This is a genomic window from Endozoicomonas montiporae CL-33 (genome assembly GCF_001583435.1).
In the GTDB taxonomy this organism is placed as follows: domain Bacteria; phylum Pseudomonadota; class Gammaproteobacteria; order Pseudomonadales; family Endozoicomonadaceae; genus Endozoicomonas_A; species Endozoicomonas_A montiporae.
Window position 1 is genome coordinate 2,803,215 of sequence record NZ_CP013251.1, and the last position, 115,343, is coordinate 2,918,557.

Annotated in this window: 103 protein-coding genes, 3 tRNA genes and 4 pseudogenes (1 of these 110 only partly in view); 41 read left to right on the top strand and 69 right to left on the bottom strand. The window is 48.1% G+C overall.

Annotated elements, in window-relative coordinates:
* Together EZMO1_RS27300 and EZMO1_RS12915 are read right to left on the bottom strand one after the other, a co-directional pair.
* Positions 1-214, bottom strand: a 214-nt coding sequence (locus EZMO1_RS27300) for a hypothetical protein (protein WP_222842108.1), incomplete at its 3' end; no start/stop codon positions are given.
* Positions 211-2,316, bottom strand: coding sequence for an RING finger protein (locus tag EZMO1_RS12915; RefSeq protein ID WP_061509508.1), 2,106 nt, complete (start codon positions 2,314-2,316; stop codon positions 211-213). The genes EZMO1_RS12915 and EZMO1_RS27300, both read right to left, overlap by 4 nt.
* A 106-nt stretch (positions 2,317-2,422) precedes the next feature.
* On the opposite strand from EZMO1_RS12915, the gene EZMO1_RS12920 reads away from it, so the two are divergent.
* Both EZMO1_RS12920 and EZMO1_RS12925 read left to right on the top strand, forming a co-directional pair.
* The gene (locus EZMO1_RS12920) at positions 2,423-3,217 is read left to right on the top strand and encodes a hypothetical protein (RefSeq protein WP_145912585.1); all 795 of its coding nucleotides are present in this window, start codon (positions 2,423-2,425) and stop codon (positions 3,215-3,217) included.
* Positions 3,217-3,396 carry a hypothetical protein gene (locus tag EZMO1_RS12925; RefSeq protein ID WP_034872943.1) on the top strand — a complete coding sequence of 60 codons (180 nt, stop codon included), beginning with the start codon at positions 3,217-3,219 and terminating at the stop codon, positions 3,394-3,396. The genes EZMO1_RS12920 and EZMO1_RS12925 overlap by 1 nt, the downstream gene beginning before the upstream one ends.
* A gap of 6 nt (positions 3,397-3,402) precedes the next feature.
* Here the strand turns inward: EZMO1_RS12925 and EZMO1_RS12930 are convergent, their stop codons facing one another.
* Positions 3,403-4,839 (bottom strand): hypothetical protein, encoded by a 1,437-nt coding sequence (locus tag EZMO1_RS12930; RefSeq protein WP_034872942.1) that lies wholly within the window; start codon positions 4,837-4,839, stop codon positions 3,403-3,405.
* 188 nt (positions 4,840-5,027) lie between these two features.
* Between EZMO1_RS12930 and EZMO1_RS12935 the strand changes: the two genes are divergently transcribed.
* Both EZMO1_RS12935 and xthA read left to right on the top strand, forming a co-directional pair.
* On the top strand, positions 5,028-6,146 hold the full coding sequence (locus EZMO1_RS12935; protein ID WP_145912587.1) for a hypothetical protein: 1,119 nt from the start codon (positions 5,028-5,030) through the stop codon (positions 6,144-6,146).
* A 111-nt stretch (positions 6,147-6,257) separates the two neighbouring features.
* Positions 6,258-7,076: an exodeoxyribonuclease III gene (gene xthA, locus EZMO1_RS12940; RefSeq protein WP_034872940.1), complete on the top strand. Its 819-nt coding sequence runs from the start codon at positions 6,258-6,260 to the stop codon at positions 7,074-7,076.
* Positions 7,077-7,245: 169 nt separating this feature from the next.
* On the opposite strand, the gene EZMO1_RS12945 is transcribed toward xthA, so the two are convergent.
* On the bottom strand, positions 7,246-7,464 hold the full coding sequence (locus tag EZMO1_RS12945; RefSeq protein WP_034872939.1) for a hypothetical protein: 219 nt from the start codon (positions 7,462-7,464) through the stop codon (positions 7,246-7,248).
* A 126-nt stretch (positions 7,465-7,590) separates the two neighbouring features.
* Positions 7,591-8,400, bottom strand: coding sequence for an MOSC domain-containing protein (locus tag EZMO1_RS12950; RefSeq protein WP_034872938.1), 810 nt, complete (start codon positions 8,398-8,400; stop codon positions 7,591-7,593).
* Positions 8,401-8,532: 132 nt separating this feature from the next.
* On the opposite strand from EZMO1_RS12950, the gene EZMO1_RS12955 reads away from it, so the two are divergent.
* Positions 8,533-9,327: a TatD family hydrolase gene (locus EZMO1_RS12955; RefSeq protein WP_034872937.1), complete on the top strand. Its 795-nt coding sequence runs from the start codon at positions 8,533-8,535 to the stop codon at positions 9,325-9,327.
* Here EZMO1_RS12955 and EZMO1_RS12960 read toward each other — a convergent pair.
* Both EZMO1_RS12960 and EZMO1_RS12965 read right to left on the bottom strand, forming a co-directional pair.
* Positions 9,302-10,171 (bottom strand): cation diffusion facilitator family transporter, encoded by an 870-nt coding sequence (locus tag EZMO1_RS12960; protein ID WP_051789309.1) that lies wholly within the window; start codon positions 10,169-10,171, stop codon positions 9,302-9,304. The two genes, EZMO1_RS12955 and EZMO1_RS12960, sit on opposite strands and share 26 nt — an antisense overlap.
* A gap of 71 nt (positions 10,172-10,242) precedes the next feature.
* Positions 10,243-10,437 carry a glutaredoxin family protein gene (locus EZMO1_RS12965; protein WP_051789532.1) on the bottom strand — a complete coding sequence of 65 codons (195 nt, stop codon included), beginning with the start codon at positions 10,435-10,437 and terminating at the stop codon, positions 10,243-10,245.
* Positions 10,438-10,582: 145 nt separating this feature from the next.
* Here EZMO1_RS12965 and EZMO1_RS12970 point away from each other — a divergent pair, with 145 nt between their 5' ends.
* From EZMO1_RS12970 to EZMO1_RS12995, 6 genes are all read left to right on the top strand, one after another.
* Positions 10,583-12,544: a monovalent cation:proton antiporter family protein gene (locus EZMO1_RS12970; protein WP_034872935.1), complete on the top strand. Its 1,962-nt coding sequence runs from the start codon at positions 10,583-10,585 to the stop codon at positions 12,542-12,544.
* A gap of 218 nt (positions 12,545-12,762) precedes the next feature.
* On the top strand, positions 12,763-14,598 hold the full coding sequence (locus EZMO1_RS12975; RefSeq protein WP_034872934.1) for a hypothetical protein: 1,836 nt from the start codon (positions 12,763-12,765) through the stop codon (positions 14,596-14,598).
* Between the two features lie 89 nt (positions 14,599-14,687).
* Positions 14,688-16,148 carry a hypothetical protein gene (locus EZMO1_RS12980; RefSeq protein WP_034872933.1) on the top strand — a complete coding sequence of 487 codons (1,461 nt, stop codon included), beginning with the start codon at positions 14,688-14,690 and terminating at the stop codon, positions 16,146-16,148.
* A gap of 52 nt (positions 16,149-16,200) precedes the next feature.
* Positions 16,201-16,416 carry a DUF2970 domain-containing protein gene (locus tag EZMO1_RS12985; protein WP_034872932.1) on the top strand — a complete coding sequence of 72 codons (216 nt, stop codon included), beginning with the start codon at positions 16,201-16,203 and terminating at the stop codon, positions 16,414-16,416.
* 335 nt (positions 16,417-16,751) lie between these two features.
* Complete coding sequence (locus EZMO1_RS12990) at positions 16,752-18,410, top strand: nitrite/sulfite reductase (protein ID WP_034872931.1); 1,659 nt, start codon at positions 16,752-16,754, stop codon at positions 18,408-18,410.
* Entirely contained in the window at positions 18,391-18,927 is a 537-nt protein-coding gene (locus EZMO1_RS12995; protein ID WP_051789308.1) for a DUF934 domain-containing protein, read from the top strand. Before EZMO1_RS12990 ends, EZMO1_RS12995 begins: the two co-directional genes overlap by 20 nt.
* A 293-nt stretch (positions 18,928-19,220) precedes the next feature.
* Here the strand turns inward: EZMO1_RS12995 and EZMO1_RS25560 are convergent.
* Positions 19,221-20,627, bottom strand: a pseudogene (locus tag EZMO1_RS25560) (ISNCY family transposase).
* Positions 20,628-20,886: 259 nt separating this feature from the next.
* Between EZMO1_RS25560 and EZMO1_RS13010 the strand changes: the two are divergent.
* Positions 20,887-22,059 carry a cation:proton antiporter gene (locus tag EZMO1_RS13010; protein ID WP_034872930.1) on the top strand — a complete coding sequence of 391 codons (1,173 nt, stop codon included), beginning with the start codon at positions 20,887-20,889 and terminating at the stop codon, positions 22,057-22,059.
* A 169-nt stretch (positions 22,060-22,228) separates the two neighbouring features.
* On the opposite strand, the gene EZMO1_RS28150 is transcribed toward EZMO1_RS13010, so the two are convergent.
* The 8 genes from EZMO1_RS28150 to EZMO1_RS13040 form a co-directional block, all read right to left on the bottom strand.
* Positions 22,229-22,507 (bottom strand): transposase, encoded by a 279-nt coding sequence (locus EZMO1_RS28150; protein ID WP_082211596.1) that lies wholly within the window; start codon positions 22,505-22,507, stop codon positions 22,229-22,231.
* Positions 22,508-22,520: 13 nt separating this feature from the next.
* Positions 22,521-22,883, bottom strand: coding sequence for an IS5 family transposase (locus tag EZMO1_RS13015; RefSeq protein WP_051789305.1), 363 nt, complete (start codon positions 22,881-22,883; stop codon positions 22,521-22,523).
* 139 nt (positions 22,884-23,022) lie between these two features.
* A complete protein-coding gene (sohB, locus tag EZMO1_RS13020) occupies positions 23,023-24,072 on the bottom strand; it encodes a protease SohB (protein ID WP_034873524.1) in 1,050 nt (349 codons plus the stop codon).
* A 201-nt stretch (positions 24,073-24,273) separates the two neighbouring features.
* Positions 24,274-25,062: an NAD(+) diphosphatase gene (gene nudC / locus EZMO1_RS13025; RefSeq protein ID WP_082211594.1), complete on the bottom strand. Its 789-nt coding sequence runs from the start codon at positions 25,060-25,062 to the stop codon at positions 24,274-24,276.
* Positions 25,063-25,276: 214 nt separating this feature from the next.
* The gene (locus EZMO1_RS26830; RefSeq protein ID WP_160173990.1) at positions 25,277-25,435 is read right to left on the bottom strand and encodes a hypothetical protein; all 159 of its coding nucleotides are present in this window, start codon (positions 25,433-25,435) and stop codon (positions 25,277-25,279) included.
* 491 nt (positions 25,436-25,926) lie between these two features.
* Entirely contained in the window at positions 25,927-26,598 is a 672-nt protein-coding gene (dnaQ, locus tag EZMO1_RS13030) for a DNA polymerase III subunit epsilon (protein WP_034872929.1), read from the bottom strand.
* 217 nt (positions 26,599-26,815) lie between these two features.
* Positions 26,816-27,274, bottom strand: a complete 459-nt coding sequence (gene rnhA / locus EZMO1_RS13035; RefSeq protein WP_034872928.1) for a ribonuclease HI — start codon at positions 27,272-27,274, stop codon at positions 26,816-26,818.
* The gene (locus tag EZMO1_RS13040; protein WP_034872927.1) at positions 27,271-28,113 is read right to left on the bottom strand and encodes a class I SAM-dependent methyltransferase; all 843 of its coding nucleotides are present in this window, start codon (positions 28,111-28,113) and stop codon (positions 27,271-27,273) included. Before EZMO1_RS13040 ends, rnhA begins: the two co-directional genes overlap by 4 nt.
* A gap of 270 nt (positions 28,114-28,383) precedes the next feature.
* On the opposite strand from EZMO1_RS13040, the gene gloB reads away from it, so the two are divergent.
* The 5 genes from gloB (at position 28,384) to EZMO1_RS13065 (ending at position 36,527) form a co-directional block, all read left to right on the top strand.
* Positions 28,384-29,181, top strand: coding sequence for a hydroxyacylglutathione hydrolase (gene gloB / locus EZMO1_RS13045; protein ID WP_034872926.1), 798 nt, complete (start codon positions 28,384-28,386; stop codon positions 29,179-29,181).
* 40 nt (positions 29,182-29,221) lie between these two features.
* The gene (locus tag EZMO1_RS13050) at positions 29,222-30,859 is read left to right on the top strand and encodes a lytic transglycosylase (RefSeq protein ID WP_082211590.1); all 1,638 of its coding nucleotides are present in this window, start codon (positions 29,222-29,224) and stop codon (positions 30,857-30,859) included.
* A gap of 66 nt (positions 30,860-30,925) precedes the next feature.
* The gene (locus EZMO1_RS13055) at positions 30,926-32,809 is read left to right on the top strand and encodes an extracellular solute-binding protein (RefSeq protein ID WP_145912589.1); all 1,884 of its coding nucleotides are present in this window, start codon (positions 30,926-30,928) and stop codon (positions 32,807-32,809) included.
* Positions 32,810-32,812: 3 nt separating this feature from the next.
* Complete coding sequence (locus EZMO1_RS13060; RefSeq protein ID WP_082211588.1) at positions 32,813-34,678, top strand: extracellular solute-binding protein; 1,866 nt, start codon at positions 32,813-32,815, stop codon at positions 34,676-34,678.
* Positions 34,671-36,527, top strand: coding sequence for an extracellular solute-binding protein (locus EZMO1_RS13065; RefSeq protein WP_051789301.1), 1,857 nt, complete (start codon positions 34,671-34,673; stop codon positions 36,525-36,527). Before EZMO1_RS13060 ends, EZMO1_RS13065 begins: the two co-directional genes overlap by 8 nt.
* Before the next feature lies 1 nt (position 36,528).
* Here EZMO1_RS13065 and EZMO1_RS13070 read toward each other — a convergent pair whose 3' ends face one another.
* Both EZMO1_RS13070 and EZMO1_RS13075 read right to left on the bottom strand, forming a co-directional pair.
* Complete coding sequence (locus EZMO1_RS13070; protein WP_034872925.1) at positions 36,529-38,103, bottom strand: hypothetical protein; 1,575 nt, start codon at positions 38,101-38,103, stop codon at positions 36,529-36,531.
* A gap of 108 nt (positions 38,104-38,211) precedes the next feature.
* Positions 38,212-39,771, bottom strand: coding sequence for a hypothetical protein (locus tag EZMO1_RS13075; protein WP_034872924.1), 1,560 nt, complete (start codon positions 39,769-39,771; stop codon positions 38,212-38,214).
* Positions 39,772-40,031: 260 nt separating this feature from the next.
* Here EZMO1_RS13075 and EZMO1_RS13080 point away from each other — a divergent pair, with 260 nt between their 5' ends.
* On the top strand, positions 40,032-40,316 hold the full coding sequence (locus tag EZMO1_RS13080) for a hypothetical protein (RefSeq protein WP_034872923.1): 285 nt from the start codon (positions 40,032-40,034) through the stop codon (positions 40,314-40,316).
* A 122-nt stretch (positions 40,317-40,438) separates the two neighbouring features.
* Here the strand turns inward: EZMO1_RS13080 and EZMO1_RS13085 are convergent, their stop codons facing one another.
* Positions 40,439-40,648: a hypothetical protein gene (locus EZMO1_RS13085; protein WP_034872922.1), complete on the bottom strand. Its 210-nt coding sequence runs from the start codon at positions 40,646-40,648 to the stop codon at positions 40,439-40,441.
* Positions 40,649-40,673: 25 nt separating this feature from the next.
* Complete coding sequence (locus EZMO1_RS13090; protein WP_061509510.1) at positions 40,674-42,071, bottom strand: IS110 family RNA-guided transposase; 1,398 nt, start codon at positions 42,069-42,071, stop codon at positions 40,674-40,676.
* 376 nt (positions 42,072-42,447) lie between these two features.
* On the opposite strand from EZMO1_RS13090, the gene EZMO1_RS13095 reads away from it, so the two are divergent.
* Entirely contained in the window at positions 42,448-43,797 is a 1,350-nt protein-coding gene (locus EZMO1_RS13095) for a transposase (protein WP_061509513.1), read from the top strand.
* Positions 43,798-43,940: 143 nt separating this feature from the next.
* On the opposite strand, the pseudogene tnpA (EZMO1_RS13100) reads toward EZMO1_RS13095, so the two are convergent.
* A pseudogene (gene tnpA / locus EZMO1_RS13100) lies at positions 43,941-44,243 on the bottom strand (IS200/IS605 family transposase); the annotation flags it as partial.
* Positions 44,244-44,334: 91 nt separating this feature from the next.
* Here tnpA (EZMO1_RS13100) and EZMO1_RS13105 point away from each other — a divergent pair.
* A pseudogene (locus tag EZMO1_RS13105) lies at positions 44,335-45,323 on the top strand (IS256 family transposase).
* A 53-nt stretch (positions 45,324-45,376) separates the two neighbouring features.
* On the opposite strand, the gene EZMO1_RS13110 reads toward EZMO1_RS13105, so the two are convergent.
* The 13 genes from EZMO1_RS13110 to EZMO1_RS13175 all read right to left on the bottom strand — a co-directional run bounded on the left by EZMO1_RS13110 (position 45,377) and on the right by EZMO1_RS13175 (position 64,121).
* On the bottom strand, positions 45,377-46,933 hold the full coding sequence (locus EZMO1_RS13110; RefSeq protein WP_034872921.1) for a cryptochrome/photolyase family protein: 1,557 nt from the start codon (positions 46,931-46,933) through the stop codon (positions 45,377-45,379).
* Positions 46,914-47,072, bottom strand: coding sequence for a DUF2256 domain-containing protein (locus EZMO1_RS25570; protein WP_082211586.1), 159 nt, complete (start codon positions 47,070-47,072; stop codon positions 46,914-46,916). The genes EZMO1_RS13110 and EZMO1_RS25570 overlap by 20 nt, the downstream gene beginning before the upstream one ends.
* A gap of 81 nt (positions 47,073-47,153) precedes the next feature.
* Entirely contained in the window at positions 47,154-50,456 is a 3,303-nt protein-coding gene (locus EZMO1_RS13115; RefSeq protein WP_145912590.1) for a translocation/assembly module TamB domain-containing protein, read from the bottom strand.
* A complete protein-coding gene (gene tamA, locus EZMO1_RS13120; protein ID WP_051789298.1) occupies positions 50,453-52,189 on the bottom strand; it encodes an autotransporter assembly complex protein TamA in 1,737 nt (578 codons plus the stop codon). The genes EZMO1_RS13115 and tamA overlap by 4 nt, the downstream gene beginning before the upstream one ends.
* Positions 52,190-52,239: 50 nt before the next feature.
* On the bottom strand, positions 52,240-52,578 hold the full coding sequence (locus tag EZMO1_RS27305; RefSeq protein WP_152557001.1) for a hypothetical protein: 339 nt from the start codon (positions 52,576-52,578) through the stop codon (positions 52,240-52,242).
* Positions 52,579-52,615: 37 nt separating this feature from the next.
* Positions 52,616-53,723, bottom strand: a protein-coding gene (locus tag EZMO1_RS13130) for an IS3 family transposase (protein ID WP_145912435.1) whose coding sequence is annotated in 2 segments (ribosomal slippage) — positions 52,616-53,456 and positions 53,455-53,723 — 1,110 coding nt in all. Because the reading frame shifts where the segments join, the coding sequence is not laid out codon by codon here.
* A 71-nt stretch (positions 53,724-53,794) separates the two neighbouring features.
* Complete coding sequence (locus EZMO1_RS13140; protein ID WP_034872918.1) at positions 53,795-54,052, bottom strand: hypothetical protein; 258 nt, start codon at positions 54,050-54,052, stop codon at positions 53,795-53,797.
* A 136-nt stretch (positions 54,053-54,188) separates the two neighbouring features.
* Positions 54,189-55,709 carry an acetaldehyde dehydrogenase ExaC gene (exaC, locus tag EZMO1_RS13145; RefSeq protein WP_034872917.1) on the bottom strand — a complete coding sequence of 507 codons (1,521 nt, stop codon included), beginning with the start codon at positions 55,707-55,709 and terminating at the stop codon, positions 54,189-54,191.
* 316 nt (positions 55,710-56,025) lie between these two features.
* Positions 56,026-56,783 (bottom strand): IS1 family transposase gene (locus EZMO1_RS28155; RefSeq protein ID WP_420809906.1). Its coding sequence is split into 2 segments (ribosomal slippage): positions 56,026-56,516 and positions 56,516-56,783, totalling 759 coding nucleotides; the frame shifts between segments, so codons are not numbered across the junction.
* Between the two features lie 145 nt (positions 56,784-56,928).
* Entirely contained in the window at positions 56,929-57,441 is a 513-nt protein-coding gene (locus tag EZMO1_RS13160) for a hypothetical protein (RefSeq protein WP_034872916.1), read from the bottom strand.
* Positions 57,442-57,871: 430 nt separating this feature from the next.
* Positions 57,872-58,279 carry a hypothetical protein gene (locus EZMO1_RS13165; RefSeq protein ID WP_034872915.1) on the bottom strand — a complete coding sequence of 136 codons (408 nt, stop codon included), beginning with the start codon at positions 58,277-58,279 and terminating at the stop codon, positions 57,872-57,874.
* Positions 58,280-58,835: 556 nt separating this feature from the next.
* The gene (locus EZMO1_RS13170; protein WP_160174004.1) at positions 58,836-62,822 is read right to left on the bottom strand and encodes an AsmA family protein; all 3,987 of its coding nucleotides are present in this window, start codon (positions 62,820-62,822) and stop codon (positions 58,836-58,838) included.
* A gap of 222 nt (positions 62,823-63,044) precedes the next feature.
* The gene (locus EZMO1_RS13175) at positions 63,045-64,121 is read right to left on the bottom strand and encodes a mechanosensitive ion channel family protein (RefSeq protein WP_034872913.1); all 1,077 of its coding nucleotides are present in this window, start codon (positions 64,119-64,121) and stop codon (positions 63,045-63,047) included.
* 286 nt (positions 64,122-64,407) lie between these two features.
* Between EZMO1_RS13175 and EZMO1_RS13180 the strand changes: the two genes are divergently transcribed.
* Together EZMO1_RS13180 and EZMO1_RS13185 are read left to right on the top strand one after the other, a co-directional pair.
* On the top strand, positions 64,408-65,193 hold the full coding sequence (locus EZMO1_RS13180; protein ID WP_145912591.1) for an RING finger protein: 786 nt from the start codon (positions 64,408-64,410) through the stop codon (positions 65,191-65,193).
* A 53-nt stretch (positions 65,194-65,246) separates the two neighbouring features.
* The gene (locus EZMO1_RS13185; protein WP_034872911.1) at positions 65,247-65,570 is read left to right on the top strand and encodes a hypothetical protein; all 324 of its coding nucleotides are present in this window, start codon (positions 65,247-65,249) and stop codon (positions 65,568-65,570) included.
* Positions 65,571-65,904: 334 nt separating this feature from the next.
* Here EZMO1_RS13185 and EZMO1_RS13195 read toward each other — a convergent pair.
* The 3 genes from EZMO1_RS13195 to EZMO1_RS25580 form a co-directional block, all read right to left on the bottom strand.
* Positions 65,905-67,013, bottom strand: a protein-coding gene (locus EZMO1_RS13195) for an IS3 family transposase (protein ID WP_145912592.1) whose coding sequence is annotated in 2 segments (ribosomal slippage) — positions 65,905-66,746 and positions 66,746-67,013 — 1,110 coding nt in all. Because the reading frame shifts where the segments join, the coding sequence is not laid out codon by codon here.
* Positions 67,014-67,084: 71 nt separating this feature from the next.
* Positions 67,085-67,423: a nucleotidyltransferase family protein gene (locus EZMO1_RS13205; protein WP_061509519.1), complete on the bottom strand. Its 339-nt coding sequence runs from the start codon at positions 67,421-67,423 to the stop codon at positions 67,085-67,087.
* A 431-nt stretch (positions 67,424-67,854) separates the two neighbouring features.
* A protein-coding gene (locus EZMO1_RS25580) for an ISNCY family transposase (protein WP_244886697.1) occupies positions 67,855-69,278 on the bottom strand; the annotation gives its coding sequence in 2 pieces (ribosomal slippage) (positions 67,855-68,834 and positions 68,834-69,278; 1,425 coding nt in all).
* Between the two features lie 378 nt (positions 69,279-69,656).
* Between EZMO1_RS25580 and EZMO1_RS13225 the strand changes: the two genes are divergently transcribed.
* A protein-coding gene (locus EZMO1_RS13225) for an IS3 family transposase (protein ID WP_145912593.1) occupies positions 69,657-71,227 on the top strand; the annotation gives its coding sequence in 2 pieces (ribosomal slippage) (positions 69,657-70,131 and positions 70,131-71,227; 1,572 coding nt in all).
* 264 nt (positions 71,228-71,491) lie between these two features.
* Here EZMO1_RS13225 and EZMO1_RS13230 read toward each other — a convergent pair.
* Positions 71,492-72,688, bottom strand: coding sequence for an IS4 family transposase (locus EZMO1_RS13230; RefSeq protein WP_145912594.1), 1,197 nt, complete (start codon positions 72,686-72,688; stop codon positions 71,492-71,494).
* Positions 72,689-72,756: 68 nt separating this feature from the next.
* On the opposite strand from EZMO1_RS13230, the gene EZMO1_RS28160 reads away from it, so the two are divergent.
* Both EZMO1_RS28160 and EZMO1_RS13245 read left to right on the top strand, forming a co-directional pair.
* Positions 72,757-73,514, top strand: a protein-coding gene (locus EZMO1_RS28160; protein WP_420809906.1) for an IS1 family transposase whose coding sequence is annotated in 2 segments (ribosomal slippage) — positions 72,757-73,024 and positions 73,024-73,514 — 759 coding nt in all. Because the reading frame shifts where the segments join, the coding sequence is not laid out codon by codon here.
* A 609-nt stretch (positions 73,515-74,123) separates the two neighbouring features.
* Positions 74,124-74,312, top strand: coding sequence for a hypothetical protein (locus tag EZMO1_RS13245; protein WP_034872906.1), 189 nt, complete (start codon positions 74,124-74,126; stop codon positions 74,310-74,312).
* A 292-nt stretch (positions 74,313-74,604) separates the two neighbouring features.
* On the opposite strand, the gene EZMO1_RS13250 is transcribed toward EZMO1_RS13245, so the two are convergent.
* From EZMO1_RS13250 to EZMO1_RS13285, 8 genes and pseudogenes are all read right to left on the bottom strand, one after another.
* Positions 74,605-75,114: a hypothetical protein gene (locus tag EZMO1_RS13250; protein ID WP_034872905.1), complete on the bottom strand. Its 510-nt coding sequence runs from the start codon at positions 75,112-75,114 to the stop codon at positions 74,605-74,607.
* Positions 75,115-75,220: 106 nt separating this feature from the next.
* Positions 75,221-76,015 carry a transposase gene (locus EZMO1_RS13255; protein WP_061509525.1) on the bottom strand — a complete coding sequence of 265 codons (795 nt, stop codon included), beginning with the start codon at positions 76,013-76,015 and terminating at the stop codon, positions 75,221-75,223.
* A 151-nt stretch (positions 76,016-76,166) separates the two neighbouring features.
* Positions 76,167-77,594, bottom strand: coding sequence for a transposase (locus EZMO1_RS13260; protein WP_145912468.1), 1,428 nt, complete (start codon positions 77,592-77,594; stop codon positions 76,167-76,169).
* 144 nt (positions 77,595-77,738) lie between these two features.
* Positions 77,739-78,170 carry a hypothetical protein gene (locus tag EZMO1_RS13265; RefSeq protein WP_061509527.1) on the bottom strand — a complete coding sequence of 144 codons (432 nt, stop codon included), beginning with the start codon at positions 78,168-78,170 and terminating at the stop codon, positions 77,739-77,741.
* Between the two features lie 129 nt (positions 78,171-78,299).
* Positions 78,300-78,536: pseudogene (gene tnpA / locus EZMO1_RS13270) on the bottom strand (IS200/IS605 family transposase); the annotation flags it as partial.
* A 351-nt stretch (positions 78,537-78,887) separates the two neighbouring features.
* Positions 78,888-78,978 (bottom strand) — tRNA-Ser (locus tag EZMO1_RS13275).
* A 54-nt stretch (positions 78,979-79,032) separates the two neighbouring features.
* Positions 79,033-79,123 (bottom strand) — tRNA-Ser (locus tag EZMO1_RS13280).
* Between the two features lie 55 nt (positions 79,124-79,178).
* Positions 79,179-79,269: transfer RNA gene (locus EZMO1_RS13285), tRNA-Ser, on the bottom strand.
* Positions 79,270-79,483: 214 nt separating this feature from the next.
* On the opposite strand from EZMO1_RS13285, the gene EZMO1_RS13290 reads away from it, so the two are divergent.
* The 6 genes from EZMO1_RS13290 to EZMO1_RS13315 all read left to right on the top strand — a co-directional run bounded on the left by EZMO1_RS13290 (position 79,484) and on the right by EZMO1_RS13315 (position 82,687).
* On the top strand, positions 79,484-80,155 hold the full coding sequence (locus tag EZMO1_RS13290) for a Bax inhibitor-1/YccA family protein (protein WP_082211583.1): 672 nt from the start codon (positions 79,484-79,486) through the stop codon (positions 80,153-80,155).
* Between the two features lie 75 nt (positions 80,156-80,230).
* The gene (gene tusD, locus EZMO1_RS13295) at positions 80,231-80,623 is read left to right on the top strand and encodes a sulfurtransferase complex subunit TusD (protein WP_034872904.1); all 393 of its coding nucleotides are present in this window, start codon (positions 80,231-80,233) and stop codon (positions 80,621-80,623) included.
* A gap of 8 nt (positions 80,624-80,631) precedes the next feature.
* Positions 80,632-80,991 carry a sulfurtransferase complex subunit TusC gene (gene tusC / locus EZMO1_RS13300; RefSeq protein ID WP_034872903.1) on the top strand — a complete coding sequence of 120 codons (360 nt, stop codon included), beginning with the start codon at positions 80,632-80,634 and terminating at the stop codon, positions 80,989-80,991.
* Positions 80,991-81,278, top strand: a complete 288-nt coding sequence (gene tusB, locus EZMO1_RS13305) for a sulfurtransferase complex subunit TusB (RefSeq protein WP_034872902.1) — start codon at positions 80,991-80,993, stop codon at positions 81,276-81,278. The genes tusC and tusB overlap by 1 nt, the downstream gene beginning before the upstream one ends.
* An 18-nt stretch (positions 81,279-81,296) precedes the next feature.
* The gene (locus EZMO1_RS13310; RefSeq protein WP_034872901.1) at positions 81,297-81,611 is read left to right on the top strand and encodes a TusE/DsrC/DsvC family sulfur relay protein; all 315 of its coding nucleotides are present in this window, start codon (positions 81,297-81,299) and stop codon (positions 81,609-81,611) included.
* Between the two features lie 101 nt (positions 81,612-81,712).
* On the top strand, positions 81,713-82,687 hold the full coding sequence (locus EZMO1_RS13315) for a YbgA family protein (RefSeq protein WP_034872900.1): 975 nt from the start codon (positions 81,713-81,715) through the stop codon (positions 82,685-82,687).
* On the opposite strand, the gene EZMO1_RS13320 is transcribed toward EZMO1_RS13315, so the two are convergent.
* Positions 82,688-83,224, bottom strand: a complete 537-nt coding sequence (locus EZMO1_RS13320) for a YaeQ family protein (RefSeq protein WP_034872898.1) — start codon at positions 83,222-83,224, stop codon at positions 82,688-82,690.
* 80 nt (positions 83,225-83,304) lie between these two features.
* The gene (locus EZMO1_RS13325; protein WP_034872896.1) at positions 83,305-84,138 is read right to left on the bottom strand and encodes a hypothetical protein; all 834 of its coding nucleotides are present in this window, start codon (positions 84,136-84,138) and stop codon (positions 83,305-83,307) included.
* 163 nt (positions 84,139-84,301) lie between these two features.
* Between EZMO1_RS13325 and EZMO1_RS13330 the strand changes: the two genes are divergently transcribed.
* On the top strand, positions 84,302-84,871 hold the full coding sequence (locus EZMO1_RS13330) for a hypothetical protein (protein ID WP_061509529.1): 570 nt from the start codon (positions 84,302-84,304) through the stop codon (positions 84,869-84,871).
* A gap of 13 nt (positions 84,872-84,884) precedes the next feature.
* On the opposite strand, the gene EZMO1_RS13335 is transcribed toward EZMO1_RS13330, so the two are convergent.
* The 6 genes from EZMO1_RS13335 to EZMO1_RS13360 all read right to left on the bottom strand — a co-directional run bounded on the left by EZMO1_RS13335 (position 84,885) and on the right by EZMO1_RS13360 (position 89,273).
* A complete protein-coding gene (locus EZMO1_RS13335; RefSeq protein ID WP_034872895.1) occupies positions 84,885-85,328 on the bottom strand; it encodes an ATP-binding protein in 444 nt (147 codons plus the stop codon).
* A 2-nt stretch (positions 85,329-85,330) separates the two neighbouring features.
* Complete coding sequence (locus EZMO1_RS13340; RefSeq protein ID WP_034872893.1) at positions 85,331-85,663, bottom strand: STAS domain-containing protein; 333 nt, start codon at positions 85,661-85,663, stop codon at positions 85,331-85,333.
* Positions 85,664-85,681: 18 nt separating this feature from the next.
* Positions 85,682-86,875, bottom strand: coding sequence for a PP2C family protein-serine/threonine phosphatase (locus EZMO1_RS13345; RefSeq protein ID WP_034872891.1), 1,194 nt, complete (start codon positions 86,873-86,875; stop codon positions 85,682-85,684).
* A 106-nt stretch (positions 86,876-86,981) separates the two neighbouring features.
* Positions 86,982-88,013 carry a beta-N-acetylhexosaminidase gene (nagZ, locus tag EZMO1_RS13350; protein ID WP_034872889.1) on the bottom strand — a complete coding sequence of 344 codons (1,032 nt, stop codon included), beginning with the start codon at positions 88,011-88,013 and terminating at the stop codon, positions 86,982-86,984.
* Positions 88,014-88,066: 53 nt separating this feature from the next.
* The gene (locus tag EZMO1_RS13355; protein ID WP_034872888.1) at positions 88,067-88,549 is read right to left on the bottom strand and encodes a L,D-transpeptidase; all 483 of its coding nucleotides are present in this window, start codon (positions 88,547-88,549) and stop codon (positions 88,067-88,069) included.
* 97 nt (positions 88,550-88,646) lie between these two features.
* Positions 88,647-89,273, bottom strand: coding sequence for a TetR/AcrR family transcriptional regulator (locus EZMO1_RS13360; RefSeq protein WP_034872887.1), 627 nt, complete (start codon positions 89,271-89,273; stop codon positions 88,647-88,649).
* Positions 89,274-89,449: 176 nt separating this feature from the next.
* On the opposite strand from EZMO1_RS13360, the gene lexA reads away from it, so the two are divergent.
* Together lexA and EZMO1_RS13370 are read left to right on the top strand one after the other, a co-directional pair.
* Positions 89,450-90,049: a transcriptional repressor LexA gene (lexA, locus tag EZMO1_RS13365; RefSeq protein ID WP_051789291.1), complete on the top strand. Its 600-nt coding sequence runs from the start codon at positions 89,450-89,452 to the stop codon at positions 90,047-90,049.
* A 24-nt stretch (positions 90,050-90,073) separates the two neighbouring features.
* Positions 90,074-90,490: a hypothetical protein gene (locus tag EZMO1_RS13370; RefSeq protein ID WP_145912595.1), complete on the top strand. Its 417-nt coding sequence runs from the start codon at positions 90,074-90,076 to the stop codon at positions 90,488-90,490.
* A gap of 79 nt (positions 90,491-90,569) precedes the next feature.
* Here EZMO1_RS13370 and EZMO1_RS13375 read toward each other — a convergent pair whose 3' ends face one another.
* From EZMO1_RS13375 to fadB, 7 genes are all read right to left on the bottom strand, one after another.
* Positions 90,570-90,815 carry a hypothetical protein gene (locus EZMO1_RS13375; protein ID WP_034872884.1) on the bottom strand — a complete coding sequence of 82 codons (246 nt, stop codon included), beginning with the start codon at positions 90,813-90,815 and terminating at the stop codon, positions 90,570-90,572.
* Positions 90,816-90,975: 160 nt separating this feature from the next.
* Entirely contained in the window at positions 90,976-91,095 is a 120-nt protein-coding gene (locus tag EZMO1_RS28415; RefSeq protein ID WP_461781978.1) for a PTS sugar transporter subunit IIB, read from the bottom strand.
* A gap of 5 nt (positions 91,096-91,100) precedes the next feature.
* Complete coding sequence (locus tag EZMO1_RS27310) at positions 91,101-91,241, bottom strand: PTS sugar transporter subunit IIB (RefSeq protein WP_222842109.1); 141 nt, start codon at positions 91,239-91,241, stop codon at positions 91,101-91,103.
* A 178-nt stretch (positions 91,242-91,419) separates the two neighbouring features.
* A complete protein-coding gene (locus EZMO1_RS13385; protein ID WP_034872882.1) occupies positions 91,420-91,908 on the bottom strand; it encodes a DUF6586 family protein in 489 nt (162 codons plus the stop codon).
* Between the two features lie 110 nt (positions 91,909-92,018).
* On the bottom strand, positions 92,019-94,667 hold the full coding sequence (gene topA, locus EZMO1_RS13390; RefSeq protein WP_034872881.1) for a type I DNA topoisomerase: 2,649 nt from the start codon (positions 94,665-94,667) through the stop codon (positions 92,019-92,021).
* 675 nt (positions 94,668-95,342) lie between these two features.
* Entirely contained in the window at positions 95,343-96,518 is a 1,176-nt protein-coding gene (fadA, locus tag EZMO1_RS13395) for an acetyl-CoA C-acyltransferase FadA (RefSeq protein WP_034872880.1), read from the bottom strand.
* Positions 96,519-96,583: 65 nt separating this feature from the next.
* Entirely contained in the window at positions 96,584-98,734 is a 2,151-nt protein-coding gene (fadB, locus tag EZMO1_RS13400; RefSeq protein WP_034872879.1) for a fatty acid oxidation complex subunit alpha FadB, read from the bottom strand.
* A gap of 289 nt (positions 98,735-99,023) precedes the next feature.
* On the opposite strand from fadB, the gene EZMO1_RS13405 reads away from it, so the two are divergent.
* Positions 99,024-99,473: a universal stress protein gene (locus EZMO1_RS13405; RefSeq protein WP_034872878.1), complete on the top strand. Its 450-nt coding sequence runs from the start codon at positions 99,024-99,026 to the stop codon at positions 99,471-99,473.
* Between the two features lie 337 nt (positions 99,474-99,810).
* A complete protein-coding gene (locus EZMO1_RS26845; protein WP_061509531.1) occupies positions 99,811-101,199 on the top strand; it encodes a hypothetical protein in 1,389 nt (462 codons plus the stop codon).
* Positions 101,200-101,366: 167 nt separating this feature from the next.
* Here the strand turns inward: EZMO1_RS26845 and uup are convergent, their stop codons facing one another.
* The 5 genes from uup to EZMO1_RS13435 form a co-directional block, all read right to left on the bottom strand.
* Positions 101,367-103,265, bottom strand: a complete 1,899-nt coding sequence (uup, locus tag EZMO1_RS13415; protein ID WP_034873505.1) for an ATP-binding cassette ATPase Uup — start codon at positions 103,263-103,265, stop codon at positions 101,367-101,369.
* 272 nt (positions 103,266-103,537) lie between these two features.
* The gene (locus EZMO1_RS13420; RefSeq protein WP_034872875.1) at positions 103,538-104,779 is read right to left on the bottom strand and encodes an MFS transporter; all 1,242 of its coding nucleotides are present in this window, start codon (positions 104,777-104,779) and stop codon (positions 103,538-103,540) included.
* A gap of 203 nt (positions 104,780-104,982) precedes the next feature.
* Positions 104,983-105,426: a phosphohistidine phosphatase SixA gene (gene sixA, locus EZMO1_RS13425; RefSeq protein ID WP_034872873.1), complete on the bottom strand. Its 444-nt coding sequence runs from the start codon at positions 105,424-105,426 to the stop codon at positions 104,983-104,985.
* Between the two features lie 18 nt (positions 105,427-105,444).
* Positions 105,445-105,765 carry a DUF4389 domain-containing protein gene (locus tag EZMO1_RS13430; protein ID WP_051789290.1) on the bottom strand — a complete coding sequence of 107 codons (321 nt, stop codon included), beginning with the start codon at positions 105,763-105,765 and terminating at the stop codon, positions 105,445-105,447.
* 54 nt (positions 105,766-105,819) lie between these two features.
* Positions 105,820-106,848 carry an NAD(P)H-dependent glycerol-3-phosphate dehydrogenase gene (locus EZMO1_RS13435; RefSeq protein WP_034872871.1) on the bottom strand — a complete coding sequence of 343 codons (1,029 nt, stop codon included), beginning with the start codon at positions 106,846-106,848 and terminating at the stop codon, positions 105,820-105,822.
* Between the two features lie 290 nt (positions 106,849-107,138).
* On the opposite strand from EZMO1_RS13435, the gene fabA reads away from it, so the two are divergent.
* Together fabA and fabB are read left to right on the top strand one after the other, a co-directional pair.
* Complete coding sequence (gene fabA / locus EZMO1_RS13440) at positions 107,139-107,651, top strand: 3-hydroxyacyl-[acyl-carrier-protein] dehydratase FabA (protein ID WP_034873503.1); 513 nt, start codon at positions 107,139-107,141, stop codon at positions 107,649-107,651.
* Positions 107,652-107,680: 29 nt separating this feature from the next.
* Complete coding sequence (gene fabB / locus EZMO1_RS13445) at positions 107,681-108,898, top strand: beta-ketoacyl-ACP synthase I (RefSeq protein ID WP_034872869.1); 1,218 nt, start codon at positions 107,681-107,683, stop codon at positions 108,896-108,898.
* Positions 108,899-108,965: 67 nt separating this feature from the next.
* Here the strand turns inward: fabB and EZMO1_RS27315 are convergent, their stop codons facing one another.
* The gene (locus EZMO1_RS27315; protein WP_145912596.1) at positions 108,966-109,361 is read right to left on the bottom strand and encodes a hypothetical protein; all 396 of its coding nucleotides are present in this window, start codon (positions 109,359-109,361) and stop codon (positions 108,966-108,968) included.
* Positions 109,362-109,508: 147 nt separating this feature from the next.
* On the opposite strand from EZMO1_RS27315, the gene EZMO1_RS13460 reads away from it, so the two are divergent.
* A protein-coding gene (locus tag EZMO1_RS13460; protein WP_145912435.1) for an IS3 family transposase occupies positions 109,509-110,616 on the top strand; the annotation gives its coding sequence in 2 pieces (ribosomal slippage) (positions 109,509-109,777 and positions 109,776-110,616; 1,110 coding nt in all).
* 42 nt (positions 110,617-110,658) lie between these two features.
* On the opposite strand, the gene EZMO1_RS13465 is transcribed toward EZMO1_RS13460, so the two are convergent.
* The gene (locus EZMO1_RS13465) at positions 110,659-111,060 is read right to left on the bottom strand and encodes a diacylglycerol/lipid kinase family protein (protein ID WP_082211579.1); all 402 of its coding nucleotides are present in this window, start codon (positions 111,058-111,060) and stop codon (positions 110,659-110,661) included.
* Between the two features lie 752 nt (positions 111,061-111,812).
* Between EZMO1_RS13465 and EZMO1_RS13475 the strand changes: the two genes are divergently transcribed.
* Positions 111,813-113,087, top strand: a complete 1,275-nt coding sequence (locus EZMO1_RS13475) for an aromatic amino acid transport family protein (protein ID WP_034872858.1) — start codon at positions 111,813-111,815, stop codon at positions 113,085-113,087.
* 180 nt (positions 113,088-113,267) lie between these two features.
* Complete coding sequence (locus tag EZMO1_RS13480) at positions 113,268-114,686, top strand: L-serine ammonia-lyase (protein WP_034872856.1); 1,419 nt, start codon at positions 113,268-113,270, stop codon at positions 114,684-114,686.
* 49 nt (positions 114,687-114,735) lie between these two features.
* On the opposite strand, the gene EZMO1_RS13485 is transcribed toward EZMO1_RS13480, so the two are convergent.
* Positions 114,736-115,343: the 3' end of a hypothetical protein gene (locus EZMO1_RS13485; protein WP_222842110.1), read on the bottom strand. The gene runs 1,417 nt beyond the window's last position; 608 of the gene's 2,025 nt are visible here — the last part of the coding sequence; the start codon falls outside the window, past its right edge — the gene reads right to left on this strand; its stop codon occupies positions 114,736-114,738.

The window sequence follows — 115,343 nt, forward strand, 5'->3', positions numbered from 1 at the left end:
GCCCGGTGTGATATTGGCTTTTGTGAGTAAACAGGGCTTTCACATTCTTGCAGACCGTCCCGCATGGCCGCTGCTGGCCATCCTCCCCGACCACTGTCACGTCACAGGTTTGTGGCCCGGTGTGGTCTCTTCTTTTGTGAGTAGACAGGGCTTTCGCATTCTTGCAGACCGTCCCGCATGGCCGCTGCTGGCCATCCTCCCCGACCACTGTCACGTCACAGGTTTGTGGCCCGGTGTGATATTGGCTTTTGTGAGTATACAGGGCTTGAGCATTCTTGCAGACCGTCCCGCATGGCCGCTGCTGGCCATCCTCCCGACCACTGTCACGTCACAGGTTTGTGGCCCGGTGTGGTCTCTTCCTTTGTGAGTAGACAGGGCTTGAATAAACTTCTGTTCCTCCCTGCATATAGGACACGTCCACTCTGGTTTGTTAAGTTTCTCAAAACAATGGTTACAGATGTAGTGAAAGCAACTTGTACTCTTGATATCACTGTTTTCTGTAAAGTTTTTAAAGCAAACAGGACAGCGGTATGGATTGTTTTCATCTTGGGTGCTAGGCCGAATACCGACAAAGTGATTATCATTGGATAGAAGTCCCAGATATACAGGTTCCCCTGTGGTACTTATAGACGATGCTTCTGAGACTATGGTGACTTGAAAATCATCAGGATTGGCGTAGGTAAAAACCTGATCCTGAGTCAATCCACTGGCATGCAGATTGACAACGACAAAAGTTTTTTTGAGTAAGTGGCTCAGAAGCGGCAATAAAATAGTGAAGTCTGGCCATTCTCGATTGGTGAGTTGTTTCAAAACCAATCGGACATTTTCTACACCCTGTACAGCTTCCCAGCCTGAGAGAAAATTTAGATATTCGGTTGTCAATTCCTGCGCATTACCTTCTAAGTAATTTTTAATCATGGCAATGAGCCTTTCAATCAGACCAGAGACGTTTTCATTTGCGGATAAATTGATAGCATGCAGCCAACAAAGGTTATCTGTGGGAGTTCGCAAAGCACGGAATTCCTTAAGATGCTGGTTTAACAGCTGTTGAGAGTTATCTCCCGTAAATTCAGATTCAGAGCCAGTGTGCTGAAGCTTTTTCTTTTTAGCAGGACGGGGTTCCAGCTCGCTAGTTGTGCTACCAGTTTCTGCAGTAACAACTGTTTGAATGCTAGCGGTAGATGAGCTAAACGAAGATGGTGTAAAACCCGTATATTGCTTTGCTATGAAAGAAGGGGATATATGAGTTAAAACGTTAGTACCGTTTTGAAAGCAGCCCGGTTGTTGAGGATGAGAGAAGTGGATTAAGGTTTGTGTCTGGGGAGCGGCCATTGCCCTGACAAAACTAGCTTCTCGGCAATGTGTAACTCCTTCAGGAGCAGGACAAGGATTTTTGCAGAGAAAACAGGAGCCGTCAGTACAGAAACCGCATAAATGTTGTTCAGTTGCTTCTAAAGGCTGTAGGGCAGAGGCAACGGGAAAATTACCAAAGCCATTAGAAGCGCTGGAACCTGGAGCTGTAGCAGATTGAAATGATAAACACAGCTCTTCCACTATATATGTATCCAGTTCCATACGGTAATCCTGACACCGGCCATTAGCAGGATGTTGGTCTGCGCCGCGATTGGAGGCATAGGTGCAAGGTCCATTGTTACATGGATGCTCGGGACAATGCTGGCCGAAGGTATGTGCGGAACCAGGGGGAAAACCGCCACCGCCACCAGAATTACCAGACAGGCAGCCTGAAGAAGGTGAATATCCAAAGGAATAGCATGAGCCAAATGATTGGTCCTGTTGTCGTTCCGGGAAAGATAGCCAGAAAGAACTTCCTTGATTCGAGTTCATCAACGTGATGATTTGAAGTTCATGCTGCTCACTAGACTCCTGTTCATCCATTTGACTGAACAGAGGGAGTTCTGGATTCCAGTGTTTTCTGGTCAGCCAACCGACGACGACAGTCGCTACCAAAGGTAGCCATAAATAAGGCTGGGACTCAGGGGGGCTTCCCTGTTTTTGGAGAGTCAGAATTAATGTGTAACCGATGACTTCACGATTGGCGTACAGAGGCTGCCAAATGGACTCAACCACAGTGGTCACGGTTTGCCAGGAACCGGGAGGTCTGTATGGCTTGTCATCAGGTGGTGAGTCTGATCCTGCATAGCTGCTTGTGTCAGTAGTGTCTGCCGAGTTTTTCCGCAATGGCTCCATATCAATGGCTGGCATTGCAGGCCATGCATCCAGATCAGGCTTTATAGAAAAGCTTTGGTTGTTATGTTCAACCTCTACAATAAAACTCTTTGTCTGCGTCTCAGCCAAACAGACGAAAGAGAGTAGCAGTAGTACAGCAAAGAGTAAGCGTTTTATGGCTCTATCCTTTCATTCCAGTTGTTAGAGTGGGAAAGGATAGTTCAGGAAAATGAGTGTGTTTTTTGTCAAAGCCAAAAGGTTGCACCGCACAAAAAGTCGCCGCGAAGCGGCCTACCTTGATCCTTTTGTTCTTGAAAATCTGGATGGAGCCTTGAAAAAAGCAGAAGGCCAGAAGCATTCAATGAGTGACAAGATGGCATGTAGCATGCTCCTTGCTATAGCTATCACCAAAATGAAACGGGGAGATGAACCTGGCTTGCAGGCGGTTACCTATGAGCTACTGGATACCTATTCCGAACTATTGCCTGACTATATTGAACTGCTGCATTTGAATCAGGAATACCGCTCTAATCCGTCAGCTTTTGAAGATGAAGAAAGGCTGAATTACTTTTGTCACCTGACAGAAAAAGCCCACTTTATGCCTTCTGTCTGGTTATTAACCCGATTAGCACTGAAGCCTGATAGTCCAATTTCACCGGGCGTGATGATTGATACGCTCACTTCTCTCGAATCGACGCATAAGGTCAATAGTCTGATTCTTACAGCGTTTGCGCTTGTCCCTGATGATGCCAACCTTGCGGTCGAATATGAGCAGCCAGATAACAAAACCGTGCCACATCAGGCTTTATGGATTTTCAGCTCTCTTTTTCATAACCACCGCAAAGATTACTGGCCTGGACCTGAGAACGGATTTTCACCAAAACTTCAACACTGGCTCTGTATGACACTGAAGCAAACGGTCACAGAAATAAGACAAATGTCATTCAGCCGAGCTATTTCCGAAGCAAGAGAATTCCTGCCAACGAGAACTGAGGCCGAAAAGGCCCGTTTCGGCAGACAGAAAAGCTGATGTTTGCTGCAATCGGAACTGACGAGATAAAAGCGGCTGAAAGAGATCCAGAACTGGACAGCTATCAGAGAGATATTGCCGGACTGATTCTGGCCTGGCACATCAAACAGAACTATATGAGTCGGGAAGCTAACCCCCTGAAATGTGCAGCTTTGCTTAGGGTGAAAGTCTCATATTGACTGGTACTATAATTCCAAGTCACCTTTCTGCATGGGGAATGGGATGACATTGTCCATACCCACTTCCGTGACCTTGGCGCAGTAGGTCACCGCCAGTAACTTCCAGCCATTGTCGAACATGCCACTCTGAATTAATGACCTTGCTGTCAAAATACCTTGGCCTCCGGGATGCCGCCACCTCATTCCAGAACACTTCATTCGCTGCGTTACCAAGGTTTTACAAGTAGCCTCAATAACCCCTGAGCCTATTGGCAAGTTGTGCGACAAGTGTTCAGCATAGTTCATGCGGGTTCGATTACTTCTGAAGTACTCCAGCTCTGTTTTCAACTTCGATCGACGAGGGTGTCGTTTATGCTGGTAAGCCAGAGCTTTGATGACTTTTTCAACACCTTCGGGCTCCTCTTTGAGGATGTGGCGATAGGTGATGAACTTTTCTCTGGATTTGTTGCTGTTTTCACCATAGGACAGGTCAAACGCTTTCTTCAGGTGCTCTGCGGCATGATAGAAGTCTACAACCTCGTGACCTTCAGGGAGTTCATTGGCAAGGTAGGTCCAGTTGTCTTTTGCCCCATCAGCGACTTTAACAAGCGTCAGATCTGGCCTCTGTCGAAGAGCTTCGCTCAGGAGTGCGGAGAGTGATTGTTTCAAAGTCACTTTCTTGCTTTCAGGCATTCGACTCATCCTGACCGTTGAGAGGCGTTCACCCTGTGCATCGTAAAACGACAATGTTCCACAACTGGCCTCCTGACAGCCAGCAGGGCCACGGGTTCGCTTGCCATCGACTCTATTCTGTTCCCGCTTTTCCTGACGTTTACCATCTTTCATCGGCAACATGACGCCATCAAGAGAAGCGGCCGCAGTCACAGCTTCTTCAGGAACCTTGACGCTTTCCCAGAGAAAGTCTTCAAAGGCTTCCCTATTGGGTTCCCACTGCGCATTGAACTTTTTGGGTAGTCTGGCCAGAGAGCTTTCCGAGGGCGTCATGTTCCCTATCAGATCAAGTAGGCTTTTAGCCTCTCCGGGAGGCATTTGCGCAACCATCCAGACAGCTTGTTTAGCTGCTTTTGGTGTCCAATACCCCTCTACAATACCTGCCTGTAGCTCCAAAGGGATGATAGAGTGATCCTTACCGTTACGATAGAGCGTACGCAAAACCCGGACAGGGCCGACAGCGGATTGATAAGTTTCTGAAGATCGCAACACCCGATGGTAACAGACACCGCTTACCTCAATCGCAGGAACGTCAATATCAAGCCCGGTCAGGTCTTCTGCCAGAACGCTTTGCTCTGCTTCGATAAAGAGTTTATGGATCTCACCTTCATAGTCTTCAAAGTGCTTGATTGGGCTGTGTTCCTGACGAAGAACGGCCAGTTTTTGCTCAAGCTGTTGGATAGCATGACAAGAAAAATTGGCGGCTTCAGCTAGTGGCTGACATACTTGCATCGGGGCGGCCTTTCACTGTTGCGGTATCTTTTACAGTAACCATCATAGCGGTGTTTGGCCGTTCCTATGTAAGTCCAGAGAAAATTTGTAGCTGCTGTATAAACCACGGACGGCAAGCCCAGAAAAAATGGTCAGTATGAGACTTTCACCCTTTGCTTAATAGGGTGGCAAAACGCGGTAATTTTAAATTGGTTTATCAGGATGCTGCCAGAATATTTGCCCAGTTCAGGCATTATGACGAAGCGCTAAAAAGTCTGGACCAATTATTAAAACAGCCTCTGTCTCCAGCACAGAGAGAATCGATACTACATCAGTATGAGGCTTATGTTCTCGCACTTCAGCCAGAGTCACAGAGGCAAAAGACAGAGGATGAAAATGAATGGCTGCCAGATACGCTTGTCACGAAACATTCGGGAGCCAGGAAAAAAACCAAGGGAAAAGCATCAGGTAAAAAATCCCGAGGGAAGAATAAGCCAAATAGAGGAAAGCAAACCCCTTCCTCTGAAGAGAGTAGAGAAATAAAGACTGAAACCAAAGAACAGAATCAAAGTTCTAAAACGGATCTGGAACCTGCTGATGTGACCTCGAAAACATCAGGTACAGCCTCTGCATTAAGGGAGTCTGAAGTTTCTTCTAAGCCGGCCTCTAAACAAATGGCTTCAGCCAGTCCCAAAAAAGCAGTATTAAAACCAGAGCTGTATTTACCAGAAGGTGGATGGTTACCGGATGGACATCCTGAGGTATCAAAATTTTACAGGGAAATTAATTCAGCCCGTGGAACCTGTGACCTTGAGCAGGAAGCAAACATAATCAGTTACTGGCTACAGAGCAGTAAGCACAAACCCATTTATGGTCGAATTTGTGAAGAAGCCGCATGGTTTTATATCCGGCAGCTGGAATCCCCCTACCCGAGCCTTTACACGTTAAAAGGAGAAACCGTTGATAAACGCAGGGATATGACAAAACTCGCAGGTCAGTGGCTAAGCAAAACAGAAGCCTGCTATTTCCAGACTCCCAGAGGTTCAGGCAATAATCCGGAAGAGCTGGAAAAGCTGATTGATGCGACGTATGCCAACCATACGGACTGGGCGGAAAATTCTCAATATCGTAAGCGAATCCGATGCATATGTTCTTCCAGAGGCCATCTCTATTCAATCCTGTCTGCTTATGTGACGGGTAGTCGCTACAACTGGGCACACCACAAGAAGTTAAAGGAGAGATATCAGGCATTCTACCATCTGAAAAACGTGGCTGACCCTGGCTATCTCAAAACAATCGAACAACTGTCAGGCCTTCAACTGACCTAGAGCTGCTGCACGTTAACTATCCTGCACGATTGCCATTACGGGCTGGTATCTTCCCTCTTCTGGGTTCGGTATGATGCCCATCCAGCGACCACAAAAAGAGATAGACCTGGAATGAAGATCATCACATTTAATGTCAATGGTGTTCGTGCTCGGCTGCATCAGCTGGAAGCCCTGATACAGAAGCACGAACCGGAAGTGATTGGCTTGCAGGAAATTAAAGTCGCCGATGAAGATTTTCCAGTTGAAGCCATGGAGTCCCTTGGCTACCACATCGAATATTTCGGGCAGAAGACCCACTATGGCGTGGGCCTGATGAGCAAGCAGAAGCCGCTCAGGGTGCAGAAGGGTTATCTGACTGACACCCCTGATGCCCAGCGCCGAATCATTCTTGCAGACTATAAGACATCTGGCGGTCAACTCTATACGGTGATCAATGGCTACTTTCCCCAGGGCGAAAGCCGTGACCATCCGGTAAAGTTTCCTGCAAAAAAACAGTTTTATGCAGACCTGATGACCAGCCTTAACCATGACTTCACACCTGAATCCAATCTGGCTGTTATGGGCGACTTCAATATTTCATCCACCGATGCTGATATTGGCATTGGTGCAGACAATGCCAAACGCTGGCTACGCACTGGCAAATGCAGCTTTCTGCCAGAAGAGCGGGAATGGTTCCAGACGCTTCTGAACTGGGGGCTACAGGATTGCTATCGGGAAATCCCTCCGGAAAACGAAGATGAACTGTACAGCTGGTTTGATTATCGCAGCCGCGGCTTTGAACGAGAGCCAAAGCGCGGCCTGAGAATCGATGGCATTCTGGCAACCGCATCCATGATGGATAAGTGCCTCAGCACCGGTATTGATTACGATATTCGCAGCATGGAAAAACCTTCAGATCATGCGCCACTCTGGGCAGATTTTGATTTCTGACTGACTCAGGCTATGTCATGAGATGTAGCCTGTGCCCTCCTTTCCTGAACCTCTTCATTACAGCTTTTCTTCTATAACTTATTTAAAGGAATAAAAAGTCATGTCTTGTGAAGGAATCACCCATGAAAAAGACTAGGTGTGAATCATTCTTCTGAATCATTCTTCTGAATCACTCTTTTGAATCACGAGGACTCTGTTTTGCAATACGCAGCCAGATAACAACGTTGATCAGCGTAATCGAAAAATAGCAGGCAATGGCAACCACCACCCATTCGGGAAAGCCAAGCAGGGTTTCATTCATTTGCTGATTGTTTCTGTTCCACGGAACAGAAACAATCAGCAGTAATATCATCAGAAGAATAAAACCGTTTTTAACGGCTGTGCTCATTGCAACCAGTCACCCAACAGTGAGTTATTTTCAGAACAAAACCATAGTATAAAAATTACCGGCTTGCCTGTTAACTTGGATGATTCAGATTCAGACCAGCCATTTCAAAGTCTTTTCACTGCACTGTCAGGCCAGAATCTCTACCGGGTCACCCACGGAAATGACGCCTTCACTGTTGTGATTCAGGTTCATGCCAAACAACACACCCTTCTCCCCTTTCCTGAAGCTGGCCAGTGTTTTCAATGGCTCTTTACCCTTTTTACCGGTTTGGGTGTCAACGGTTGTCATGACACAGCGGGTACAGGCTTTGGATACCCGGAACTCAACGGAACCGATTCGGATTCGTTGCCAGCGATCTTCGGCAAAGGCTTCAAGCCCGTTGATAATAATATTGGGGCGGAACCGCTCCATGGGTACTGCCTCTTCAAGTCGGCCGTTCAGGTCGGCAAGAGAAGCTTCGGAAGTCAGCAAAAACGGGAAGCCATCGGCAAAACTGGTCAAATCATCTGATGCTGCATAACGTTGGTCAACGATGCGCTGGCACTGTTCATCCATATAAACCAGACGACAATCAAGACCCATATACTGGCTGAACCATTGAGCTGCCTGATCACCGGCATCCTGAGCCGCACATTCATCACTCCATACCGTCACCAGTGAACGCTGATTGACAAGAGGGTAAGTAACTTGAAGATCGTTCATACCCGGTGCGGACAGTAAAACGCCTCTCTCGTCAGGCACCGAAACAATATGCACCATTTTTGGATGCTGACGCTGGGTTATAAACTTGCCGTTACTGTCTACCAACATCCAGCGGCGATCATGGTCAAAACCCGTTGATACAATCCGGGCCTGCTTTACCGGTAACCTGCGGGTTGACTTAACCGGATAGATGGCCAGATCGGTTACAAAAAGGGAGGATTGGTCAGAAGTCACTGTTTTTCCTGGTTTGATTCTCTGAAGGGAGGTTGCCTGATGTGATTGTAATCAGCTGCTCTTGCACCATAGAGACTGTCACTCCAGAATACAAGCCTATATTCATTTATCTTCACTGGGTAAAACACATTAATGATCGATATTGGCGTTAATCTGACCGATAAACAGTTTAACCGTGACCGCGAAGCAGTCGTTGAACGAGCCGTTGCAGCCGGTGTCAACACCCTGATCCTCACCGGCACTGATATGGATGAATCAATTGCGGCATTAGAACTAGCGCAACAATACCCTGAGCACTGCTATTCCACCGCCGGGATTCATCCCCACAGTGCAAAGGAAGCCACGGACTCCAGTTACAAAACATTGTCTTCTCTGTTTCAGGAACAGACCGTCGTCGCTGCCGGGGAAATGGGGCTGGATTTTAATCGTGATTTTTCACCCCGCCCGGTTCAGGAAACTGTTTTCGAACAGCAGCTGGCCCTGGCCGTTCAACATAATATGCCTGCCTTTTGCCACGAACGGGACGCATCCCAACGGTTTTTTGATATTGTCAGAGAGTTTCGGGATGAGCTGAGTGGACTGGTTGTGCACTGTTTTACCGCTGATAAAGAGGCGCTTTACCGTTATCTGGATCTTGATCTGCACATTGGTATTACCGGCTGGGTCTGTGATGAACGACGCGGGACGCACCTGCATCCGTTACTAAGGGACATTCCGAAAAATCGCTTGATGATCGAGACTGACGCTCCCTGGCTATTACCCAGAACCATGGACAAAAAGCCTAAAAATCGCCGAAATGAGCCAGCCTTTCTGCCCTGGGTGGCCCGAACCATTGCTGAACACACCGGTGAAACCGCTGAACAGGTGATGCAGGAAACCGCTGAAACGGCCAGATTGTTTTTTAATCTGGATCAAGGTGAACAATAATGTCGGCGTCCGGCAACCATTCCAGTAACGCCTGTTTGGCCTGATAACCGATATCGTGAGCTTCTCTCAGGGGCAGTTCACCACTCAGATCCAGATGCATCTGTATAAAAGGAATCTGCCCTGAAACACGTGTACGGATTTCGTGCACGCTGATGACTCCCGGTACTGAAAGACACCTTCGTTCAATTTCTTCCAGCTGCTCGGGTGGCAGTGAGTGATCCATCAGGTGTTGTATGGCTTCCCAGACCAGTTTTACGACCCCGGTGAGCATATAAACGGCGATCGCAATGGTCAGAAAACTATCCATGGATGGATAACCCGCGGCAGCCGTCATCAGGGCAATAATCACTGCCATATTGGTCAGGAGATCAACCTTATAATGCATGGCATCCGCTGCAATGGCGGTGGAACCGGTACGCCTGACGACATAACGTTGAAAGACCAGAAGTCCGGTGGTGGCTGCGATTGAAATGACCATCACCGCCACACCAATATTTTCATTCACAACGGGCGCAGTGTCTGAAGCCAGGCGTTTAACGGCCTGCAATAACAGAATAATGGCTGAGCCGGAAATAAATACGGCCTGCATTAAAACGGACAGATATTCCGCCTTGCCATGACCAAAGCGGTGTTCGTCATCGGCAGGGGTTAAGGAAATTCGAACCGCTATCAGAGTAATCAGCGAAGCCACCGCGTCCATGATCGAATCGACCAGTGTCGCCAGAATACTGAGTGAACTGGTCATGTGCCAGGCAATCACCTTCACAACAATCAGCAACAGAGCGGTAGCGACTGAGGCGATGGTTGCACAGGTCATCAGTTGACTGCGTTGCGCCAGATCCATGGCAAGAGCGTCCTGATTGATGAGTATTGAGAAGCGTGTTCATAAATCCCTGAACACCCTGTTGGACAACGTTATCTAATAATAGAACCCATTCTGACCCAATCATGCAACTGCTCAAAGTCAAATGGCCAGCCTGCTTCCTTCTCAGTCCCCTGCTCTTTGATTACAGGAATACGAATACCGTAGCGGTCAATCAGCTCATCACTGTTGCTGATTTCAATGGGAAGCCACTGAATAAGACCTTCGTCCTGCAATTTATTCAGCATTTTTTCAGCTTCTTCGCACAAGTGACATCCGGAAGTGGTATATAAATAGAGTGTTTTCACGTATCAAACTCAGACTATTTATCAAATTAAGGTACAATTGTACCGATAAAAACAAGATTAACAGATACTTCGGGATGCCTCCTGCATGGACTTTACCTTTTTCAACCAGTTAATGATGATACTGGGGCTGTCGGTCTGCGCCATATCTCTGTTTCACCGCTTTAATTTGCCTGAAAGTCTGGGGTACCTGGCCGTAGGTATTGTGCTTGGCCCCACGGCTACCGGCTTTATTCATCAGGACTTTGATATCAGTCTGCTGGCCGAGATTGGTGTTGTTTTCCTGCTCTTTACCCTGGGGCTGGAGTTTTCAATCAGTCGCATGAAGTCCATGAAGCAGGAAGTCTTTGGGCTGGGCGGTTTGCAGGTGCTGCTTTGTGCAACCGGTATTTTTGGCATTCTGAATGTGCTGGGCGTTCCGGTCAGGGAGAGCCTGATCATTGCTGCAGCTCTGGCACTCTCTTCCACGGCCATAGTCTCCAAAGAGCTGACCCAGAGTAATGAAATACGTGCCCGTCAGGGGCAATTGAGTATTGGAGTTTTACTGTTTCAGGATATTGCGGCGGTTCTGTTTCTGATTCTGGTACCTGCTATTGCCGGTGCGGGCGGACAATCTGTTTTGCCTGCTATTGGGATGGCACTGGTCAAAGGAACTTTGTTCGTTACTCTTATGCTGGCAGCGGGAAAATGGGTTCTACCGGTTGTTTTCAAAGAAATTGCCCGCACGCGCTCAGAAGAACTGTTTGTGCTGGTGGCGCTGATGACCGCTCTGATGGCTGCCTGGCTGACCCATATGCTGGGCTTGTCTATGGCGCTTGGCGGTTTTATCGCCGGTATGATGCTGGGCGACTCCAACTATAAACATCAGGTAGAAGCAGACATCCGTCCTTTCAGAGATATTCTGCTGGGATTGTTCTTTGTTTCAGTGGGTCTGATGCTTGACCTGAATATTCTTGCACAACACTGGCCTGTTATTTTGGGTGCAACCATTGGCTTGCTGGTCTTTAAATTCTCCGTTATTTCCATATTGGCAACCACCTTTGGTGAAGAACGTCGAACGGCTTTAAAGACGGGTCTCACTCTCTGTCAGGGCGGTGAGTTTTGCTTTGCGCTGATTGCACTGGCTACCCAGTACGGGCAAACCGGTGGAGAGAAAGCTTCTCTGGTTCTGTCTGCCACCATTCTCTCGATGCTGGTGGCTCCGATGCTTATTCGAAACAGCTCAAGTATTGTAAAACTCTTTTGTAAGGGCGTTGAAACCAGCGCAACCTATGAAGGCTCCGTAGACATTAAACAACGGGCTGCGCATATTTCAGACCACACTTTGATTTGTGGTTACGGTCGGGTAGGACAAACCATCAGCCGGTTCCTGTCTCGGGAAAACCTGCAATATGTTGCTCTGGACGACGACGCAATGCATGTGCATGAAGCAGGACTGGCCGGTGAACCTGTGTTTTATGGCGATTGTCGCAGGCTTGAGCTGCTGGAGGCAGCAGGGGTAGATCGAGCCAAACAGGTCATCGTTTGTATCGACAATGCCGACAATGCTCTGGCTGTGGTGAATACGATCCGGTCAGAATATCATCATTTACCGATTCTGGTTCGAACCCGGGACCTGGCTCAATGTGACGAGCTCAAGCAGGCGGGTGCAACAACAGTGGTTCCGGAAGTGCTGGAATCCAGTCTGCTCATTGTTAAGCAGGTGTTTCTGATGCTGGGTATGGATCGCGAAGTGGTCAGGCACAAGATTCACCAGGCTCGGGAGCAACAGTACGATATTCTCAGCGGCTACTATCCCGGCGTGACCGATATTCTGGCCGAGACCGATGATGTGCCAGTGCGACACGCAGTTACCCTGTGCAAAGGCTCACCCTGCGAAGGACTGCGTCCTGCAGAGCTGCCTGTTGAAGGTAATGTGTCTGTTATGGGCATCAAACGTGACGGTATTACCTATGAGCCCGCACAGGTGACCCGTATGGCAGCAGACGATATTGTGATTCTGGCGGGTCCCATGGCCAGCCTGAAGCAAAGTGAGAAGAACCTTATCTGACGTGTTTTCAGATGCTTGCGTCCATCGTTAGCAGGATTTTCCATCCTGCTAACTCGTTGATTTTAGAATATTTATTTTAAAACTCTTTCACTCTATTCCAAATTAATCATCAGAAGCACCAATTCCTTTCTATACTAATTCCTTATTTGTCAAAAGAACCAACAAAGTCAGGACGCTTGCTTTAAGAAACAAATAAACTGTTCGGCGGTATAGAAATAATGATTACTCGATTGACCCTGCATAATCAGAACTATTTGCATTATGGATTTCTGAATCTGTTTGCTTTGCTTGTTACACTGCTTGCCATTTTTTCCAGACCTGTTTTCGGGCAGACCTGCCAGCTTGAAACCCATCTTAATGAAACTAAATCCAGACCTGTTCTTTTTGAATGCATCGATCAGGATGAAATGCCAGATGCCAATATCGTCAGGTTTGAGCATAACTATAACGTCAATCAGTCAGAGGTCGATGTAAAGGCTCTGAAATCATCTACGAGTAAAAAACAGCTTTCCAAGCTAGATCAGTATTTGGCGACTTACAATGAAAACTATTATTACTACAACAATCAGGCGTGGTTACAGTACTCCAAAAAAGTGCTGCCGTTGGGTGTTAGCTGGTTTGTTGGCGGCTTCTTCAACACACTCAACCTGCTGAGCTTAAAACAGCTGGAGATGCTGGCTCTATCACACACCGTTTCCACCATATTCAATGCTGGTCAAGATGTCAGCGACGTGTATACCGAGCTTTTTAGAACGACAGATACTTCCACCGATCCTGAAAACTGGGCTTCGCCACGCGAAACGTTCGCCACAGTTCCTTTAGATTACAATCAGCAGATAAATCTGAATAACAGTGAAGCCTCTCCGGCTCCCCAACCTATAAATACTGGCACCTCAACAGATCAAGATCTTTGGCTTAATTCCCAGGGAAAAATTGCCAGTAGTCTCACTATGATGGCTATCGACCTGACGCTTGAAGGCTATTTGAATCATAATATACCGGATTCAAAGGCTCTGACGATGTCGGAAACCGCATCAAAATTTATCAAATCCGTAGCGGTTACCAGTACCTTGACGAAAGTGATGGCTGGTCTTGCCCAGAACAAATTCATTAAAGCAGGATTTAAAGAAGACACCAGTGAAGTTATGGCTAAAGGTGGTGCCGCTTCGGGCTTGATGGCTGCATTGAGCATCGGTGCCATTACCGGCTTAACCAGCATGGATATCTCAAACAGTATCTCGGAAGAACTGTCAGAGGCTAAAAGACTCAAGCTTGTTGCTGATGATATTGCAGCTGATTATATAACTATGAGTACATCGCAAAAATACAACCGTTATTTTCGTGAACAGCTCCCCCGTGCCGCAACGGTATCTGCTGCCTATATCTTTGTTGATGCACTCGTCAGCACCTGCAAACTCGGTGTGAACCGCCTGGAACTTGAAGAAACCATCAGCAAAGATCGACAAGAGCAGCTCTGCATGGCGATGGTTACTGCCATGAGCCTTACTTCCACCTGGCTGATGCTGAACCAAGATAACTGGCTGGGAGAAGGCTTTCTTTCAGTGTTTGTTGAAAATATTGCGGAGGCAGGTGGTATGGGTATGAGTAGTGCAGCCATGAAATTTGCTGGCTCACTGTCTGACGATCCTCTAACCAGAGATACTCTTAAAATGTCAGCAGGTATTTTGACATTCAGCGCCTTCTATTCAAGAAACCTGATCACCCCGGACGGAGCATTCCATATTAATGCCAGAAATGGTGCACATCTTGATATTGTTATCGAGGGAACCGGTGTTCTTATGTCTCATGCGATCCCGTTGGCAATTCTGTCAAAAGATTTAGCCGCTGACCTGGCTAGTGAATATACTACTGAGGCTTTGTACAGCGCCAGCAAATCGGTTGATTTGTTCCTTAATAGAGATAGCAAACAATTTCATGATGAATATGAGAAAGCCAGCAGTCGCTACAAAATACCCATACATACTGGTTGCTTCATAACCCCCGCCATTGGTGCAACCACTGAGTCGTATCAAATGAATGAGCATTGCCATTAAGAAAAAGCCAGACAGTAAGCTATAGTATTCTGGCTTACTGTCTCTTACCCCAGCCTTCTGTTGCATAAACAAAGGGTCATAAAACCACAATGCCACTTTCTGCAGGCCACCGCTTACAACAGTCACTTTGCTGTAAGGCCCGTCAGTTGCATTATCTGCCCACTGTCTTCTCAACCTTTCTTGTTGTTTTCTTTTTGGTTGTAAAATCAGCCACTGCCAAGGAATACTCTTCGCAAAATCTTGATAATATTGCCAATGCCTTTGCCAGCGCTTATGTCTTTTACAGCATGCAGCAAGACTTTACTGAAGAGTATCCGGCTTTGCACACGATCAAGTTGCTTGAAGACGAGAGCGGAAACCTGAAACTAGAGTCATTTCCAGATCAAAATGATCCTCTGTTCAATGCAGAACAGTCGTTTGAGAACCCTTCACCCTATTACTCATTTGAATGGCCCCGGATCGAAATGAATCTGGGTAAAGGCCGTCTGAGCGAGCTGATCGACAGCAAACAATTCTGTGGTGCAATGATCTACTCATCACGTTACTTTGCCAGCTTATTTGTTTCTGAAAAAACAGCGGGTTTAAGAACCGTCATGGCTTTTATGTTCTTAACACCAGCTGCTTATCAGCATAATGAAGACTTCAACTATGAGAAAGCCGACCTGCCAACGATACTGACAATCTATGCCATAAAAACCAGTACAAAATTACTGGATATTGATATGAAGGCATCAGGGCTTTCCCATTACTCATCAGCACTACTTTATGCTCCTGTCGTTATTGGCCTCTGGTTCAGACACAGCGGTATGGCACCTGGCAGTAAGCCTTACTTCTGGCTTGCTGTCCCGAAAATATATATGTCGTCGATGCTGGGGCATGTATACAAAGGAACAGCAGCACAAATGCCACTGTGTGAAAGTAAAGCCTGTGGTTATTTCACCAGCGGGATTATCTTTATCAGTACAGGATTATTTTTAAGTGGCCTGAATGACCTTGGGCACTTGCCAGCACTGGACGGCCTGAGTTCATCGTTTACAGGTAAAATCGGTAAACTGGCTGGCTACGGCATTGCAGATGCATTAACAGAAGTGGCCAGCAGTGACATTGCCGATCCTTTTGTGTATTACGGCACCAATATTGCTGTACTTCTTTGCCTGACTCAACTGACGGAATCAATCCATAAAACAGGTATGTTCCCATATGTGACAGGTAGTATGAGGCGAGGACTGATTGTTCGCACGGCACTTTCATCCATCGAGTTGAAGATACTCAAATGGGCGACGGCATTAAAGTTTATCTACATTCAAACCTCTGATCAGCTTCAATATTCTGACTATCTACGCGACAGCCAGCATTACTACGATTATCTGTCGGCTTCTGTCCAGAGCCCGGAGCATACAGATCAGTGCAGCATAATCCCGGTAGCGGGGACAGCAACAGAACAGTACAGAATAGTCTGTCCGATTGAAGGATTAAATAAGCAGGAAAATGAATCTTTAGTCGGTCTGCTGACAATGGTGATCGTATGTATATTAACCAGTCAGTATTGAATCTGTCTTTAAAATACCAGACGATATTGGGTATTTAGCCGGGTCGCATTCTATGCAAAAGAAACGGGAAAAAGGTACAGGGGTCAAAGCCATTCTGCAAAGTGCTTTTGCATCTGCTTTTGGCGTCCAGAGTAAAAAAAATCTGAGTCGTGATTTTAATCAGGGAAGACCGGCGGACTTCATTATTGCCGGTATTATTGGAACAGTGTTGTTTGTTACCGTGCTGGTGGTTATCGTAAAAACGATATTGACGGTATCCGCTTCCTGAACGTTGATGACCTACTGATGACTGACCCAGAACACAGCAGCCACCACAACAACGGTAATGATGGCAATCGCAGCTATTGCATCCACAGTGCTGTCATTCATTGTTTTCTCACTCGCCATATCATTTTCCTCTGATTATCCAGTATTCATTCAAACTAGCTTATCTCATTTATCGAAGCAACAGCAGATAGACCGGATGAGCAGTAATGCACAGATATAGCCGTTTAAATATAGTTATATGAATAAATGTTTTTATTACTTCTATTAGAAAACTGATAAGGTAAAGCACCTTTAGGTTTACTCTGGCTTCTGTACCAGCATTAAAAAAAGAACATCATGTACATATACGACGAATACGACCAGCGTATAGTGGATGAGCGGGTTGATCAGTTCAGAGATCAGACTCGTCGCTATCTCGCCGGGGAAATGACTGAAGATCAGTTCCTGCCACTGAGATTACAGAACGGCCTCTATATTCAACGCTTTGCCCCGATGATGCGGATCGCCATTCCCTATGGCTTGCTCAGTACCCGTCAGGTTAGGAAGCTGGCCGATATTTCCCGTCAATACGACAAGGGCTATGTGCATTTTACTACCCGGCAGAATGTACAGTTAAACTGGCCCAGGCTGGAACAGGTACCTGATATCCTTGCCGAGCTGGCCACTGTACAGATGCATGCCATACAGACCAGTGGTGCCTGCATCCGAAATACGACAACAGACCCTTTTGCCGGTGTTGCCGCCGATGAAACCGTTGACCCCCGTCCATGGTGTGAACTCATCCGACAATGGTCAACCTTTCACCCGGAATTTGCCTTTCTTCCCAGAAAATTCAAAATCGCCGTCTGCGGTTCAGAAGAAGATCGTGCAGCCACACTGGTACACGACATTGGCGTACATCTGCACAGGGATCGCGAAGGAAAGATTAACATCAGTATTCTTGCGGGTGGTGGACTGGGTCGGACGCCGGTCATTGGCTCTGTTATCAAGGAAGACCTCGAACCTGCGCAGCTCCTTAACTATCTCGATGCCACCCTGCGAATCTATAACCTTTATGGCAGACGGGATAACAAATATAAGGCTCGCATCAAGATACTGGTAAAGGCGATGACGCCTGAAGTCTTTGCCCGTCAGGTTGAAGAAGAGTGGCACAGAATCAGAGCCGTGACCGAGCCCTTAAATCAGCAGGAAATCGACAGGGTTTCTGCCCACTTTACCCGTCCTGACTATGACTCCCTGGCTGATCAGGACTTCAATGATCTTTCATTGCAAGGCTCAGCCAGTTTTCAGCGCTGGTTGAAACAAAATGTCTCTCCCCATCAGCAACCAGGTTACAGTGCTGTCACTCTGACATTAAAAGCCACATCAGACGCGCCCGGTGATGTGTCTGCTGAACAGTTGGACGTCATTGCAGATCTTGCAGACCAGTACAGCTATGGCGAGCTGCGCGTTACCCATGAACAAAACCTGGTTTTCGCGGATGTACCACAGCATGAGTTACCGAAACTCTGGCAGGCATTGGACAACATCGGTCTGGCAACACCAAACCGCGGATTGTTGACCGATATCATCTGCTGCCCCGGAGGAGATTACTGTGCGCTGGCCAATGCCCGTTCTATTCCTCTGGCAGAAGAAATCCAGCAGTATTTTGAAGATCTCGACTATTTGCATGATATTGGCGAGCTGGATCTTAACCTGTCCGGCTGCATGAATGCCTGCGCCCATCACCACGTGGGTCACATCGGTATTCTCGGCGTGGATCGCAAAGGTGAAGAGTACTATCAAATCCAGATTGGCGGTTCATCAGCCAAGTCTGCCTCGCTGGGCAAAATTATTGGACCTTCGTTTAAGCGGGAGGAAGTGCCTGATGTCATCAAGCAATTGATGTCGGTTTATCTTGAGCGCAGACACGAAGGTGAACGCTTTGTTGATACCAGCCTGAGACTGGGATTGGAGCCATTCAAGGAGAAGGTGTATGGACAGAAAGCTGCTTAAAGATGGTGAATTACACGAACATCAGAGTGTAGTCTGGCAAAGCGATCTGATTCTGACGAATGAACACCGTGAAGCACTGGTTCCAAGATCATTGCTTAAGATAGAAATGCAGAAAGAGTGGCAGGCAGATAAACAAAGGCTTGATCTCGCCGGACTTCGCAAGCTGCTTTATATTTTTCCTGATGATGATTTGTCGGATATTGAATCTGAATTGGATCAGTTTGATGGTATTGCCATTGATTTCACCGTGTTTTTGGATGGCCGGGGCTTTTCCCATGCCAGATACCTGCGCGAGCATTGTGGTTATCAGGGCGAAATAAGAGCTGTGGGTGATGTGCTGGTGGATCAGCTGTTTTTCATGCAACGCTGCGGTTTCAGTAGCTTTCTACTCAAGGCGGATCAAAATACCGATGCAGCCTTTAAGGCACTGTCCAGCTTTTCACTCAGCTATCAGAATGCCAGTGATTCACGAAAAGCGCTGTATCTTGAGCGTGAAGCATGTCAGGTGCTTGCCTGACTGACGTTAGAAAAAGAATCAGATTCACAGGCTGCACAGTCACTGTGGGTCTGGTTCATTAAAAATCATTAAATGCTTCGTTTATATAGTGCCTGTCAGAAAACCTCAGAAAATTCGCAGCGAATTCTGGCTGTCATGCACCCATCGCAGCTGAATTCTACTGTTATGGCAAGTAGAGGCTATTTTTTGTACTCAGCAGCGTGAAGTAAAAGCAAAAATGCCACTTCTGAAGCGTGCAAAACCCTCATGCCAGGCATGATAAAACAAAAACTGACCGGTAGCTGGCTGAAAAGCTATTGACGATCTCTGGTCAGAAGAAGTTTGCCCAACCGTTTCAGATTGCCGGCAACAACAGCCAGTGCAACGTATCGCTTAAAGCCCTCAATGCCTTTATCCGGACACTTATCGAGGCCGTTGGATTCCAATGCATTTATATCCGACTCCACGGCTGAGTGTTTTCTTTTTGCCCGGATAAATTCCAGATGGGTTTCACGCTTTTTGTCACTGGCTGACAGTCTGCCTTTCTTGGGCAGAACCGGACGTTCAAGAAGAGCTTCCAACTTCTCAAGATTGTCCGGGCTCCAGAAACCCTTGTCGTAGCTCACCTGATTCAATGCTGGAAACCGCTTTTTAGCATCTTCTGCCATAGGTACAGTAACCTGGTCGTCTGTTTGCTTTTGCATGACCTGATGATGCAAAGTAAAACCAAATTGATCCTGTAGCACGCAAACTCGTAGCCCCAGTTCTACCGGTGTACCGGCCTTGCCTTTGCTGATCCACTCGGTGTGTGGTTCAAAAATCGAGAATATCTTCTCGCTATGGGGAATCTGTTCGTGCTCAATAACTCGCCGGTAAATCAGAGCTATCTGGTGCTTGCCGTGAGCAATGTGGTATTTGAGATTTTCCAGCCTTGGTTCATCGGGTTGTTTCTTCACCAACAAAGACAAGGTCACTTCCGCCTTGTGCAGAACGGCGCTGCTGTACTTGATGTACTCAACATGAGCCATCTCAATATCGTGCTGTCGCAGGCGCTTTTTCAGCTCACAGGAAGCGCCGGAGTGTTTCAGGTTCCGCGCTTTGTGGTAACGCTTACGGTGTTGATTCTTGAGATATTCACGCTGGCGCCACCCCGGAAGCTGGTATTGTTCAGCAAGGGTTGATGCGGCAAGCATCGCTCAACAGGCTGATATCCGTAGGGAAGTGGACATCGGTTTTAACTACGAACGAATCGGCACGGCCATGTAACGGTTCGTCTTTTTTTTAACCAGCATATGGCCTGCTGCCACGACGACCTGATTGATCTGATCGAGAATTTCAGGGGTGAAGTGGCTGATATTATCCTGCAATGTCTGTATATGGTAAGAGCGCGTACAGTAAGGACCGTGGCCAAGCATTTGTCTAAGAGAACCATGTTCATTGGCAAGCTCTCTCAGACGGTCGTAGTCGCAGTTAGTAACCAAACGAAGTGTGCCAAGCACCAGTATTTTCCAGAACTCCATACCGGGACGACCATTGTTCTGGTCAGTGGTGGTCATGGTATCGAGTACCTGAAAAACCTGATTACGCAGTTCGATATTTGTCCATATGTGCTGTAAAGCCCGCAATAGCCGGGGAATATCGTCCCTCGATTTGGCGTCGAAGGTGATGGCAGAGATATCAATCTCTCCCAGCTGCATTTGTGGGTTGATGGTTTGGCGCATAAATTGAGAAAAACAGCCTGTTTTGGGAAATCTTCATGAACTATATGGGGCTGCAGGCTTCTGTATTCAAGTGCTTGAGGGTTTCCGGACAGGCACTATATAAAACAAACGTACTGTCTTATTTCTATTGAGATTTTTATCTCACAAGCCGAAGGCTACGTGTATACTGCATTTTATTTCGGCTTATTCGTAGTGATCGCTACCCTGCACTGTCTGTTTAAGTCATATTATTGATAATACGTTTTGCGGGCGATTATAAATGGAAAGTGGTTCCCTGCTTTTTTCTTTCTTTCTTATTTTCAGTGGCGCAGCTGTGCTTGCCTCTGCAGCACTATTCACCCGGCAACCACTGATTGTTGCCTATATCGTTCTGGGTGCAGTATTCGGACCCTATGGTGCAGAGCTGGTCACCGACACTGGCTTGCTGAATGACATTGCCCATGTCGGCATTATTTTCCTGCTGTTTTTGCTTGGCCTGGATATGCAGCCAGCTCATCTGGCTCACCTGTTGAAAAAAACAGCAACGGTGGGTTTGTTAAGCTCGGCGGTGTTTGCTGCTGCCGGTTATCTTATGGGATGCCTGTTTGGTTTTACCCAGACAGAAGCCATCATCTGTGGTGCCACCATGATGTTTTCCAGTACTATCATTGGCATCAAGCTGCTTCCGACAACGGTTTTGCACCACAAGCACACCGGTGAGCTACTGGTCAGCCTGTTGCTCCTGCAGGATTTAATGGCCATTCTGGTATTGCTGCTTCTTTATAACTTTGATGGCGGCTTCAGCAATAGCCGGTTTGATATCTTAATGGCAATGGCTGCCCTGCCCTTGCTGATCCTCTGTGCATTTCTTGCGGTTAAACTGCTGTTGTTACCATTGATGGCAAAGTTCGACCGTTTTCACGAATACCTGTTTCTGCTGGCCATTGGCTGGTGTCTGGGTTTTGCCGAACTGGCGCATGCGCTGAACCTCTCCTACGAAATAGGAGCGTTTATTGCCGGTATCAGCATCGCAACCAGTCCTATCGCCCAATATATTGCGATTAACCTGAAGCCACTGCGTGATTTCTTTCTGGTATTGTTCTTTTTCTCAATCGGCGCCAGCTTTAACCTGAGCCTGTTGGGAGAAGTCTTTATTCCCGCACTGGCTATGAGTGTTGTCTGCATGGTGATGAAGCCGGGCATTTTTGGTCTGTTGCTTAAACGCGTCAGCGAAAAGAAATCTACAGCCTGGGAAGTTGGGTTTCGCCTGGGACAAACCAGCGAGTTTTCGATCCTGATTGCAGTTCTGGCTGCAGGGCAAATGCTGCTCGGGGAAATTGCCTCTCATGTTATTCAGGCAACGGCCATTATGACTCTGATTTTATCCTCCTATGTGGTGGTATTCCGGTTTGAATCGCCCATTGCCATCAACGAAAAGCTTAGAAGAGACTGAAAACCTCCGACAAAGCGGAGGTTTTTTATCAGATAAAACCATTCAGGGGGCTAACAGACCGGGCCAACTGCTGTTATTGGTTGCTGCCGGATAGCCACTGTCGATTTGGTCATTTTCGATGCTATAGCGGATACACTGCTGATTATTCAGAAAGAAGTAAGCTCGGTCGTTATTCCACATAAGGGCTGCTGTTATGTCTTTGGCATTTACCCCGTGGGCGCTTTGTGATTTCCAGCTCTCGTCTTGGCTTTCTCCGATAAAACCACTCTTCCAGATACCCTCTGTAACCGCAGTCTGCCCAAACCTTACGGATTTTCTTAAAGTGCTTGATCACACAGGCAAGCAATATCTCTCCAGAAAGGCTGTCACTGATAGAAGCTGAATGAACCCAAAGAACCAGAATCAGACCTAGCGTATCTACAACTATATGGCGCTTTCTACCATTGATCTTCTTGCCTCCGTCATAACCCCGGCCCCCCTTTTACTGAGGTTTTTACACTCTGAGAATCAATGCTGGCAGCAGTTGGTTGAGCTAATTTGACAACACTCAGCCTTACTTTGTCTCTCAAAGCGTCGTGTAATTTCTTCCAGGTTCCATCGAGCCGCCAGTTTCGGAAATAGGTGTAAACGGTTCCCCAAGGCGGGAAGTCAGAAGGCAACTGTCGCCACTGACAGCCTGTTTTATCAACATAGATAATCGCATCCAGAATGTGTCGATAAGCCCACTCTCTGGGTCTGCCATTTTTGGGTTGGTCATATCCCGGATCGGGGAAGAAGGGCTGAATGACTTTCCACTGGTCATCAGTCAAATCTGAGGGGTACATGGAGAACCCTCCATCAAAGAAACTCTATGAAGGGTAATACATTGTGTACGAATTTTCTTGAGTCAGTGGTCTATAGCTTTTGAAACAGCCTCTAAGGAAAGGAGAGCCATTATTAAATGGCTCTAAAAAAAGAATGGAGTCAGTGAACCCGGTCTGCTGAAAGCCTTTCCCACCATTTGAGTAATGTTGTGTCCACGGCATGATGAGCCGCCAGACCCAGCTTTTCGGGAAGACCTTTCTTCATGGTGTAAGCCACATGAATAATATCGGCGCTGTCTACCTGGTCATAGATGTACTGGTCACTGGTTTTGATTTCGTCCACAAGGTTTTTCTCGATGGCTTTTTGTCCATACCAGATTTCACCCGTTGCGACCTCTTCGATAGTGACCTGTTCCCGTGCTGATTGGACAAAGTCCTTAAACAGCTGATGGGTGTCTTCCATATCCTGCTTGAATTTTTCCCTGCCCTTCTCGGTGTTTTCACCCAAAACTGTCAGGGTACGCTTATATTCACCGGCGGTGTGTAGCTCGATATCGACATCGTGCTTTTTAAGTAGCTTATTCAGGTTTGGCAGTTGTGCCATCACTCCAATAGAACCAATAACCGCAAAAGGTGCTGCCAGTATTTTATCGGCAGTGCAAGCCATCATATAGCCACCACTGGCGGCCACTTTATCAACCGCAATGGTCAGCTTGATGCCTTTGTCACGAATACGCTGTAACTGGGAAGAAGCCAGACCGTAGGAATGCACCAGCCCTCCTCCACTTTCCAGACGTACAAGAACTTCGTCTTCTTTTCTGGCAATACCCAGAACAGCCGTAATTTCTTCACGCAGAGAAGAGGTAGCTGAGGCTTTTATATCACCCTGAAAGTCCAAAACATAAAGACGTGGACGTGTTTCTTTCTCCTCTTTGTCTTTTGATTTCTTTTTAGCAGCTTTATCCGCTTTATCTTGCTTCTTTTTATCTTTTGCCTGTTGTTTTAACTCGTCTGCAGTCAGCAGTGAGTGCTCCAAGCCTTCCCGGAGTTCCTTGTAATGATCGTTCAGTTTATCGATTTCAAGATGTCCCTTTCTGGCTTTTTTTGCCTTTGAACCAGCAGCTGTGAACACTACCACCACGACGACCAGTGCAACGATGACCGTTAATGCCTTGGCCAGAAATAAACCGTATTCTGCCAGATACTCCAAGTGAGCCTCCATTCAGTAACTATTTTCACAGTGGCATAGCATAACTGATTTGGCGGTTGTCTACCTGATAAATGGAATGGCAAAAACGGTTTGACCTTTGCCCGATCGCTTATAGCGGACTGATTAACAATCAGTCCATCGTTATTACTTAGTGCTTCCGATTGAACTCAGAGGTTTTTGTTATTTTATTAAAGATCTGAATTATGATTGTATAAAATAATTGATTAATTTTCGGGCTATGGTGAAGCCCGGAGGGATGTCCGGCAGGTTGTCGATATGGAACCAGTCGCCGTCAGAAAGTTCTTTTGAATCCAGAAGAATGTCACCGGACTCATATTCCGCATGAAAGCCCAGCATCAAGGAATGAGGAAATGGCCAGTTCTGGCTGAATCGGTACTCGGGATTTTTTACCTTAATGCCTGTCTCTTCCATAACCTCCCTGATCACACCTTCTTCTGCACTTTCGCCCGGTTCAATAAAACCCGCAACGGTTGTAAACACCGGATTATCTCGTACATGCCGATTGTGCATCACCAGCAATACTTCATCTCCACGGTGAACCAGCACAATGATGCAAGGTGAAATCCTTGGATAATAATGAGCACTGCAACGATTACAGACCATAGCCCACTCCCCTGCCTTTCCATCGCACCGGCTACCGCAACGACCACAAAACCGGTGGTCCCTTTCAGCTGTCAGAATCTGCAGTCCATGACTCAACAACAGGGTTAAGCCCTCATGCTGCAGAGAGAGAATTGACCGAAGAGGCGTCTGATCCGCCGAGGGAATATCCTTCTGATAAGTAACAGCAACGGGCTTGTCGTCGAAATACCCTATCACCACCTGATCAGAATCTTTAAAAAGTCGGTTGTCTGTCCAAAGCCACTGGTCAGGCTCGGAGTGAAAGACACAGCCTTTACCTACGACCAGCCAGAGTTCCGGTTCGAGGCCAGAGTCACGTCCCATAAGAGGTTTGTACATTTGAGTCATAAAAAGCCGTCAATCAATATCAAACACCAACAGGTGCAAAAACCTGTTTTAAACAGCATTTCATATTTAGCGGGTTCTGAGTAGACAGACCAGATACTTTTTGAGTTATCTGATGGTTAATAAGAGTTTAATGAATCGGGATAGGGTGGAGCCTCGCGGCTCCACTCCTCCCACAACACCCAGCGTACGGGTCCGTACTGGGCGTTTCGGTTAGTTAAGCGTCTACCATCAGCACAAACATGACAATGGAAGGGTCAGTGATACAAGACATATGACTCACACCACCCGCCGGGCTTTTGTAATCCTGTAATGCCGATATAGTCTCAGCTCTTATGACCTTGCAGCTTTCGGTTCCGCCGTCACCGCTTGGCATGAGCACCAGTGTTTGCTGGCCTTTGTCTGCGTCCGATATATCGAGAAACAGAAACTAATCACCGCTCTAACCGTTCAGGCCTTCACTGACTTCGCCAGCTACTATGCCGTCTGCTGACTTCTGTATGGCGATCAGGACATCTTACGATGACCTCAGTCTGAAATATCAGACACCAGACAGACCTCCCGAGGTAAGTTACACCGCCTTCCCTGCACAACTGCCGGATTTACTGTCCGAGTGTCCGGATGAGTATGGGACTTCGTCATCACATGCTGACTCGTCCTCACGCAGACAGCCTCATATCCGATTTCTATTCGTCAGCTCGCAGTTTTGCTCCACACTGCCTTCAGTCTGCACCTCGCGATACAAACCTTGTGCTTCGCTAGCCCTTCGCCCTCATCTGGCTGGGCAGGGGACTTTCACCCCCAAGCTGTGCAACATGCTCGGCACACATGAAAGCCCCGTACCGAGAGGTACGGGGCAAAGAAAGGTTAAAGCAATGAAATATCCTGTCCGATTTTCTCCTGCTTTTCCCGATGCAGTTTGAGTTCATCGTCAGACGCTTTGATCACACGGGTCAGAGTCCGCCCTTCAGGCAGACGACGGATGGTTGAACCATCCACATCATCACCACCAATTCCGCCCAGCAGCAATGACGTCTGCCCGCCGGTCATCGCCAGATAGACTTCAGCCAGTATTTCAGAGTCAAGCAGTGCGCCGTGAAAAACCCGGGAAGAGTTATCAATAAAATAACGCTTACACAGGGCATCCAGATTGTTCTTCTGACCCGGATGCTTTTTCCGGGCCAGTTCCAGACTGTCTGTAATAGAACAGTAGTCTTCTACTTTGCCTAATCCGCGTCTGAGCAACTTGAGCTCATGGTTCAGGAAGTTAACGTCAAAGGTCGCGTTATGGGCGATCATTTCCGAATCTTTGACGAACGCCAGAAAGTCATCGGCAACTTCATTGAACAACGGTTTATCTTTTACAAACTCGTTGGTAATACCGTGTACGGCAATAACCTCGGCATCCATTTCCCTTTCAGGGTTAATGTACACATGAAATGTGTTACCGGTCAGCTTACGGTCGATCATTTCGACACAACCGATTTCGACGATACGGTGTCCACTTTTCGGGTCAATACCCGTGGTTTCCGTATCCATTACAATTTGTCTTGTAGCCACTTTTGAGCCCTCAAGTAATACCAACTCCACCTTCTAAACATTAATTGCGCAGCCATTATGAATCACGGGAGCTGCGTTGGACCTCCTCGCAATAGCTCGCTATTACTCGTCGTTCCGCCTTGTCCCGCGATCCAGAATGACTTGCTCATGGTAATGTTTAGAAAGCGGAATTGGTATAAATCCTCAAACCGTCAGTTCATTGATGGTCTGACGACTGATTCTTTATTTCTTCAGCACCGCGACAGGCCAGTTCATCAGCCATTTCATTCTCGCGATGACCCGCATGCCCCTTGACCCATTGCCAGTCCACCTCGTGGCGCTGGTTCTGTTCATCAAGACGTTGCCATAAATCCTGATTCTTAACCGGTTTACCCGCTGCTGTTTTCCAGTTTTTGCGTTTCCAGCCATCAATCCACTTGGTAATACCATCGCGTACATAGATCGAATCGGTGGTAATTCTCACCTTACAGGGTCGTGTCAGGGTTTCCAGCCCGACAATGGCTGCCATCAGCTCCATACGATTATTGGTGGTATTGGCTTCACCACCATACAGACCTTTCTCAGCACTTCCATAACGGAGTAGTACACCCCAGCCACCAGGGCCCGGATTGCCTTTACAGGCACCGTCAGTAAACAGCTCAACGAGCTTACTCAAACTTTGTCTCCAGAATTTTCTCCAGAAAATTGAACAGGACACCGGATACAGGAACTCGTGCCAGCAATAGGCCGTCCGCTGAAACCACGCCTGACGCCGGACCATGATGGTCGAACCGGCGTCATACCCGGTGTCTCCTGAGTGGCCACCATCAAATAAAATCCGCCAATGGGAAGCTTCCACTGCCGACAACGTTGCTCAACCAGCTCGCGGGTCAAACCTTTTGAGCAACGATCCAGCGGGTGCATGTAAGCCCCATAGCTGATCTTTTCAATACTAAAGCCTAACAATGTTAACCAGTCCCGCATACGCCCCGGGCTGATCATGTGCGCGCCATGAAACAGTCGCCGGTGCTTTGGCGAAACCCAGCGCCAGTAATTCACAAGGCTTTTGGGGTTAAAACCAATAATCAGCAGTTTGCCGCCGGGGATGATCGTTCGTGCCGCTTCACTGAGCAGACGATGCGGGCGTTCAGAAAATTCGACTACATGATGCAGTAATACCAGGTCAAGACTGCCGGGGGTAATTGGCCAGTGGAGCGGATCGGAGATCACAAGACTGTCACAGTCTGAACATCCGGCCTGATCCAGCACGCGGGTTAACGCCATGGACGGATTCAGTAGGTTAATATGACTGACCTGACTGGAGTCCAGCAAACCCTCCCCGGGGGCAATGGTCATCTGGCAGGCATGATACCCGAAAATATAATGCAGCTCCTGCTCAAGCTGTCGCCTTTCTATCTTGAGCAGATAATCTCCCTCGCCACTTTGCAGCCAACGATGCAGTGCCAATAACCGTTCATTAAAGCTTGTTTTTTCTGCACGTCTTAACCAAAGCATCAAGCATCATCCATTATCCATTATCCATACAGAGGAACATCCCACTACCGCTTCTACCCGCAGACAGTTTGACCAGTATGCATCCACACCCGTCGTTAGTCACTGACCAGACAAAAAATTACATGATTACAGAAAAAATTACATGCTACCGGTCATGGTCACAGGTACACTAGGCAATTAACGACGTTTTTACTGACACTACTCACTTAAACTTAATCAGTCACCTGCCACTCACTAAACTGAATAAGTACACAGCTACAACAGACTGTAATGACCGATCAATCACTGCAAATAGAAGCGATAAAAGCCTTTTCCGACAATTATATCTGGCTGCTGACCCACAGCGCCACAAAGGACTGCTTTGTCGTTGATCCGGGTGATGCCGACCCGGTACTGCAAACACTGGCAGCCCGGGGGTTAAATCTTACCGGTGTTCTAATCACGCATCATCATGCAGATCATGTGGGTGGCCTGAAACAGTTAACTCAACAGTTTGCACTGAAAGTCTATGGACCTGCCAACTCATCCATAAACCACCTGACAACTACTCTGAACGATGGTGACTGTATTGATGTATTGGGTCATTCTTTTCAGGTGTTCAGCGTACCCGGACATACTCTGGATCATATTGCCTATTACGACGATCAGCAGTTTACCCTGTTCTGTGGCGACACCCTCTTTTCCGCGGGTTGCGGGCGACTGTTTGAAGGTACACCGGAACAAATGTTTGCTTCCCTGAATAAATTCAGACAGTTACCGGATATTACTCAGGTATTTTGTGCCCATGAATACACCGCAAGTAATCTCAAGTTTGCCCGGGCAGTCGAACCGGACAATGAAGACATTGCCGAATACACTCATCGTGTAATACAACTGCGGAATCACGATATTCCCACCATCCCTACTTCCATCGGGCTGGAAAAACGTGTTAATCCTTTCCTGAGAACCAACGATAATACGGTCATTCGTAATGCCGTAAGCAGACTGGAAAATGAATCCTTTGAACAGAAAATACCCGAACCTGAAGTACTAAGGGTAATCCGTGAATGGAAGGATAAATTCCAGTAATGGTACAATAGCAAGCTACCCGGATTTCAGAACCTGATTTATGTCTCTATCGCAACCGAGCTGCAACGAAAAAAAGTCTGTTAACCCGACAGATTCCAAGTCAGAAAAAAAATCAATCGCAAAACTGGCAGGCACAGCTGCCATGATGCTCGTATTAACCGGCTGCCAGACTGTTAATGAAATTGACGCCGAAAGCACTCCGGTTGTACAGAAAAAAGTGGTTCACCAACCCGCAGCCAAAGCCAAAAAAGTCAAAGCGCCGGCCCCAAAGCCCGTGGTAGAAAAACGCCCTCAGGATTTGTGGGAACGTATTCGTCGCGGTCTGGGCATGCAACTGGACAATAATCACCCCTGGGTCATGACCGAACTGCGCTGGTATGCCAAAAATCAGGGCTACTTCAATCGGGTAGCGGATCGTTCAGCACCCTATCTCTATTTCATTATCAAAGAAGCCGAGGAACGTGGCGTTCCACTGGAACTGGCGCTGATGCCCGTGGTGGAAAGTGCTTACGACCCGTTTGCCTATTCCCATGCAGGCGCTTCCGGGCTGTGGCAGTTCATGCCAGCCACCGGCAGCGACTATGGCCTTGACCAGAACTGGTGGTACGACGGTCGTCGTGATGTAGTGGCTGCCACCCGCGCGGCCCTGGACTACATGGTGCGTCTGCACAATGCTTTTGGTGACTGGGAGCTGGCACTGGCAGCCTTTAACTCCGGACCGGGTCGTGTTCAGCGAGCCATTAACCGTAACCGCAGCGAAGGCAAACCCACTACATTCTGGGATCTTGGATTACCCAGAGAAACCACCGCCTATGTGCCCAAACTGATTGCACTGGGCAAAATCGTTCGTGATCCGGAAAAATACGGTATCAGCCTGAAAGCTGTTCCGAACAAGCCCTATTTCGCCAAAGTGAAAACCGGCGGGCAGCTGGATATGGCCAAAGCGGCGGAGCTGTCCGGCATTTCACTGAATGAACTGTACCGCCTGAACCCGGGGCTGAATCGCTGGTCTACTCCGCCGGAAGGGCCTCACCAGTTGTTGGTGCCAGTGGCAAAGGCCGAAGCTTTCAATACAAAACTGGCAAAGTTGCCTGTAGAAGATCGCCTGCGCTGGAAGCGTTACACGGTTCAATCCGGGGACAGCCTCAGCACCATTGCCCGACGTTACGATACCCGCAGCCAGTTGATCCGGGAAGTGAACAAAATGGACGGCGATATGATCCGGATCGGTCAAAGCCTGCTGATCCCGGTTCCTGCCAACGGCAAGGAAAACTACACCCTGACCGCCAGTCAACGTCGTAAAGCCCAGCAAAACAGCAATGTGTCAGGCCGTTACAAGGTGAATTACACCGTTAAGTCCGGTGACAGTTTCTGGACCATTTCCCGTCAGTTCAATGTCGGCATCAATGAACTGGCACGCTGGAATAATATGGCACCACGGGACACGTTGCGGGTAGGCCAGAAACTGGCTGTCTGGAGCAAAGGTTCAGGCAACAGTGACAGTATCATTCGCCGGGTCAACTATACCGTTCGTTCCGGTGATTCCCTGTCACGCATTGCCAACCGCTTTAACGTGCGCGTTGCCCAGATTGAAAACTGGAACAATTTTGACAGCAAATACATCCACCCCGGACAGCTTCTTACTCTGTATGTAGACGTGACCCGCGCTTATGATTAATTCGTAAGCCTATATTCGCAGAATCAGTGCTATAACTATGACTTTACTGGTTCTGTGGATATCTCCTTGTCATACCTGTATAACAAGTCACACAACAATAAAATTCTGCTGATTCTGCTGATTCTGATTTCGCCGTTTATCCGGGCTCAGGCAGTTAACGGAAATAACGAACCGCAATGGCAGCATGCCCTGAGTATTGGCGACCAACCAGTCTATCCGGCAGGCTTTAGCCATTTCAACACCGTCAACCCTGAAGCACCCAAAGGCGGACAAGTCAGCTTCTCTATTCATGGCAGTTTTGACAGCCTGAACCCCTATATTCTGAAAGGCTCAGCCCCTGCTGCTGCCCCTAATGTCTATCGATACGGTGTCATGGGTTTGAATGAACCGCTTATGATCGGCATGGACGTCTATGCGCCAGCCCAGGAAGAAGTGGGTACCCTGTATGGGTTGATTGCCTCTGCCGTATCTCTGTCTGCAGACAGGCAGATTCTTGAATTCAAACTGCGCCCTGAAGCCCGTTTTCATGACCAGCACCCGATCACCAGCGAGGATGTCCTGTTCACCTTCGAGCTGTTAAAAGCCCATGGCGCCCCACACTATAAGATGCTGCTGGAACAGATAGACAGTATTGAAGCACCGGGAACCCACCATATTCGCTACCGGTTAAAACCCCCGGTCTCAAGAACCCTTCCTTTGCATGTGGCTGAACTGCCCGTTCTGCCCAAACATTACTGGCAGAAACGCAATTTTTCACAAACCACACTGGATCCTCCATTACTCAGTGGTCCCTACCGGACCACTAAAGTAAAACCCGGTACATCGGTCATGTTTGAGCGGGTAAAGGATTACTGGGGGAAGAACTTGCCCGTCAATCGGGGCTTTTATAATTTCGACAGGATAACGCTTAACTTCTACCGTGACCGGCGAATCGCCTTTGAGTCATTTCGTTCGGGTGATGCCGATGCCTTTATCGAAGCAGAGGCCAAGAACTGGGCAAAAGGCTACGACCTTCCTGCCGTTAAGGCCGGTGACATTATTAAGCAGGAAGTACCCTGTTCCATACCCGGCAAACGGCTATTCTACCTGTTTAACCAGCGAAATCCGCTGTTCAAAGACCGTCGTACACGACAAGCCATCAGCATGTTGTTTGACTGGCAATGGACCAATAATGTTCTGTTTCATGGAGCCTATGCCCGAAACCTCAGTTTCTTCCCTGTGTCCGGTTCACTCGCTGAAAAAGACATCACAAATCAGGAAAAAAAGATACTGGAACCATTCACAGAAACATTGCCTAAGGCATTGTTTAACCAGCCTTTTAAACTGGTTGGGCCTGAAGGAAATGGCAACATTGAACGTGAACGAAGAATGGCGCTGAGGCTGCTTAAACAGGCTGGCTGGCAATACCGAAACGGGCAGCTTGTTAACCAGCAGGGAGAGCCGTTCCGATTTGAATTCTTGCATTATTCCAAAGTTATTGAACGCTTTATCATGCCCTTTGCCCGTAACCTTGCCACCGTCGGTATACAGATGGAGTTCAAAGGCATTGATATGAGCCAGTACCAGCGACGGATTAAGCAACGCCAGTTCGATATGATCCAGACCTCGGTACCACTGATGCCTTTTCCCGACGAACGACTGTACGACTTTTTTCACTCGGAAAGCGCGGATCGCGACGGCAGCCATAATCTGGGTGGCATAAAGGACCCCGCTGTCGATACACTGATAGACACCATCGCCACCAGCGATGATACAGACCAGATCCGGGCACACATCAGTGCTCTGGATCGGGTTCTGCTCTGGCAGCATTACACCATACCCAACTGGCACAGCAGCGTTATCCGCATAGCCTACTGGAAACATATGGTGCCCCCTGCCGGTACAAACCAGTATGGTTTTCGCCTCAGCGGCTGGTGGTATGACCCGGACTCTTTGAAAGCAAGGAAATAAACCATGGGGGTCGCTGTCCATCAATACCGGCACAAGCTTCTTCAGGAAATGCTGGCAGTCTGGTTAATGGCCATAATGGGTAGCCAGACGATTCAGGCCGGAACGAACCAGGAGCCCGTTGCTGAAAAAGAACAGATGACAAGAAGCCATGCTCTGGCACTCTTCGGTCAACCCGCTTACCTCGAAGGTTTCAGCCACTTCAGCTATGTCAATCCTAAAGCACCTGCCAGCAACACGCTAAGACTCGGTGCACAAGGCACTTTCGACACCTTCAATGCCTTTACCACCAAAGGTCTGCCCGCCGCCATCAGCGGACACCTTTACGACAGTCTAATGGTGCGCAGCAAAGACGAACCTTACACCCTGTATGGTTTGATCGCAGAAACCGTGGAGTATCCGGTCAACCATCGCTGGATTCGCTTTTACCTGAATCCCAAAGCCCGCTTTGCCGATGGCAAACCCATCACAGCAGAAGATGTCCGTTTTACCTACGAACAGTTCAGTCGCAAGGACGCACCCATATACCGCGCTGCACTGGCTAACGTGGAATCGGTTAAGGTCGAAGCCCCACGTCAGGTTGTCTTTTACCTGAACCCTGACAGCGACGAAAACCACCTACTGCCGTTCCAGATTGCCCAACTGCCCGTCCTTCCGTCTCATGATCATGAGCGTTACGACTTCAGCCGCGCCGATCTCACTCTTCCGCTAGGCTCCGGAGCCTACACCATAAAAGCGTTTGAACCGGGACGGCGCATTGTCTTGCAACAGGTTGAGCAGTACTGGGCAAAACACCACCCTGTTAACGTCGGGCATAACAATTTCAAAACAATCCAGTACGACTATTTCCGCAATGCCACCGTGTCTCTGCAGGCGTTTCTTGCAGGCGAGTATGACATCCGTTTGGAAACCATTGCTAAAAACTGGAGTCATGGTTACACCGGTAAAGCCGTTGAGTCCGGACAAATCATTCAAACGCTTCTTCCCAGAAAAACCAATCAAATTCAGGCTTTTGTCTTTAATACCTCAAGTAATGTCTTTAAAGATCGCCGTGTTCGGGAAGCCGTCAGTCAGGGCTATGACTTCCAGTGGACGAACCGGACTCTGATGTACAACAACTACCAGCAACCGCACAGCCTGTTTGCCAATTCCGAGTTTGGTCAGCACGCTCCACCTGACAGCAATGAATTAAAGCTTTTACAACCTTTCCGAAGCAGTCTGCCCCATGAACTGTTTTCGAAAGCATGGCAACCGGTTCAGACCTCCGGCGACGGAAACATTCGCCCCCAGATACAACGGGCACACGCACTGCTTCACGAAGCCGGATGGACGATTAAAAACCGGCAACGGATCAACCAAAAAACAGGACAGCCCCTGAGCTTTGAGCTACTTCTGACCACGCCTGAGCAAGAAAGAATTGTATTACCGTTTCAGAAAAATCTGGAGCAGCTGGGCATCCGGATGCAGATAAAAACCGTTGATATCGCCCAGTATATCCAGCGTATCCGCAACAAAGACTATGACATGCTGCTGCGGACTATCAGCCACGGCACAACACCGGGTAATGAGCTTCAACATTACTGGCACAGTCAATACGCCAATGAACAGGGTTCACAGAATGTTGCCAACGTCAGTAACCCCGTGGTGGATGCCATGCTGGAACAGGTTCGCAATGCAGAGAGTATGGAGCAGCTGGTGACGGCCACCCGGGCACTGGATCGCACACTGCTGTGGAATTATTACATTATTCCCCAGATACAGGCCGATCACTGGCGCGTGGCGCACAGAAGTAGACTAGGCTATCCCTCTGGAACAGCGCTCAACGGATTTCTTGACTTTAGTGCATGGTGGGAAAAGGCCGACGATGAATAAACGTTCTATATCATTAGCAGCAGTACTTCTGCTGACACTGGGCACATTAGGCAAATCCGCCGTTGCAGCCCCACTGCCAGAGCAAAAAAACAGACAAGCAGCACAAAAAGGCACACGAGCACCTTTGCAACACGCTGTCAGCCTGTTTGGCAAGCCAGCCTATCCGGAAGACTTTAAACACTTTAATTATGTTAACCCTGATGCCCCCAAAGGTGGCGAACTGCGGCAATCGGCACTCGGTCAGTTTGACAGCCTGAATCCTTACATCAATCGCGGTATAGCAGCAGCCGGAGCAAGCTATCAGTACGATACCCTGCTGGCTCGCTCCTGGGATGAACCACTAACGAAATATGGTCTGATTGCTGAAAAAATAGAAGTAGACCCGAACAATCAATGGGTGGCTTTTCATGTCAATCCAAAAGCACGGTTCAACGACGGCAAGCCAGTCACCGCTGAAGACATCAAATTTTCCTTTGACATTCTCAGGGAGAAAGGCTCGACCTTTTATCGCAATTTTTATATCGATGTTGAAGAAGTGACAGTCACTGCACCTGACAGAGCGCTATTCACATTCAAACACAGCAATAACCGTGAGCTGGTGACTAACCTTGGGCAGATGCCCATCTTCCCCAAGCATTATTGGCAAGACCGGGATTTTACCTCCCCCGGCCTGTCCATTCCGGTGAGCAGCGGCCCTTACAAAGCATTAGAAATAAAACCAAGCCGCAGTATTACCTGGCAACGCGACCCTGACTACTGGGCAAAAGATCTGCCGGTGTGTAAAGGGCGATTCAACTTTGACCGTCTTTTCTACACCTATTATCTCGATACCAGCATCTCCTTGCAGGGTTTGCTGGCAGGTGAATACGACTGGTCGATGGTGTCCGACCCGAAGTACTGGCAAATGCTGTTTATCGATAAAAACAGCGAGAAACTGCTGAAAAAAACCAAACTGGTCAGGGAAACCCTGCCTAACAGCAACCCGCAAACGGTGATGCTCACTTACAATACGCGCCACGCTTTCCTTAAAGATCGCAGGGTACGTGAAGCCATCAGTTATGCCTTTGATTATGACTGGCTGAATAAAAACTATTTCCATGGAATGCTGCGCCGGGCTGACAGCTACTTTTCCGGCACTGATCTGGCGGCTTCGGGTCTCCCTTCACCGCAGGAGCTGAAATGGCTTGAACCCTGGCGCAAGCAGCTGCCAAAGGCAGTGTTTAGCCAAACCTATACCGCTCCTGGCAGTACTCAGAAAAATGCCAGACACCAGCGAGCCAAATCACTGGCTCTGCTGAAAGAAGCGGGCTGGCAGGTGAAAGACAACCAGCAGGTGAACGACAAAGGTGAACCATTAACACTGACACTGCTGCTGACGAACCCTGAAAACGAACGTTACACCCTTGGTTTTCGTCAGGGTTTGAAGGCTCTGGGGATAGAGCTATACATACGCACAGTAGACAGGGCTCAGTACATAGAAAGGATACGATCTCTGGATTTTGACATTGTCACCAATGTTTACCGTCACACTCCTTCTCCTGGTACCGAACAAAAAGATCACTTTGGTTCGAACGTCGCCGACCTGCATGGCACAAACAACCTTGCGGGCATCAAGAATCCGGCAGTGGATAATATTGTTAATCGTATTCCGACCGCCACCAGCCGGAAAGAGTTATTGTCTCTGGTGCATGCACTGGACAGAATACTGTTGTGGGAACATTACAGCCTGCCGTTGTGGTACCAGCCAGACTGGCCCATGGTACACAGGCATTATCTGAAGCACCCTGAAAACACCCCGCCCTATGCGCTTGATCTCAGTGTCTGGTGGTCAGAAGCAGGGAAGCCGTAATTTATTGTTCAGCCAGAATATCAAACGCCTTTGCAGATACAATGGCATACGACTGATCACAGGGTGTAGCAAGGGGGCTATGGCAAGTGTCTGTGCCAGAGAAGTGTTGCCCATAGATGTAGGGATAGCCATGTTCATCACTCTCAAAGCGGCAAAAATAAACGGGCTCTTGCTTGATCGTGTTTGAACTGACATACATTAAACCGGCCACCACAGCTTTATCAGGTAGAATGCCATTAAATTTTTCCCAATAAATAGAGGCTTTGATATTGGGTACCAGAAAATCTGATGCTACGGAACCATCCGGCTTTTTAGCAACAAAGCTACTCTTGTTTTCTGTACTAGGGTAACGACAAAATGGTTGGGCTCCATGCCGTCCCCCCTGAGAACCCAGCAGAAATTCCTTGAAGGGCTTTCTCGGTGAACAAAATGAGTCTTGAACCTTCTGATTAACAGAATCAGACTGCGTTATTGCTGTCTCTCCCCAGTCCACAGCCGATTTACTGCCCCTGACTCTTCCATGGTATGGAACATAGTAGGAAGAAGGCTCGGCAATATCCCAGCTGGTCGTTAAGCCGATGCAGCCCTGACCATGAACCTGACCATTATCAGTGCGCCATTCAATTCCGGGGACACCTGACTTGAATTTACACAAAATCTCATGGCTTCGCTTCCCTGAATCTGGAAATAAAGACGACGATGCAAACATGCTCCTGTGACGATTAAGCTTATCCTTTAATATGTAGGATATTTTCCCGTTCATGACATTAACCTGAAAATACTCCGGTTTGGTGACCAGAATGCCTCGTGGAACCTTGCCCTTGTCTGCTTTACCCTCCAGGTAGTAGTCTGCTTGACGATCTGGCAACAGGCAGCCTCTGACATGATCCGACGTATTCGCCAACATACCAATCAGGGTGTTTGCCTCACTCCCCAACCGGTACTTGATACGGCAATAACCGGTTAGTTGTTCATCATTGCAACGTAATGCCTTTGCGTAAGGGTCGGGAAGTTCCGATTCACACGTTTTACCGTCAGCAAGATAGCCATAGGGAGACTTGTAATCCCCTGTAGTCACTGGAACTGGAAACAGCGCCGGTTGGATGGTGTTATTAAATAAGTGGTAGGGGCGCTTGTTTTCGAACAAAGTGCCTCTCGCCCATAGATACTGGAGTGTGTGCTTGCCATTCTCCGTGTCGGCATAATTATCTTCACTGAGTTCAAACGAAATCAGCTGAAAATCTTTTATGAGTTTTTCTTGATACTGGTCATCATCCAGAGTTGGCAAAGTCGGCAAAATAGTCGATTGGGTTGATGCCATCGTCGCCTGTGCCTGTCCAGTGACAGGTTCATGGGTGGTTTCGTTTTTCGAATATATATATTGATAGTATCTGGCCACCAGACCAACACCGAGAATATTCCCCATAACAAAACCCGCAAACCCAACCGTCATTACCAATAATGGTACTTTTTGCTTCTCACTAAGAGAAACAGCATTGGCAGTATGGCTGGGTACGCTTGATACCAGAGCAACTGACAGAACCAGTGCTGAAAAAGACTTATGCAATCGTTTCATTCTTAAACTCCTGAGAAGCCTGCCAAAGGAACCGGCCTGATTCAGGCCAGTCATTGATAAGCAACAGAGATTGCGATCACTTCTGCAACCTCCTTTTGGCAAAGCCAGTTATTGCGTGACTAAAATCTCAAAGTTTGTTGAATCGACAAGTGCATGCGAATCTCCGCTTGGCGTTGCAAATGAAACTTTGCAGACTTTGCCCTTTTCAAAATATTTGCCGTAGGTACTGAATTCGTTATTCGTAAAACGGCAAAAATAGACCGGTTCCGTGCTGACTTTGTTGGGACTTGAGAAACTGAAACCAGCAACAACGGCTTTTTCTGGCAGATTGCCAGCAAAAGCCTCCCAGCCGATGCTTTCATCAAGATGAGGGGTCAGATAATCAGACGCAATACTGCCATCCTGATTGGTAGCGACAAAGCCGCTTTTTCCTTCAGTACCGATGTACCGACAATACTTATGTACTCCCTGCCCTCCCAGCGAACCGAGAATAAATTCTTTGAACGGTTTTCTGGGGGAACAGAAGTATTCCTGAACTTCTTCGTTAACAGATCCTTCCTGCTTCTTTGATGGCACTTCCTGCCAGGTTACAGCAGATTGTCTGGCGGCACTGGATTTCAGTCGGACAGGCACAAAATAGGAAATATCGCCGAGCGGCTCAGCATCGGACGTTAAGCCTGCGCATCCATAAGCTCCATCATCAGCACCTTCCGTATACCATTGGGTCCCGGGGCTACCATTATCCCTGCATAAGGTTTCGTGACGCAGACTGCCAGACAGCAGCACCGTAGATGCAAAGGAGACAGAACGTCCGGACTGCTTCTGAAATTCATAGGACACCTTTTTAGTAGAGACATTAATCTGGTAATACTGTCGATCAGTGACCAGTATGTCCCTTGGAACCAGAGTTTCTGCCCCCAGCGACTCCAGAAATTCATCTAATTTCCGGCTTGATAACAGACACCCACTGTAAGCATCCGGTGTGTTAGCCAGCATGCCCACCAGCGATCTGGACTCGCCATTCAGAAGGAACTTGATACGACAGAATCCGGTTAGCTGCTCATCATTGCAGCGTAACGTTTTAGCAAAAGGAGCAGGTAGTGAAGAAGTACAGAGTTGCGTTGCATACCCATAGGGATAAGCCGGATCAAAACCACTGTTCAATGGAAACAGTGCTGGCTGGATGTCGTCTTGATCAAGGTGCAGGGGATGAGCATCGAGAAAAGTCGCCCGTGCCCACAAATATCCTGGCTTTTTCTTTGCGTCAGCATAGTTGTCCTCACTGACATCAAAAGGAACCAGCTTGTATTGCTGGATGATGGACTGCTGGTAATGCTCAGGTACCAACGGAGTAGTCGCTGTCAGTTCATTCGCATGGTTCTGAACAGAGCTATGCCCGGAGGGTAAACCTTCGGTATCTTTATTCTTTTTCTTAGCATCTTTCTCTCCTGCTGAATGCCCTATTGGGTATCCTGTCAGGTAACCGACACCATAGAAAATACCAATTGCACCAAGTCCGGCAAGCCCGATAAGAACCCGTTTGGGTGTTATTTGATTCCCAATAGAATCTGACAGCTTTTTATAGGTTGGACCTGATGCGTAAGAAGTCTCAATCTGTATAGCTGCTAACAACAACAGGACAGGTAAAACTCTTATAAATCGTTTCATGCTTAAGCTCCTCGACAGTGACTTCGGTCAGGTCAAGGTTAAGAACCCATAAATTTATGCAACTACTTATTATGCAACTACCCAGAGAGGCATGAAATAATAGAGGTGCAAATGCAGTGCTGAATTATTAGAAAATCAACCTTAAGAAGCTATCTTGCCAGCTACTGCCTGATTAAACATAAATACAGGACCCATAACACTTGAGAAAAGTGCGCTGAGTATAGTGTTTATTTTTAAGCTAAATAGTATGAATATGATTTATGAAACCGCTTTTTATAAGCTATGCAGGAAAATCAGTAAACAGTCTGGTGAAGGGCTTGTATCTGGGGTGTTTATACCCAAAGGATTTCAAGTTGCTACGCGGCGGCAAGCAAGGTAAGCCTCGGGAGCTTAGACCAACTAAGGATTTGTCTGAAAATAACTTCCCCATTTTCCGTTCAGTTGGTCATCCCCGCGAAGGCGGGGATTCAATGTTCGTGGTGGATTCCCACCTTCGTGGGAATGGCGGAAATGCGGAAGTTATTTTTAGACTATTCATTAGCTAGCCCTTCGCCCTCATCTGGCTGGGCAGGGGACTTTCCCCCCAAGCTGTGCAAAATGCTCGGCGCACCATGCAAAAACCGCCGGATAAACCGGCGGCCGCATTTAGCAAGGATTGACGGGGAGATTAGAACCAGTATTCGATACCGATGGAGGCTTCTTTAAAGCTGTCAGACTTACCGCGAAGATCCTTACTGGTGGTTTCACCGCACTGGAATCGGCCTTCACCCATTTTTACATCACGGTATCTGGCATAGACAACAGCATTGGAATCAATCTTGTACAGCAGTTGGGCTGACCAGACCTTATCATCACTGTCTTCTGAGTAACTCCCCATGAGCTCGCCGGTTGCTAAAACAACCCTAACCGACGGCGGTTTCAACCGGCGTTAATGTGAAGCCCATATCTTTAGCCTTCTGCTTCAGGGTTTTTAAAACTCTTTCTCTGTAACGCTGCTCAAAGTATTCCTGACCTTCATCTACATACTGGCTCCCATGCTTGAGCATACTGTAAACCAGCCTTGCCAGCTTATGCGCTGTTGCCGTAATCGCCTTTGGAGCACCAAGCTTGCTTCGCATTCTTCGGTAATAAGCACCCAAAGCACTTTTTGATCTGGTCAGTGAATAAGCCGCCAACCTGAATGCTGTTGCGGCTGCGCCTGGCAAACGCTTGGTTTTCCGGTTCAGAACTTTACCACCGGATATTTTGGTTCCGGGACAGAGCCCTAACCAGGAGGCAAAATGTTTAGCGGAAGGCCATCGACTCATATCCAGACCGATTTCTGAAACAATCTTCAGAGCCGTATTTTCATCAATGCCATCGATATCAGTCAGATCGACACCACTCACCCGGTTGAGCTCTGAACGCACATCAAAGTCTGGAGCGCAACGGGACTTCCGTTTTTTTGAAAGCTTATCTGGCGTAGAAGATTTCTGGGAGTCTTTATCATCTTTGCTGTCAAATGTGTTGATCTTCTGTTCCAGAGCTTTGTCACAAGCCCTGATTTTTTCATCATAAGTATCGTAAAGTTCAACAGCTTGCCGCAGAGCAAATACATGCTCATCCCGGTAATGCCCCTTCAGGGATTTGGCGATTTCTTCCTCGGATTTTTTGCAGTGCTTGTCACGATATTTAGCCAACTCCACAGGATTCCGCTGCCCATTCAGTATGGCGCGGATAATAGTCATACCGGTTTTTCCGGTAATATCAGTCACCACATTATCCAGTAACAGATTCATCTGTCGAAGTGCCTTTTGCATATGCTGGATGTGGGAAGCACGGTAGCCAACAAGAGTGTCACGTTGTCGTCTATAAGATCGTAAAGAGCAAACCTGCTCATCAGGGCGGAACGCGCCATTGAGCAATCCGTAAGTATGTAACTGCAAAAGCCATTGGCAGTCCAGAACGTCAGACTTACGTCCGGCAACATTCTTTACATGTCGTGCATTGACCAGTTTTACATCAAGCCCCCGGGATTCCAGTATTTCAAACGCAGGTATCCAGTAAATCCCGGTTGACTCCATCACAACGGTGGTAATGCCAAGCTTTACGAGCCAGTCAGCCATAGCTTCAAGGTCTGCGGTAAAACAGCCAAATGAACGCACCGGTTGTTCATCTAACTCTTCTGGCACTGCAACAAAGTGTGACTCTGACCCGATATCAATACCGGCGGCAAAGAGATTGATTTTCTCCAGATGTCCAGCAATACGCTTTTTGACTCTGTCAGAATGGGAACGGTTGGATTTGCTGCGGCGAGACATGGTTTACCCTCTATACTTCCGTGCGAAGGCATATCCGGATATGGGGCTGTCGATGATTCGCATTCTTCCGAACGAGATCGCATATTGCGTCATCAGTGATGTTGTCGCCAGCTCCCCGACCACGCTTTCAAACGGGCAAAAGGCACCAGTGTGTTTACGGTCTCTGGTCCGGATATGTCTTCCTTTCTATCATAGGCATGTAGGCAGTAGTTGGGAGAAAAGTTACTCATAGATGTTCAGCCGGGGGCCCGGCTTGGAGCGCTTTCAATTACAACCAGTAATCACAAGGGATTCAGCAGCGTAGAAAATTGAAGCATTCGCAGACTTTTGCGTCTAATTTTGGGGGATAGACGACCGTAATCAGTTATTCAGAGCCATGCCTGATCATAAACCACGAAAGCATCTGTGCCTCGACAGCATGATCCAGATGATCTACGACAGCTTCGACAGCATTCCAGACCACCGCCCAAACCGCCGTAAAGACAAGATTTCATTGCTGGACACCTTGATGTCGGCTTTCGCTATGATGCACCTCAAGTACCCATCCTTGCTGGAGTTTGACCGTGAGCGGGAAACCGAAGAACTCAAGTTCAACTTGAAGCATCTATACCGGGTTCAAGGCAGGATACCCTGTGACACTTACATGCGCTCCACCCTTGATCCTGTAGATCCAGGGGCAATGAGAGAACCTTTCAAGCTGCTGTTCAATGAAGTACAGCGGGGTGGAGGGCTCAAGGGCTTCCGCTTTTCTTGCGTCGGCCTGAAGGATCATTACCTGTTAGCCATTGATGGGACAGGGCTTTACTACTCCGGCAAGTGCCGCTGTCAGGAGTGCTGTATAAAAAATGAAGGTAAGGCCAATGAAGCTTACTATCACCAGATGCTGGCCGCCTGCATTGTCCATCCTGACAGAGAAACCGTATTGCCTCTGGCCCCCGAGCCCATTGTTCACCAAGATGGCACAACCAAGAATGACTGTGAAAAAAATGCCCTCAAACGTCTCCTTTCAGACATCAAGCGAGATCACCCACAATTGAAGCTGGTTATTGTGCTGGACGGTCTCTACGCTGATGGCCCGACAGTTCGACTAATAAGAAGTTATGGGTGGCACTACATCATTGTTGCCAAAGATGGCAATCACACTTCGATGATTGAGGCTATGGATGCGCTGGATCAGAAGGGCGATGTCAAACGATTTGAGATGACTGACGGCAACGGTGCCAAACACTGGTGCCGTTATGCCAATGGGGTTCCCCTGAACAAGACTGAACCGGTTGAAATCGTCAATGTGCTTGATTACGTCGAAACAGACAAGAAAGGCAAACGGCACACCTGGGGCTGGATAACCGACATCCCGTTAACCGAAGAAACTGTACTCCCCACAGCCGAAGGAGGAAGATGTCGTTGGCACATAGAAAATGAAACCTTCAATACCCTGAAGAACCAAGGCTACGAATTTGAACACAACTATGGTCACGGTGAGCAGCACCTGGCAACCAATCTGGCTTACCTGACCTTCCTGGCTTTCCTGGTGGATCAAATACAGCAACTATGTTGCCCGGTCTTCCAGAAAGCCCTGAAACTAAGGGCGCGTGGAACACGCACCTATCTCTGGAAATTGATTCTGCGTTACTTTCTTTCCTGGCTGATTGAGAGTTGGGAGGAGATGTTCCAAGCGATCATTCACGGTACTGCTGCAAGAAAGATCCAGTTCGACACATCATAGCGATCATCGTAGCCGGGGTTTCAGGGTAAACAAACTGGAAAAGGAGCACGAAAAGCGTGAGGCAGTTTTTATGCGCTCATCAATTATCTGTACGACCAATCAGTTTTAATACGACTTAAGGCGTATGTTGTGCGGGATTAGCTGCCCCAATACCTTTTTCCGAGATCAGGAAAGCTCTCAAAAAGCTTGGTCGAAGTTCGCCCCTTTATCCGCCTCATGATTTCACTTGGTGCCATATTTGGTGGGGCAGAGAGCAAAAGATGTACATGGTCTTTACTGATTACGCCTTTGAGAATATCAAGTTCAAAAGCTTTGCAAGTTTCCCTAATCAGCTCCCTTGCCCTGTAGCCAATGTCACCACCAAGAACTTGGTAACGGTACTTGGTGACAAACACAAAATGATACTGAATTTTGAATACTGTATGACTGCAGTATCTGTAGTCCACTGCCTTACTTCCACTCCGAGTGTGAGCCAACAAACTATCACAGCTAAAGCTGACCGGCTAAAGCCGGTGGTTTTAACCTTTTAGGTGACTAATAAAGACTCAAGATGATCTTGCGAAACTCAGTCGTCAGCTGTTGAAACTCTCTGTTGAGCGTGTTATGGCTGCTGAACTGGAAGATCGTCTTGGCTATTCCAAGCATGCGCCTGAAGGTCAAAACTCTGGAAATAGTCGCAACGGTTATTCCAAAAAAACACTCAAGGGCGACTTCGGTGAAGTCGAGGTCAAAACCCCCAGAGACCGCAACGGTGAATTCTCACCACAGCTTATTGCCAAAGGTAAAACCCGAATCAACAAGCTGGATCAGCAGATTCTGGCTCTGTACTCCCGTGGAATGACTACCCGCGATATAGCCGATGCCCTGGAAGAAATGTATGGCGCAGACGTGTCACACAACCTGATATCCAGGGTGACTGAAGCTGTTCAACAGGAAGTACAGAATTGGCAGAACCGCCCTCTGGAAAGCCTTTACCCCATTGTCTACCTTGATGGCATCGTCGTTAAAGTCCATCAGGATAAGCGGGTTGTCCGGAAAACCGTTTATGTCGCTCTTGGCGTTGATATAGAAGGTCAAAAGGAACTTCTCGGTCTCTGGATTGCCGGAACAGAGGGAGCCAAATTCTGGCTCTCGGTTTTAACAGAGCTTCAGAGCCGTGGCCTTGAAGATATCTTTATTGCCTGTGTTGATGGACTGTCAGGTTTTCCTGAAGCCATCAACACGGTTTATCCAAAAGCCCAGATTCAGTTGTGTGGCGCAACAACTGGGATAACCTGATAACCCTATTTGACTACCCTGATGATATCAGGAAAGCGATTTACACGACGAACGCTATAGAGTCGCTAAACAGCGTGATCAGAAAAGCTATCAAGCAACGGAAGATCTTCCCATCAGATAACTCTGTGATGAAGGTGATCTATCTGGCGATGGAAAGAGCTTCTGCGAAATGGACGATGCCCATCAGGAATTGGGTATCAGCTCTGAACCGGTTTGCAATTATGTTTCCAGACCGGTTCAGGCAGTAAAGTTGGTTGAGCATTTACACAGAATTAATTACAGGCTCCATTAAAGCTATTCATTAAAGCTGTTCAATATGATCAAGGCACCATTCTGCCCGCATCAAAACAGCTTGGCGAAAGCTTTCATCCCGTTTGTCCCACCCTTTATAAACCAGAGCCGTACGCGGATTGCTTTTAACAACTGCACGATTTCGTTCCATAAAATGCCAGTAAAGACTGTTCAAAGGGCAAGCAAGATCCGTGTCTTTCTCTTTTACCTGGTAATGACAGTCTGAGCAGTAATCACTCATTTTCTGCACATAGTTGCCGCTGGCTGCATAAGGTTTGGAAGCCACCATACCGCCATCAGCATACTGACTCATACCTCGGGTGTTGGGTAGCTCTACCCACTGTATGGCATCAATATAAATACCCATGTACCAGGCATCAACTTCATCAGGATCAATACCCGCTAACAGGCATAAATTACCGGTGATCATCAACCTTTGAATATGGTGGGCGTATGCGTAATCCAGTGACTGGGTAATGGCATGACTCAGACAATTCATTTTGGTCTCTCCGGTCCAGAACCAGTCAGGTAGTGAGCGAGTGGCATTGAGGTGGTTAAGAGATTCATAGTCCGGCATATTGCTCCAGTAAACGCCTCGAATATATTCACGCCAACCCAGAATTTGCCGGACAAAACCTTCAATTTCTGGCAGCGAAATACTGTCAGGCTGCTGTTGCCAACTGTTTATTGCCTCAGTGACCACTTCTGCAGGACTCAGCATTTTCGTGTTCAGGGCAAACGACAATCTTGAGTGGTACAGACTCCACTGGTGAGTACTGTTACTGGTCATAGCATCCTGAAACTGACCGAAAGCGGGCAGGCAATGCTGACAAAAATAACTCAACAACTGTAACGACTGTTGTCGGTTAACCGGCCAGAGCAGTTCATCATTTATACGACCAATAGAGTCAACCTGATGCCTTTGCAGTCTGTCGAGAACTGTCCGGACAGAATTAGCAAATAGCAATGGAGCAGGAATGACACTCAGGTCAGCGGCTTTTAGCTTGTTACGATTGTTGGTGTCGTAATTCCATTGCCCACCCTCAGGCTCTGTCTGATTCATCAGAATATTGTGCTTGCGCCGCATTTTTCGATAAAAGGTCTCCATCCTTCCGGGTTTGCCAGCTGGAAAGTACCCATAAAGCTCATCGAATTGGACAAAAAAGTGCTCGGTATCTACCTCATTAACCGTCACTGCCGAACTGAAATTCAGCGCTCGTAGTTGCTGTAAAAGTCGATACTCATCCGGTCGCTGATACTCAAAGGTCGAAACGGCGTATTGTTTACACAAGTGATTAAGCAGGTCTGGTAAATCGCTGAAGCGAACGGTGTCATCCAATGTAAAATAGATCACCTGATGACCTGATTTTTCAAGAGAATCCGCAAAGTTCTGTATAGCCAGAAAGAAGCCACACAACTTCTGGATATGATGCTTCACATAGCCGGTTTCCTGTTTGAGTTCAGCCATCACATACAGACAGTCCGGATCTATGTCTGCATACCAGCTATGATCTGCATTCAACTGATCCCCCAGAATCAACCGCAATTTAGTGTAGTGTTTCTTCATTCACTGTTTTCTTCCGTTGTGAGCGGCAACGACGGGAGCAATAGCGCACTTCATCCCAGCATCGTTCCCATTTTTTCCGCCAGCTGAAGGGCAAGCCACAGACCGGGCAAATCTTTTGCAGAAGGGGTTTTGTTTTCATGATATTTAGGCCAACACCCGACTGCTTTGAATCACCACTGTTCCACTACGTTCACAATGCTGGTTTAGTTCAATAGCATTTTTATAAATCAAACCGATAAAACACATCCAGCGCCTGCCCCAGACCACTCACTGCCTGCAAATAAACCCTCGGAAGCACCTCGTAACGGATTTTTACTTCACTCACCGAGTTGAAAATACCGGTTCCGTACTGAAGCCTGAGTCCCGGCGCAATGTAACCACCAACCGAGACCTGTGTATTTTCTCCGGAGCCGCTGGTATCCACCGAAAAGTCTTTTATACCCAGTTGATCACCCAGCTTGGTCGCGGTCTGACTGATTTCGCCCAGCCCGTAACCCAGCAGAGCAGACTCTATGCCTTCACCCTCAGTCTGAATAGAGCGCCCGCGTAACAGATAGGAGAACTGTTCCTGCTGGGATAAGGTGGGATTGGAATACACCGACCATTCAGGCGCTTTGACCGGCCCTGTGACTTTGACCCCCACGGTCACATTATCCTGAGTCACATCAGGATTGCGTATGGCGTCGAGATTCAAAAATGGCGCATTCAAAGGCCCCTGAAAAATAATCTGACCTTTTTTAATAATCAGATCCTGTCCCAGATAACGGTAACGCCCTTCCACCAGCTCAACACTGCCCTGCCCTGTTAATGGCTGGTCATCTGATTGATTCAGCACAATTGAACCGCCTAATTTCGAACCCAAACCATAAGCCTGAATGCGCACGTCATCACCGAGTGTAACCGTGGTATTCAAAGCAATGGGTGAACGGCTCTGTTCTTCAGTGATCGTCGTACGTCCCACGACTTTCACATCGTCTGATACTGAAACGGCCTGTTCCGGCAATCCTTTGATTTCAATACGGGCTTTGGGAATCGTAATCGACCCCACGAGTTCCGGTGTATCCGTAAGATTAAACTGCAAATCTGGTGACGCCCAGATACTGCCAATCCCTGTGACAGAGCATTGCAGATCACTGCCTGTCAGGTGAAGCAATCCGGCAAACTGTCCGTCTTTCCAGGATAAAGTACCATTGAGATCACTGTGTCCCCCACCAATATCCAGCTGACCGCTGATCACGGCGCTGTCTCCCTGAATCAGCATCCGGCTATCAACACGATTAACGTCACAGAACTCACTGTCCAGCGAAACATCACTGATCATCAGTTCGCCATTTAATAATGGATCGTGCAACGAGCCGCTCATAGTCAAATGAGCCCCGGCACTGCCACTCAGATCGCGGGTATCGGGTATAAAAGGTTGAAACAGTTCCAGTAACAGATGGTCAATGGTGAGCTGTCCATTCAACAAACGCGATTGCTGAATATCGGTCACCTGAACATTCAGGTCTGCAACACCCAGTTGCGGCGATTTAAATTCAAGGATTGCATCGAGCCGGTCATCTTTCAGCTCGCTGTTCAGAACCAGTTTGTTATAGGTTCCCTCCAGCTCATTCACGCTTAATACACCTTCAGAGGTATGGGCATTCAAATGAATAAAGGGTTGCCCTTTCTGTATCACAACACCACCTGAAGCATTCAGCTCAGACTCCCATTGCAGGTGTGGCGGGAAAAAAGACGCCAGTTGTTCAACATCGAACTGGTTTAATGAAAAATCAACCTGAACATCCTGCTGACTGACACGGCCTTTGCCCAGACAGAAGCTGGCAGGTAATGAGGTTAAACAGAACGGTTCTGTTCGGATTTCGTTTTGCGTTGCCTGCAAGGCAAACGGCGTCTGCAGGTTCCACTGCCCCAGCATGGATTGAGTATTCAGTGCATTTACGGTTCCCTGCCATTGCTGACCTGCCAGCGATCCGTTCAGTTGTAAATGACTGCTGAGCACCTTGCCACCGGTATCAAGCGACAGACGGTGCGCGTCAGGATTACCCGTCAGTGACAGTTCAATCGCCTTCAGTGTCTGATGATACCTATTGAAACTCAGAGCATCAATCTGAAGATGGGCCTGATTGTCTGATGCAGTCAAACTTTTTAACTGTCCCTGCGACTTTAAGCCATCAACCACGATGGTATCCATGGTCAGCTGATCTGCATTCAAACGGTACTCAACATGCGGGGATTGTCGGTTACCGGTCAGTGTGAAGTCACCCGACAGGTCACCGGACAATGGAGGATAAAGCTCTGTCAGCCCGGGGGCATTCAGGGTACCGGTTAAATTCCAGTTCTGATTGATGGAACCGTTGACCAGAAGATGATTACTGCCAATATTCAGGTCCAGATGGTCGGCCTTGATGTTCAGATCATTGTCAGCACGTATCTGACCCGACAGTGATACCGGAAACGTTCGCAATATGCCTGATACATTGAGCTGTGATACTTCAGCCAACCATTGTTGTCCATTCATGGAGGCGGTAGTGGCAACAATACCCGACAACTGACCCGGATAACCCTGCAGCAGGGTTTCCGGATTCACATCACTGAGCTTTATTTTGCCACTCCACTCTATGCCGTTCTGCCACCCCAGCTGCCCGTTAAGACTCATCGTTTGTTGCAACCACCGGGCATTCAGTGGCTGTATCATCAGCTGTTCAAGGCTGCCGGACAAATCACCATCCACTATCAATAGATGAGGGTTCTGCTGGTTGTCCTTGCTGTCCAGTCTGATTTGATAATCCGTCAGAGTGCCTGACAGAGAAATCCCGATGTCTGGCAACTTGATTTCAGGCAGTGTTGCTCCCTCTGTCTTCAGCTGGTCGTATAACCGGTCATCCGGCTGAATAACCAGTCGGGCAGTCAAAGGATAAGGTGCAGACAGTGAAACACGTCCATTAGCCTGAAGGTTGCCATAAGCATGTGACACAGCAAACTGTCTGATATCAAACTGCTGTCGTTCGGCTCTGGCCGACAGCAGAAGGTTCTCTAGCTGCAAGTCACTGTCTAGCTGGGAATAGTTCAGTTCATCAATCTTAAGAGCTTTAATCTCTACTGGCAGAGGCATAGTAAACGACGGAATAGTGATGCCGCTGTCTTCTTTATTCTGACTATCATCACCCGATGAACGATTAACAATGTCTATTCGTTTGATACTCAGGGATTCAACCAGCAATTCACCGTGTAATAAGCGCTCAGCCGATAAAGAAAGCGACAGCTGCTGAATATCAACCGTGAGATCGATAACATCATCCGATTGATGCCATTGCAGGGAACGGAACTGCCAGCCATGCAGTAATGAACCGTCCACCAGCTCTCCCTGCAGCTGTGGCAACTGCGAGATGGCGATCTGCCAGAGCCAGCGATTGCCCTGACTGGTCAACAACAGCGTTAACAACAATGATGCCACCGCTATCACCGTCAGCGCACAGCTACCAGTAACGATGCAAAGTAGTCGTGTAATTGTCCGTTTCACAGTTCCGGCCCAATGGTAAAGTGCAGTCGCCAGGGTGATCCCGGCTCACTGACGGCAAACGCCAGGTCAAGACGCAATGGCCCTAATGGAGTGATCCAGCGCACGCCGACACCGGAACCCACTTTCCATGGATCATCATAGTTATTGGTGACTGTTCCTGAATCGGTAAACACTGCCAGCCACCATTTATCCACCAGCTTATAGGCATATTCCAGACTCACCACAGAAAGGTAAATACCACCGGTGAGTTTGCCATTCTGGTTTTTGGGGGAAATGGTATCGTAGTCATACCCTCTGACGGTCTGGTCACCACCGGTAAAGAACCGCAGGGACGGCGGCAGGTTGGACACACTGCGCACCCAGGTGGCTCCCTGCTCTGCACGAGCCAGTAGACGATGACGACTGGCAAAGGTATCGAGCCATTTTGTACGACCCCAGACTTTTACAAAGCGGGTATCAGCCCCTGATACGCCCGGAGACAGCTCAATTTTAAAATCATGCGCAGTGCCTCTGACCGGATTCAGGCTGCCCGTGGCATTTTTACGATTGAGTGCCACTCCGGGGATCAGCAACAGACTGTTGTCCCTGTCGCTGGCCTGATCGTAATGTTCGGCCTCAAGACGGATAAACCAGTCCCGGTTCCAGCCATCCGGTATTTTGAGCCACTTGTGCAGCGCCGCCGAATACAACTTACTGTTGGTATCTTCGAGATTCTTATGCTGATAACCGGTTTGCAGGCTGTAAAAGTCCAGTAGCGGATTGCCCGTTGGAATTTTGTAACTGGTGCTGACTTCAGTGCGTATGGTAGACAGGTAAGCATCGGCACTGAAACTGTGCCCACGGTTGTTGACCCAGGGTTTATTCCAGCCCAGGGAAAATCTCGGGCCTTCGTCGGTTGAAAAGCCAATGCCGGTTTCAATTTCATGGTTTCTTCTGGGAGAGACATCAATCCTTACCGGGATTGAATAGTTCTCTGCCTTTTCCCGCAAAGGTTGCACGTCCACGTGCTTGAAATAACCGGTAGCCGAGAGGTCGTTATACAGTTTGACCAGTTTGGTCGCATCATAACCTTCCCCTGTCTTAAAGTTCAGTATGGCATTGACCAGTCTGCGGGTTGCACGGGTTTCATCCACATAGTGAACGTCACCAAACCGGTAACGCCTGCCAGAATCAAACTTCAGATGCACCTCCGCACTGTAACTGACAGGATTGACCTCCACCGTCGCAACTTTCCACTGAGCATCAAAAAAACCGCTTAGCTGGGCCTGAGTCATCAGTGATTGTTTGAGCGCCTCGTAGGTCTCATGCTCGAATACCTGACCAGATTTTAATTCATGATTCTTCAGTAGTGTCTGGAAACTTTTTTCCCCGGATGCTTCGCCTTCGATTTGCACATCAACAGCGGTGATCAGAACCGGTTTGCCCGGCTCGATACGGATGTCTACCTTGTCAGAATTCTCGGGGAGTGATAACTGCACAACGGAGTCATAATAACCATAAGGTTCCAGTGCCTGCCGGACAGTCTCCTTGATGGTGTTTTTATAGAATGAAAAGTCTTTTGCCTCCACTTCGGGAAGGCTTTGCAGATGCAGCTCGATATTTTTTTTGTCGCGACCTTCAACACCCGACAGCTGATACTGAAGTGAATCCGCCTGCAGACTGCCCGATACAGCAGCCATGAGAACGGCAAGAGCAGAGCCTGTTCGAAACCATGATGTTGTCAGATGAGACATACGTCTTCATCCCTGAAGAAAAACAGTGATACGAGACAAGAGTAGACTCGTCAGCGTATTAATACCGAAAAGATCACTGCCATACACAAGCCCGACATAAAACAGACCTGACGGGAACAGGTTCTTTTGGTCAGGAAGGTGCAGACTAACCCGCCAATCACTGCGAATACGATAATCCGCGACAGAACCATAATAACATCTTCATGACTCGATTCGGTAAAGAAACTGTGATTGACAAACAGCAACTCGAGAATGGAAGGCACTATTGAACCGATCATCCCGTACAGAAAGCGTCTTGGTCGGGATAATATGGGGTCATCCGGAATATCTACCTCGGAAAAGCGCTCGTTGGATTTATGGTGGACCCCACTGTCAAGACAGTAAACCAACAAATTTAAGTTAAGTCCTGGCAGTGGTCCAAAGCCCTCATGCAAAGTGAATTGCCTTAGGCGTTTTATAACTCAACGACTGGTGTAATCGTTCAGTGTTGTAAAACTCAAAGTATTCATCCAGCCCAGTATAAAGCTCTGGAACAGTCTGAAATTCATGCGTGTACAGCCATTCATGTTTGACGGAGCGCCACAGCCTCTCGACAAAAATGTTATCCAGTGCTCGCCCTTTCCCGTCCATGCTGATACGTATTTCCCGTTCCTGAAGAGGTGCCAGAAAATCATTACTGGTAAACTGACACCCTTGGTCAGTGTTGAATATATCAGGTTCACCTTGTTCCAAAGCTCGACCCAGCGCATGAATACAGAAGTCTGCATCCAGTGTGTTCGACAGCTCCCAGCTGACCACGTAACGGCTGTACCAGTCAATAATGGCAACCAGATACATAAACCCCTGAGGCATCGGGCAGTACGTAATATCAGTACTCCAGACCTGATTGGGTCTCACAATATCAACGCCGTTCAACAAGTACGGGTAAACCTTATGCTCTTTGTTTCTCAGGCTTGTGCCCGGTTTTGGTCCGACAGCCTGTATGCCCATCAGCCTCATAAGTCGCTGTATACGCTTCCTGTTGACCGGAAAGCCCTGCTCATTCAGCCATGCAGTTATCTTACGACTGCCGTAAAACGGTGTACGTGTATACTGCTCATCAATGAGCCTCATCAGATTCAGATTCTCAGGGCTTTCCAAAGCTGGAGAAGCTTGGTAATACCAGCTTGACCTGCTTAACCCAACCAGTTCACATTGGCGCTGAATGCTGATCTTCGAGTGATCCGGGTCTATGCATCTCCGTTTGTCATCAATGGACATTGCCAGATTTTTTTTTCAACCAGTCCAGCTCCATTTTAAGCCGTCCGATCTCCTGATACAGGGGGGCAGTGAGCGCATCTGGATCTACCTCTGGCCGTGCCCTGCCGAAGACTTCTGGAACCCCCTGGAGTAGCTGTCGCTTCCACTGGCTAACCTGAACGGCTGCAACTTCGTGTTCGCTTGCCAGCTGGTTTATGGTCTTTTCGCCCTTGTAGGCTTCGAGTGCTACCTGTGCCTTAAATTCGGGCTTATGTCGTTTTCTTTTTGCTGTCATGATTCCCTCCTGCAGGGTCATCTTACAGCCAGAAAACTTAACTTAGCTACCTGTCCAGTTTATGGGGTCCATCATAATTCGATCTTTGCCATCAGATCCTTAGCCTGCTCTGCCACAGGCATACCCAGCTTCTGTTTGATTTCAGTGAGTTCAAACTGGATTTTTAATAACTCAAGCTCTTCCCGCTTGCGCTTTACCGTCTGGGACTGCACACCCATATTCTGAAAAACCGGCTTTAAATGAGAGCCAAGGTGCAACGCAACCATCGTGATGGCCACGGGAATAGAAATCCAGTCGGGCAAATTGGGCAGCAGTTTGATCGGGTCCATGATCCATTCTCAGTGACGGTTTCTACCGCCCATAGTATTAATGGAAAATATTAATAGAAAGCCTGAATGCTATCGACTGAGTCAGGCTTTCCGTGAAGGCTCCGAAACATCACAGAGCCTTTTACAGTGGTTGAGTTTAAAAGAATCCCAGTGGATTGATATCGTAGCTGACCAGCAGATTTTTGGTTTGCTGATACTGCTCCAGAGCCAGTTTATGCGTCTCGCGTCCGACACCCGACTTTTTATAACCACCAAAGGCGGCATGAGCCGGATACTGATGGTAGCAGTTGGTCCACACCCGACCTGCTTCAATGCCACGCCCCATCCGGAAAGCCCGGTTAATATCACGGGTCCAGACGCCGGCTCCCAGCCCGTACTGGGTATCATTAGCCAGCGCCAGCGCTTCGGCTTCATCTTTAAAGGTGGTCACACCCACCACCGGCCCGAAGATTTCTTCCTGAAAGACCCGCATATCATTACTGCCCTTCATCAGGGTTGGCTGGATATAAAAGCCTTTGACATAGCCGGTGCCCACATCGGCTTTATCGCCACCAATCAGGAACTGCACACCTTCATTACGACCAATTTCGAGATAGCTCATGATTTTCTCGAACTGCTCAAGGGATGCCTGGGCTCCTACCTGCGTCTCGGTATCCAGAGGGTTACCACGCTTGATGTGTCCGGCTCGCTCCACCACTTTCGTGATAAATTCGTCGTATATCGATTCCTGAATCAGTGCTCTTGAAGGACAGGTACACACCTCACCCTGATTGAAAAACGCCAGTACAGTGCCTTCAACACATTTGCTGAGATACTCATCTTCATGTTGCAGCACATCTTCAAAATAGATATTGGGTGATTTGCCGCCCAGCTCTACTGTAGAAGGAATAATATTTTCCGCAGCGCATTTTAGAATGTGAGAGCCCACAGGGGTTGATCCGGTAAAGGCAATCTTGGCGATCCGCTGGCTGGTGGCCAGGGCTTCACCGGCTTCCGAACCATAGCCATTAACGATATTAATCACGCCGGGCGGTAACAGGTCACCCACCAGCTCCATCAACACCATGATGGAAGCCGGTGTCTGCTCGGCAGGTTTGAGCACCACGCAGTTACCCGCAGCCAGCGCCGGTGCCAGTTTCCATGCAGCCATCAGGATTGGAAAGTTCCAGGGAATAATCTGGCCCACCACGCCCGGGGGTTCATGAAAGTGATACGACACTGTATTACTGTCCAGATCCGCAGCACCACCTTCCTGGGCACGAATACATCCGGCAAAGTAACGGAAATGATCAACCGCCAGTGGAATGTCGGCAGCCAGCGTTTCCCTGACCGCCTTGCCGTTATCCCAGGTTTCTGCCACGGCCAGCATTTCCAGATTTTGTTCAATACGATCCGCGATTTTTAACAGCAGATTCGATCGTTCAGTGGCCGAGGTTTTGCCCCAGCCCGCCTTAGCGGCATGAGCAGCATCCAGTGCCAGATTGATGTCTTCTTCCGATGACCGGGCCACTTCGCAAATGGCTTCACCCGTCACCGGTGAAATATTTTCAAAATACTTGCCTTTAACAGAAGGCACCCATTCACCACCAATATAATTTTCGTAACGATGTTTAAAGGTGACAGGTGAATCGGGGTGTCCGGGACGCTCGTAAATCATGATCATTACCTGTTTTTTTTATTGTAAAGTGCATCAGACTTCATAAAACAGCAACTGACTGATAAAGTGCCTTTCGGTTCAGGCTATGTCATTAACCCTTCCTTTCAGGCATTTGCCTACAGGTATCGCTGTTCGACACAATCCGAATCTGCGTATTCCTGAAGTATCAAACCAGTATTGAAGAAACCCGGAAAGTCGTCCAGAGGTTTGTGGATTTTTCGAACATCACATTGACGATATGTGATAATGATTCACATTTGACGACATCCGACGATTAACTCATTTGAGAAAAAGGATGGGTAGTGGGCCAGAACTGTTATATCGCGTGAATATTGACCCCAAACTCAACTTTATTAATCAATAATCCAATAACAATATCGTGCATCTTTTCGAGCTTTGAAAAACAAATTGTCTTTCTGGCCAACCGTTTAATCCAAGTCCGAAAATTAAGGTTTTTACGCTCTATCTTCTGAGTGTTTGCTTTACCAATAATATGCATGTTTTCATCAAGGTGTCGCTCATAGGCTCCCCAATCATCGGTGTAAAATTTATTAATACCAAATGGCTTCAGAAGTGTTTTGAGTTCTTTAAAAACTTCATCTTTCCGTTTTCCGAAAACATAAGCAAGCACGGTATTTGTAGCGTGATCAACAGCATACCAAAGCCAGCGTTGGTTCGATTTATCATGAACATACGACCACTGCTCATCTAGCTCAGCCTCTTGGCAGACAAGCCCTACATGAATAATTGCATCTGACTTGAGATCAATAGTTTGAATATTTGGGTTGACCTTTACCAGACCGCTTTCTTTTTTTTTAGAGTCTTTATTACTGTTGTCTTGCTTATTCCGAGTACTTTACTTGTATCCCTGATTCCGCTGCCATTTATTGCCATATCGATGATTTTTTCTTTAACGCCAGGCTCACAGGCCTTGTAGCGATATTCAAGCATGAAGGTTTTGATTTCACATTTGTCATTACAGCAATAGTATCGTGGAACATCATGAGTGCTGTATCCGAAAGGCCGAACTTGGTTACTGCCACATGTTGTACAGAGGACTTGCGTAAGGCACATTTTTAAACCGCATTTTTCAAAGTTGCCGAATGTCGTATTTTAGCAGACAGGGCTAGAATCACAGAACTGTGCCACTACCAAAGGATGATCAAGATCTGAAAGCCCGACTGGCATCATCGGGCTGTATTGGGATTTCATGACTTTTCTAGTGAACTGAATCGCTGCTGGTAAAGCCCGAATGAGGAGAACTGCATAGCTCACTTCTTTCTATAGAGAGATTATAAGCTGACATCATTAATGGTTGTGGATACTGCTTGAGCCACTCTCGAATTTCCGCCATTTTTTCTTCGCAGCACTGACAAACCCGGTGACGGTGAGAGAAATTCAACAACGCTTTAGAGACCGTTCTCATGGCATACAGCAGGTAGTGCTGAAACTCGGTTGAAAAACAGTCCTCTTTCATTAACAGCAACACTCTGCGATACGGCATCAGGTAGTGATGACTGGCTTGCTGAATGTTGTCGGTCTGCTCATAAAGGCATCCCAGATTGTGCATATTCGCCACCCATCCCATTAGCAGTGAGATGTCTTCCAGCTTCACAAACCACTCGGCCTCTATTGTGCTGACTGCCTTGCAATAGGCGACTTCAGCACGATCCCACTGTTTCAAACGATACGCTTCATTCCCCTGCAGGGTTATGTCTTGCCACTGAGCCATAACGTCCCCTCATCTTTAATGAGAATCATTATCGTTCGCAAATTAGGATAAATCAACCGTATTTTTGTGGGTTCGAACACAGGTAAATCTTGTATAAATGTACCAGATTTAAGTGGCTACTCTTTTACTTGATAGTAATTGAGGCTGGCCTGCGCCCGCTGTCTATGTTAATTGTTGAACGCAACAATAGGTCATTGCACAGTGTTGCATATCAACTGAAAACACACAGTCCTGATTTATTTTCATTTAAAAAGCGATGACTCAATAGATAATTCAAACCATTAACTAACGAAAGCAAACAAGTAACCTGCTGTAAATAATTAAGCATAAATTGTAGATTTAAAAGAAACTTATCGAGTTTTTTAAAATTATCTAACTCGCAATATATTCCCAATGAAAAAATAGTGTAATTGTTGAGACAGCAGTAAAATTACATAAGCTTGATAGTTTTTCTTTTACGGGTTTTATTAAAAACACGATCAAATTCAATCAGGTAAGAGTGGTACTTAACGGAACCCGGTTGCAAGCCCTGCTCCTTTGCATAGCGTTTTGGGTTGTTACTGGATGCACGCATGGCATCTTTTCTGGCCTGGTCTTTGGAACTCATGATGGACCAGATCGTTTTTCGGGACATGGGCATATAGTCTGCCACCAGACCGCGGTGTGGATCGAGCTTCACTGACACGACACAATTGTCATCTTCGCTGATAGCCATAACACTCATACCACGATTATCGCGAATGGCTTCCCGTAGTTTACTTTTTCCATCTCTGGAAATAATCTGACCACCGTCGCTAATAAAAAAGCTGACACCTGGCTCTGTTGTATAAGAATGCATACACTCTCCCTTATCGAAGTGAAATGACTATTGCTTGATGCTGCGTGATGACTGACTTTTTTATTCGTTATTTTTGCGTGACATAAATTAGCAAAACCCATTTAAAGCGACAAGGCTACTGATTGGCAAAAGCTATGTTACAGATTGTTAAATCAAATTAATGCAATGTTAAAGTCTACATCGTCAAAAATATTGATCATTTAAAGTGATTGTATTTAAACCAATGATCAATACAGACTGTCTGATTCAGACATTTTATAAAGACAGAACGATCATATACTGATACCTGATTGTCCATACTGGTCATTTGGCGATTTATTCATCGATCAAAGCTTTTCATCTCTGAACCAAACAGTTACATAAAAAACTTAAATGAAATTGAGTAAATTTTTTGTAAGCTCACCAATTGGCGCACTAATGATCTTTTTTTAAACAGTTCTATCTGAACAATGCGCCTTCAGGTGCAACAATAACCAAGGCTCGCTGTAAGTCTTTAACAATTTAAGGGTACTCAAGCCAAAGCCCGAAGTACCCATCATCAACAGGTAATATGAATTTACTTCAAAGGCGGTTTAACAGACTCGTTGTACATCTGTGTACAGAGATGACTGCCGTTTTCTTCCAGTGGCTGTTCCAGTAACCAGCGAAGCGGTGCTACCACCGGGCTGGTCAGGAACCGAATCGTTGTGACAATCAGTTCACCAGACGGTATGCCAAAGCCAAAGTCATTGAAACTGCCGCTCACCATCACTGGCAATGACAAGCCAAATATCTGCGCGGTTTTGGCTCTGGGTACCAGCACCAGGTTGATTTTCTCATGGGTAAAGTCAATGTCGGAATGCCCCAGTACCTGCATTTTCGAAGTGTCCAGCATCAGAACATTGTCTTTCATCTGGCCATCCTCCAGTTGAAAGGTTCCGACGGCACAGTTCAGCTGGGAAGGATCACTGGGACCCAGTCGGGGCAATACCGCTGTCGCCAGACCAACGGCCCAGAGATCGATAATTCCGGCTTCAAAGTCTCTTGGCCATACTGCAAACCCAAAATCTCCCTTAGCATGGCTGAACAGGTCTTCCGGTGTTTGCGCCACAGTCTCAATATCCATTCTGAAGCTGATGTCACCCTGCATTTTCGTATAAGGATCAATGCGACGGGCCAACACACCGTAATCCAGACGATCGATATCGGCTTTCAGGCCAATGGCAAATCCATCTTCCTGCGCCCTCAGGTGACCATGAGCATTGATCTCACCACCGGGCAAAGCAATATAGAGTGGGTTAAGAGACAGATCACCTTCCTGAAGTTTCAGGTACAACTGACCTTCACCCAGATGATCGTCGCCTGATAACACTTCATCAACGTCCAGACGGAAATTCATGTTCAGGCGATGAAGAATTTCGGCACTGAGCAGTGATGGCTCTTCTTCATCATTTTCTGCCGGTGTCTCAGCCACCGTTTCCTCTTCATTATCTTCGCTGGACCAGGCTTTCCAGTCACCGGTTCTGAAGTCATTAAGCTGAATCGATGAGGCTGTCAGCTGGATATCCAGCTCCGGTTTACTTTCAGTCTTCAGTTCAATCTTCCCCGTCAGTTCACTGTCGCCTACCGTGATTTTTGACTGGGCTATTTCAAAGCCGGTGGGTTTCATACCTAAACGACCATTGACACCGACTGGACCATAAGGCGGCATATCAACATCCAGCAGCGGGTTCAGTCTGGTCAGTGACGGCGTTTTAAAGATAAGTCCGAGTCTGGCTGTACGCCGTTCGATAGGCAGGTTCACCATGGCATAGGACATAAACGTCATATCATTAATATGTGCCGACAGCTGCATATTGACGTTTTTTGGATTGGTCAGCAGACGGTTCAGCGGGTTAAAGCTGACTTCAAACGTCACAGGCAGATTTTTCAGCTCACCGTCCATTTTCAGCGTTGTTCGCAGATTTGGACGGGCTGTGATGGTTCCGGCATTCAGCAATACATCAGAGACTTCGCCATTGCCATTATTCAGACGAAGCAAACCACCATCCAGTGCGGCCTGCAGTTCAACTGTTCTGATCAGTTCCGCAATGGTTTCACCGCGTAACTTGAGGTTAAAGCGGGCTTTGTCCAAAGTGACATCAACGTCGTCAATGACGCCCAGCTCGGACATCATACGACCAAAGTCAGGTCGATCAACATTCAGATTAAAGTCGGATGCAATGGTTTGGTGACGTAAATCCAGTGCCAGATCACCATAGAAATAGGAACCTGCATAAATAGCCGACAGTGGACTGGGTTTTAGCCGACCATCACGGATATAGCCGGAGAATTTCAGGTCACTGAGGGTTTGTCCTGCGACAAACAGTGAGTCCATGCGGAAATCAATATCGGCATCGGCAATGTAGATCTCGTCAGCCAGCAGCGGCACATCCAGCTTAAAGCCATCTTCCGATGGTGTGTCATTGCTCTTTTGTCCGGTTGCTTGTCCGGTTGATGGTGCTTCACCCTCTGGAAACTCTTTACCCTCAGGAAACAAGGTCACCAACTGGTCAACATTGAGTCTGGGTAATCTGGCCACTATTTTCGCGAGTCCACCCTCTTCTTTGCGAATCCAGTCAATGTCCAGTTTGCCGGTCGATTCACCAATCACCAGTTGCGATAAGGCAATGCCCAGAGATGCCCGCTGATTATGCAGACTGCCGCGAAAACGCATGGGTTCTTTAACATCAGGTTTTACCCCCAACCATCTGGACAGGTCACCCAGATGAGTCGCATTCATTTCAATGGCAAACTGACTGTTTTCACCAAAGCCGGATTCGGCAACAAAACCTTTTGCACTGGCGGTAAAGGCCGGACTGTTCACCTGCAGATCAAGATGCCAGTCTTTACCCCTGCGAATGGCGATCAGTGGGTCGGCCTGCATCGTGATGTCTACCGGAATAGACAAAAGATCGGCATCCACGGACACTTCCGTATTCTTCGTCAGCCCCATGCTGGCATTGGCTGTTCGAACCCGCCAGTCTTCATTGTCATTGACCAGCAAGCGCCCGTTCTCCATTGCCAGTTCCAGACGGGCATTGCGAATCAGGCGAGCCACCGAGCGACCTCTTGAATGAACATTCAGAGAGAAAGCATCCACCTCCCCTTTGGCAGGTGCTTCCATCAGCCATGCCATTAAAGGACCAATATTGGCTTGCTGTGCCGACAGCGCCGCTTCTGTACGAATACGGCGCTCACTGGCCGTAGTTTCCCAGTGACCGGAAAGGTTGATGCCTTCAATCACCACCGACACCGGTGCTTTCAATTGACCGTCAGCCATTTCAACGGTGATGTGAGTATCCGACACGGATACCGGTAAACCAATCGTTTCACCGATTTCAACATCAAGATTAACCACTGCACTGTTTAACCAGTTGTTCACCAGCTGATTGAGGGGGAGAACCTCTTCTTCAGGTTCGCTGTCCTGACTGGCAGTAGCCGTGTTTGGCTCCTGAACCTCCGGGTCATCCTCCGTCGTATCCGCCTGTTCCAGCCAGGGGGTAAAGTTCAGCTGGTTCATGGACAAGCTGCCACTCAGTCGTGGTGGCTTGCCACGCCGAACTTCCAGCTGGCCGGACAGATCACTCTCTGCCAGCTCAATGTTGATGTCGTTCAGAAGCAGAGCAGCCGGGTTCATCGTCACACGACTGTCTACCGATATGGGTGCCATGCGTGCCACTTCGCTGCCAGCAAAGGTTTCGAGTACCGGAGCTGTGGGTGCCCTGATTTCAAGCTGGAACTGAGAATCCTGCTTTTTAGCCAGGTTAAACTCTCCTTGTATGCTCAGGCGGGCATCGTCCAGCATGGCTTGCAGCTCAATATTGCCTGCCTGTCCCTTCAGGTGCTGGCTGAGTGCTGTTTTGGCATTCACTGCCCAGCCAACACCCTGCATTTCTCCCTCGGCATGAAAAACCAGGTTATCGGCGTCGTCTGCTGACAGAACCAGATCATCCATACGCCCATCAAACTGTATGTCGTCCTGCTGGTCGTCGTAGACAAATGACAAGTTCTTAACAGCCACCTGTTGGTCAATCTTCAGCTCAAAGCCGGATGGCAGGCCGGAGCTTCCTGATGAGCTGGCAGGAGAATCATTCGCCGAGCTGTTTTTATCAGGCTCAGTGCTATCTATCTCCCAGTTGGCTTTCCCCTGCTCGCTACGTTCCAGTCGAACAGCGACGTTTTCAGCCAGAATATGATCAATATCAACCGTATTACGTAACAGTGGCAATACACCTATTTTGGCGCTGATCAGGCCAACATCCACCATTGACGCTTCAGGGTTTGAGCGAGGGGCGAGTCGAGCGTTGGTAATTTTGACAGAGGGGCGAAGAGACACTCTGGCTTCGATATCGCCCTCCAACGCCAGATGATAGGGCAATGCGTTATTGGCCACTCCCAGAATAGTATCTCGCCATGGACTCAGGTCAACACGAAAGCCGATGGTGAGAAAAAACAGTAGTAGAAGAAGCAGTACAGCAATGACTGCCAGAAATCGTTTTGTAAATTTAATGAGAATATTCACCAGCCAGTCCAACATCGAGCCTTATCGCTACCGAAACCGGCAGTGATAAAGCGTCATGGTCAATCAATAAAGCTGGATGATACAACAGACAGGAGGGATTGCCAGAGGCGAGAGGTCAATGAGAAGAAAGAAAGGCAGGGTTAATCGTCAGGTTTAGCCGTATCGCCTAAATATAAGACAATGGTTATATAATTACGACCAAACCTGATCAAGTAGCAGGCATTATGAGCTGGATGAAAAAGGAGTACCTTCCGGAATATCCAGTGTCCGGGTCGGGAAAGCAAATTCGGCGCCGTGACGGGTCACTATTTCACCAACGCCCATTAGAATATCCTGACGGGTCTTCATGTACACTGACCAGTCAATGTCCACTGTAAAACAGCGAACCAGTAAATCCAGTGAACTGGCTCCGTAATCCGTAAAACGTGCCAGAGCATCGCGCCCATGATCGACCCCTTCGTGCCGGGCGAGATAAGCATCAATATCCTGGATAATGGCGTTTAATTTGGAAAAATCCTGATAGCGTAAGCCAATGATGACATTGATGCGCCGGTTCTGCATGCGCGAGGGATTGATCACCGCCAGATTGGTAAACAGTGCGTTAGGGACATAAACCGGTGTTCGGTCATAGCCGCGTATGCGGGTCTGACGCCAGCCAATGTGTTCAACAAAGCCTTCGATCTGTTGGTTCTGCAGACTGATTTTATCGCCAACAACAAAAGGACGATCCATATAAATGGTCAGCCCGCCGAACAGGTTCGCCAGCATATCTTTGGCTGCCAGACCAACGGCCAGCCCCCCTACTCCACCAAATGCCAGCAGCCCGCTGATACTGACACCCAAGTTCTGTAGCAGGGTGAGTACAATGGCCATGGTCAAACCGATTTGCAGCAGTTTAATCATAAACTCCAGCGTTGCCTTATCCATTTTAACGGCACGTCGGTTGGTCTGATAAAAGCTGTTTCGCACCAGACGGAGATAACGGATCAGCAACGAATAAATGAGCAGTATCAACACAATACGGCGAACCTGCCCCACCAGTTCGGCCTCTTCCAGATGGATGTATTCCAGCAGAAAATCCACCATCAGACTGACACCAAGCAACAGCACAGCCAGCGTCAGCACCGGTCTGGCAGCTCTGGCCAGCGTGTCGTCCCAGTGACTGGAGGTTTTGTCAAAATGCTGTACCGCTTGCTTCAACCCCCGACTGCAGATCCATGCCAGAATCAGACTGAATGACAAGACGATTGCTGACTTGAACAACAAAAGAGTCAGTGCAGAGTAATCCTGCCAGAGCATAAATGTTCTCTCCTACTGCGGGTAATACCGGGCTGAGCTTTTGGTCTGAACCTATCCGGTAAGCTTAACAGACACTGTGCAGACTATGCAGACTGACTTGCATACAGATCTACAGAATCACTGGCTGTTAGAGTTTACAGTGCATGGCAGGTTCAATCGCTAAACGCAACATCGTCAGGCAAACTGACCGCAATGACAGTAATGCTGACAAAGCGGATTAAACACTGGAATTAGTCGAATGGAATGATCTCTAACCCTCATTATTCTTTAAACAGAGATCTTCACAATGCCTGCATTAAGCGATGTGACCCATAATCTACCGGAGTGTGCCCTCTGCCTTTCCGAGATGCATGCTCCGGATTTTGCGCCTAACCCTGAACAGAAATGCAAATTTGATCATAAGCACCGAACCATTCAGCTCGCTTGTGGGCATCACTATCACAGTGACTGCATGAAAGAGCAGCTGACAAAGGGCATAAGCGCTTGTGCTGTATGCATGAAATCCCTGTCTCAGCGTGATATCAATGTGTTCAACCGTGAGATTGGTTGTCAGGTAAGTCTCCGGTCAAGAGAGACGCTGGGAAGAGAAGTGATGAGGGAAGAACGCCAGGGTGAAGATCGTGCTTCTGTGGAAAACTACCGCCTCTGGCGGGCAGATATGCTGAGAACTGCATACAGAGAAAGAGCCCGACGCCGACTTCAGGCGATCAGACGCTTCATCCCCCTCTACGGAACACCCCAAAGAAGACGGATTCCCTCCTTCAGGGCATGGATCCGGCCTGCACCACAGGCAAGGCTATTGAGACAAACCCTGCCGATTCGTACCATCAGACCCTCTTATAAAACGCAGAGAACACAGACTTATATAACCAGACCACAGACAGCAGCATCACCGGTGCGAAAGTGCCATTTATCAACCACTATTGGCAGTCAGCACAAACCCACTACCGTGGTTTGTATGACATTCGAGAACTGGTTACCAAAAGCGAAGGTTCCCGAAACATTCTGGATGCCCGTTGTTTATCACGGTTCCAGACCCGTGTTTTATCCTGGCCGTTTGACCACTTTTTAATCTTGATAGCGAACCGGTATAATGCGAAGTTTGATGAAGTATCAGGTTAACCCATGACCACCAAAACCAAAGCACAGGCGCTGCAGGAAAAACTCAACGAGTCCCTGAAAGAGATTTACACTCTGGCACTTCGAGCTGACGAACAGATTGAACAGTATAAAAACGACGATCAGGGCAAGTTTTCAGCCATATTTCAGAAAGACTCCGGGTTTAATGTCCACGCCGACCACTTTCTTCCTTATCTGATTGAAGTCTCTGAAGATGTTCAGGCTTTGGATGATGTCAATGAAGATGAGCTGACTGCCAAGTTGCAGCCAATACTGAATAAAATTCAGTTAATGTCACAAGTGTTGCAACAATTCCATGCCATTGCATGAATAGCAACGGCTGAACAATGATGCTGGCTTTTCAGAAAACTGACTCAAAAGCCAGTGTCAGCAGTCTTTCAAAGTGTAGTCTGCAAGGTCTTTTAATATCCGTATATTTTCAGGGTTGCCATAGGCTTTATTGAACAGGTTGAATGCATTTCTATCGTTTGCTTCCAGCCACTTCAGACTCTGTTTTGGCCCTAAAAACCACAGAGTTCGCAACGAAAAGTAACGATTCAGCAATTCATACTGAAGCCAGGTTCTTCGGTAATTATGGTGGACCCCACTGTCAAGACAGTAAACCAACAAATTTAAGTTAAGTCCTGGCAGTGGTCCAAAGCCCTCATGCAAAGTGAATTGCCTTAGGCGTTTTATAACTCAACGACTGGTGTAATCGTTCAGTGTTGTAAAACTCAAAGTATTCATCCAGCCCAGTATAAAGCTCTGGAACAGTCTGAAATTCATGCGTGTACAGCCATTCATGTTTGACGGAGCGCCACAGCCTCTCGACAAAAATGTTATCCAGTGCTCGCCCTTTCCCGTCCATGCTGATACGTATTTCCCGTTCCTGAAGAGGTGCCAGAAAATCATTACTGGTAAACTGACACCCTTGGTCAGTGTTGAATATATCAGGTTCACCTTGTTCCAAAGCTCGACCCAGCGCATGAATACAGAAGTCTGCATCCAGTGTGTTCGACAGCTCCCAGCTGACCACGTAACGGCTGTACCAGTCAATAATGGCAACCAGATACATAAACCCCTGAGGCATCGGGCAGTACGTAATATCAGTACTCCAGACCTGATTGGGTCTCACAATATCAACGCCGTTCAACAAGTACGGGTAAACCTTATGCTCTTTGTTTCTCAGGCTTGTGCCCGGTTTTGGTCCGACAGCCTGTATGCCCATCAGCCTCATAAGTCGCTGTATACGCTTCCTGTTGACCGGAAAGCCCTGCTCATTCAGCCATGCAGTTATCTTACGACTGCCGTAAAACGGTGTACGTGTATACTGCTCATCAATGAGCCTCATCAGATTCAGATTCTCAGGGCTTTCCAAAGCTGGAGAAGCTTGGTAATACCAGCTTGACCTGCTTAACCCAACCAGTTCACATTGGCGCTGAATGCTGATCTTCGAGTGATCCGGGTCTATGCATCTCCGTTTGTCATCAATGGACATTGCCAGATTTTTTTTTTCAACCAGTCCAGCTCCATTTTAAGCCGTCCGATCTCCTGATACAGGGGGGCAGTGAGCGCATCTGGATCTACCTCTGGCCGTGCCCTGCCGAAGACTTCTGGAACCCCCTGGAGTAGCTGTCGCTTCCACTGGCTAACCTGAACGGCTGCAACTTCGTGTTCGCTTGCCAGCTGGTTTATGGTCTTTTCGCCCTTGTAGGCTTCGAGTGCTACCTGTGCCTTAAATTCGGGCTTATGTCGTTTTCTTTTTGCTGTCATGATTCCCTCCTGCAGGGTCATCTTACAGCCAGAAAACTTAACTTAGCTACCTGTCCAGTTTATGGGGTCCATCATAGTGGTTCAGGGCCCTCAGAGAGTACCCTCCTGACCTCTTCAAGCAACGGTTCACCAAGACCACGCTGATCAACCACGCAAAGGCCACTGTCGAATTTAAGAAACTCCTCTGAAACATTGTTCATTGAGGCGGTTGGATAGACCCAGGCATCAAGGTAGCAGCCGTTGAACTGACGGGCATCTCTGGTGACTGGTGGGTGATCCATAAAGCAGGCAATATCTATATCACTATCAGGGCTGGCATCCCCCCTGGCCCTGGAGCCATACACGATGACGGTGTGAGGCTGGTATTTGTCTGTTATATCTTCCAGAGCAAGTCGGGTGATTTTATCCATTATCTTTTTCTTTTTGAGTACACTGCCTGAACCATTGAATATGTGTGCTTTCAATAATGGAATTAATCTGTGCTTCCAAAATAATCATTAGCCCAGCTGAATGCAAAAGAACCAAACATAAAGGCAGCTAATGTTATGACGGACTTGTATGCAACATCATTTCCTATATATCCCCATACGGCGAGAACTACAACAACCACTGTTGATAGAATTGCAATGCTACTTAGTGCCTGTCAGAAAACCTCTGAAAAACGGCAGTCGTTCTTGGCCGACAGAAGTTGATAACGGCTGGATTTGAGTTACCAGACGAACAAAGGATGTTTTTTGTACCGCACTGTTCAAAATACAACCTGATTCGACTATCTACAAGCGCAGTAATCTCTCATGCCCGGCATGATCAAAAGTAAACTGACGGAAGCCTGGCTGAAAGGCTACTGACGATCTCTGGTCAGCAGAATTTTACCCAGCCGTTTCAGGTTGCTGGCGACAACAGCCAGTGCGACATAGCGCTCAAAGCCTTCTATCCCTTTATCCGGGCATTTGTCGAGACCATTCGCTTCCAGTGCATTGATATCGGATTCAACAGCTGAGTGTTTTCTTCTTGCCCGGATAAACTCCGGGTGGGATTCCCGTTTTTTATCATTGGCCGACAGCCTCCCTTTCTTGGGGAGAACCGGGCGTTCCAGAAGAACTTCCAACTTTTCAAGATTGCCCGGACTCCAGAAGCCTTTGTCGTAGCTTACCTGGCTTAATGTCGGGAACCGCTTTTTGGCAGCCTCGGCCATAGGTACTGTAACCTGGTCGTCTGTTTGTTTTTGCATGACCTGATGATGCAAAGTAAAACCGAACTGATCCTGCAACACGCAGACCCGTAACCCCAGTTCAACCGGAGTTCCGGCTTTGCCTTTGCTGATCCATTCTGTATGAGGCTCAAAGATTGAGAACACCTTCTCATTATGGGGAATCTGCTCATGTTCTATCACCCGTCGGTAAATCAGGTTTATCTGGTGACGGCTGTGGGCTATGTGGTATTTGAGGTTTTCCAGCCTTGGCTCATCCGGTTGTTTTTTCAACAGCAAGGACAAGGTCGTTTCAGCTTTGCGGACAATTGAAAGGCTGTACTTTATGTACTCAAGGTGAGCCATTTCAATGTCGTGCTGCCGCTGCTGTTGTTTCAGTTCACAGGTTGCGCTGGAATGCTTCAGGTTTCGAGCCTTGTTGTAGCGTTTGCGATGCTGGTCTTTAAGATATTTGCTCTGACGCCAGCCCGGAAGCTGGTACTGATTGGAGAGAGCGGATGCAAACTCAATGCTTTTACGGCAAGCGTCGCTCAGAAGGCTGATATCCGTGGGGAAATGGACATCGGTTTTGACTACGAAGGAATCGGCACGGCCATGTAGCGGCTCATCTTTTTTTTAACCAGCTGGTGACCTGCATCCACCGTGACCTGGTTAATCTGATCCAGTATCTCCGGTGTGAAGAGGCTGATGTTACCCTGCAATGTTTGTATATGGTAGGAATGGGTACAATATGGGCCGTGACCGAGCATTTTCCGTAATGTCCCATGTTCATTAGCCAACTCTTGCAGGCGGTCGTAGTCACAATTAGTGACAAGGCGCAGAGTGCCAAAGACCAGAATGTTCCAGAGGTCCATACCGGGACGACCATTGTGCCGACTGGCAGGAATCATGTTCTCAAGCACCTGAAAAACCCTGTGTCGCAGCTCAGGTGTTATCCAGATATGTTGCAGCCCCCGAAGCAGACGGGGAATGTCGTCTCTGGACTTGGGGTTGAACGTGATGGCGGAGATATCAACTTCGCCCAACTGCATTTGTGGGTTGATGGTTTGGCGCATAAATGTGAAAACAGCTTGTTTTGGAAAATCTTCGAGTACTATATGGGGCTGCAGGCTGCTATTTTCAAGTGTTTGAGGGTTTTCGGACAGGCACTACTTAAACCAAACAGAATTGATCTTACAACTTTTCTGTCCAATATTCCTTTTTTAACTTTGTTGCTTGAAGGTTCAGGTTCATTCCAAGAATCATCTGACATTTTTATTATATTCCTTTATTCGTAGTTCCTATGAACTTAAATTCATTCAAATCTTAAAATCAAGATGAATTCACAAGCTTATTTTATGAAGTCTCATTTTATAGCTTTCCCCCTGTGTCAGCATAGTTGTCACCTCTTCTGATTTTTAAAAATCTCACAGGGGACGGTCAGTGAGCAATCAATGGCCAGCTATTCAGAAGAGTTGAAGCAGTCCGTCATTCAGAAGATGATGCCACCTAATAATACGCCTGTATCGCAGTTGGTTCGTGAAACAGGTATCTCTAACTGGACTCTATACAGTTGGCGAAAAAAAGCGTTATCGCAAGGAGTGCCCGTGCCTGGCAACGGTAAAAATCCAGACCTATGGACACCTGAAAATCAGTTAGCTGTCATCATTGAAACAGCGGCATTAAATCAAGCTGAACTGGCTGAATACTGTCGTAAGAAAGGCCTGTTTGCTGAACAAATCCAACAGTGGAAAGAAGGCTTTATCAATCGTAGCCCGGCACAACCTGAAAGTCAGTCGAGTCAGCGTAAAAAGCTGTCTGACGAACACAAAAAAGACAAGCAAACGATTAAAAAACTGGAACGCGAACTCAAGCGCAAGGACAAGGCGTTAGCAGAGACTGCTGCCTTGCTGGTACTCACAAAAAAGGCCCAAGAGATCTGGGGGGAGCCAGAGGACGATTAGTTTCCCTTCCGGATCGACAGAACGCAGTAAAACTGATTGAGCATGCCGTCAGTGATGGTGCTCGCCAATCAAAAGCTTGTCAGGTTATCGGGCTGTCAGAAAGAACCATTCAGCGATGGACGCAGGAGGGTACAGTGATACCTGACAACCGAAAAAATGCCGACAGGCCAGAACCAGCGAATAAGCTTTCAGATGCTGAGCGACAGGCGATCATAGATGTCTCTAACAGCGAGCGTTTCAAGAGCCTTCCTCCCAGTCAGATTGTTCCTGCACTGGCTGATGAAGGTGAGTACCTTGCGTCTGAGCGGACATTTTACCGAGTGCTCCATGAAGCGGGCCAGCAGAATCACCGTGGGAAGGCTGCCAGACCTAACCGACATAAGCCGACCTCTTATTGTGCAACAGGCCCTAATCAGGTGTGGACCTGGGATATCACGTATTTAAGGTCTCCGGTAAGGGGCCAGTTCTACTACCTGTATCTCGTGATAGACATCTATAGCCGTATGATTGTCACTTGGGAAGTTCATGAAGTTGAGTCAGCTGAGTATGCATCCGAAATGATCACGAAAGCTTGTATAAAACGGGGTATCGGGGCGATGGAGTCACCGTTGGTTTTACACTCTGATAATGGCAGTGCAATGAAGGGCGGAACGATGCTGTCAACGCTGCAAAGTCTGGGCGTGGTGACCTCTTTCAGTCGCCCACGGGTCAGTGATGACAATCCATATTCTGAGGCTATATTCAGAACATTGAAGTACCGGCCTGGTTACCCCCGAAGTCCGTTTGCAGATCTGGAAGCTGCACGCAACTGGGTACATGGCTTCACTCAGTGGTACAACGAAGAGCATAAGCACAGCGGGCTGAAATTTCTGACACCAGCCCAGAGACACAGGGGAGAAGCGAATGAGCTTCTAAATAATCGTAAAGAGGTTTACGAACTTGCAAAGCAGCGTCATCCGGAGCGTTGGGGAAAGCGTTCAACAAGAGACTGGAATCTTGACTGTGAAGTCTGGTTGAATCCGGACAGGTCGATCACTGGTCAACAAAAGGAAGTTGCGTAAGATGAGGCGACAACTTTGTTGACAAATACCGCTTTAGGTAAACCACTATATTTCAAAACTCATTATAACAAATATTTTTTTGATATCATCCAATTAAAGAATTAATACGGGTTGATTACGGGATATTTTTTGATGAGGGTGCAGGTAAGGTCATTAGCATGGGTTAAGAGAGTGGTTTGCACACAAGCTTTCGGTGCCGATTCAAAACAGTTGATAGTATTCTCGGTGGATGGACTCTACTATAACTTTATCATAGGGACGACATTAAGCGGCACCGCCTGAGATCAACCCTAATACAGATCGCCCGGTTTGCCTATCTCTGGCCGGATGTTCACGCTTTGCGCTCTTCTCCCAGAATGAAATCAGGCTTTTCAGGTCACGAGATAAGCACCGGCTTTTTTTCATTAGCGATTTCATGACATTTCCAAAAAGATGAGTGCCACATTTCGCCACTTTATGGGTCGATATTTCAGCATTCATATCGGCTTCCGTTGCATGAGCCAAATATCGCTTCAGTGTTGCTACAATAAACGACAGTAATATCAGGCTGATAACCAGAGTGGCAAATTTAGTATTGAATCGGTGCCAGCCTGCATATGATTTAACTTCCTTGAATATCAGTTCAATCTGCCATCTCAGGCGATACGCCAAGAAGACTTGCTCCAAACTGAAATTATCTCTGCTTAAATTAGTGACAATAAATACCCAGCACCCTCTCTGACCGTTCCAGCGCACAACAAGACGAAATGTTCGCTTACTCAGTTGAGACCACTCAACATCAAGATCCATGCACTTGTCTTTGGGAAAGGAAGACAATACTTCATTGAGCTTTTTCCCTTCGTAACGGTGATACTGCTTACCGTCCTCTCTTTCACACCAGTGAATAACCGGATTGATACTTTGTGGTGCCCTGCACAGAAAGCAGCCTTCCCGATCATCAACAGCCCCGAAGTACTCCAGCTCGAAATAACCGGCATCAATAAGTATCAACGTCCGCTTCAGAGAAGAGTGAAGCGCCGGCAGGCAAGCTCTTTCCGAACGAGTATCTTCTGTCATTTGTACGCGGACAAAACTATCTTCAAGCAAATCGACAGTAGCATGCATTTCGATGGCAGCTGGACTGACTTTGTTAAACCGCCCCGGCAAAACGTCCTTAAGCTCGTCATAGACGGCCTGAGACGAACCATCATGGAGCCAGATATGTTGAAATTCAGAAAAGGGACTGCTTGGTTCAAAGCTAATTACTTTGCGACTGACAGCATCAAGACACCGCAGCCAGAGCCAGAGAATCAACAGGGGAAGAGAAGTCTTTTTGACTTGCTCCCGCCATGAATGGTCAGAAATGTTCAAACCGGTCATCTCAATAAACTTCCGGTACAAGTCAGCCTGTGTCGTTGAACATCCGTCACCACCAAGGCAGGCAATAAAGGCTATGATGAGTTCGAGAGGCGGTAGTGGCACAGTTCTGTGATTCTAGCCCTGTCTGCTAAAATACGACATTCGGCAACTTTGAAAAATGCGGTTTAAAAATGTGCCTTACGCAAGTCCTCTGTACAACATGTGGCAGTAACCAAGTTCGGCCTTTCGGATACAGCACTCATGATGTTCCACGATACTATTGCTGTAATGACAAATGTGAAATCAAAACCTTCATGCTTGAATATCGCTACAAGGCCTGTGAGCCTGGCGTTAAAGAAAAAATCATCGATATGGCAATAAATGGCAGCGGAATCAGGGATACAAGTAAAGTACTCGGAATAAGCAAGACAACAGTAATAAAGACTCTAAAAAAAAAGAAAGCGGTCTGGTAAAGGTCAACCCAAATATTCAAACTATTGATCTCAAGTCAGATGCAATTATTCATGTAGGGCTTGTCTGCCAAGAGGCTGAGCTAGATGAGCAGTGGTCGTATGTTCATGATAAATCGAACCAACGCTGGCTTTGGTATGCTGTTGATCACGCTACAAATACCGTGCTTGCTTATGTTTTCGGAAAACGGAAAGATGAAGTTTTTAAAGAACTCAAAACACTTCTGAAGCCATTTGGTATTAATAAATTTTACACCGATGATTGGGGAGCCTATGAGCGACACCTTGATGAAAACATGCATATTATTGGTAAAGCAAACACTCAGAAGATAGAGCGTAAAAACCTTAATTTTCGGACTTGGATTAAACGGTTGGCCAGAAAGACAATTTGTTTTTCAAAGCTCGAAAAGATGCACGATATTGTTATTGGATTATTGATTAATAAAGTTGAGTTTGGGGTCAATATTCACGCGATATAACAGTTCTGGCCCACTACCCGAGAGGCTTTATGAGTCGATGCCTGACAGTAAAACCAAGCTCTTCTGCCATCAGGGTCAATTCATCTTCTGAGAAGCACTTCTGCAAAGTATTTTTGATGGTACTAATCTGAGAGGGGTTCATCTCTTTAACCATGGTCAGTTGTCGTTGCTATAACAAGTTTGACCATGGGAGGTGAACCTGCAGGATTACTCTCACTAGTGATTAATGCTTAATGTCGTCCCTATGATAACTTTATCAAGAACTGGTGAAGGTTCAGAGCAGTTGATAGCTGAACTTCATCCTCAAATCGTCATGACCGCATCTCCGGTCACCCCGCACTATGAAAATAATGTTCTGCCACAATACAACTGAAGCAGAACCTGACAGTGGTCGATGTTTTTGCAGTGGCTTTTAGACCCTGAACTCAAATTGACCTGGGCTGGATCGTTCGCACCCTCGCTTATCTCATGATTCAGAGCTGGCACCATCAGGTTCCATCTCTGGAACATTGAATGCACGGCAAACAGCCCTTTTCTCCAAGTGAGATTATGGCGATCCGATTCAGTCCGTCAGGCTCTGCCGTTCCTCCGTGAACGTTTGGAGCATAGATGATGCAAACGATTGTGAAAAACTGTGCGGGCATTGATGTCCATAAAATGATGGTCATGGTTGCCATTCGCAAGGAAATGCCTGAAGGCGATACTCAGGTGCTCACTCGTGAGTTTGGCACTTTCCGCAAAGACCGAGAGTTAATGTGTCAGCTAATCCCGCACAACATACGCCTTAAGTCGTATTAAAACTGATTGGTCGTACAGATAATTGATGAGCGCATAAAAACTGCCTCACGCTTTTCGTGCTCCTTTTCCAGTTTGTTTACCCTGAAACCCCGGCTACGATGATCGCTATGATGTGTCGAACTGGATCTTTCTTGCAGCAGTACCGTGAATGATCGCTTGGAACATCTCCTCCCAACTCTCAATCAGCCAGGAAAGAAAGTAACGCTTGGTTCAGCCGCCGCCGTAGGCGGTCGGCTGGAACCATTTGTTATGCCTCGTTTATTGGATTTTATCTGAAAATTTTGTAATCAAATCATTCAACTTTGTTTCTAAATGAAATTTCTGTTCTTGTCACCATGCAAGCTTTGCCATTAAGTTGTGGTGTCAAGTATGCATTTGCATTGCCATCTTTTGTTTGTAACACTGTAGTCTGATTATTTAAGCTGCCAGTGAATTCCCAGTTATTGAATACCTCATCTCTTGCAATGATACAGGGCTGATCAAGCACAAATGTTTCTGAGTAACTCGTATCGCATCCTGATTCTCCATTCGGAGCTGCAATTATTCTTATGTGGCTATCTCCATCACTATAATCTTTTACTGATAGTGCATCATAAAGTCTAGAATCAACATCAATATCATCAATCCACTTAGCATGAGTTCCATGCTTTTTATCTTCAATATAAAAATCAGCAACAGATTTGATTCTTGAATAACACTGATTTATTCCATTTTCTTTTGCCATACTTGAGACAGTAGTTAGAGAAAAGGCAGGGGTTGCTACGACAATTAAACTCATAGCTGTAATTAATCTTAATATCATTTCTTACTCCTAACATGTATTTGGTTAAAATATCAGCAAGTCCATAAAGGTTGTTTTTATTTGTTTCTGTATATCCGAAAATAACACTAAGAATATATGCGTAAAATCACCTACTTGAATTTTTGTTAGTAATCTCGTATTTAGAGGCATAACGCAGAATCAATTTCCAGAGATAGGTGCGTGTTCCACGCGCCCTTAGTTTCAGGGCTTTCTGGAAGACCGGGCAACATAGTTGCTGTATTTGATCCACCAGGAAAGCCAGGAAGGTCAGGTAAGCCAGATTGGTTGCCAGGTGCTGCTCACCGTGACCATAGTTGTGTTCAAGTTCGTAGCCTTGGTTCTTCAGGGTATTGAAGGTTTCATTTTCTATGTGCCAACGACATCTTCCTCCTTCGGCTGTGGGGAGTACAGTTTCTTCGGTTAACGGGATGTCGGTTATCCAGCCCCAGGTGTGCCGTTTGCCTTTCTTGTCTGTTTCGACGTAATCAAGCACATTGACGATTTCAACCGGTTCAGTCTTGTTCAGGGGAACCCCATTGGCATAACGGCACCAGTGTTTGGCACCGTTGCCGTCAGTCATCTCAAATCGTTTGACATCGCCCTTCTGATCCAGCGCATCCATAGCCTCAATCATCGAAGTGTGATTGCCATCTTTGGCAACAATGATGTAGTGCCACCCATAACTTCTTATCAGTCGAACTGTCGGACCATCAGCGTAGAGACCGTCCAGCACAATAACCAGCTTCAATTGCGGGTGATCTCGCTTGATGTCTGAAAGGAGACGTTTGAGGGCATTTTTTTCACAGTCATTCTTGGTTGTGCCATCTTGGTGAACAATGGGCTCGGGGGCCAGAGGCAATACGGTTTCTCTGTCAGGATGGACAATGCAGGCGGCCAGCATCTGGTGATAGTAAGCTTCATTGGCCTTACCTTCATTTTTTATACAGCACTCCTGACAGCGGCACTTGCCGGAGTAGTAAAGCCCTGTCCCATCAATGGCTAATACTCGATGCTGCAGTTTTACCTAAACAAGTAACGTATTTATCTCGATTCTAAGCTGCATCTAAAAGTTTAAACTTCCGGGCGTGTGCTTTGAGTGAGTCAGTTGCCTTTTGTTCTCCCAGGTCTCTACCAGCCATATGCCTGCTCGACTCCCGCTTGGGCAAAGTATGCTCTAAGGCTAAGGCCAGAGCCTTAAGCTCGGTATCTGGATCTTCCGATTCAACCACTGATTTCACCGTAGCAAGCAAGGCTTCTGCATTGAGGCGTTCGATCAGACAGCCTGCGGGCATTCCGGCCTGTTTGTTTTTCAGTAGGACGAATTGCTCAGGGTGCAGTAACAGCATGTGTTCGCACAGCAGGCTCAGGATCACGCCGCGCTGCGATCCGTCAGCACCTTGCTGTTTGCTCAACCTGTTCCAGCCACAATGAGCTTTCCAGTCTTGAATGAAAACCTCGACCAACCACCTCAAGGTGTAAATCCTGGCTATGTCGGTATGCCGCCATGACATATCTGAAGCCACCAGATAGCGATAATCCTCTTCACCCTCATACTTCAGGGCAATAACAAAACGTCTTTTCCCATGAGCCTTAACATACAGCCGAGCAGCCAGCATCGTGACCTGCTCTTCTTTGCCACCGCGTATTATGAGTTGAGTTTCAGCGCCTTTCTGGCGCGAAAAGTAAGCTTTGAGAGTCGCTTCCGAGTGGTTTCGGTTGGATACTTTCTGATTCGAGCGCAGTTGGCTGACAACCTGGGCTCCGCCTGTTATTTCCGCAGCCTTATCCATAAAGTCTCCTGTGCCATACAGTGCATCAGCGAGAATTGCTTTGATCGTAATGTTGGGAAACGAATCAACAAATTCTTGCAGCATAACCAGCGTCAACGACTGCATGGTGGGGTAACGAACATGATCTGGCTCAGGACGGTTCGGTCGTTCTTTTTTCTGAATGCCTTGCTTCCTGAGCGCCTTGTCTTTCTTCCTCCATGCAGATAACTCAGGGTCAGGAATATAAAAGCGAAACCCTACTGGAAAGGTAGCTACTTCAGTAACGAGCACCATAAACACCAGTTCCTGCCCATTAAAATAACCACCTGTTGATTTGTCTTTTATCTTATGGGCACCGTCGATTTTTGAAGTCCTTTTAGTGCGCTTTTTTCCTGTATCGTCGATAGCAAGGGTTCCACTTTGTATTCCATAGCGTAGAAGAATATTTCTGACGCTGGCCTGTAGCAGGCTTTGCCATGCAATTTCTGCTTGATAAAACATCCAGCACAGACGGGTCGCTTTGAATCTGCCTAAGCTTCTGCGCTCAAAAGCAGCCCAGTTAATAGTTTTAGTTACCACGATTCCCATGATAAAAACGCCCAGTGCCACTTTCTGGGATCTACTCAACTGCGCAGAGGAATTGATGGACTTGAGCGAATCATTCAAAGCATCCAGAAAGGCAGTGACAACGGGTAATGGGCGAATTAGCAAGATACGACACTTGACGGTTATTAAGTTCCTATGAGATCTTACCTCCAACCTGCTGCTGTGGCTATGATGGAATCTCGCAAGGCTTGAATTCGGAGCTGCAGTAGTAGTCTGCTCTTATGCCACCCTGCCATTTCCTGCTCTCCCTCAAATATCAAAAACTGCAGCATCGAGTAATAGGTAATGATCCTTCAGGCCGGCGCAAGAAAAGCGGAAGCCCTTGAGCCCTCCACCCCGCTGTACTTCATTGAACAGCAGCTTGAAAGGTTCTCTCATTGCCCCTGGATCTACAGGATCAAGGGTGGAGCGCATGTAAGTGTCACAGGGTATCCTGCCTTGAACCCGGTATAGATGCTTCAAGTTGAACTTGAGTTCTTCGGTTTCCCGCTCACGGTCAAACTCCAGCAAGGATGGGTACTTGAGGTGCATCATAGCGAAAGCCGACATCAAGGTGTCCAGCAATGAAATCTTGTCTTTACGGCGGTTTGGGCGGTGGTCTGGAATGCTGTCGAAGCTGTCGTAGATCATCTGGATCATGCTGTCGAGGCACAGATGCTTTCGTGGTTTATGATCAGGCATGGCTCTGAATAACTGATTACGGTCGTCTATCCCCCAAAATTAGACGCAAAAGTCTGCGAATGCTTCAATTTTCTACGCTGCTGAATCCCTTGTGATTACTGGTTGTAATTGAAAGTGCGGGATTAGCTGGTTGCGTTTAAATATTTCTCTCGCCGTAATGCTTTTTACCGTTTGGACAATATCCTTAGGACTTAGCGTTGGTACTGACTGTATCAAAAAGTGGACATGATCCTTGTCTGTCCCAATTTCCAAAAAATATATCTCATAACGGTCAGTTATATCTAAACAAACTTTCTTGAGTGTGTCGTCTACATCTGCACTGAACACTACTCGTCTATATTTTGCAGGGCAGACTAAATGATACATAAGTACAGTTACATTGCCTGAATTCGGATAAAACTGCTTTTAGCCATCTCTCCAATGTAGACACAAACCCATGCTGCGGCTAACGCCGCAGAATCGCAGCAAGCTGCGGGGAATCAGACCCTAGGCTTCGCATTGAAACTGCTTCTCAAAACCTTGGCCACGACAACCTGAAAACGACAAAGCAATATTTACGATCAAGAAAGTATACTCGCACAACACCATTTTCAGAGGCGGTATCAGGAGCGGATTGATGCAAAAGTTTCACTCTGGTGAAATATTTGATCGTTTCACCCGACTGACTTACGTACAAAGATCACAGTATGAAGAATATGCAAGAATTGAAAATGAGAATGGCGGAGGGAGAGGGATTCGAACCCTGGGCAGGCTATTAACCTACGCCGGTTTTCAAGACCGGTACTTTCAACCACTCAGTCATCCCTCCGCAGGGAATAACACTGCTATAAAAAGCAATATTACTGAGACTTTTAAAATGAAGTGGCGGAGGGACAGGGATTCGAACCCTGGGTGGGCTATTAACCCACGCTGGTTTTCAAGACCAGTGCTTTCAACCGCTCAGCCATCCCTCCGCAAAGAACAACAGTGTATAGAAACAGTATTGTTTTGTGCGCTGCATGTAAAATGTGGCGGAGGGACAGGGATTCGAACCCTGGGTGGGCTATTAACCCACGCCGGTTTTCAAGACCGGTGCTTTCAACCGCTCAGCCATCCCTCCGCAGCGACGAGAGCAATATTACCTTAAATCCCTTTCCTGTCAAACCCTTGATATCAAAGAATATATTAAACATAAGGCTGGATAAGCCCGATTTCTGGTCGAAAGATATTGATTAACGGATCACAGTTTAACAATTCAACACAAACCCAAAGCTATAGCTCCAGCCATAGGCTTTGGTATACTGCTTTATATCCCCAACGTGGAGAACAATGATATGGAACGCAAGCCAGTTACCCTCGCTTCGGCCGTTGCCCAGTCGGGCACGGGTATCGAAATTAATAAAGTCCTTCGTAATACCTATATGTTATTGGGCATGACATTGCTTTTCAGTGCTGTCACTGCCGCTGCCAGCATGGCCATGAATCTTAGCTATATGACCGGGCTGGTATTAACCCTGGTCGGGTTTGGCCTGTTGTTTGTGGTCCACAAAACAGCCGAATCTGCCAATGGTATCCTCTCTATCTTTGCCTTCACCGGTGTCATGGGAGCCGCATTGGGCCCAATCCTTAACCATTATCTGGGTTTTGCTAATGGCCCTTCCCTGATCATGCAGGCACTGGGCGGCACCGCCATTGTGTTCTTCTCCCTGTCTGCTTATGTGCTGACAACCCGTAAGGATTTCTCCTTTATGGGTGGTTTCCTGATGGTGGGTCTGGTGGTTGCCATGGTTGCCGGCATTGCCATGATGTTTTTCAGCATCCCCGGCGGTCAGCTGGCTCTGTCCGCAGGCATCGTCGTGCTGATGTCTGGTCTCATTCTGTTTGATACCAGCCGGATTATTCATGGTGGCGAAACCAACTATATTCGTGCCACGGTTTCCCTGTATCTGAACATCTACAACCTGTTCACTGCCCTGCTGCACCTTTTGGGTGCTGCTGACGACTAAATAACGGACAACATTTCGCAGGCCCTGTCTATGACAGGGCCTTTTTTATGCACAAAGATCTTCAGGATCTCTACTATGAAGTACGCTCTGGCGATATACGGTGCTCCAGCCACCAGTCAGGCAGCACAAACTGCCCTGCACTTTGCCAAGGCTTTGATCAACAAAGGTCACAGCATTCATCGACTGTTTTTTTATCAGGACGGCGTCCACACAGCCACTACCCTTGCCTCACCACCTCAGGATGAGCAAAACCTGCCTGCGGACTGGGCTGCATTTATTGGTGAACACCAGCTCGACAGTGTAGTCTGTATAGCCGCAGCCCTGCGCAGAGGGGTTATTGATGCCAGCGAGGCCGAACGCTATGAACGTCCGGCACATAACCTGACAGATCCCCACCAACTATCGGGTCTGGGACAGCTGATTGATGCCGGCCTTGAGGCCGATCGTCTTGTGACCTTTGGCAGCTGAGGTGAACCATGAACCATTCTGTATGCATTATCTCAACCCGCGCTCCTTACCATGGACACGCAGCCCGCGAAGCCCTGGATGCTGCACTGGTATCCGCATCGTATGATCTGAATACCTCTGTCTTGTTAATGGGGGACGGGGTCTATCAGCTGCTCAATCATCAATCACCAGAGCAACTGCCTCGGAAAAACCTGTCAGCCTTGCTAAAAGCATTACCACTGTACGGAATCGACTCGGTTTTCGTTGATTACGAATCCCTGCAGGAACGTGACATCAGCGAGGACCAGCTCAGCGAAGGCTATACACTGCTCGAAGAAGGTGGTCTGGCGCCATTTATTGCCCAACATGACAAGGTACTGAACTTCTGATGTCCACATTGCACACTGTCAACAAAACCGGACAGGCGCTGGAACTGTGCCTGCGCTCATTATTACTGGGCGATGCTATCTTGCTGATTGAAGACGGGGTCTATGCCCTGTTCGAAGCCTCAGAAGTCCTCAGAGAAGTCATCATTGATATCCCGGTCTATGTTCTGGAAGCCGATATACTCGCCAGGGGCGTTAGTAATCGCGACGATCTGGACATTACAGCGATGAATTATGAAGGCTTTGTCGAACTGACCGAAGCCCATGAAAAAATCTTAAGCTGGCATTAATTTTTAACATTGATTGATATGACTGACCTGATTCTCGATAAAGACGGCTATCTGGCTGACCTTAGCCATTGGAATGAAACCGTCGCCCACCAGCTGGCTGCAAATCACAATGTTGAGCTAACCAAAAAACACTGGGAGATTATCCAGCTGCTTCGCCAGTTTTACAGCGAGTTCGACCACGCCCCAAGCCAGCGCCCCTTTGTGAAATACATTGCTTCGCACTTAGGCAAAGACAAAGGCAACAGTATGTACCTGATGAAACTGTTTCCTGAGAGCCCTGCAAAACTGGCAGCCCTCATTGCTGGCCTGCCGCGACCCACCAACTGTTTCTGACTCTCATGCGCCTGATAACAGGCGCATTTTCAAAGTTAATTCCCCTGCATCTACATCGTCGAGTACACTGAAACTAATCATCACAACAGGGGGAACTGTTAATGGCGATTGTTTCACTTCCGGAATACCAAAAAGAGATCAGCCTGGGCATCAGTGCGTGCCTGATGGGGCAAAAAGTCCGATACAACGGTGACCATAAAAAGTCGTCCTATTGCACTAACCTTCTGTCTCAATATTTTGATTTTGTCACCGTTTGCCCTGAAGTAGGCATTGGCATGTCCATTCCGCGAAAGCCTATTCGACTGGTCGGCGATATCCACCATTATCGTGTGAAAGGTACTGACGACCCAACTTTAGACGTCACTGACCAGCTCTATGACTATGGCAAGCAAAAGGCCACCGAGCTGGATACGATCAGTGGTTACATCCTGATGCAAAAATCACCCAGCTGCGGCATGGAGCGGGTCAAGGTGTATCACGAGAATGGTTCACCGTTAGGCAGAAGTGAACCCGGCATGTTCGCCAAAGCACTGATGGAAACGAGGCCCCTGCTTCCCGTGGAAGAAGAAGGCCGTCTGCACGATCCGGTGTTAAGAGAAAACTTCATCAACCGGGTCGTTGCCTATCACCATTGGCATCAGGACGTACTTCAGGACTTGTCGTACAAAAAAATCGGGGATTTTCACGCCCGCTACAAGTACCAGTTAATGGCTCATGATCAAAAAGAGTACGCCGAACTGGGGCAACTGGTGGCGAAAGGTAAAAACATCCCGATGGAACAGATGGCCGCTGACTATTTTGAACAATTTATGACGCTGATGAAGAAAAAAGCCAATCGAAAGTCCAACACTAACGTACTTCTTCATATTCTTGGCTATCTGAAAAAATCCATCACCAGTGCCGACAAACAACAACTACTCAAACAAATTGAAAGTTATCGTTCCGGTTACATCCCTCTCATTGTGCCATTAACGGTGCTGAAACATTTTGTGGATGTTTATGGTAGCGAATACATTCAGAACCAGTACTATCTTGAGCCCCACCCTGAAGCGATGGGACTGAGAAATAATCTTTAATCAGAGTCTTTGTTCAAGCATCAGATCCAGACTACGACTGCCATCACTCAGCAAGACGTGTCCTTCCTGAATGGTGGCATTGAGTTGCATGGAGCGTTGGGAAAACTCTGCCAGCTGTTGGGTCTGCTCCTGACTCAGGTTAATAATGCGTAAATTGTCAAACCGACTGAACTTGCCGCTGTTAACCTGCCACCACATATCACTGGTATTACCGCCATAGTTGTATAGAACCACCTGCTTCGAACGGCCACAGGCTTTGCGAATACGCTTTTCATCGGGCTGACCAAGATCAACCCAAAGTTCAATCTCATCGCTGTAATTTTTAAGCCACAAGTCTGGCTCGTCTTCGGTACTGATGCCTTTCGTAAACGACAGTTGTTCATCGGCGTGCAAAGTAAAAGCCAGCAGACGAATCATCATACGTTCATCCGTCTCGGAAGGATGGCGGGCAATGGTCAGGTTATGCGTTTGGTAGTAGTGACGATCAAGGTCAGCAATCTGGATTGCTGCTTTAAAGATTGTGGCTTTTAGTGCCATAGATGACAGCTCAGTGAGAATAAAAAGGGCATTTTACTGGCTCCTCATGCCCTTTTACAGCACCATTATGCAAGAAGCCGTTAATGAACAACCACCTCGGCGGGGCTATCAGCGTCACCTTCACGGTTACGCAGTGCAAAAACAAACAAATTGTCGTATACAATCGGATAATCCACACCGGCAAAATCCAACAACTCAGCCAGCTGCTGTGCCGAATAGCCCTGCTCTATCATGGTGCTGACCATTTGTTTAAACGTCTTACGTGCGTCCTGAAACGCCTGATAGTATTCAAGCTGTTTCAATTGTGCCAGATGATCAATGTAGGGATAAATCAGCTTCTGCATTTTCACAGACAACTCATCGGCTGATTCAGGCACTTCGTTGATATTACGGGTTACCTGTTCAATACCATGACAGGCCTGACGCTTTTCCTGATTACTTGACGATAGTCGTACACTAGCACCACAGGCTGCTATACGCTCCTTAATGGTCTGCAATGCCTTTTCTGATGAGCCAAAGTCATTCAAACGCCCCGACATACGCTTGTCGGACCAGTCACGAATTTTTTCTTCCAGATCGGCTTTAACGTTTACAAGAACATCCGGAGCCACTTTCTCACGCCCAAGCCGCATCATCCAATCAGAAAGCAACTGTTCATTAATAGTGCTCACCGTATTGCCCGGTTCCTGAATTTTTTTCTCAAGATAAGCCAGATAAAGACTACGCAGTTGATAACGATACCCTTCAACCACCATGCCCACCGGACTGCTCAGATAAGCACTGGCCATCATGCCGTACTGAATTGAAGAATTAATGAGCGGCTTTGACCCTGTCTGCATCGTTTCATCTTTCGCTGTTTTCGCAATAACGCCGACGGGTAGTGCCAAAAGGGAAATAAGTAATAGTTTTTTCATTCAGGTCTCCAGCAATCAATCAAAAGGCGGATCTGATAGTTATCGGCAAGACTGACCGCTTATTAGCATTGAAGAAAAAATTCATTTTACTCGCACGAAATAGCCAATAGCAGGAAATGAACTACTATTGGTTAGCCTAATAATCAAACAAGTTATGAGTGTTATGTCAGTCCTCAAAAGAACGATTACCTTTGCCCTGTGCATTATGTTTGTTTCAGCCACACTGTCTGGCTGCGCAGGTCGAAAAGCACATCCAGTAACCATCCGGCAATATGGTGACGAAAACCGTTCCTGCGCGGCACTGGAAAGCGAACTCAGGTTTATAGAATCTGAAATATCAAGACTGGTTCCAAAAACTGATAAGACTGGCAAAAATGTGGCACTCGGGGTTGCTGGCGCATTCTTTTTAGTACCATGGTTTTTTATGGATTTGAGTCAGGCAGAGCAGATTGAAATTGATGCCTTCCGACAACGTTATAACTATCTGGCCGGATTGACGGTTGACAAACATTGTGACAAACCACGCCAGCAGATACCCGATTTCAGAAACCCTGCGGCCTTTCAGGAAGAGCAACTTAAAATGCAGCAAATGCAACAGGAGCAACTCTATCAGCTGCAACAACAGCAGATTCAGCGTTTACAGCAGCAACAGATTCAACAGCAGATTGAACAACAGAAACTTGAACTGGAAAAACAACAACAGCGAATGAGAAATAACAGCATCAACCACTGATAGCACTCGATCATCAGTGCCTGAGTGCTTTACTCATGGTAAAAATGTTCTTCCCTTCTTCGGTGGTGTCATAGTCAACGGTATCCATGAGTTTGTTGACAATATGCAACCCTCTGCCGCTGCAGAGCCAGGACTCGGGATGGTCAGGATTAATCTCTTCAGGTTCCTGATCTTTTATGACATTTCCGGGAATGGATGCCCCCCAGTCACTGACTGAAATATTCATGGTGGTTTTGTCCAGCCCGATGCACACCTCTACCGGGTGCCCGGGCTCATTGCCATAAGCATGCTCGATCGCATTGTTAACAATTTCTACCAGACACAGCTCAAGACGATTAATCTCCACGGGCGACAGCGTGGTCATGGCACACACCCCTCTTACCGCCATGGCCACCAAAGTGGTATTAGACAGCTGGCTGTCGATCTGCAAACTCAGCTGATGGTCGCAAACAGGCATACTCAGTCCCCCTGAATGGCATCCGCAACACTATTATGCATGGTAAAGAGTTTATCCATAGAGGTCAGGTCAAACAGATCTTTCACAGCTGGCTGAGCTGATGCCAGTGCGAATGAACCGGAACCGGCTGATTTTTTCAAACCAGCAACAAGCGCTCCAAGACCGCTACTGTCCATAAACCGAACCTGAGACAAATCGACAAGCAACTGATTTTTACCCGACTCGATCTGATCAAACAGATAGGTTTTAAACGACTCCGCAATGGACGCATCCAGCCGCGTTTCATCGACCAGAACTACCGTAAACTGTCCTTCTTCACGTATTTCAAACGCCATGGTGTCCTCCCAGGCTGTTCATGGTTTCCATTCCAGAATCAGGAAAGTCACATCATCTTCAAAGGTCTTACCATGATTCCACTCCCTGATCTGCTGTTCAACCCGTTCAACGGCTTGTTCCAGATTATCAGAAAAACTTTTCTTCAGGCACTCGAGTAAACGAGCCTGTCCAAATTGTTCGCCACTGCTATTCTCGCACTCAGTGATGCCGTCAGAATAAAGGAATAGCCGGTCTCCGAGTTGAAGCTGCAAACTGGTACTCTCATAGTCCATGTCTGGCATCATACCAATCGGCACGCCGCCACCGGCCACCGGATCAACTCTCGATTGCGAGACCTTCAGCCACAACGGCGGCGGATGCCCTGCCTGAGAAATCTGCACCTGACCGGTGCGACTGTTAATCAATCCATAAGCCATCGTGAAATACAGCATGGATTCCGGTGAAGCCTGAAAACGCCCGTTCAGACTCGACAACACTTTTTCTGTAGAACGAATTTTATAATGGGGGGGCTGATCAATAAATTCTTTAACAATGGCACCTCTGTCCGAGGTTTCAGACATAATATTGTTCAGCGTAAAGCTGAATAGCGCAGATGGAATGCCATGTCCGGCCACATCCAGCTGATAGAAACTGATATGCTCACCATCCACTGCCTGATAGCCAAACATATCACCACCCAGTATCCGGCTCGGCTGAAAGAACCAGTTAAAGCTGACATGTTGAATGGTGGCGGGCTTGCACAATAGGTCAGCTTGTGTGGCCGCTGCAGACTCCAGATCCTTTTCAATGATTGCAATCGCCCGGGAAATCTGCCGGTTTCGCTCTTCCAGCGTACTTTCCAGCTGAATAATACGCACTCCCGCGTTCAATCGCGCATCCAGTTCTTCAAAATTCACCGGTTTGGTCAGGAAGTCGTCCGCACCACAGTTCATACCTTCGATCACCGCTTCCCGTTCCGTCTTTCCGGTTAGCAGAATAAAGTAGGTGTAATGTTCAATCTCACTGCTTCGAATGGTCTTTAACAACTCAATACCATCCATCTCCGGCATCATCCAGTCGCTGATCACAATTCTTACTGTCCTGTCCTGCTGCAAAATGGCCAGCGCCTCTTCACCATTGGCAGCTTCCAGCACCTGATGGCCTTTCTTGCGCAGCATGACTGACAGCATCAATCGCTGATCCCGGGCATCTTCAACAATAAGAATATTCATGCCAGACCTATCGGCATGAGTCGCGGAGACTAAAATGATGCGGCAAACAAGGCAAAAAGGCAGGATGGCCAGTTATGCTTAACCTGCCCTTAGGAAAAATGACTAATCAATTATAACGCTCGCGAAGGTAATCAATACGATCTTTGCAGGAAAAATAACGCTCTGATGCGATCAAATCTTCATATCCCACCGCATTAGAAGCCCTAAGTGTTGAGATATCGACTTCACGCTGACTTAACCGGGGCAGATTCGACAAAGCCTCTATCGCTCCCGTCCGACTGCTGAGAATTAATAAGTCGCAGCCTGCGCTCAGTGCCTGTTCAACACGATTGCTAAAACTGCCCACTGAAGCGGCTCCTTCCATTGTCAGACAGTCACTGATCACTATACCCTCAAATCCCAGCTGATCCCTGAGAATATCCTGCAGCCAGACTCTGGAAAAACCAGCCGGACGGCTATCCACTTCAGTAAACACAATATGGGCAGGGATCACTGCATCAGCGCCCTGCTGAATCAGCTCTTTAAAAGGCACCATATCCCTGGCAGCGATCTCGTCAAAGGGGCGATGATCTTCAGGCAGCAACAGATGTGAATCGGCATCGACACTGCCATGGCCGGGAAAATGCTTGAGAACACAGGCCATACCGGCTTCACGAACACCTTCAATCCAGGCACTGGTCATCTGAATCACCTGCTCCGGTTCGGAGCCAAAGGCACGATCCCCAACAACGTCGGTTTTACCGAGATCAAGATCCAGTACGGGCGCAAGACTCAGATCAATACCGACAGCCCGTAACTCAGACGCCATCAGCCAGCCAACATCTCTGGCAAGCTTCAGAGCGCCCTGAGGATCCTGCAGGTAATATCGGGATAGTTGACCAGCGGCAGGTAGTCGTACAAAACCATCTTTGAAGCGCTGTACCCGACCACCTTCATGGTCCACCATAATCAACAGATCCGGACGTAACTGTCGTATGTCCTGAACAAGCGCCTGCAATTGTTCACGGCTTGAATAATTACGCGTAAACAACAAAACACCGGCAATACCTTCATGAACCAGAAAATCCCGATCTGCGCTGGACAGTTCTGTGCCCTTCAAATCAACAATCAAATGACCCTGTTGACTAGATCGCTCCATAGATGAATCGCTCCATAGCTAGCTCGATAGAAGGCCCCATAAACAGCACCTTTCTAGTGATCAAGAATTTCAATGGTTATACCTACAGGGATACGATCGAACAGATCAATAATGTCTGCCCCATGCATCCTTATGCAACCTCTGGAGCCTGGCACGCCCATCTGTGCCGTGTCCGGCGAACCATGAATATAAATGTAACGGCGCATTGTATCGACATTCCCGAGACGATTAAAACCCGGCTCCAAGCCACTTAACCACATAATACGCGACAGTATCCAGTCTTTACGACCCGGGTATTTTGCTTTTAACGCATCAGAATAAATTTCACCAGTAAAACGACGACTTTCAAATACCGCATGCTCCGGCAACCCGCTGCCAATTTTTGCACGAATAATATGCCGCCCCAGAGGCGTCTGCCAGCTGCCTTCCTGTTGTCCTATGCCTTTACTGGCGGTGGACACGCGATAATGAACGCGTTGCCCATCATCCTGATGCAGTACCAGTTCCTGGTTGGGAATATGAACCGTTATATGCACAATCAAACAACCTTTATTAAACGCTTATGCAACACTGTCATCCAGTTATCGACCTGATCCGGCAGCCTCTGAAGCTGGGTACTCAACAGGATGATCATCAGGTGTGGGCTCTAAGCCCTGCAGCCATAAAAGGTACCATACGACGCAGGATTATCACCATGGAATCATCAATGGCAAAGTCCCGTCTGGCAATGGCCTGTAAAGTCTCAACGCCTGACATGGTAAACACGGCAGAACCCAGTATGAAGTAAGTACGCCAGAACATGTCCGCCGGTGGCAACGTCGGACAGGCGCTTTTCAGTAACAGATAATAGCGGTGAAAGGCTTTCCCGTAAGCCTCGGTAAGGTAGTGCTTCAAATGCCCCTGATTCTGACTGTAAGCAAGCCCCAGCAACTTCATAAAGGTTGACAGATCATCATCCTGACGAGGCTGAACAGCAATGATCTGATCGACCAGCAAATTCAAAACCGTCTCCAGCTCGGGTGGATTGTCCGGATTCATGGCATCAAGGCTACTGTCGAGATTCTTCACAAACGGATCCAAATAACGGGCAAAGACTGCCTGAATCAGAGCTTTCTTGGAGCCAAAGTGGTAATTGACAGCCGCAAGGTTCACACCTGCCTGCCCGGTAATGGATCGAAGCGATGTTTCAGCAAACCCGTGTTCGGCGAAGAGTGCTTCCGCTGCATCGAGTATTTTTGTAACGGTTTCTCCCTGTCCCATGCCTGTGCTCTCTATAGTTCAAACAACCGTTTAATACTTTCGTTTTAAACGCGATACCTGTCAAGAAAATAGGCCTGAATCAGACAGGAACAGTTCCAATCAGTGATATACAGCTTGAAACAGCAGTATTACTGTATATAATTACAGTCACTGTATATAAAAACAGATTTACCACCATGATCAAGCTCACCAAACGACAGTCTGAAATACTGGAACTCATTAAATCCCATATTGAAAATACCGGCTTTCCGCCAACTCGTGCCGAAATTGCCAAAACCTTTGGCTTCCGCTCGCCCAATGCCGCAGAAGAGCATCTGCGCGCACTGGCTCGCAAAGGCGCGATTGAAATGACACCGGGCGCTTCTCGCGGCATCCGTATTCCGGACGCAGTGAATACCAATGGTCTGCCCGTGGTAGGACAGGTGGCAGCCGGTAGTCCGATCCTGGCTCAGGAACATATTGAAGACCATCTTCAGTTGAAAGGCGATTTTTTCAATCCCAAGGCTGACTTCCTGCTGCGTGTAAAAGGCATGAGTATGAAGGATATCGGTATCCTTGATGGCGACCTGCTGGCTGTTCACAAGACAACAGACGTACGCAATGGCCAGGTGGTCGTGGCGCGCATTGATGATGAGGTCACCGTCAAGCGCTTCGAGAAAAAACAAAACACCGTACTGCTGCATCCGGAAAATGAAGAGTTTGAAACCATTGTTGTTGATTTAACACAGGATCTGTTTGCTATTGAAGGTCTGAGTGTTGGAGTCATCAGACATTAATGGGGAATCAGGAGGAGGACCGTCATGCGAACGCACACACCAACAACAAACTCGAAAAAAACAGCCCGACCAAGGGTGGATGAATTAATCCTGTCAGGCCCGACATGGCAATCGGGTCTGTTCCTGTCTCCGGTACTGTCCAAACTGGCCAGTGAAGAAGAGCAGCGCTGGCTGACCCTGATACTGTCAGATCACAATCCCGGCAAAACCATTAAATGGCTGAAATCGGAAGGTATCAGCAGCTGCAATGTCAGAGTACTGAACCGCGCCAGTCGAAAGCAGTCACTGGATCTCACTTATAAGGCTCTCGCCTGCGGCACCAGCCATACCGTTATCAGCTGGATTAATGAAATGGATCAGGAAGATCTGTCAAAACTTGAAGACGCTGCCCGCAGTGGTCGGTGTAATTGCCTGACGATCAGAAGCAGGGATGCTGCGTGAACAGCTCCCTGTATTAGCAAAGCGGGTAATGGAAAAGCAGGTAATGGAAAAGCAGTTAATAGAAAGTTACGTTAAAAAATCAGTGCAAAACCCGATGCTCGCCTATGTCTTCTTCACCGTGGTGTGGACTGGTCACTTCAGCCAGCTCCAGCATACCGGCATCGAACATGGCTTTAGCCACCTGCAGATAATCATCCAATAAACAGGTGTGTGCTTCATCAGAGAATTTCAGGGTCAACAGTGGTTCAGCATCCGGATCGCCACTTCGACGCAGTACGATTTCCCCCGTCCTGAGTTCAACAATTTCCAGAGGCGATGCAGACACAAAGATTCACTCCGTATTAACCGAGAGAACAGACTGAATCACAAAAACGAAAAGTTCAATACAATCACTAAGACAGAGAAGTAAAAATGAGAGGCAGGTCAAACTATGAAAATAAAGTCGATAGCCTCTGCCAGAAAACAGAGGCCGGGATATTCGGTTTCTAGGCCGTCAACGACAGCTGCAATACCTTAGTACCGTTCATGGTGCCATAGTCCAGAGGACTGATGGCTTCTACCGGTACATTGTAAGCTGAAGCCCGACTCTGCAAATCGTTCAACATGTATTTCACCTGGGGCCCAGTAACACCACATCGAACTCTTTGACCATTTCATCAAACTGACCAGCACCATGAGCGTCAATTTCAACATCCTGGTCCAACTCAGCCGCCGCTTCCCGCATCTTTTTAACCAGCATACTGGTGGACATTCCGGCAGAGCAGCACAGCATAATTTTTTTTATAATATAGGCCTCGTTGTAGTCACTTCCTCATTCCGTAAAGTCACTATAACGAAGATGAAATCATAATGTAACCGGTTTCATGATAAGTTAGAAAGTTCTGTTTTTCTTGTTGATCGATATCAATAAACATCAGAACAACAGACGATTACCACTCAAGATTAAAATTCCGAAAGTGTCCCACCAGTTCCTTAAATCGCTTCAGGTAATCAGTTGCCGACTCTACAGTCAGATCAGCGATGTCACTTACGGAATCATGGCTGACTAGCTGAATCAAATCATTCGACTGTCTTGGACTTTCAGGCTGAAAAGACACAAAAAGACTTTGCCATAAAAAATCAATCTGGCTTAACCAGCCAGACTCAAGCATGGCCTCTAATTGTGCAAACTCAGACGGTATTTGCTCTTTCTGCCTGACCAGAGACATCGCTTCAGCAAATGTGGGTGCGCTTTCACAGGAGATTCGATACGGCTCCAATATCTCTGCCAATAATGAACGCCATGCCAGCTGCAGTTGCAGGATAAAACCCTCTCTGAAAGCCAGGGCTTCCTGTCGCTCAGCCAGCTTCCATGCGTCCAGCTGAAGGCGCGCAAAGTGCAAACGTTTATTGGTATTGGTTGTCCAGTTATTCTGCATAGCTCATCTCTGCCCGTAAAAACCTCTAAAGAAACAGTGTATTGTTCCTGCCAGAAAGAAAAAAGCCTCTGTCGTATGAACAGAGGCTTTGCAAATCAATTCAGGCTGACTCAGGATTTTTTGGTGGCTCGCTTTTTCGTCTGCTTTTCAACCCACTTGCCTTCTTCGAAAGTTGCACTCCAGCCCGTAGCCTTGCCTGCAACTTCAGACATCACGTACTGCTGTTTAGTCTTGCGACTATAGCGAATAACGGCAGCGTTCCCTTCCGGGTCCTGACGCGGGGCATCCAGCAGATAGTGATACTTGGAATCAATCTCTGCCTGATGAGGAATCAGCTCACTGACCAGAGGTGCACGGGTTTCCCGGTTTTTCGGGAACTGACTGGCAGCCAGGAACAGACCGGATGCACCATCACGAAGAATGTAATGGTCTTCAACCTTCACACACTGCAATTCTGGCATGGGTACCGGGTCCATCTTGGGTGGTGCCGCCTCGCCACTCTTCAGCAGTTTGCGTGTGTTCTTACATTCGGAGTTTGTACAGCCAAAGTATTTACCGAAACGACCCGTCTTAAGCTGCATCTCGGAGCCACACTTGTCACACTCCAGCGTAGGGCCGTCATAGCCTTTGATTTTATACTGGCCTTTTTCAACCTCGTAGCCGTCACAGTCGGGGTTGTTACCGCAGACGTGCAGTTTACGCTGCTCGTCGATCAGGTAGCTTTCCATGGCCGTGGAGCATTTCGGGCAACGATGCATGGCGCGCAGTGCATTGACTTCAGCAAACTCATCGTCAGCGTCCTGCACTTCTTCACCCGGAACCAGGTTTAATGTGCTTTTGCAACGCTCTTTCGGTGGCAACGAGTAGCCGGAACAACCCAGAAAAACACCGGTACTGGCGGTTCGGATCATCATGTTGCGTCCGCATTCCGGACAGGCAATGTCCGTAGGCGTGGGATCATTGCTACGCATGCCTTCCTGTTCAAGCTCGGCATGTTCAAGCTTCTGGCTGAAACCGGCATAGAACTCATTCAGCAGACCTTTCCAGTCTTTACCGCCTTCTGCCACGACATCAAGGTCAGACTCCATATGAGCAGTAAAGTTATAGTCCATCAGCTCGGAGAAGCTCTCAACCAGACGGTCTGTAACAATATCGCCCATCTTTTCCGCATAAAAGCGACGGTTTTTCAGCGATACATAGCCACGATCCTGAATGGTCGAAATAATGGATGCATAGGTGGATGGACGACCAATACCCTGCTTTTCCAGTTCTTTTACCAGTGCCGCTTCACTGAAACGCGCCGGTGGACGGGTAAACAGCTGTTTCGGATCCAGCGCTTCCAGTGTCAGGTCAATCCCTTTTTCAAGGGCAGGAAGGATAAGGTCATCACCCTTTCTGGATATTGCCTTCATCACCCGGGTATAACCATCAAACTTGAGCGTACGACCTTTAGCACGCAGTTCCAGTCCATCCGTATGAACTGTCAGAGTGGTACTCAGGTATTCCGCCGGAACCATCTGGCAGGCAAGGAACTGTCGCCAGATCAGGTCATACAGTCGTTCGGCGTCTTTCTCCAGCCCTGATAAAGATCCGGGCTCAGCGTTAACATTGGATGGACGAATCGCTTCGTGAGCTTCCTGAGCGCCGTCTTTGCTGGAATAGGCAATGGGCGCATCTGGCAGATAGCGATCACCATGATTGGACAGAATAAACTCTCTGGCACTCTCCACTGCCTCTTTACTGAGGTTGGTAGAGTCAGTACGCATATAAGTAATATGACCCGCTTCATACAATCGCTGGGCCAGCGTCATGGTTTTCTTAACGCTGAAGCCGAGTCTCGTACTGGCAGCCTGCTGCAGGGTTGAGGTAATAAACGGAGCCGAAGGCTTACTGCGTGTTGGCTTGTCTTCCCTGTCGGTCAGCTGGTAATGGGCATTGTTCAGACGAGCCAGTACTTTGTCAGTCTGCTCTTTGTTCTGTGGGCGAAACGCTTTGCCGTTATCTTTTACCACCTGAAAACGAATGCTGTCTTCACCCGCTGCTTTCAGATCAGAAAAGACTTCCCAGTATTCCTCTGGCACAAAGCTTCGAACTTCACGCTCACGCTCAACGATCAGTCGCACCGCTACCGACTGAACCCGCCCTGCAGACAAACCACGGGCAATTTTTGCCCAGAGCAGCGGAGACACCATATAACCGACAACACGGTCCAGGAAACGGCGTGCCTGCTGGGCATTCACACGATCTGTATTCAGTGCACCAGGCTCCTGAAATGCTTCCTGAATGGCGTTTTTGGTAATCTCGTTAAATACCACCCGGCGATAGCGGCTGACATCACCACCAATCGCTTCCTGAAGGTGCCAGGCAATGGCCTCCCCTTCACGGTCCAAATCGGTTGCGAGATAGATGGTGTCGGCATTCTCTGCCAGACGACGCAGTTCATCGACCACCTTCTCCTTGCCGGGCAGGATTTCATAACGTGCCTGCCAGCCTTTTTCGGGATCGATGCCCATCCGCTCAATGAGTTGTTCCCGGGCTTTACGCTTCTTGTGAAGCACTTTCTGCTCGGGGGACAGTTTGCGGGTTTCTGCTGCAGCCCTTGCACGGGCTTTCGGGTCAACAGGCTTTTTGGCACCACCAGCCGTGGGCAGGTCACGAATATGACCCACAGAAGACTTTACGACAAAGTCCTTGCCCAGGTATTTATTGATGGTCTTCGCCTTGGCGGGCGATTCGACGATAACTAGAGACTTACCCATGCTACCTTACACATCCTGTTATCTGCTCCATTGTTTCAGCTGCCTGACAGCGGTGTGAGTCTTGCAAAGCACACTGGTCACACATTTATTGACTCCACTGTTAACTCCACTATTGACTCCACAAGCCGCCTGCCATATTCACGTTTCAACGCAGATCGATGCTGAAACAAGAAAGGCCGGGAATTAAAAATTGTTTCAATATATAAGGTCAAGGAAATAATCGGTCAAGGGAAACCATACCTTGAATGTTAATTTTTTTTCCAGCCTCAACGGTTCAAGCTCAACCATACCTGCCTGTTTTTCCTGAAAAAAACCACTGTTCAGTGAAATTCAATACCCATTTGGCAATAACAGTGGCACATCATACTGCTAACAGGCCATTTCTGACGAGCTGTCCAACCTGCCATTAATATCGGGCTGATCACTCTTTTTTACTCTGTATCAAACCGTGATAAAAATGCAACCCTGTTAAGCCAGCAGCCCTGTCTGATCAACTGTCCATCCAACTATTTACTCAACTGTCGGGGTAATTCTACAAGTCAATTCAATTGGATATGATTGGATAAAAAAGTATTAGGTACCCTCAGGTTAACGGTACAGAAAAGGCCGGATAAGTGAACTGCACTTACCCGGCCACATAGTGTTTTTCAGTCACATCAAGCCATGAACATGCTATCAGACACGTTCAAAAATGGTGGTAATACCCTGCCCAAGCCCGACGCACATGGTGGCTATTCCCAGAGCACCATCGTTCTGCTTCATAACATTCAGCAAGGTGCCGGAGATTCTGGCTCCAGAGCAACCAAATGGGTGACCCAGAGCAATCGCACCACCGTGCAGATTGACCATATCGTCCATCTTATCCAGCACTTTCAGATCTTTCAGCACCGGCAACGCCTGTGCCGCAAACGCCTCGTTCAGTTCAAGATAATCAATATCGTCAATGGTCAGGCCAGCTCGTTTAAGCGCTTTCTTGGTGCTGGGAACAGGTCCATACCCCATAATGGCCGGGTCAACACCGGCTACCGCCATCGCCCTGACCTTTGCCATTGGTTCAATGCCCAGATCTTTCGCACGCTCCGCTGACATCACAATCATGCAGGAAGCCCCGTCGGTAATCTGTGACGACGTACCTGCTGTCACCGTACCACTGGCTGGGTTGAAGGCTGGTTTCAGAGCAGCCAGACCTTCAATGGTGGTGTCTGGGCGAATGGTTTCATCAATGGTGAACTGCGCCAGATTGCCATCAGCGTCGTGGCCTTCCATCGGGATGACTTCATCCTTGAAGTGACCTTCCTGAGTCGCAGCCCAGGCGCGCTGATGAGAACGGTAGCCAAACTCATCCTGTGCCTGACGGGTAATACCGTGCATCATGCCCAGCATTTCCGCGGTCAACCCCATCATGCCGGAGGCTTTTGCACCGTACTTGGACAGTTTCGGGTTAGGGTCAACACCGTGCATCATGCCAATGTGGCCCATATGCTCCACACCACCCACCACAAAGACATCACCGTTATTGGTCTGGATGGCCTGCACAGCACTGTGCAATGCTGACATGGAGGAACCGCACAACCGGTTAACGGTCTGCGCTGCAGAGGTATGGGGTATAGACGTCATCAGCGACGCCATTCGGCCAATGTTCCAGCCCTGCTCCAGAGTCTGGTTGACACAGCCCCAGAGCACATCTTCCACTTCAGCCGGGTTCACTTTTTCATTGCGCTTCAATACGCCTTCAATCAAGGCTGCCGACAGGGTTTCAGCCCTGACATTGCGGTACATTCCGCCTTTGGAGCGCCCCATGGGGGTTCTGCCGAAATCGACAATGACGGCATCTCTCGGATTAAGACTCATTACATTATTCTCCTTATCTGACTATTCCGAATCCTGAACGGTCCGATCGATTCAAACCTTTTGCATCAAGCATGGTAGAAACGCTTGCCGTCTTCAGCCATCTGTCTGAGACCATCCGTTGCCTGATACAACGGGCCAAGGTAAGCGTACTGATCCGCCAGTGTGACAAATTCACTGACACCCATGGCATCGATATACTTGAGAATGCCGCCGCGGAAGACCGGGAAGCCAATACCCATCACCAGTGCCATATCCGCTTCAATGGCCGACTGAACGATGCCTTCTTCCAGAGTACGAACGGTTTCCAGCCCCAGTGGAATCATCATACGGGCAATGATCTCTTCATCTGAGAATTCTTTGGGTTCCGCAGCCACCTCCTTCAGCAGTTCAAACACTTTTTCATCAACCTGCTTCTTCGGCTTGCCTCTCTTGTCAGGCTCATAGATGTAAAAGCCCTTGCCGTTTTTCTGGCCAAAGCGCTCCTGTTCAAACATCACATTCAGAGCGGTTTTTACGTCCGTCTTCATCCGGTCAGGGTAACCATCTTCCATGACTTTCTGTGCATGTTCTGCTGTATCAATACCGACCACATCCAGCAGATAAGCAGGCCCCATGGGCATGCCAAAACGCTCCATCACTTTGTCGATTTTTCTGAAGTCGGCACCATCCTGAACCAACTGGGTAAAACCACCAAAGTAAGGGAACAGCACCCGGTTCACCATAAAGCCGGGGCAGTCATTAACGACAATGGGTGTCTTACCCATCTTCCGGGCATAATTAACGACAGTAGCCACTGTCTTGTCACTGGTTTTCTCGCCGCGAATCACTTCCACCAGCGGCATCATATGCACCGGATTAAAGAAATGCATACCGCAGAAATTTTCAGGCCTTTTCAAAGCCTTAGCCAGCTCTGTTATGGAAATGGTTGAAGTATTACTGGACAGTACCGCATCCTCACGCACCTGCCCTTCGACCTCCGCCAGAACCGCCTTTTTCACCGACTCTTTTTCCAGAACCGCTTCCACCACTAAGTCCACACCGGCAAAGTCACCATAAGACAGTGTTGGAACAATCCGGTTAAGTACTTCGCCCATTCCGGCACTGTCCAATCGACCTTTCGACACCCGCTTGGACAACAGCTTGCCAGCTTCTTTCAGGCCTAGGTCAATGCCCTGTTGGTTGATGTCTTTCATCAGAATGGGGGTTTTCTTCAGGGCTGACTGGTAGGCAATACCACCGCCCATAATCCCTGCACCGAGAACCGCTGCCTTTTCCACCGGACCAGACTGCTGAATCCACTCCTTCGCCTGCTTCTTCAGGAACTGATCACTCAGGAACAGACCAACAAGGGCTTCAGCCACCGGGGTTTTCGCCATCTTCACAAAGTTCTTGGCTTCTGCTTCCAGAGCCTTGTCTCTTGGCAGTGTGGCGTGTTTCTGGATGGTCTTAACCGCAGTCACCGGTGCAGGCATGTGCGGCCCGGCTTTCTGGGCAATAAAAGACTTGGCGGTTTCAAACACCATCATGGATTCCATGGGTGGCAGCTTGAGCGGGTCGCGCTTCTCCTGCTTACGTCCACGGTAGTCCAGTTCTCCGGCAATGCAGCGTTGCAACAGCGTCGCCGCCGATTCCATCAGTTTCTCCGGCTCAACCACCGCATCAACGGCACCGATTTTAATGGCATCTTCCGGCTTCCAGGTCTTGCCGGTGCAGATCCATTCAATGGCATTATCGGCTCCGGTGACTCTGGGTAACCGCACGGTTCCGCCCCACCCGGGGAAAATGCCCAGCTTGACTTCCGGCAGGCCCACGCTGCCTTTCGTAGACAGTACGCGATAATCGGTCGCCAGACTCACCTCAAAACCACCGCCCAGAGCAGTGCCATTAATCGCGGCAACCGTAGGAATATCCAGATCTTCAAGACGGTTGAACAGCTGATTGACGTCCATCACCAGCCCGAACAGGGTTTCATCATCCAGCCGGAAATTAGCAACGAATTCAGTAATATCTGCACCGACGACAAACACATTCTTGCCACTACTGAGAATAAGGCCTTTGATAGAGGGGGTCTGTTCAATGGCAGTTAGCGCTTCACCGAGATCCTCCAGAGCCAGCTGGTTGAACTTGTTGACCGATTCGCCTTCCAGATCAAACCTTAACTCAGCGATACCCTCGCTGTATTCCAGCACCTTAAAGGCTTTACCCTGATAGATCATTGAGTGCTCTCCGATGAAAATAGATCGTTATTGTTATTGCCTGACGGGAAACCCGGCAGGAAGCATCATCAAGTATCAGAATCATACAGTTGTTTGAATTTCATGGAAACATCCTGTTACATTTTGTTCACATGAACGATAACAGTCTGTTCCGGATGGTTCTTTTTCGTCAGTATTACTCCTTAAAAGGCTTTTAGCAGTGGACAATGATCTGGGGCACAATAAACTACAGAGTCCACGGCTATTATGGCTGCAGCCAACAATTTCACTCTCAAGAGGAAAACTGCCTATGAGCCTCTACAAGCACATCCTGGTCGCAATTGATCTGTCCGACGAAGCAGACGACGTACTGGAAAAAGCCAAGTCACTCGCAGAAACCAATGGTGCCCGCCTGACTCTGGTGCATGTTGTTGAGCCACTCAGTGTTGCCTATGGCAGTGATATACCCCTTGATCTGACCACTTTGCAGGATGAAATCACCAAACAGGCCAAAGAGCGCATATCCAAACTCGCAGAGAGCATTCATCTTGACAAAGGCGAGCAGCATGTGGTCTACGGTCGCCCGGAACGTGAAGTTCACCGGATTGCCGAAGAAAGCGATGTAGACCTGATTGTGGTGGGCAGTCATGGCCGCCATGGTCTGGCTCTGATACTGGGCTCCACCTCCACCAGCATCCTGCACGGTGCCTGCTGCGACGTGCTGGCCGTACGTGTTGGTAAAAAGAACCGGCATCACTGATCGCGATTCGCGTCCTCAGACTGCCTTATTCAGCTCATCCAACAGGTTGCCCGGCGTCAGTTTTCGGGCAACCTGAATCTGAACCCTTCAAACAACCTCTCAAACTCTGACCATCGCACCCATTTCGTACAATGGACAATATCGGAAATGAATCCGGGGCAGGTAACGATGGACGGTATTAATCAAACAGGCAATAACAGCAGTCAGCCATTGCGCGGCGCCCCCCTTCAACTGGGTGCAATTAAAAGTGTTCCGAGAATGCTGAAATCATGATTTTTCGGAATTTTGTTCCGAGCATTTCTGCAGGGTTAGGGCTTTAAAAAATGGAAAACCTAACATGTCAGGAACACTTTTAATTGCACCCCCTTCAACTCAGCCCATTGAAGAAAAACGCGCCAGCCATGTTGGCAGGATGATCAGAAAATTTGACAAGGAAAACGCTCTCGGTAAGAGAAAACACCCGGACAACTCTGAAAAAAGACCGTTGACCGAGAAAAAGACCACCAGGCTAAAAGCCGCAAATCCCTATCTGAGAGCGCCTCTCTCAGAAAAAACAGACAACGCGCCCCCTGTAAAGCATATGAGACTGGATTCTGACACCGGAGCAGAATCCGACCAAGGGGTAAAGCCTCAGAAAAACCCACACATACTCGAACGCCATGACACCTTGAGGCCCTGGCGTACTTTCACTCCACCTTTCACTCCACCTTTCACTCCACCTTTCACTCCACCTTTCACTCCACCTTTCACTCCACCTTTCACTCCACCTTTCACTCCACCTTTCACTCCACCTTTCACTCCACCAACAGGCGGGCAGCTTGAACTCACAGCGGTGGAGATGGAGTTTGAAACGACTTCCGACCAGGCCAGCCCGGCTCCTCCAACCTATGCACAAGTCATGAAAAAAAGACCCACTGGTTTGAGAGCATCCATCAAGGTTAACCCTTACGATAATGCAACCGGACTGCAGGCACATTACTCGACGCTATCCTCTATACCTCTTTATCAGGCACCCCATGTCCCGGCCTGGTCAGTGGATGAAAACGCGCATTATGAAAAACCCGGAGTTCCTCGCCCATTGTGGTCTGGCACAGAACTGTCCAGTAAGCTGGTGTCCCACTATCAGGTGCCCCGTATGCCGCCCATGCCGATCGATGGACATCTGAAATACGACATTCCGCCCCCACCTTTGCCAGTACGCCCGCCTTTCGGTTACGCCTCTAAAGAAGATGATATGGGCTACCTCAGCCCCGGCTCTATCCCGGCAAATGCATTACACCGTGCCAGTCGTTCATCTGCTGGCGATCCGGATTATGCTTCCATTAACGAGCTGGAAATGTCTCAGAATCTCGAATCACGAGAAGCAACAAACCCGCTGTACACTCCTGCTTCTGATTCCAATAGACCTGAGCTGCCAACAAGAGAGAAGCAATTAGCGGTAAAGACCGTCCAGCAATATCATCAATCTGCCCGTCAATTACAAAAACTTCTCGAGCAAGGTCTACTGAACCTGAAAGGAGATATCCAAACAAAACCCAACACCAAAGCCTTACGAAAGTCTCAGCGCAAAGCCATGGACGCCATGAAAGAGCTGCAGTCAAGAATTGACGAGCTAGATTCACTAAGAAACCAGTTGCAAGGCGTGACAGGCAAAACCGACAACAAGCAACTGCTCGCACTTAGAAAAAAATCAAACGCATTAATGCCACACTGCTACCCATTGTGAAGTACGCCTATGGTGGTGCAAAAGTCGCTGAGTGGCAGATAAAGGTACCTGACAGAGTGCCCAAAACAGGAGTGCCCAAAAAGAGTATCTGATAAAAAACTCACCCATAAAAAATCCCCGGAAGCACAAAGCTACCCGGGGATTTTTTTTCCGACTCAAGTTGGGTACTACATATTCTCCAGTTCTTCCCAACGCTCCATCTTCGCTTCAATATCCGTATTTACTTGTTCAAGTTTCAGCAATGTTTCCTGAACAGTCTGCGAGTCACCCGTATAAAAGTCCGGTTCAGCGATTTGAGCTTCAAGCGCGTCCAACGTTTCCTCCAGCGCTTCGATCTCTGCCGGTAACGCGTCCAGCTCCCGCTGCAATTTGTAGCTCAGTTTTTTCTTTTGGGGCTTAACCTCTGTCTTCACAGGTTCGGGCTTGGAAGCATTTATTTCAGCCTTTTTCTCCATGGATTCAGCCACTAACTGGTTAATAGCGCCTCCCTGACGTAACCAGTCATCAAAGCCACCCACGTACTCTCTGATTTTTCCTCCGGGCTGAAACACCAGGCTGCTGGAGACCACGTTATCCAGAAAGGCCCGGTCGTGGCTGACCAGCAATACCGTGCCAGTAAATTCCACCAGCAGCGATTCCAGCAGTTCAAGGGTTTCAACGTCCAGGTCGTTGGTCGGTTCGTCCATCACCAGCAGGTTTGCAGGTTTGCTGAACAGTCGGGCGAGCAGAAGGCGATTACGCTCGCCTCCCGACAGGGCTTTTACCGGTACACGACAGCGCCCCGGTGGAAACAGGAAATCACCGAGGTAGCCAATGACATGGCGATTACTGCCATTGATGGTAATGGTCTCCCGACCTTCCGCCACGTTATCAATGACCGTTTTCTCCAGATCCAGCTGATTACGCATCTGGTCAAAATAAGCCACTTCCAGTTTCGTGCCCGACTTCACCTTGCCCTGTTGCGGCTCCATTTGCCCCAACAAAATACGCAACAGGGTGGACTTGCCTGCACCGTTGGCTCCGATCAAACCGACCTTGTCTCCGCGCATGATACGAAGACTAAAGTCTTCAATAACCTTATGGTTATCAAAGGCCTGAAAGATATTCTTCACTTCCATTACCAACTTGCCGGAGCTGTCACTCTGCTCCAGACTAAAGCTGGCTTTACCCTGCACTTCCCGTCGTTCCTTACGTTCGTTGCGCAAGGATTTCAACGCCCGAACCCGTCCTTCATTACGGGTACGGCGGGCTTTGATGCCCTGACGAATCCAGGCTTCTTCCTGAGCCAGTTTTTTATCGAACAGAGCATTCTGCTCGGCTTCCACTTCCAGTGCGTGAGCCTTTCGTTCCAGATAGGTGTGGTAGTCACAATCCCAGCTGGTCAGCTTGCCCCGGTCCAGCTCAATAATCCGGGTCGCCAGACTTTGCAGGAAAGACCGGTCGTGGGTAATAAACAGCAGGGCACCGTTAAAATCTTTCAGCTGCTTTTCCAGCCAGTCAATGGCCACAATATCCAGATGGTTGGTTGGCTCGTCCAACAGCAGCAAATCCGGCTCGCACACCAGAGCACGTGCCAGTTCAACACGTCTACGCCAGCCACCTGACAACTCCTTCATCTGCTTTTCAGCAGGCAGCCCGAGCTTTTTAATGACCGTTTCAACCTTTTGCTGAAGACTCCAGCCATCTGCGGCCTCCAACTGCTGCTGAACCCGCTCCAGCGCTTTCATGTCCGCATCGGACTCAATGGACAGGGAGAGCCGGTGGAAATCACTGATCAGTGTTCCCACCTGCTCCAGACCGGAAGCAACAACGTCATACACCTTCTGGTCGTCCTGACCCGGCAGATCCTGATTCAGCATGCCTATTTTCAGGCCGGGCTTACGCCAGATAGAGCCATCATCGGCAATAATCTGTTCCGACACCAGTTTCATCAGGGTGGATTTGCCCGCACCGTTACGACCGAGCAAACACACCCGCTCACCTTTACGAATCTGAAAATCTGCGCCATCCAGCAGTGGCTGGTCACCATACGCCAGGCTGATGTTATCTAATCGAAGTAGCGGCATTGCCTTGAGAACCATTTATCAATAGACAGGGAGAGCTAGGAGGCTGTCTGAGAATAGTCTGCCCTACTGCGGTGGCAGAAAATTGGTCTAAAAAGTCGCTTTTGTTCGTCAAATAGCTTGCTATTCTCCTCACAAAATCGACTTTTTATCCTCAATTTTCTGTCATCCTCGCTACGGGTGCTATTCTCAGACAGCCTCCTAAGGCCCTCCACAGGAATGACAGGCAAGGATACCTGCATCAAAAAAGGATGTCATTGCAAGAAGGAAACAAGCTATGCCGCAGGTGATCTTTTATCGAACCTGTCAACTCTGAACATGGATGCCAGAATGCACAGGAGCGCCAACGCCTGACAAGCCACAATCAGGAAGAAGGACGTCCGGTAACAAGCCGTTGACACCTGTCCGGCAGAGCCATCGTGCAACCATTCCAGGCATCGGCCTATCATTGGCTGCAGCACAGGAGCACCCAGCAGCATAAACCCATTACCAAAGGCCAGTGTAATGCCCGTCATACCAGCTGGAGCCAGATCACGCAGCATGGAAAACACCAGCATATATCCCCCGCAGCTCATACCGGCAAAAAAGCACAGCAGACACATGCCCTGAATAGAGCAATCACAGTAAATAATGGCTCCGACCACCAGCATTTGTAAAACCACACTCGCCAACATGAACCGCTGACAGTGCCCGAACAGTGTCACCAGCCCCCCCAGTAGAGGGGCACCAATAGCAAGCCCGATAAAAATCAGCGAAATGGATCCCCGGGCCAGTTGCGGGCTTTCCGGAAACCGCACCGTCAAAAAGGGAATGCCCCAGAGACCGGCAAAAGTACTGATCAAGACAAAACATCCGAACCCGTAAAGGCAGTAGCACCAGAAACGATAGTCCCTGAACAGCAATGACCAGCGATAAGTCACTTCAGGTTTGTTCTCTGGTTCACCTTCAGCAGCCCGGCTGCGCACAATAGACACCAACAGCAAACTCAGCACAACGCCCATGATGGCGACCAAACCCATGGCGTCTCTCCAGCCATAAACCTCCATGAGCAGTGGCAGGGCTACCGGCCCCAGAGCACCTCCCAGCAACGCCATGGATTCAACCAGCCCACTAAGCGCCGGAAACCATCGTTTAGGAAACCAGCAGGCCACCAGCGACATGCACACAACAATCCCCGGCGCCGTGGCAATACCCATAAAGCCACGAGCCATGGTTGCTTCTGTAAAACTACCCGCCCGGGAAAACCAGAAACAGGCTGAAGCCAGCAACAAACAACAGACAAACAAGGTCCAGCGACCGCTGAACCGGTCAGCCACCACGCCACCCGGGATTTGAAAAATAAGATAGGTATATAAAAAAGCACTGGTGACCCAGCCCACCTGTGGCAAATCAAGGTTCAGACTGTGTTGCAGTTCAGGCAACATAACCGAGGTCGAGCCTTGCAACATAAACTGGTACGAACAGAACAAACAGGCCACCAGACAGATCAACACTGACTTCCACGATACATTTGTCATACTGAATGCCCTCCCTGACGGTTGCCAATCAACTCTGCAAGTCTGCTTAATTGCCGACTTTAGCCACATTTAGAAAAGTAAGTTGAGAAGAAGTTCAGACAGGAAATAGCAAATCAGCAAGCAACACTGACAATGCTTTTAACAATTCGGGAAGAACGCCCTGAAATCCATGAAAACCAATAAAGATTCAGGGCATAGTTTGATTAGGCTGGTAACATTTTCTGCAAGGTTGCCAGACCGGCAGCCGGTAACTCCAGATCCAGCACGGCGGCATTGGCCGTGGCGAATCCGGGCCCGCCATAAGGAACCCCTTCACACAACAATCCGGTCAGTGCACTGACCAGAGGCATATGACTGACCACCAGAACATTGCCCTGCTCCGGTAATTGTCCGATAGCTTTGGCCGGAGAGTCATCCGGCGTAATGCCATCAAGAGTGTCTACTGAAACACCGAGGATGTCCGAGGCTATCGCGGCGGTTTGTTGAGCCCTCAGATAAGGGCTGGCAACAATTCGATCAATGCCCTCGCCCTTTAATTGCCCAACGGTTTTACGCACTTCTTCACGACCCGCTTTGGTCAAAGGCCGTAATGAATCGCTCGGGGCAGACCAGGAGGCCTGCCCATGTCGCATAATAATTAACTTCATGGATGTGTCAGCTAATGTTCATTGTTCATCAGAACCGGTGTTGCTCTCATGTTTGGAGCAGTCAGCATGCTCTGGCCAGTCGGAAAATGGAAACGGCTTGTCCTCGGCGTTATAAGTCAGAAATTCCAGAACCTGAAACAGATAACAGTTAAGGCTTTTGGAAAACATCAGTAACCGCGTATTCGGTGCACCACTGACAAAACCTGTGACCATTTGTACCATTGCCACAATCAGCACCAGAACGCCTGCAAAATAGCCAGCCACCAGATAAAACATCATAAACAGCAATCGCAGCCAGCGAGACTCGGATTTCAGATTATTTAACAGTTTATCGTCCATAATCGGTTGCCTCCTCTTCGTGTTATAAACGTTATTTAAGCTATCTATAAAAAGCTATCGAACCATGAACTCCACATCGGTTTTCAGCTCTTTCATCATCATACTCTTAACCAGCTGCTGCACATCATAACCCTCAAAGATAATCTTGTGCAGCCCGTCAGCCAATGGCATGTAAACACCCAGCTCTTCTGCTTTCTGGTGCACCTGGCACAAGGTATTGATACCTTCCGCCACCTGCCCCAGGGCTTCTTCGGCCTGTTTCAGGGTTTTGCCCTGCCCCAGCGCATAACCCACCTGAAAATTACGGCTAAGGCTGGAGGTACAGGTCGCAATCAAATCGCCCACTCCGGCCAGACCCAGAAAGGTCAGCGGATTCGCGCCCAGCTTGACGGCAAAACGGCTCATCTCTGCCAGACTGCGGGTAATCAGCATACTCTTGGTGTTCTCGCCCATGTTCATAGCGGCTCCCATGCCCGTGACAATGGCATAGATATTCTTCAGGGCGCCCGCTAGCTCAACCCCATACACATCATGGTTGGAATAGACCCTGAAATAGTCACAGTGCAGCACGCCCTGAACAATTTCACACAACTCATCATCTTCACTGGCGATCACCGATGCAGTGACCGCTTTGGCAACAATTTCCTTCGCAAGATTAGGGCCACTGAGCACTCCGGTACGAATATCGGTTAACTCTTCTTTAAGAATCTCGCTCATCAGGTCAAACGTCACCGGCTCAATGCCCTTGGTGGTACTCACCACAATTTTGCCTTTCAGAAGGTCGCCCGCCTGTTTCACTACCGTACGGAAAGATTTACTGGGAATCGCAATCAGAACCATGTCGGCATCAGCCAGTACCGTCTTCAGATCGGTCGATGCCCAGACCGACGGATGAATGGCAAAGCCCGGCAGGTAGCGATGATTCATATGATCGTCATTGATCCCGCGAACCTGCTCCGGATTGCGCATCCACAACCTTACGTGATGCCCGTTATTGGCCGAGATATCAGACAGTGCAGTGCCAAAGCTGCCGCCACCCAGAATGGCTATGGTATACTGCCTGCTGCCGCTGCTCAGTGTCATGTTTCGTTTCCGGTCAGATTATTTCCCTAGAAGTCAAAATGATACCTCATAGTCAGGCGATCAGCAGCACAGGTAAACGGTTATCAGACAAATCAACCGCATTAATCCGTGTTGTAATTTTGTTAAATGTCCCCATTTAGGCATGATGTACAACGGGAGCAGTGGTATAGTTCAGCCACAAAACAAGGTGCAACCGTTATAAATTAACGGAAGCCACAGAGCGTTTCCGAATGCCCATTGACTGTATTCAGCCGAACGCTGATGCAGATATTTCATGGAATAACGAACGAATGAAGCAACAATCCTTCGAAAAAGACGATCTGATCCGCTGTTCACAGGGTGAACTGTTTGGTCCTGGCAATGCACAACTGCCAGCGCCTGATATGCTGATGCTGGATCGTATCGCCCATATTTCCGACGAAGGCGGCGCCTATGGCAAGGGCGAAATCATTGCCGAACTGGACATTACCCCTGACCTCTGGTTCTTTGACTGCCATTTTCCGGGCGATCCGGTCATGCCGGGCTGTCTTGGTCTTGACGCCATGTGGCAGCTGGTTGGTTTTTACCTCGGCTGGCAGGGCAATCCGGGCAAGGGTCGTGCCCTTGGTTGTGGTGAAGTAAAATTCACCGGTCAGATTCTGCCTACCAGCAAGAAAGTCACCTACAGGATCAATATCAAGCGGGTCATTGCCCGTAAACTGGTACTGGGTATTGCTGACGGCAGTGTCAGTGTCGATGGCAGAGAGATTTATACTGCCGAAGGCCTGCGCGTTGGTCTGTTCCAGAACACAGACTCTTTCTGATTTCATTCAGCTAATTCAGGTTTACACAAATGAAACGAGTTGTAATTACAGGGATCGGCATCACTTCCTGCCTGGGTAACACTCAGGACGCGGTGGCCGACTCTCTCAAGCAGGGACGTTCCGGCATTCGCTTCAATGAAAGCTATGCCGAGCAAGGCTTTCGCAGCCAGGTGTCTGGCAGTGTTGATATTGACCTGAGCGAACACATTGACCGTAAAACCGTTCGTTTTATGGGCAGTGCAGCGGCTTACGCCTACATTGCCATGAAACAGGCGATTGAAGATGCCGGTCTGACTGAAGACCAGGTCTCCAACCCTCGCACCGGCCTGATTGCAGCCTCCGGCGGCGCGTCTTCCGAAAACATTGTCGAGTCTGCGGATATCATGCGCAGCAAAGGTGTTAAGCGCGTTGGCCCTTACCGTGTTACCCGTACCATGGGCAGCACCGTATCAGCCTGTCTGGCAACACCTTTCAAAATCAAGGGTGTTAACTACTCCATTACATCTGCCTGCGCCACCAGCGCACACTGTATTGGTAATGCGGTTGAACAGATTCAGCTGGGCAAACAGGACGTTGTTTTCGCCGGTGGTGGTGAAGAAGAACACTGGACCCAGACCGGACTGTTTGATGCGATGGGTGCCCTGAGCACCAAGTACAATGAGACGCCGGACAAAGCTTCCCGTGCTTACGACGCCGATCGTGACGGTTTCGTGATCGCCGGTGGCGGCGGCATGGTGGTGGTTGAAGAACTGGAGCATGCTCTGGCTCGCGGTGCCAAAATCTACGCGGAAATCGTTGGTTATGGTGCCACCTCCGACGGCTACGACATGGTCGCGCCTTCCGGCGAAGGTGCCGTTCGCTGCATGAAGATGGCACTGGAAACCGTTGACGGCCCGGTTGATTACATCAATACCCACGGAACCTCCACACCCGTCGGTGATGTTGCCGAGCTGAAGGCCCTGAAAGAAGTGTTTGGCAATGATATGCCCACCATCAGCTCCACCAAGTCCCTGTCCGGTCACTCTCTGGGTGCCGCAGGCGTACAGGAAGCTATCTATTGCCTGCTGATGATGAAGCACGACTTTATTGCAGCGTCTGCCAACGTGGAAACCGTTGATCCGGAAGCCGAAGGTCTGCCGATTCTGGCAGGAGAAGCGAAAGAACAGAAGCTGGATCGTATTCTGTCCAACAGCTTTGGCTTTGGAGGCACTAACGCCTGTCTGGTGATGCAGCGTTACGACAGCTGACCTGCCAACAGCACCTTCTGATGCTTGATCAGGCAGGCTCTTTTAGCCTGCCTGATCTGCTTTTACCCTACTGCTCCATTAGTCTTTCTTGATCTTTATTAGCCTCTTGCGGTGTACGTGCACTCATGAACCGAAACAACTCAGGTTTCCACTCTGCTTGAATAGGGTAATTCATACGAAAAACCTCACCATCAATCTGAATGTTTGCCCCTATCTGATTATTTGCAGAGTATACAATCAGCTTTTTGAATTCTTTCTGTTTTAAACCTGAACGATCAAACCAACTTTGCAGTTGCATCCGTATAAGATTCCGGAAACTACTTGAGCTGTCATTACTGTACCTAAGAAAACCCTGCTGATTTTGTGGGCTCATACCATTGAACAACCTAAGCCCTCCTCCACACGTTTCACCCGTTCCAGCAACAAAAACATTTAGTGGAAAGTTGTATAGCTCGTCATCCAAAAAACAACTCATCGTTGGTGCTTGCCACTGATGCGCAGCCGATATTGCTGTCTGACACCTTGGCAGGCAGGTATGATGGACCCCATAAACTGGACAGGTAGCTAAGTTAAGTTTTCTGGCTGTAAGATGACCCTGCAGGAGGGAATCATGACAGCAAAAAGAAAACGACATAAGCCCGAATTTAAGGCACAGGTAGCACTCGAAGCCTACAAGGGCGAAAAGACCATAAACCAGCTGGCAAGCGAACACGAAGTTGCAGCCGTTCAGGTTAGCCAGTGGAAGCGACAGCTACTCCAGGGGGTTCCAGAAGTCTTCGGCAGGGCACGGCCAGAGGTAGATCCAGATGCGCTCACTGCCCCCCTGTATCAGGAGATCGGACGGCTTAAAATGGAGCTGGACTGGTTGAAAAAAAAATCTGGCAATGTCCATTGATGACAAACGGAGATGCATAGACCCGGATCACTCGAAGATCAGCATTCAGCGCCAATGTGAACTGGTTGGGTTAAGCAGGTCAAGCTGGTATTACCAAGCTTCTCCAGCTTTGGAAAGCCCTGAGAATCTGAATCTGATGAGGCTCATTGATGAGCAGTATACACGTACACCGTTTTACGGCAGTCGTAAGATAACTGCATGGCTGAATGAGCAGGGCTTTCCGGTCAACAGGAAGCGTATACAGCGACTTATGAGGCTGATGGGCATACAGGCTGTCGGACCAAAACCGGGCACAAGCCTGAGAAACAAAGAGCATAAGGTTTACCCGTACTTGTTGAACGGCGTTGATATTGTGAGACCCAATCAGGTCTGGAGTACTGATATTACGTACTGCCCGATGCCTCAGGGGTTTATGTATCTGGTTGCCATTATTGACTGGTACAGCCGTTACGTGGTCAGCTGGGAGCTGTCGAACACACTGGATGCAGACTTCTGTATTCATGCGCTGGGTCGAGCTTTGGAACAAGGTGAACCTGATATATTCAACACTGACCAAGGGTGTCAGTTTACCAGTAATGATTTTCTGGCACCTCTTCAGGAACGGGAAATACGTATCAGCATGGACGGGAAAGGGCGAGCACTGGATAACATTTTTGTCGAGAGGCTGTGGCGCTCCGTCAAACATGAATGGCTGTACACGCATGAATTTCAGACTGTTCCAGAGCTTTATACTGGGCTGGATGAATACTTTGAGTTTTACAACACTGAACGATTACACCAGTCGTTGAGTTATAAAACGCCTAAGGCAATTCACTTTGCATGAGGGCTTTGGACCACTGCCAGGACTTAACTTAAATTTGTTGGTTTACTGTCTTGACAGTGGGGTCCACCATAAGGAAAGCAGGCAGTTTCTACGTGAAACATTATCATGCCCGTTCTTGATTCGGGTCGCCTCAGTGGTTAATCCAAGATCTAACTCATCAACCGCGTATCTTGTGATCTCTCGATTAGAATCTCCATCAATACCGCTGATTTCATACGCACCAAAAGGAGTTTCTACACCATTAACTAATGTCTCCAAAGCATGATCAACACTTTCAATCCCTAATGTTCTGGCTATGTCATTACCCGTTCCAGTCGGAATAACACCGAACACTACTCGGGGCTGATTCGCAAGTGATTGCACCACTTCATGGACACTTCCATCCCCCCCACAGCAACGATCAGTAATTGGCTTTCTTGATTTGACGTATTCACTGCAAGCCATTCAGTGTATGCACCCGCTGCATGCGATGTCGCACTTCCCGAACCATCTGTTCGCTCTACTGAAAAAGTCGGAGTGGTTTGATTAATTTCACCGGACTGTGCAGGCGTTTGAGTCGATCCGAAACGTTGGGATATCTTCCCATGTAGCCGACTCCAAACCCTTTCACTATGACCATGATTACTGGTTAGATTGACAATAAAATGGATATGGGTAACGTCTGTTTTTGCTTTCAGAGGTAGTAAAAATATAGAAAGGAACAGCAGCCACAAAAAAGAATCATTTACTCTCACCCGATTACACCTTCGAAAACTCAGTACCAGATTACCAATGTAGTCGAGGTAGCTACCCACAATGAGACGCATCAGAAAGAAACAGCAAAACTCTGATGGCAAAAGAAAGAAAAGCGGCAAATTACTGAAATTTTTTTACGCAATACTGAAGATTAAATAGAAAATCTTGATAATTATTTTCGAACAATGATTTAAACAGATTAACTCTTAATAGGTATCAACAGATCACAACACCAAAAGTACGCAGCCGATCATTTAATAAACGAAATAATACGAACATCAGCTAAGCAAACAACGTAAACAAAAGAACCCATTCAAACCGTCGCAAATCATAACACAGATCAAAGATTAATCACCCTAATCTCCATCAATACAATCGAAGAACAATTTCTGTACAGTTCGCCCCATCAAATCAATTTTTAACCGCTCCTGAATCTGTTTCTACGGAGGAGATAAGAGCATATGGCACACGCAGAAGTATTAACCTCGTCACAAACGGGCGCTCAAAGCAAAGCGGGCAGCAAACGCGACACAGAATGGATGCTGGCGCTGTTCGGCACCGCCATTGGTGCCGGTGTATTGTTCCTGCCCATCAACGCCGGTCTGGGTGGTATCTGGCCACTGATTCTGATGACCGTCATCATTGGTCCAATGACTTTTCTGGCGCATCGCGGCCTGACCCGTCTGTGTCTCTCCTCCAAAAACCCTAACGCTGATATTACCCAGACCGTTACCGAACATTTTGGTGAAAAAGCCGGTTCCCTGATTACCCTGGGCTACTTCGCTTCCATCTACCCGATTCTGCTGATTTACGGCATCGGCATCACCAACACCGTCAGCTCCCTGATGGTGAACCAGCTGGGTATGGCCGAGCCAAACCGCGCCATTCTGAGTCTGGTTCTGGTCTCTGCGCTGGTTGGCGTCATGGTGACCGGTCAGAAAACCGTTCTGAAAATTACCAACACCATGGTTTACCCGCTGATCGTGGTACTGTTCGGTACTTCCGTGTACCTGATTCCTCAGTGGAACATGGCACAGTTTGAAGCGTCCATCTCCATGGGTGACTTCCTGAGCACCGTATTCCTGACCATTCCGGTACTGGTATTCGCGTTCAACCACTCACCTGCCGTGTCCTCCTTTGCTTCCTCTTACCGCAAGGATCTGGGCAATGACGCAGAAGCACACGCCAGTCGTACCCTGAAGCGCACCACCATGCTGCTGGTTGGTTTCACCATGTTCTTTGTTTACAGCTGTGTACTGACTCTGTCTCCGGCCGAGCTGATTGCTGCCAAAGAAGCGAACCTGCCGATCATGTCCGTCTTCGCCCAGCGTACTGATAATGCCATCTTTGGCTGGATGGCCCAGATTGTTGCCATCGTTGCCATCTCTTCTTCCTTCTTCGGTCACTACATGGGTACCCGCGAAGGTCTGCAGGGCATGATCGTCAACAAAGCCAAGCGCGAAGGCAAAACCGTGAACATGAAAACGGTTGATATGGGCATCATCGCCTTCATCATCCTGTCTGTTTGGGCCGTGGCTTACATGAACGTGTCGGTTATGGGCATGATTGAAGCACTGGTTGCTCCGATCCTGGCAATGATCCTGTTTATCCTGCCGGTATACGCCACCAAGAAAGTACCTGCTATGCGCAAGTACGATGCAAAGATCAACCTGTTTACCTTACTGATGGGTGTCATTGCCATCTCTGGCTTCATCACCGCCGAGTTCTTCCTGTAACTCTGTGAATAGCTGACAACGCAGCTACTTATAAACAACGTTGAACGCTTCGGAAAACCGGAGGAAGTCTACCTTCCTCCGGTATTTTTTCATCTGGCAATAGCTGCCAGAATCGCTTGAAAGAAATCGTTACATTTCTGCAACTGTATTCAGTTAACCCAACATCACTGTAGAGACGGCATGCTTAGTATTTTTGACATCTTCAAAATCGGAATCGGCCCATCCAGCTCTCACACCGTTGGCCCCATGTGGGCTGGACATCGCTTTCTGAATGAACTGAAAGAAAAAGGCATTTTGGGCAGCATTGCTTCGGTACGCGTCGGTCTTTACGGCTCCCTCGCGCTGACCGGCGTCGGACACGGTACCGACAAAGCCTCCCTGCTGGGTCTGGCGGGTTACCAGCCTGACACCATTGATCCTGATGAAGCGGATAAAGCCTTTGAAGCCATCAAAACCAGCAAGAAAATCAAGCTGGCGGGTGAACACGAAATTGCTTTCGACTACGACACTCAGCTGATTTTCCACAATGGTGAAACGCTGCCTGAACATCCCAATGCCATGCGCATTTTTGCTGCCGATGAAAATGGCATTGTCGTCTACTACAAAACCTACCTGTCCATTGGCGGTGGTTTTATCGTCTGCGCCGATGAATTCAATAAACCGGCAGCATCCACCAATGATGAACAAACTGACGATTCCAAGGAATCCAGTATCCCCTACCCGTTCCGCAATGCCGCTGAACTGATCAAGCTGTGCAAGGCCAACAACCTGAGCATTGCCGAGCTGGTCATTGAAAACGAAAAAGCCCGTAACAACGGCGACATTAACATTGTTAATGAAAAAATTGATGCCATCTGGGATGTCATGCGCAACTGCATCGAGCGGGGCCTGCGCATGGAAGGCAAACTGCCCATGTCCGGTATCAAACGTCGTTCATTTGACCTGCACAACACCCTGACGGCAAACCCGGAAGTCATGCTGAACGACCACTTTGCCATTATGGACTGGGTCACCCTGTTCGCCATGTCCGTGAACGAAGAAAACGCCTGTGGTGGTCGTGTTGTCACAGCCCCTACCAATGGTGCTGCTGGCGTTATCCCTGCTGTCATTGCCTACTACTCACGGTTTATTTCCCGTAACAATCAGGCGGGTATTCGCGAGTTCCTGGCTACGGCGGCTGCCATTGGCGCCATCATCAAAATGAATGCCACCATTTCCGGTGCAGAGGCAGGCTGTCAGGCAGAAGTCGGTTCAGCCTGTTCCATGGCCGCTGGCGCGCTGGTTGCGGTTCAGGGTGGCACCATTGATCAGGTTGAGAATGCTGCTGAAATCGGCATGGAACACCATCTGGGCATGACCTGTGACCCGATTGCCGGTCTGGTACAGATTCCATGTATCGAACGAAATGGCATGGCCGCTATCAAGGCCATCACAGCAGCCCGTCTGGCTATGCGTGGTGACGGTAACCATGCCGTGTCCCTCGACAGCTGCGTTGAAACCATGTACCGCACCGGCCTGGACTTGCAGGCCAAGTACCGTGAAACGTCGCAGGGTGGTCTGGCGATTTACGCGAAAGAGCATTCTTCCAGGATTGCCTGATTTTTTCAGAACAGCTCGGGAAGAAGATTCATGGCCTTCTTCCCGGCTCTTAACGATAAGGTTCGGGACCAAAACGCTCCGTATATTCATATCCCTCAAACGTTGTTGGCAAATAATAGTCATAGTCTTTTTTCAAGTATTCCAGCACGCCTTCTACAGCCTCGTCAGTCTGATAATGCCTCACCAAATTTTCTTTGTATTTCCCGAATCTCGCTTCAGCAAGCCTATGCTCTGACACTGATTGTTTGTACTTCCCATAAAGTGAGGCAACCTTCCTGAATGATGAGACCCAACGGAAAGGCGCTTCAGGAACACCATCTGGTAACTCTGCATTTTCTTTCTCGTCAAACAAAAGAGCCTTCCAGTCATATCCCGGGTAGATGAGCATCAGCCGCTCAATAAATTCATTATGGATATTTGAGCGGGTATCCAGAATTCCCACCATCATCTGAACCAGGGAAACCCGATGATCCGTTTCCTGACACCATTTATGCAGATCTTCAGTACGACCTCCCATAATCAAGCCATGAGCAAGGCCATATAAATAGGTCAACGTATTGTTCCCCCAGCGCTCTTTAAGCGCCTTGTACCTCAGCGCGTCCGCCGCTGTAGCAACACCAAACACAATACCCAGTTTACTGGTTGGCAGGCTTGCAG

Excerpts from the sequence above, each read along its gene's own strand:
- EZMO1_RS12925 (WP_034872943.1), top strand. The coding sequence starts at position 3,217 with ATGTTTGCTGCAATCGGAACTGACGAGATAAAAGCGGCTGAAAGAGAT.
- EZMO1_RS12930 (WP_034872942.1), bottom strand. The coding sequence starts at position 4,839 with ATGCAAGTATGTCAGCCACTAGCTGAAGCCGCCAATTTTTCTTGTCAT.
- xthA (WP_034872940.1), top strand. The coding sequence starts at position 6,258 with ATGAAGATCATCACATTTAATGTCAATGGTGTTCGTGCTCGGCTGCAT.
- EZMO1_RS12945 (WP_034872939.1), bottom strand. The coding sequence starts at position 7,464 with ATGAGCACAGCCGTTAAAAACGGTTTTATTCTTCTGATGATATTACTG.
- EZMO1_RS12955 (WP_034872937.1), top strand. The coding sequence starts at position 8,533 with ATGATCGATATTGGCGTTAATCTGACCGATAAACAGTTTAACCGTGAC.
- EZMO1_RS12960 (WP_051789309.1), bottom strand. The coding sequence starts at position 10,171 with ATGGATCTGGCGCAACGCAGTCAACTGATGACCTGTGCAACCATCGCC.
- EZMO1_RS12965 (WP_051789532.1), bottom strand. The coding sequence starts at position 10,437 with ATGCTGAATAAATTGCAGGACGAAGGTCTTATTCAGTGGCTTCCCATT.
- EZMO1_RS12970 (WP_034872935.1), top strand. The coding sequence starts at position 10,583 with ATGGACTTTACCTTTTTCAACCAGTTAATGATGATACTGGGGCTGTCG.
- EZMO1_RS12975 (WP_034872934.1), top strand. The coding sequence starts at position 12,763 with ATGATTACTCGATTGACCCTGCATAATCAGAACTATTTGCATTATGGA.
- EZMO1_RS12980 (WP_034872933.1), top strand. The coding sequence starts at position 14,688 with ATGCCACTTTCTGCAGGCCACCGCTTACAACAGTCACTTTGCTGTAAG.
- EZMO1_RS12985 (WP_034872932.1), top strand. The coding sequence starts at position 16,201 with ATGCAAAAGAAACGGGAAAAAGGTACAGGGGTCAAAGCCATTCTGCAA.
- EZMO1_RS12990 (WP_034872931.1), top strand. The coding sequence starts at position 16,752 with ATGTACATATACGACGAATACGACCAGCGTATAGTGGATGAGCGGGTT.
- EZMO1_RS12995 (WP_051789308.1), top strand. The coding sequence starts at position 18,391 with ATGGACAGAAAGCTGCTTAAAGATGGTGAATTACACGAACATCAGAGT.
- EZMO1_RS13010 (WP_034872930.1), top strand. The coding sequence starts at position 20,887 with ATGGAAAGTGGTTCCCTGCTTTTTTCTTTCTTTCTTATTTTCAGTGGC.
- EZMO1_RS13015 (WP_051789305.1), bottom strand. The coding sequence starts at position 22,883 with ATGTACCCCTCAGATTTGACTGATGACCAGTGGAAAGTCATTCAGCCC.
- nudC (WP_082211594.1), bottom strand. The coding sequence starts at position 25,062 with ATGACTCAAATGTACAAACCTCTTATGGGACGTGACTCTGGCCTCGAA.
- EZMO1_RS26830 (WP_160173990.1), bottom strand. The coding sequence starts at position 25,435 with ATGCCAAGCGGTGACGGCGGAACCGAAAGCTGCAAGGTCATAAGAGCT.
- dnaQ (WP_034872929.1), bottom strand. The coding sequence starts at position 26,598 with ATGGATACGGAAACCACGGGTATTGACCCGAAAAGTGGACACCGTATC.
- EZMO1_RS13040 (WP_034872927.1), bottom strand. The coding sequence starts at position 28,113 with ATGCTTTGGTTAAGACGTGCAGAAAAAACAAGCTTTAATGAACGGTTA.
- gloB (WP_034872926.1), top strand. The coding sequence starts at position 28,384 with ATGACCGATCAATCACTGCAAATAGAAGCGATAAAAGCCTTTTCCGAC.
- EZMO1_RS13050 (WP_082211590.1), top strand. The coding sequence starts at position 29,222 with ATGTCTCTATCGCAACCGAGCTGCAACGAAAAAAAGTCTGTTAACCCG.
- EZMO1_RS13060 (WP_082211588.1), top strand. The coding sequence starts at position 32,813 with ATGGGGGTCGCTGTCCATCAATACCGGCACAAGCTTCTTCAGGAAATG.
- EZMO1_RS13065 (WP_051789301.1), top strand. The coding sequence starts at position 34,671 with ATGAATAAACGTTCTATATCATTAGCAGCAGTACTTCTGCTGACACTG.
- EZMO1_RS13070 (WP_034872925.1), bottom strand. The coding sequence starts at position 38,103 with ATGAAACGATTGCATAAGTCTTTTTCAGCACTGGTTCTGTCAGTTGCT.
- EZMO1_RS13075 (WP_034872924.1), bottom strand. The coding sequence starts at position 39,771 with ATGAAACGATTTATAAGAGTTTTACCTGTCCTGTTGTTGTTAGCAGCT.
- EZMO1_RS13080 (WP_034872923.1), top strand. The coding sequence starts at position 40,032 with ATGAAACCGCTTTTTATAAGCTATGCAGGAAAATCAGTAAACAGTCTG.
- EZMO1_RS13085 (WP_034872922.1), bottom strand. The coding sequence starts at position 40,648 with ATGGGGAGTTACTCAGAAGACAGTGATGATAAGGTCTGGTCAGCCCAA.
- EZMO1_RS13090 (WP_061509510.1), bottom strand. The coding sequence starts at position 42,071 with ATGTCTCGCCGCAGCAAATCCAACCGTTCCCATTCTGACAGAGTCAAA.
- EZMO1_RS13095 (WP_061509513.1), top strand. The coding sequence starts at position 42,448 with ATGCCTGATCATAAACCACGAAAGCATCTGTGCCTCGACAGCATGATC.
- EZMO1_RS13110 (WP_034872921.1), bottom strand. The coding sequence starts at position 46,933 with ATGAAGAAACACTACACTAAATTGCGGTTGATTCTGGGGGATCAGTTG.
- EZMO1_RS25570 (WP_082211586.1), bottom strand. The coding sequence starts at position 47,072 with ATGAAAACAAAACCCCTTCTGCAAAAGATTTGCCCGGTCTGTGGCTTG.
- tamA (WP_051789298.1), bottom strand. The coding sequence starts at position 52,189 with ATGTCTCATCTGACAACATCATGGTTTCGAACAGGCTCTGCTCTTGCC.
- EZMO1_RS13140 (WP_034872918.1), bottom strand. The coding sequence starts at position 54,052 with ATGGACCCGATCAAACTGCTGCCCAATTTGCCCGACTGGATTTCTATT.
- exaC (WP_034872917.1), bottom strand. The coding sequence starts at position 55,709 with ATGATTTACGAGCGTCCCGGACACCCCGATTCACCTGTCACCTTTAAA.
- EZMO1_RS13160 (WP_034872916.1), bottom strand. The coding sequence starts at position 57,441 with ATGGCTCAGTGGCAAGACATAACCCTGCAGGGGAATGAAGCGTATCGT.
- EZMO1_RS13165 (WP_034872915.1), bottom strand. The coding sequence starts at position 58,279 with ATGCATTCTTATACAACAGAGCCAGGTGTCAGCTTTTTTATTAGCGAC.
- EZMO1_RS13175 (WP_034872913.1), bottom strand. The coding sequence starts at position 64,121 with ATGCTCTGGCAGGATTACTCTGCACTGACTCTTTTGTTGTTCAAGTCA.
- EZMO1_RS13180 (WP_145912591.1), top strand. The coding sequence starts at position 64,408 with ATGCCTGCATTAAGCGATGTGACCCATAATCTACCGGAGTGTGCCCTC.
- EZMO1_RS13185 (WP_034872911.1), top strand. The coding sequence starts at position 65,247 with ATGACCACCAAAACCAAAGCACAGGCGCTGCAGGAAAAACTCAACGAG.
- EZMO1_RS13205 (WP_061509519.1), bottom strand. The coding sequence starts at position 67,423 with ATGGATAAAATCACCCGACTTGCTCTGGAAGATATAACAGACAAATAC.
- EZMO1_RS13245 (WP_034872906.1), top strand. The coding sequence starts at position 74,124 with ATGATGCAAACGATTGTGAAAAACTGTGCGGGCATTGATGTCCATAAA.
- EZMO1_RS13250 (WP_034872905.1), bottom strand. The coding sequence starts at position 75,114 with ATGATATTAAGATTAATTACAGCTATGAGTTTAATTGTCGTAGCAACC.
- EZMO1_RS13255 (WP_061509525.1), bottom strand. The coding sequence starts at position 76,015 with ATGCTGGCCGCCTGCATTGTCCATCCTGACAGAGAAACCGTATTGCCT.
- EZMO1_RS13265 (WP_061509527.1), bottom strand. The coding sequence starts at position 78,170 with ATGCCTGATCATAAACCACGAAAGCATCTGTGCCTCGACAGCATGATC.
- EZMO1_RS13290 (WP_082211583.1), top strand. The coding sequence starts at position 79,484 with ATGGAACGCAAGCCAGTTACCCTCGCTTCGGCCGTTGCCCAGTCGGGC.
- tusD (WP_034872904.1), top strand. The coding sequence starts at position 80,231 with ATGAAGTACGCTCTGGCGATATACGGTGCTCCAGCCACCAGTCAGGCA.
- tusC (WP_034872903.1), top strand. The coding sequence starts at position 80,632 with ATGAACCATTCTGTATGCATTATCTCAACCCGCGCTCCTTACCATGGA.
- tusB (WP_034872902.1), top strand. The coding sequence starts at position 80,991 with ATGTCCACATTGCACACTGTCAACAAAACCGGACAGGCGCTGGAACTG.
- EZMO1_RS13310 (WP_034872901.1), top strand. The coding sequence starts at position 81,297 with ATGACTGACCTGATTCTCGATAAAGACGGCTATCTGGCTGACCTTAGC.
- EZMO1_RS13315 (WP_034872900.1), top strand. The coding sequence starts at position 81,713 with ATGGCGATTGTTTCACTTCCGGAATACCAAAAAGAGATCAGCCTGGGC.
- EZMO1_RS13320 (WP_034872898.1), bottom strand. The coding sequence starts at position 83,224 with ATGGCACTAAAAGCCACAATCTTTAAAGCAGCAATCCAGATTGCTGAC.
- EZMO1_RS13325 (WP_034872896.1), bottom strand. The coding sequence starts at position 84,138 with ATGAAAAAACTATTACTTATTTCCCTTTTGGCACTACCCGTCGGCGTT.
- EZMO1_RS13330 (WP_061509529.1), top strand. The coding sequence starts at position 84,302 with ATGTCAGTCCTCAAAAGAACGATTACCTTTGCCCTGTGCATTATGTTT.
- EZMO1_RS13335 (WP_034872895.1), bottom strand. The coding sequence starts at position 85,328 with ATGCCTGTTTGCGACCATCAGCTGAGTTTGCAGATCGACAGCCAGCTG.
- EZMO1_RS13340 (WP_034872893.1), bottom strand. The coding sequence starts at position 85,663 with ATGGCGTTTGAAATACGTGAAGAAGGACAGTTTACGGTAGTTCTGGTC.
- EZMO1_RS13345 (WP_034872891.1), bottom strand. The coding sequence starts at position 86,875 with ATGAATATTCTTATTGTTGAAGATGCCCGGGATCAGCGATTGATGCTG.
- nagZ (WP_034872889.1), bottom strand. The coding sequence starts at position 88,013 with ATGGAGCGATCTAGTCAACAGGGTCATTTGATTGTTGATTTGAAGGGC.
- EZMO1_RS13360 (WP_034872887.1), bottom strand. The coding sequence starts at position 89,273 with ATGGGACAGGGAGAAACCGTTACAAAAATACTCGATGCAGCGGAAGCA.
- lexA (WP_051789291.1), top strand. The coding sequence starts at position 89,450 with ATGATCAAGCTCACCAAACGACAGTCTGAAATACTGGAACTCATTAAA.
- EZMO1_RS13370 (WP_145912595.1), top strand. The coding sequence starts at position 90,074 with ATGCGAACGCACACACCAACAACAAACTCGAAAAAAACAGCCCGACCA.
- EZMO1_RS28415 (WP_461781978.1), bottom strand. The coding sequence starts at position 91,095 with ATGTTGAACGATTTGCAGAGTCGGGCTTCAGCTTACAATGTACCGGTA.
- EZMO1_RS27310 (WP_222842109.1), bottom strand. The coding sequence starts at position 91,241 with ATGTCCACCAGTATGCTGGTTAAAAAGATGCGGGAAGCGGCGGCTGAG.
- EZMO1_RS13385 (WP_034872882.1), bottom strand. The coding sequence starts at position 91,908 with ATGCAGAATAACTGGACAACCAATACCAATAAACGTTTGCACTTTGCG.
- topA (WP_034872881.1), bottom strand. The coding sequence starts at position 94,667 with ATGGGTAAGTCTCTAGTTATCGTCGAATCGCCCGCCAAGGCGAAGACC.
- fadA (WP_034872880.1), bottom strand. The coding sequence starts at position 96,518 with ATGAGTCTTAATCCGAGAGATGCCGTCATTGTCGATTTCGGCAGAACC.
- fadB (WP_034872879.1), bottom strand. The coding sequence starts at position 98,734 with ATGATCTATCAGGGTAAAGCCTTTAAGGTGCTGGAATACAGCGAGGGT.
- EZMO1_RS13405 (WP_034872878.1), top strand. The coding sequence starts at position 99,024 with ATGAGCCTCTACAAGCACATCCTGGTCGCAATTGATCTGTCCGACGAA.
- EZMO1_RS26845 (WP_061509531.1), top strand. The coding sequence starts at position 99,811 with ATGTCAGGAACACTTTTAATTGCACCCCCTTCAACTCAGCCCATTGAA.
- uup (WP_034873505.1), bottom strand. The coding sequence starts at position 103,265 with ATGCCGCTACTTCGATTAGATAACATCAGCCTGGCGTATGGTGACCAG.
- EZMO1_RS13420 (WP_034872875.1), bottom strand. The coding sequence starts at position 104,779 with ATGACAAATGTATCGTGGAAGTCAGTGTTGATCTGTCTGGTGGCCTGT.
- sixA (WP_034872873.1), bottom strand. The coding sequence starts at position 105,426 with ATGAAGTTAATTATTATGCGACATGGGCAGGCCTCCTGGTCTGCCCCG.
- EZMO1_RS13430 (WP_051789290.1), bottom strand. The coding sequence starts at position 105,765 with ATGGACGATAAACTGTTAAATAATCTGAAATCCGAGTCTCGCTGGCTG.
- EZMO1_RS13435 (WP_034872871.1), bottom strand. The coding sequence starts at position 106,848 with ATGACACTGAGCAGCGGCAGCAGGCAGTATACCATAGCCATTCTGGGT.
- fabA (WP_034873503.1), top strand. The coding sequence starts at position 107,139 with ATGAAGCAACAATCCTTCGAAAAAGACGATCTGATCCGCTGTTCACAG.
- fabB (WP_034872869.1), top strand. The coding sequence starts at position 107,681 with ATGAAACGAGTTGTAATTACAGGGATCGGCATCACTTCCTGCCTGGGT.
- EZMO1_RS13465 (WP_082211579.1), bottom strand. The coding sequence starts at position 111,060 with ATGGCTTGCAGTGAATACGTCAAATCAAGAAAGCCAATTACTGATCGT.
- EZMO1_RS13475 (WP_034872858.1), top strand. The coding sequence starts at position 111,813 with ATGGCACACGCAGAAGTATTAACCTCGTCACAAACGGGCGCTCAAAGC.
- EZMO1_RS13480 (WP_034872856.1), top strand. The coding sequence starts at position 113,268 with ATGCTTAGTATTTTTGACATCTTCAAAATCGGAATCGGCCCATCCAGC.